Consider the following 115343-nt stretch of genomic DNA (forward strand, 5'->3'; position numbering starts at 1 on the left):
CGGTCGATGTTGTCGCCCGTCAGGTAGCGGGTCATGAAGGTCAGGCCGGGAATGCCGATGGAGGCGAAGTTGAAGTCGTAACGCGCCTGCCAGGAGGTTTCGTCCTTGGCCGCGAAGTTGCCGATCTGCACGTAGTTGACCAGGAACGGATCGGTACCGCCGACGTAGGCGAAGCCAGTGTCGCCGCTCATCTTCTGGTAGCCGAGGCCGAGGCTGTGGCCGCTCAGCGCGTAGGTAACCATCGCTCCGAAGGCCTTGTTGTCGACATTGCTCACGCCGTCATCGGTGGAGCGGGCGTAGCGCAGGTCGGTTTTCAGCGACTGCTTGTCGCCCAGTGGCAGCACGTGCACCAGGTTGAAGGAATGCTGCTTATACATGTCCTCCAGGTTGCTGTAGTAGTAACCGCCGGTGAGGCTGTCGGTGAGCTTGTAGTTGCCGCCGGCGAAGATGAACTCGTTCGACTGGTTGGGATTGCCGCCGAAGGTAATTCCGCTCAAGGCGAACGTGTTCAGCGTCATGTCTTCGTAATCGGCGGAGTTGCGGTTGTTGACCTCGTCGAGGTAACCGGCGTCGAGGGTCAGCCCGGCGATGTCCTTGGAGACGATGTTGCCGCCGCGGAACACCTGCGGCAGCAGGCGGCTGTCGCTGGAACCGATGGCCTGGTTCTTCAGCTGCAGCGAGCCGACTTTGAGCACGCTTTCGGAGATCTTCGCCTTGGCCGTCAGGCCCAGGCCGCCGTAGTAGTCCTGCGAACCGCCGGAGCGATCCGGGTTGAGCAGGCCGCTGCCGGAGGTGCCGTCACCGGAGTCCAGCTTGAAGCCCAGGGTGCCCAGGGCATCGACGCCAAAACCGACGGTGCCTTCGGTGTAGCCGGATTCCAGACGCAGCAGAAAGCCCTGCGCCCATTCTTCCTGCTTGGACTGGCCGGCGTCTTCGCGGAAATCACGGTTGAAATAGAAATTGCGCGCTTCGATGCTCGCTTTGCTGTCCTCAAGGAACGCGGCGTTGGCGACTTGACCCAGGGACAGGCCCAGGGAGCCGGCAGCGATCGCTAACGCAAGGGAGGTTTTTCTCATTGTGGTTTTCTCCAGTTTTAAGGGTGGCACTTCGGCCCAGACGCGCTTCAAAAACGAAGGGGCAAACGCGGACCGAATTCGATAACTCGCACAGCGATACACACAGCCAGGCGAAAACGCACTGGAACTGCGGCAGATCCGGGCGAGCAAAATTACGAAGGCGTGCAGGCATCCCGGCCGATTGGCAGACACCAGAAATCAGAGGCAGAACGCAGGGCAATGAGGGAGTAAGTCATGGCACGGTCTCTTCATTTTTATAGTGCCGGCATATCAGCCGGTTTGCGACGCAAGAGCAATACGCAGATATACGCAGTTAATGTGCCAATCGACTGCGCGCTATAAATACCCAGTAATATCAAATGATTGCAGAAGAGGCAGGAAGAGATGGCGGTGCAAGGGCCGCCTCAATAAGCAATTTTTAGCCGAACCTTGCACGCAAATAGGCGGTTTATCGCCACAGCTACTTGACTCGCAGTAGCTGCCCCTTGCCCTTTGCGAACTAACCGAGAACGATCTGGTTCTTGCCCTGGCGTTTAGCCTGGTACATCGCCGCGTCGGCACGGGCGAACAGGTTGTCGAGGCTGAGGTCATCACCCCGCAGATTGGCGAGCCCCTGGCTGACGGTAACGCCAAACACCTTGCCTTCATGGGTGAAGCTCAAGCGCTGGACCTCACGCTGCAGACGCTCGGCGATCTGAATCGCCAAATCAGGCTCGCAGCTGGGGAACAACGCCGCGAACTCTTCGCCGCCGACCCGGCCAAACAGGTCGTCGCGGCGCAGCACCGCCGCGCCGCAATAGGCGAGGCGCTGCAGCACCTGGTCGCCCATCTGGTGGCCGTATTGATCGTTGATCTGCTTGAAATCGTCGACGTCGAGCAACAGGAACGCCAGCGGGCTGCCGAATTGGCGAGCATGCTCGAACTCGCGCTGGGCGCAGTCGAAGAAGTGTCTTCGGTTGCTGCTCTGGGTCAGGACATCCGTCGTCGCCAGGCGCTGCAGTTCACCTTCCAGCTGCTTCTTCTCGGTGATGTCCTCGGCGATGCCGACAACAATTTGCGCCTGCCCGGCATCGTTCTGCTGGCTGATAAAGCATTTATCGCTGATCCAGCGCAGCTGCCCGTCGGCACGAATGATGCGGTACTCGCGCGATTCCATGGCGCCGGTTTCGAGCACCTTGGCCAGGCTCTCGGCAGCGTAATCCATATCATCCGGGTAGATGCTGTTGCGCCACTCCTCGTAGCCGGCAATCAGCAGCGCCGCGGATCGGCCGAATACCTGTTCGTAGGCCGGGCTGACATAGATCATCCGCTGCTTTTCCCAGTCGAATGCCCAAAGCACGGCGTTGACGCTGCCCAGCAGGCTGCTGAACAACTGCTCACGCTCCCGCAGGCGGATAACTTCCGCACGGCTGTGCAACAACGCAAGTGTCAGCTCTTCCAACTCATGCGGCAGTTCGCTGAGCTCATCCATTAAGCACCGTCCTGGGGATACGTCGGTGTCAACAGCCCACTACCTAGCCCGCGCGAAAATAAAAAAAACCTGAACTCAAGACCGCCAGAGGGCCTAGAAGTTCAGGTTTACGGGGCGCAGCAGGCGGGTTTACTTGAGTGCGCGCCAGGTAAATGGATAGCGGTAGCTCTGCCCTTCGTTGGCCTTGATACCTGCGATGATGGTCAGTACCAGCGCCGCGATACCGACCAACATCAGCAATGGAAAACCGATCACCACGATCATCAGCAGGAAGCACACGATGGCTGCCAGCGAAACAGTGATCTGGAAGTTCAGCGCTTCCTTGCCCTGATCATTGACGAAGGGATCGAAGTCCTTCTTGATCTGCCAGACGATCAGCGGCCCGAGCAGATTGCCGAACGGGAAGATCAGCCCAAGAAATGCCGCAAAGTGGCAGAACATCGCCCACTGCCGCGCTTCCTGGCTGGGTACTGACGGTGGAATCTGCGGTTCATCGCTCATGCTGCGTCTCCTCTGCGTGGTGTATCAGTCCGCCAGCGCGGCCTGCTGCAATTCGAACAGCTCGTTCATGCCTTTCTGCGCCAGCGCCAGCATCGCGTTCAGTTCAGCAGGCTGGAACGGCGCGCCTTCGGCGGTGCCCTGCACTTCGATAAAACCACCTGCGCTGGTCATCACCACGTTCAGGTCGGTCTCGGCAGCGGAGTCTTCCAGGTAATCGAGGTCGAGTACCGGCTCGCCCTGATACATGCCCACCGACACAGCCGCAATCATCTGCTTGAGCGGATCGCCGCCTTTCAGACCGCCGCGCTTCTTGATCACCTTCAGCGCATCGATCAACGCGACCATGGCGCCGGTAATGGAGGCGGTACGGGTGCCACCGTCGGCCTGAATCACATCACAGTCGACATACAGGGTGTTCTCGCCAAGCTTGGACATATCCAGCGCGGCACGCAGCGAACGGCCGATCAGCCGCTGGATTTCCAGGGTACGCCCACCTTGCTTGCCACGGCTGGCTTCGCGCTGGTTACGCTCGCCGGTGGCACGCGGCAGCATGCCGTACTCGGCGGTCAGCCAACCTTGCCCCTGCCCCTTGAGGAAGCGCGGCACACCGGATTCGACGCTGACTGTACAGATCACCTTGGTGTCGCCGAACTCAACCAGTACCGAGCCCTCGGCGTGCTTGGTGTAGTTGCGGGTGATGCGGATCGAACGCAACTGATCGGCGGCGCGGCCACTGGGACGTTTCATCAACGAGTACCTGTTTGAATTGAAGTAAAAATCTGCCGCGCATTATAAGGCGCCATGGCCGGCCACGACATGACCAATTGGGTGCGGCCGACGCATTGCGCTACAATCCCGCACCTTTCGTTCCGACTTTTCCGAGGGGTGCACTCCATGATCCACAGCATGACGGCCTTCGCCCGCGCCGAACAGGCCGGCGCCAATGGCACCCTGAGCTGGGAGCTGCGCTCGGTCAATCACCGTTACCTGGAACCGCACCTGCGCCTGCCGGAAGCCTTTCGTGACCTCGAGGGCGCCGTGCGTGAAGCGCTGCGCAACGGCCTGTCACGCGGCAAGCTCGAATGCACGCTGCGCTATGCCGAAGACAGCACCGGCAAACCGCTGCAGGTGGACCTGGAGCGCGCCGCGCAGTTGATCGCCGCCGCCGAAAGCCTGGCCGACCTGATCAAACAGCCCGCGCCGCTTAACCCGTTGGAAATGCTCGCCTGGCCAGGTGTGTTGGTGGCCGATGCCGCCGATCCGCAGGCACTCAACAAAGCGGCGCTGGGCCTGTTCACCCAGGCCTTGAACGAGCTGAAAAAAGGCCGCGCTCGCGAAGGCGCGGAACTGGCCAAGCTGCTCAACGAGCGCCTGGACAACATCACCGATGAAGTCGCAGCGCTGCGCGAACTGGTACCGCAGATGCTGGCAGCGCAACGGCAGAAGATTCTCGACCGCTGCGCCGAGATGCAGGCCGAGCTCGACCCTCAGCGCCTGGAACAGGAACTGGTAATGCTCGCGCAAAAAAGCGACGTCGCCGAAGAACTGGACCGCCTCGTCACCCACGTCAGCGAAGTTCGCCGGGTTTTGCAGAGTGGCGGTGCCGCTGGCCGGCGTCTGGATTTCCTGATGCAGGAACTCAACCGCGAAGCCAACACTCTTGGTTCGAAAGCCTTCGACACGCGCAGCACCCAGGCCGCGGTCAACCTAAAGGTGCTGATCGAACAGATGCGCGAGCAAGTTCAGAACATCGAATAACCAGCGGCACTGCAGGCACCTATAACGAGGCTCGCGTGCTGTTAATGGGCGTGTGAGATGCAGCGCCCCGGACCATTTCTAACACACTACTATTGCCAACCCAGGAAGCGGCTAACGCCCTGCTAGGCTTCAGGACCCGAAAAAGGCTCGGAACCACTATGGCTATCACCACCGGCACCCTTTACATCATTTCCGCACCCTCCGGCGCGGGCAAGACCAGCCTGGTCAAGGCACTGATCGACAGCGAAGCGCTGATCCGCGTCTCGGTCTCGCACACCACTCGCGCCATGCGCCCAGGCGAAATCGACGGGGTGAATTATCATTTCACCACCCGCGAGCAGTTCCACACGATGCTCGATAACAGCGATTTTCTTGAGCACGCCGAAGTCTTCGGCAACCTCTATGGCACCTCCCAAGCCTGGGTCGAACAGACCCTTGCCGAAGGCTACGACTTGATTCTGGAGATCGACTGGCAAGGCGCCCAGCAGGTACGCCGGCTAATGCCGCAGGCGAAATCCATCTTCATCCTGCCACCGACCCAGGAAGCCTTGCGGCATCGCCTGACCAACCGCGGCCAGGACAGCAGCGAGATCATCGAGCGCCGCATGCGTGAAGCCGTGAGCGAGATGAGCCACTACGTCGAATACGACTACCTGCTGATCAACGACGATTTCGCCCATGCCCTTAGCGATTTGAAGGCGATCTTCCGGGCCAACCAGTTGGCACAAGGGCCGCAGCAGCAACGGCATGCCGGTCTGCTCAGCGAGCTGCTGGCCTGACGCACAGCCGCTCGCACGGGCGGCACGTACAGGTTTTTCGTGCCGCTTGTAGCTTAATGCTTGCGGCCGCCCTAGGCGCTTAACTAGACTACCCAGTCCGCTCGCCCATTCGGGCCCAGCTTTACTACGCATTTGCTACGAGGAACACCATGGCCCGCGTTACCGTTGAAGATTGCCTGGACAACGTCGATAACCGCTTCGAGCTGGTCATGCTCGCCACCAAGCGCTCCCGTCAACTCGCCACCGGCGGCAAAGAGCCGAAGGTTGCATGGGAAAACGACAAACCCACCGTAGTTGCCCTGCGTGAAATCGCTGCTGGCCTGGTGGACTATGACGTGATCGCACAAGATGACATCGTGGTAGAAGAACCCCTGTTTGCAGCATTCGAGGAAGAGGCTAACGAGCCTCTGTAAGCCTATGCCTGGTCGAAGTCGCACGGCGCGGGATCACCGTAATCGGCAAGGGAGTCGCCCATGCCGAGCATAGACGCCCTCGCCGATCGCCTTTCGACCTACCTCGATGGCGACCAGGTCAACCTGGTCCGCCGCGCTTACTTCTATGCCGAACAAGCCCACGACGGCCAACGCCGCCGCAGTGGCGAAGCCTACGTCACCCACCCGCTCGCGGTGGCGAATATCCTGGCTGACATGCACATGGACCATCAGAGCCTGATGGCCGCCATGCTGCACGACGTGATCGAAGACACCGGTATCGCCAAGGAAGCGCTCAACGCGCAGTTCGGTGAAACCGTGGCCGAACTGGTCGACGGGGTCAGCAAGCTGACCCAGATGAACTTCGAGACCAAGGCCGAGGCACAAGCGGAAAACTTCCAGAAAATGGCCATGGCCATGGCCCGCGACATTCGCGTGATCCTGGTCAAACTGGCCGACCGCCTGCACAACATGCGCACCCTGGAAGTGCTGTCCGGCGAGAAGCGCCGGCGCATCGCTAAGGAAACCCTGGAAATCTACGCACCCATCGCCAATCGCCTGGGCATGCACAGCATGCATGTGGAATTCGAAGACCTCGGCTTCAAGGCCATGCACCCGATGCGTTCCGAGCATATCCGCGCCGCGGTCAAACGCGCCCGCGGCAACCGCAAGGAAATCGTCAACAAGATCGAGGAATCGCTGACCCACTGCCTGGCCCGCGAAGGGCTGGAAGGCCAGGTGAACGGGCGCGAAAAGCACATCTACGGCATCTACCAGAAGATGCGTGGCAAACGCCGGGCGTTCAACGAAATCATGGACGTCTACGCCTTTCGCATCATCGTCGACAAGGTCGATACCTGCTACCGCGTGCTTGGCGCGGTGCACAACCTGTACAAACCGCTGCCCGGCCGCTTCAAGGATTACATCGCGATTCCCAAGGCCAACGGCTACCAATCGCTGCACACCACGCTGTTCGGCATGCATGGCGTGCCCATCGAGATCCAGATTCGCACCCGCGAGATGGAAGAGATGGCTAACAACGGCATCGCCGCCCACTGGCTGTACAAATCCAACGACGAAGACCAGCCCAAGGGCACTCACGCCCGTGCGCGGCAGTGGGTCAAGGGCGTGCTGGAAATGCAGCAACGCGCCGGCAATTCGCTGGAATTCATCGAAAGTGTGAAGATCGACCTGTTCCCCGACGAGGTCTACGTGTTCACGCCCAAGGGCCGCATCATGGAGTTGCCGAAAGGCTCCACTGCGGTCGACTTCGCCTACGCGGTGCACACCGACGTCGGCAACACCTGCATCGCCTGCCGCATCAATCGCCGCCTGGCGCCGCTATCCGAGCCACTGCAGAGCGGTGCCACCGTGGAAATCGTCAGCGCGCCGGGCGCTCGGCCAAACCCGGCTTGGCTGAATTTCGTGGTTACCGGCAAAGCTCGCACGCATATCCGCCATGCGCTGAAACTGCAACGCCGTTCCGAATCAATCAGCCTTGGCGAGCGCCTGCTGAACAAGGTGCTTGGCGGCTTCGACAGCCATATCGACCAGTTGCCAGCGGAACGCCTGCAGGCGGTGCTCGCGGAATACCGCCTGGAAGTGCTGGAGGACCTGCTCGAGGACATCGGCCTGGGCAATCGCATGGCCTACGTCGTCGCCCGTCGGTTGCTGTCCGAAAGCGGTGAAGAACTGCAAAGCCCTGAAGGCCCACTGGCGATCCGCGGCACTGAGGGCCTGGTGCTGAGTTACGCCAAATGCTGCACACCGATTCCTGGCGACCCGATTGTCGGGCATCTGTCCGCTGGCAAAGGCATGGTCGTGCACCTGGACACCTGCAAAAACATCGGCGAAATCCGTCACAACCCGGAGAAATGCATCCAGCTGTCGTGGGCCAAGGATGTGGTCGGCGAATTCAATGTCGAGCTGCGCATCGAGCTGGAGCACCAGCGCGGCCTGATTGCCGTGCTGGCCGGCAGCGTCAATGCCGCCGATGGCAATATCGAGAAGATCAGCATGGACGAGCGCGACGGCCGCATCAGCGTCGTCCAGTTGGTTGTCAGCGTGCATGACCGCGTGCACCTGGCGCGGGTCATCAAGAAGCTGCGCGCGATCAAGGGCGTGATCCATATCACCCGCGTACGTGCCTAAGCATTGCGCGCCCAGCACCTACTCTTCGGAACGATCTGCAACGGCTAGCGCACTCCTGTTGAGCGCTTTTGGCTCTCCGACAGGTTTCACCGTCACGCTTTGACAGCGCCCGTCGCTATCACCCACCCTATGCAACCTGACCCGTGCGCTCACAAGGTGCGCGGGCGGGGCCAGACATTCGGTCATCACCCTCAACCGCATTCAAGGAGTTCCCATGAGCAAGAGCGTCATCAGCAGCGACAAGGCACCGGCCGCCATCGGCACCTATTCCCAGGCGATCAAGGCAGGCAATACCGTGTACATGTCCGGGCAGATCCCGCTGGACCCCAAGACCATGGAGCTGGTGGAAGGCTTCGAGGCACAGACCGTGCAGGTTTTCGAAAACCTCAAAGCCGTAGCCGAAGCGGCGGGCGGTTCGTTCAAGGACATCGTCAAGCTGAACATCTTCCTTACCGACCTGGGCCATTTCGCCAAGGTCAATGAAGTCATGGGCCGCTATTTCGAACAACCTTATCCAGCCCGCGCCGCTATCGGCGTTGCCGCACTGCCACGCGGCTCACAAGTGGAAATGGACGCCATCATGGTGCTTGCCTAAACGGCAGCCCGTTGCACGGCGGCGGCCTATCGGCGCCGAACCCCAGCAGGCGCAAGGAGTGGCAACGAATCGTGACTGTATGGAAAAGGTTGCCGTTGCGCGCGCTGGGGCTCCTCACCGGCTTGATTGGCGTAAGTGCGCTGTACCTTGCCGAGCCAGTGTTTTTGCACAGCCTGCGCAACAGCCTGTTCGACCAGTACCAGCGCTGGCAACCGCGAGCTACGTCTGAGCCCCCTGCGGCGCTGGTCGTGGTGGATATCGACGAAGCCAGCCTGGTCCAGCACGGTCAGTGGCCGTGGCCGCGCAACGTGATGGCGCGGCTGGTCGATGAATTAAGCCGTGCCGGCGCCGCGGTCGTGGTATTCGACGTGCTGTTCGCCGAAGCCGATCGCACCTCGCCGCTCGCCTTCCTGAGCCAGCATCCGCTGGCAGACGAGCTGGCCCGGCAACTCGCGGAACTGCCAGATCCTGACCTGACATTCGCTGCCGCCCTCGCCCGGCAGCCCTCGGTGCTGGGTTTTTCCGCCTTGCGCACGCCGTCCGATACGCCGCCGTTAAGCCGCTTTGCGATTCAGCAACGCGGCGGCTCGGCGCTGCGCTTCGTTCCGCCGTTCGCAGGCAGCATCAGTGCGCTGCCGCCGCTCGAACAGGCGGCCGCCGGCACGGGCGCGATGACCTTCGTGCCCGATACCGATGGCGTGGTTAGGCGCGTACCGCTGTTTATTCGGGTAGGCGACAACCTGCTGCCTTCGCTGACCGCCGAGGCGCTGCGGGTATTCACGCGGCAACCGCTGTACCGCCTGGAGGTCGCGCAAAATGCCGGCATTCAGCAGGTTGGCATCGGCGCGCTGGCCTTGCCGACCAATCGCCGTGGTGAACTCTGGGTGCATTTCCGCGAGTCGCCGGTGCAGAGCGTGCCAGCCTGGCAGGTGTTGGACCGTAGCGCCGCTCCCGAGCGGATCGCCGGCAACATCGTGCTGATCGGCAGCTCGGCCCAGGGCCTGCAGGATCTCCGTTTTAGCCCGCTGGGCGGCATCATTCCTGGCGTACAGGTGCACGCACAGGCGCTGGAGCAAGCACTGACCGGCGATTTTCTGCAGCGACCCTCCTGGGCCAATGCCCTGGAGGCGCTTACCCTGTTATTTGGCAGCGTGCTGCTGTGCCTGCTGGTGATGCGTACCAGCGCCATCGTTGGCGCAACGCTGGCGACCAGTGCGTTGATAGCGCTGAATGTGGCTGCCTGGTGGAGCTTTTCCCGTCACGGCTTGCTGATCGACGCGCTTACGCCCTCGCTGTGCATGTTGCTGATCTACCTCGGCACCAGCATCGCCCATCACCGCGCCAGCGAGCGCCAGCAGCGCTGGGTGCGCGCCGCGTTTTCGCGTTATGTGTCACCCAATCTGGTGGAGCACCTGGTGCAGCACCCGGATCAACTCAAGCTCGGCGGCCACCGTCAGCACTGCAGCTTTATCTTCACAGACCTGACCGGCTTCACCACGCTGATGGAGCAGCAGCCGCCCGAGCAGGTGGTCAGCCTGCTCAACGACTACCTCGAAGGCATCATCCAGATCGCCTTTCGCTACGAGGGCACCCTCGATCGCATCGTCGGCGATGCGCTGGCCGTGCTGTTTTCCGCACCCTTGCCGCAGGCTGATCACCCGTCCCGCGCGCTGGCCTGTGCCCTGGAAATTCAGCGCTTCGCCGCCGAGCACGCCGAGCGCACCCGCGCCGCTGGCATCCCGATCGGCGCGACTCGGATCGGCGTGCACAGCGGCGAGGTGGTGATCGGCAACTTCGGCGGCAAGACCCTGTTCGACTACCGCGCCCTCGGCGATGCAGTAAACGTTGCGGCACGGCTCGAAGGGCTGAACCGTCACCTTGGCACCACGCTGTGCGTCTCCCAGGCAATTCACGACGCGAACCCGGATACGCCAATGCGCGCGGTGGGTGAGGTCATACTGATGGGCAAGCTCCAGCCGATCGCCGTATACGAACCCGGCGTCGCAGCGGACCCGCGTTACCAGTCAGCCTACCGTCATCTCCAGACTCAATCGACAGAGGCGCTGGCGGCCTTCACGGCGCTCGCGCAGCAGCGCCCCGACGATGGGCTGGTGGCATTCCACCTGGCTAGGCTGCGCCGTGGCGAACAGGGTGCAGTGATCAGAATGGCGGATAAGTAAGGGTCAGCGAACGCTGATTTCGACCCGGCGGTTGCGCGGCTCGTCGACTTCATCAGGCGTGGCGACTAGCAGGTTGCTTTCACCGTGGGACGCCACCTGCAACTCGAGCACCTTGAGCCCGCGCTTGCGCAACAGGTCGGCCACGGTTTCGGCGCGCCTGAGGCCCAACCGCTCGTTCCATCGTTCACCGCTCATGGTGTCAGTGTGACCGATCACCGACACCGCCGAGGGCCCGCGCTGTTCGATGGAACTGAAGACCTGCTCGATGGCGGCTTCAGACTCGCGGGTCAAGGCCACATCGCCGACCTTGAAATACACCAGAAACCGCTGCGGCAACGGTGGTTGCGCCGCCAGCGCCGCGGAAAAATCCCGCTGCACGCTCGCCTCGGACAGACTGAACACTCGACTGCCGCCGAGCCCCCCGCCCATGGTCACGCCCTGATTCTTTTGCTTCAACAGCGTGGTGCCCTTGGCGTCGCTCACCACCACGGCACCGGTCGTGCCATCCGGGCTTTCCAGCAGCACCACATAAGATTTGGCCGCGCAGCCGGTCAGTGAGAGCAGAACCAGCAGCGCACCCAGCGATCGCAGCATGGGGCTCACTCGTCTACTTTGATCAGGAAGTGGGTGCCACGCACCCCGATGGTGCCCGTCGGCGTCTTCAGCTCGACCGCTTCAGGCTTGAGCTTGGCGATCACCCCGGAAATGAAATTGAGCGTGCCGCGGCTGATCCGAGCACTCAGGCGCAGCTCTTCGTTAGCCGGTGCGAACTGGTATTCGTCGAGGGTCAGCTCGGTATTGGGCCCGAACGACATAACCGTGCTATCACTCAAGGTGACGCCCATCGAGCCATCCGCGCCCGTGGTCAGGGTCGAACCGAGCACCACCGGCAAACCGACGCTGGCAGGGGTTGCTTTTCCGCCGCGGGTGACGGTTGCCTTGCCCTTTACCGTCATCACGTAGCCGATCGGCTCGCCAGCAGTGTCGCCACTGACGGGCCCGGCGAAAGCGAGAGCGCTCAGCATGAGCATCAGCACTTTTTTTACCGCAAACATAGTACCCTCACTTTCCTGGGCGAATAGCCAGTCCATCACTATGGACCTAGATCAGGGCCTTCGCGAATCTGGCGCAAGCGAAGCGCCGGAGATTGTTATGCAGGATGCCGTATGACATTTGGAAAATACAAGCTCAGGTACGAGGCCTGGACTACAGCCCTGTTGCTGCTGTTCATCCTGATGCCGGTCCTGCCGATCATCGCCCTCAGCTTGGACATCTTCGAGATTCGCACGGCATTGCTGATCAACATGCTGCTGATGCTGTTGACGCTGCCGTTCGCCATCGCCGGATTCGAGAGCATCAAGCGCGCCATCGGCGTACTCGAAACCGACGCGCAGAAGATCCGCACCCTGGATTTTAGTCCCAGTCCTCATCCGCGCTCTTTTATTCGGGAGCTCGAAGACCTGCAGCAGCATCAGAACGAAATGAAACACTCGCTGCAAACCCAGACCACCGCCCTGCGCGACGCCCAGAGCAAGCTGGCCAGCCTGGTGGAGAACGGCCTGCTGCTGTCCTCAGAACGCGACAAGCACCGGCTGTTGCGGCACATCCTGATGGCGGGCAAGCGGATCTGCAACGCTGATGCCGCCACACTCTACCTGATGACCGACCACGACACGCTGCGCATCACCCTGCGTTCGAAAGCGGACACCCTGCCGAGCATCGAGTTGCCGCTGCATGACCTGGTGAGCGGGCAGCCCAACGAACACCACGTGTCCACCTACGTCGCCCTGCATAACCAGGCGGTGCTGATCGACGATGTCTACCGCGAAACCCGCTTCGACCTGTCCGGCACCCGGCGTTTCGACGAAGACACCGGCTATCGCACCGTCTCGATGCTCTGCGTGCCGCTCGCCTCCCGCAGCGGCGAAGTGCTGGGCGTGCTGCAGTTCATGAATGCCCTGGACCCGGTGAGCGGTGCGGTGGTCGGCTTCTCCGCACAGAGCCATTCGTTTATCGAAGCACTCGCCTCGCAATCGGCGGTGGCGCTGGATAACCACAACCTGATCGACTCGCAAACCGCGCTGATCGACGCAATGATCGAAATCCTCGCCGGTGCGATCGACGCCAAGAGCCCCTATACCGGCGGCCACTGCGCGCGGGTGCCGGACCTCGCCTTGATGCTAGCCGAGCAGGCCAGCGCCGAGCGCGAGGGACCGCTGGCAGCCTTCGGCTTCCATACCGACGAAGAATGGCGGGAGTTTCGCATCGGCGCCTGGCTGCACGACTGCGGCAAGATCACCACGCCGGAGCACATCGTCGACAAGGCCACCAAGCTGGAAATCATCTACAACCGCATCCACGAAATTCGCATGCGCTTCGAAGTGTTGCTGCGCGATGCGATGATCGAGCGGCTGGAGCGGATCGCTGCCGGCGAGCCTAGCACCCAGGCCGATGCCCATTACAGTGCCGCCGCGCAGCAGTTGCGGGACGACTTCGCGTTCGTGGCGCAGTGCAATATCGGTGGCGAGGAGATGGAATCGCAGAACATCGAGCGCCTGCACGTCATCGCTCAGCGCACCTGGACCCGCCACTTCGACAACCGCCTCGGCCTGTCCCACGAAGAAAGCCGCCGCCTCGAAGCCCTGCCCAGCCCGCCGCTGCCAACCACCGAGCAGCTGCTGGCGGACAAGCCGGAGCACCTGCTCAGGCGCGGGGAAAACAAGGCACTCGATCCCAAATACGGTTTCAAGCTGGTGGTGCCGGAATACCAGTTCAACTTCGGCGAGCTGTACAACCTCAGCGTCAGCCGCGGCACCCTGACCGCCGAAGAGCGTTTCAAGGTCAACGAGCACATCACCCAGACCATCGTCATGCTGGAAAACCTGCCCTTCCCGAAAAACCTGCGGCGCGTGCCCGAGTACGCCGGTACCCACCACGAAACCCTGCTCGGCACCGGCTATCCACGCCAATTGGACGCCGCCAGCCTGTCCATCCCGGCGCGCATCATGGCCATCGCCGATATCTTCGAGGCGCTGACCGCTTCGGATCGGCCGTACAAGAAGGCCAAGACGCTCAGCGAATCGATCGGCATCCTCGCCAACCTGCGCGACCGCGGGCATATCGACGCCGACCTGTTCGCCCTGTTTCTCCGCGAGGGCCTGCACCTTCGCTACGGTGCCCGCCATCTGCACCCCGAGCAGCTGGATGAGGTGGACGTCGAGGCCTACCTGCACAAACCAAACTGAGCTGCCTTACGGCTAGGCGAACACCAACAGACACAGCCCCAGCGCGAGCAGCAAGGCGCCTCATAGGCGGTCTAGCCAGGCCACGCGCTGCTGCATCCAGCTGCGCCAGCGCGCTCGCCCCAACAGGCGCACCAGCGCCAGGTCCCAGAGCAGCACCACCAGCGTCATCCACAGCATGCTCAGGGCCACGCCCCAATTCGGCATGGCCGCCTCGCGCAGCAGGCCGAACAGGCCGGCGTAGAACACCGGCAGTTTCGGATTCAGGCTGCTGGCCAATAAGCCTTCACTCAACCCGTGCGCCAGCGCCCGGTCGTCTGGCACGGCTGTGACAATTCGATCGCGCGTCGCGCGAGTAGCGCCTGACAACCGATCCAGGTGAAGTACGCGCCGCCCGCCGCCTGCACCCCACGCCACAGCCAGCCGTCATCGCTGGGTAACAGGCTGAGGGCGAGCAGCACCAGCGCCATGCTCAGCAGATTGGCCAGGGCGATGCCGCAGGCGCAGCCATCGGCATGGGCGCGGCCTTTGAGCAATGCGGCGCGTATCAGCAGAAAGAAATCCGGGCCCGGCGACAGCAGCGCGGCGAAATGGGTGCTGGCGACCAGAAGAAACAAGGCGAACATGGGGCAGCTTCCTGGCAACGATCAGGCGCCAGTGTCAGCAGCGGTGGGGAGCCAGTCTTGGAAAAAACTCAGATCGCGGTGCGGCGGAACTGACCGGGGCTGACGCCGGTGAAGCGCTTGAAGGTGCCGGAGAAATGCGCCTGGTCATAAAAGCCCAGCGCCAGCGCCACCTCGACGGCCGGTTCGCCGCCAAGCAGCCGCCGCTTGGCCTCACGAACCCGCCGCTGCAGCACATAGGTATGCGGCGGCACGCCGTAGGCGCGACGAAAGGCTTCGATCAAATGGCGCGGGTGCCGCTGCAACAAGGTAGCCAGCTGCTCCAGCGCGATGGCCTCGCAGTAATGCGCCTCCAGGTACTCACGCAAGCGCACGGTCACCCCACCATCGCGTGGCGCAGCCTGCACCGGGCGCAACCCACCGTGGCGGACGAACACCTGCTCGAGCAACGCCAGCAGCTCGCTCTCCAGGCCCAGGGCATCGCCGCGCTCGAACTGCTCGGCCAGGCGCCGCAGCCCCTCGGCAACCGCACCGTCGTCTGTCGGGTTGAGCGCGGAAAAACCGCGCGGCAGCTGCTTGCGACCCAGCAGGCCAGGCAACCGCGACTCTTCGATATACAGCATGCGATACACCAGCCGCTCGGTCTCGGCATGGCCGGTATGCGGCTCCTGCGGGTTCATCAACGACAGGGTGCCTGCCGGCAGTGCATGGCGTACCCCGCGGCATTGGTAACCGCCGACGCCGTGCAGAATCGCGCCGATGGCGAAGGCGTCATGACTGTGACGCCCGAAAGCCTGACCGGAGAAGTCCGCATGAAACAGCTCCACACCCGGCAGCCACGGCCGCACCTGCAGGCGATTGCCGCTCACCTCAGGGCTCCGCCAGGATCGATGCATACCCCTCGCGGTAACTCGGATACTGCGGCGCCCAGCCCAGGGCACGGGCGCGGGCATTGCTGCAGCGCTTGCTGCCTGCGCGACGTACGCTCGACTGCTCGGCCCAATGGCTGACACCCAGACGCGCACGCAACCAGGCCACCACTTCATGCAGCGGGGCGGGCTCGTCATCGACCCCGATATAGCAATCCTGCAGCGCCGTACCGCGCTGATCGGCCTGCAGCAGAAACGCCAGCAGCCCAGCCGCATCGTCGACATGGATGCGGTTGCCATAGAGCGGTGGCTCGGCAACCACCCGGTAACCCTGGCGCACCTGGCTCAGCAGCCACTGCCGACCCGGGCCGTAGATGCCGGTTAGGCGCACCACGCTGGCGGCGAAGCCGCTGCTCAGCGCCAGCTGTTCCGCTTCCAGCATGATGCGACCGGAAAAACCCTGGGCCTCGGCGGGCGACGCTTCGTCGACCCACTCACCGCCTTGTTGACCATACACACCGCTGCTGGACACGAATAGCACGCGCCTGGGCCGTTGCCCACGCGCCGCCAGCCAGCCGAACACGCGGCGCAAACCCTCGACATATGCCGCACGGTAGCCCGCCTCGTCGTGAGCATTGGCGGCTGCGCAATACACCAGGTAATCCAGCGCACCGCCAGGCCAGGCCGCGGGGCAATCATCACGTTGCAAATCACCGGCCACCGGTCGTATCACCGCGGGCAATTGCTCGACCGAGCGCCGCAAGCCATGCACCGTCCAGCCCAGCGCAGCCAGGCGAATACCCAGTCGGCTGCCGACATCGCCACAGCCGGCAATCATCACAGAGGTGATCGACATTGCGCTCTCCCATAATTCGCGAGCGCGCAGTTTAGCCCGGTTGGTTGATTGCAATGCAAAGGCTATGCTTAGCGGCAATTTAATGGATAAACACTATGACCCTCACCGAACTGCGCTACATCGTGACCCTCGCCCAGGAACAACATTTTGGCCGTGCCGCCGAACGCTGCCACGTCAGCCAGCCGACGCTGTCGGTCGGGGTGAAGAAGCTCGAGGACGAGCTGGGGGTGATGATATTCGAACGCAGTAAGAGCGCCGTGCGCCTGACGCCGGTCGGCGAGGGCATCGTCACCCAGGCGCAGAAGGTGCTGGAACAGGCCCAGGGGATTCGCGAGCTGGCCCAGGCGGGCAAAAACCAGTTGGTCGCGCCGCTGAAGATCGGCGCCATCTACACCGTCGGCCCCTACCTGTTTCCGCACCTGATTCCTCAGTTGCACCGGGTCGCGGCGCAGATGCCGTTGTACATCGAGGAAAACTTCACCCACGTGCTGCGCGACAAGCTGCGCACCGGCGAATTGGACGCGATCATCATCGCGCTGCCGTTCCAGGAAGCCGACGTACTGACCAAGCCGCTGTACGACGAGCCCTTCTATGCGCTGCTGCCAGCGGGCCATCCGTGGGCGGAAATGAAGACCATCGACAGCAAGCTCCTCAACGACAAGAGCCTGCTGTTGCTCGGCGAGGGCCACTGCTTCCGCGATCAGGTGCTCGAGGCGTGTCCGACCCTGCGCAAGGGTGGCGAAGAACATGCTCAGCACACCACCGTGGAATCCAGCTCGCTGGAAACCATCCGCCATATGGTCGCCTCCGGGCTCGGCGTTTCGATCCTGCCGCTGTCCGCTGTGGACAGCCACCACTACGCACCAGGCGTGATCGAGGTGCGCCCACTCAGCGCGCCTGCGCCGTTCCGCACCGTGGCCATTGCCTGGCGCGCCAGCTTCCCGCGGCCGAAGGCCATCGAAGTGCTGGCCGATTCGATCCGCCTGTGTTCGGTCAGCCGCGCGCCGAAACAAGACGCGTAAGGCCGGCGCCATGACCGAGCTGGCTACGGTACCCGTGACCGCGCTGAAGGGCGTCGGTGCCGCGCTGGCCGAGAAACTCGCCAAGGTCGGCCTGGAAACCCTGCAGGATGTGCTGTTCCACCTGCCGCTGCGCTATCAGGACCGCACCCGCATCGTTCCGATCGGCGCACTGCGTCCTGGCCAGGATGCGGTGGTCGAGGGCATCGTCTCCGGCGCCGACGTGGTGATGGGCCGTCGACGCAGCCTGCTGGTGCGTTTACAGGACGGTAGCGGCACCCTGAGCCTGCGTTTCTACCACTTCAGCCAGGCGCAGAAGGAAGGACTCAAGCGCGGCACCCAGGTGCGCTGCTATGGCGAAGTCCGCCCCGGCTCGTCGGGCCTGGAAATCTATCACCCGGAATACCGCGCACTGTCTGGCGGCGACCCAATCGCGGTCGAACAAACGCTGACGCCGATCTACCCGACCACCGAAGGCCTGACCCAGCAGCGCCTGCGCCAGCTCAGCGAACAGGCCCTGGCCCGTCTCGGTCCGCACAGCCTGCCAGACTGGTTGCCGCGTGAACTGGCCGACGATTACCAGCTCAGCCCGCTCGATCAGGCCATCCGCTACCTGCACCGGCCGCCGCCGGACGCCGACCTGGAAGAACTCGCCGAAGGCCGCCACTGGGCGCAGCACCGCCTGGCCTTCGAGGAACTGCTCACCCATCAGCTGTCGCTGCAACGCCTGCGCGAAAGCGTGCGCGCGCAACAGGCACCGCAACTGCCGCGCGCCACGCGGTTGCCGCAGCAGTTTCTGGATAACCTCGGTTTTGCCCCCACCGGCGCACAACAACGGGTCGGCGCCGAGATTGCCTACGACCTCAGCCAGGACGAACCCATGCTACGCCTGGTGCAGGGCGACGTCGGTGCCGGCAAGACCGTGGTCGCCGCCTTTGCCGCGCTGCAGGCGCTGGAGGCCGGATATCAGGTGGCGCTGATGGCGCCGACGGAAATCCTCGCCGAACAGCACTTCATCAACTTCAGTCGCTGGCTGGCACCACTCGGCATCGACGTCGCGTGGCTGGCCGGCAAGCTCAAGGGTAAGGTGCGCGCCGCCGCGCTGGAGCAAATTGCCGCTGGCGCACCGATGGTGGTGGGCACCCATGCGCTGTTTCAGGATGAGGTGAAGTTCAGCCGCCTGGCGCTGGTGATCATCGACGAACAGCACCGCTTCGGCGTACAGCAGCGCCTGGCGCTTCGGCAGAAAGGCATCGGCGGACGCATGTGTCCGCACCAGCTGATCATGACCGCCACGCCGATTCCGCGCACCCTAGCGATGAGCGCCTACGCCGACCTTGACACCTCGATCCTCGACGAGCTGCCGCCGGGGCGCACGCCGGTGAATACCGTGCTGGTGGCCGACAGTCGCCGCCTGGACGTGGTCGAGCGGGTGCGCTCGGCCTGCAATGAAGGCCGCCAGGCTTATTGGGTCTGTACGCTGATCGAGGAATCCGAGGAGCTGACCTGCCAGGCCGCTGAAACCACCTTCGAGGACCTCAGCGCCGCGCTCGGCGGGCTGCATGTCGGGCTGATCCACGGGCGCATGAAACCCGCAGAAAAGGCCGCGGTGATGGAACAGTTCAAACAGGGTCGCCTGCAATTGCTGGTGGCGACCACGGTGATCGAGGTCGGTGTCGACGTGCCCAATGCCAGCTTGATGATCATCGAAAATCCCGAGCGGCTCGGCCTTGCCCAATTGCATCAGCTGCGCGGACGGGTCGGCCGGGGCAGCGCCGCCAGCCACTGCGTGCTGCTCTACCATCCGCCGCTGTCGCAGCTGGGTCGGGAACGCCTCGGCATCATGCGCGAGACCTGTGATGGCTTCGTCATCGCCGAAAAAGACCTGGAATTGCGCGGCCCCGGCGAAATGCTGGGTACCCGACAAACCGGGCTCTTGCAGTTCAAGGTCGCCGACCTGATGCGCGACGCGGACCTCCTGCCGGCCGTCCGCGATGCGGCGCAAGCGCTGCTCGCACACTGGCCGCAGCATGTCAGCCCGCTGCTGGAGCGCTGGCTGCGGCACGGCCAGCAATACGGGCAAGTGTGATCCAGCGCACAAGGCAATTTTTGCCGGAACCGTCGATCTGCTCGTCCGCTGGTTATACTTCAGCGCAAATGCCCCTCAGATGGACGCCGCCATGACCGATCCAGCCCTTCTCCCCGACACTACGCCGCGCGCACCGGCGGTGATTCTGCAGTTGCTGGAGAAGCTCGGCCTGCCCCACCAGGTGCTCGGCGACCAGCCCGGCCTGCCCGCTGCCCAGCGCCTGCAGGCGGTACTGCTCGACGATGCGGTCGGCGCCCTGCTGGTGCTGTACCCGCAGAATCAGCTGCTGGACCTCAACCGCCTGGCGGAGCTGACCGGGCGTCAGCTCGCGGCGGTCAAGGCCGAACGCCTGGAACGCATGCTCGGCAAGCACAGCCTGAGCGTCCTGCCGGGGCTGCCGCCGCTGACCAGCTCGCCCTGCCTGTATGACGAACGCCTGCTCGACGTCCCCAGCCTGTTAATCGAGTCCGGCCAGCCCGGCGTGCTGCTGGAAATCCCCAGCGACGCCTTCAAGACTCTGCTCAGCAAAGCCAGTGCGGCGCGCTTCGGCCAACCGATCAGCAGCATCCGGCCGAACCTTGACCGCCCGGATGACGACCGCGCGGAGATCACCCTGGCGGTGCAGACGTTCACCGCGCGGCGCATTCAGCAGCGCCTCGAGGAAACCATCGAAATCCCGCCGCTGCCGGAAACCGCGCAGAAGATCATCCGCTTTCGCGTCGACCCGGACGCCACCGTGGACGACATCACCGGTGTGGTGGAAACCGATCCGGCGCTGGCGGCGCAGGTGGTCAGCTGGGCCGCTTCGCCCTACTACGCCGCCCCCGGCAAGATCCGCTCGGTGGAAGATGCGATCGTCCGCGTGCTCGGCTTCGACCTGGTGATCAACCTGGCCCTCGGCCTGGCGCTGGGGAAAACCCTGAGCCTGCCCAAGGATCAACCGCAGCACGCCACGCCGTACTGGCAGCAGTCGATCTACACCGCGGCGGTAATCGAAGGCCTGACCCGCGCCATGCCTCGCGCGCAGCGTCCGGAAGCCGGCCTGACCTACCTCGCCGGACTGCTGCACAACTTCGGCTACCTGGTCCTGGCCCATGTCTTCCCGCCGCATTTTTCGTTGATCTGCCGGCACCTGGAAGCCAATCCGCACCTGTCGGCCGGCTACATCGAGCAGCACCTGCTCGGCATCACCCGCGAGCAGATCGGCGCCTGGCTGATGCGTTTCTGGGACATGCCGGAAGAACTGGCCAGCGCGCTGCGCTTCCAGCATGACCCGGAATACGACGGCCCGTATGCGGCCTATCCGAACCTGGTATGCCTGGCAGTCAGCCTGCTGCGCAATCGTGGCATCGGCGCGGGGCCGCAGAGCGAGATACCGCAAAGCCTGCTGGATAACCTCGGTCTGAGCCGGGAAAAGGCCGATGACGCGGTGAACAAGGTGCTCGCCGCCGAAACGGCGCTGCGCGAACTGGCTTCGCAGTTCCACCCCGCCACCTGAGCTCACGCAGCAGGCAATCGGCAACTGCAGTAACGACGAAGGGGCCGCGCAGGCCCCTTCGTCGTTTATCGGCGCGGCTTACTTCAGCGCCGCACGCCGCGCGGCGAACACTTCCGGCAGCGCCTTGACGCTACCCTCCAGCAACGACGTGACCGCCGGCTGTTCATACAGCGCCGCGTATTCGGCTAGCTGGCTGCTCGGCATCTGCCGGTAGGCATAGAGCATAAATGACTCGACGGCCTCGGCGCTCGAGGCGCGCAAGGCGTCGGCCTGGGATTTGGTCTGACTGCTCAGCGCCTGTTCGCCGATGGTTTCGCCACGGGCCTTGAGCGCAAGCAACGCCTGGGTCTTGCCCACTTCATAGCGCAGCAGGGTGGCAAGTGTCGTGGTGTGTGCGGCACGGTCGAGACGCCGGATCAGCTCCAGGCGGTCCTGACGCGGCGGGCGCTCGGCGAGCTGCTTGCGGTAGTTCGCCAATCCTTCGCCAGCGTCTTCACCAATCGCCCGTTCGGCGGCGGTGAAGCGCTGGGCCAACGGGCTGTCGAGCAGTTGCTTGGCCTGCTGCAGTTGCGCTTGATCAAGATCGCCGACCAGCCGTTTGGCCAGGTCGAGGCACAGCGCATCGGCGGCGAAGGCCTTGGCCAGTTTTGCCTGCTGCTGCTTGTCCAGCCCGCGCTGCACCAGCGGTGCGCTTTGCTCACAGAGCAGGCGAATGCCGGCCAGTTCGAACACGGGGGCAAAGGCTTCGGCTTTGGGTGGGGCGGCGTGGCTGAAGGTAGCGGCGAACACGAGGGGCAGAACGATGAACAGACGCATGGCGAAAAATCCCGGGGAACTGCGGCCAGCCTAGCGAATGGCGCTGGTGCCGGCCAGCACCGGCGCGCGGGTTTGTGCGATCAGGCAGCCTTTTTCTCGCTGCTCTTCTTTTTCGGCATCAGGTACTTGGTCAGGCCCTGGAACCACATCACCAGCGCAGGGTTGCCCTGGATCTGGATGTCCTTGTTCTGGATGCCCTGCATAAACGCCAGCTGCTTGTTCTTCGCGTTCATGGTGGCGAAACCGTAGGCGCCGTCCTTGAAGCCGATGGCGAAGGCGGGCGCGTCGACGGTGCCGCGCTTGCTGGTGATGCGCTGGTCCTTGACGATGAAATGGCGGGCGACCTTACTGTCCAGAGTGTGCAGCTGGAAGACCATGTCGCGATTGACCAGCTGCTCTTGGAAGGCAGGGTTTTCGCGGCTGGCTTTGGCCATCAGACGGCCCATCATCCACAGGAGAAAACGAAATTTCATGCGCAAGGCCTCGGTAGGGGGTAGACGGCGGCGCGCATTGTAGCGGTTTGCTGCGAGGACTACAGCGGGCGGCGTGAGCGCTTGGCGATGCGGGGGTGAAACGCCCGGAGCCGCGCGGCTCCGGGCTTGCGGCTCAGTTGACGGCGTCTTTCAGGGACTTGCCCGGTTTGAAGGCGACCGTGTTGCTGGCTTTGATCTTGACTGGCTCCCCGGTTTGCGGGTTTTTGCCGGTGCGAGCACCGCGGTGACGTTGAAGGAAGGTGCCGAAACCAACCAGTGTCACACTGTCCTTGCGGTTCAGTGCCCCGGTGATTTCTTCAAGTACGGCGTTGAGTACACGGTTAGCCTGATCTTTGGTCAGATCTGCCTTTTCGGCAATGGCGGCGGCGAGTTCCGGTTTACGCATAAATGCCTCTTTGACGGTTATTGTTGTTGTGTCAGTGCTGCTCGGTACAGAACAGCGCCCAAGGCGCTGCAACAGCGCTGCGCTGCGGCAGACCCTTGGAGAATGGCATGCGAAGTGGCCCTACGCCAGTCTTGTCAGACGGTTTCCTTGGGCACCTTTATGGCGAATCCGACAGAACAGCCGTCAATCACGCCAAAAGTGCAGGCAACTGCTTATTCAGCGCCAGCTTTTCCTGCACCGCCGCGCCGGTCAGCGCGTATCCCAGCAGCGCGCCGGAGGCATCGTGGCAGAGTGCCTTGATGTCGCTGCCGCTGCCCTGCACCGTCCATTCGCCTTGGGTGCCGAGGGGCGGCGGCGATACCACCAGCGGGCAAACCGGCGTTTTCACCGTCACCGGCATGGCGCCGTAACTGACGGCTGTTGGCGTACCGGCCAGGGTCTGCGCCAGGGCGCGGGCGCAGCTCATCAACGGCATCACGTACAGCAAGTTGAGGCCGTCCACCTCGGCGCAATCGCCCAGCGCATAGATGTTGGCGTGGGAGGTGCGCAGCTGGCGATCGACCATCACGCCGCGGTTGACCGCCAGCCCGGCCGCCGCGGCCAGGTCGATGCGCGGGCGCAGGCCGACCGCCGAAAGCACCAGGTCGCAGGCAATCACGCTGCCATCGGAGAGGTGCGCCTGCAGGCCATCCGCGACCCGGTTCAGGCGAGTCAACAGCGGCCCCAGGTGGAAGCGCACGCCGAGGCTTTCCAGCCCGGCCTGAACAGCGCCTGCCGCCGCGGGGTGCAACAGCGCCGGCATCACCTGTTCGCAGGGCGCGACCAGGTCGATCTGATAGCCGGCCAGGCTCAGGTCATTGGCAAATTCGCAGCCAATCAGGCCGGCGCCCAGCAGCAACACGCGCGACTTGCCGGCCGCCGCGGCACGGAAACGGCCGTAATCTTCGAGGTCGTTGACCGAAAAGATCGCATCCGGCGCATCACCTTCCACCGGCACCCGAATCACCTCCGCACCCCAGGCCAGGATCAGGTCGCGGTACGGCACGGCCTCCTCGCCGATCCACAGCTGGCGATGCCCCGGATCGATACCGCTGATGCGCGTGTGGGTGCGAATTTCCGCCTTGAGCTGGTCGGCCATGGCACCCGGCTCGGCCATGCTCAGACCCTCGGCGTCCTTGTTCTTGGCGAACCCGGTCGAGAGCATCGGCTTGGAGTACGAGCGGCCATCGTCCGCGGTGATCAGCAGCAGCGGCGTGTCGCCATCCAGCTTGCGGAACTCGCGCGCCAGGTTGTAGCCAGCCAGGCCGGTACCGACGATCACTACGGGTGCACTCATCTCGAACTCCTCATGGCCGCAACGGCGATGCGTGGTGCTTAGCGGTCTGGCCTGGGTAAAAACAGGGGTAACAAAAAACGGCGACCCGCAGGTCGCCGCTTGAAGGCTTGAGATCAGGCGATCTCGATCATTTCGAAATCCATCTTGCCCACGCCACAATCCGGGCACAGCCAGTCAGCGGGTACATCTTCCCAACGGGTGCCTGGAGCGATGTCTTCATCCGGCCAGCCCTGGCTTTCGTCGTAAATCAGTCCACAGACCACACATTGCCACTTTTTCATAATTACCTCAGGCGAGCTCACGGCTATTGCGCGGGCAAACTACCGTAAATGCACCGATGCGCCAAGCCGCCGCGACGAACGCCGGCCGCCGCAAACGAGCTAAACCGGCGCCCTAGCTTGGTAGAACTCACTGCGGCCAGGCGCGGCGCATTTGTTACACTCGCCGGCCTTTCCCCTGCCGTTGCCCAGACCGTGCCTCACTCTGCTACTGCCCGACCACCACACTGGCTCACCGCCGATCGCCTGCATCCGGCGCCGACCGCTGCGGTGCTCGACTGGCTGTTCAATGAAGAGTCGCTGACCCGTCGCCTTGGCGCGCTGTCCAATGACCGCTTCAGCGTGACGCCGCTGCTGGAGGGCTGGCAGACCCTGCGCACCGACGAGTGTGCCGCGCTGGGCGTAGCCGCCGATAGCGAAGGCTGGGTGCGCGAGGTGTACCTGCGCGGCGCTGGTGAGCCCTGGGTATTCGCCCGTAGCGTGGCCGCGCGCAGCGCCCTGGAAGGCTCCGGCCTGGCACTCGAACGCCTGGGCAGTCGTTCACTGGGCGAGCTGCTGTTCAGCGACCGCGCCTTCGACCGCGGCGAATTGCAGGCTTGCCGCTACCCCGCCGACTGGCTGCCCGCCGCAGTGCGCGCGCAAGGCCTGTGGGCACGCCGCTCGTGTTTCAGCCGCGGCACGCTCGGCGTGCTGGTGGCCGAGGTGTTCTTGCCCGAATTCTGGACCGCTGCCGCTATCGAGCCGCAAGGCAGCCTGTAGGGTGGGTGTCGCTTTTACATCTACCTTGCACCCCCACTGGTGGATCGATAAAGCGTGATCCGCCCTACCGTCCGTATAATCAGCCGCACTTCGCATGGAGACGCGCTCGATGTACACCCGCCTGCTGAAATCGCTCAATCGCCTGCACCCCCGCGCCTGGGACTTCATCCAGCTGATGCGGCTGGACAAACCCATCGGCATTTACCTGCTGCTGTGGCCGACGCTATGGGCGCTGTGGGTCGCGGCTGAAGGCGTGCCGAGCGCGAAAAACCTGTTTATTTTCGTGTTCGGCGTGATCCTGATGCGCGCCGCCGGTTGCGTGATCAACGATTACGCCGACCGCGACTTCGACGGTCACGTCAAACGGACCCAGGCGCGCCCGCTGGCCAGTGGCAAGGTGCAGCCGCGCGAAGCGCTGATCCTGTTCGCCGTGCTGGTGGCGCTGAGTTTCATTCTGGTGCTGTTTACCAACGCCACTACCATCTGGCTGTCGTTCGGCGGCCTGGCCCTGGCGGCGTGCTACCCGTTCATGAAGCGCTACACCTTCTATCCCCAGGTGGTGCTCGGTGCGGCCTTCTCCTGGGGCATGCCGATGGCCTTCACCGCCGAAACCGGCAGCCTGCCGCCGGAGGCCTGGCTGCTGTACATCGCCAACCTGCTGTGGACGGTGGCCTACGACACCTATTACGCGATGGCCGACCGCGACGACGACCTGAAAATCGGGGTGAAATCCACCGCCATCCTGTTCGGCGAAGCCGACCGCCTGATTATCGCCACGCTGCAAGGCTTGGCCCTGCTGTGCCTGATCCTCGCCGGTTCGCGCTTTGAACTGGGCGTGTATTTCCACCTGGGCCTGCTGGTCGCGGCCGCCTGCTTCGCCTGGGAATATCACAAGACCCGCAACCGCAAACCCATGGCCTGCTTCAACGCCTTCCTGCACAACCACTGGGCGGGGCTGGCGATTTTCCTCGGCCTCGTGCTCGATTACGCGTTGAGCAATTAACCGGAAGGCCCTGATGTAGGCTGCTGGCACCTGCAGTTGTCATATCACTGCAATAATTCCGTTATCTAATGCAGCCCCATGACAGCGATATGACCCGAGGCTCGATCCATGGTTGGCAAGAACATTCTGATCGTTGACGACGAAGCGCCCATTCGCGAAATGATTGCGGTGGCACTGGAAATGGCCGGCTATGAATGCCTGGAAGCCGAGAACACTCAGCAGGCTCACGCCATCATCGTCGATCGCAAACCGGACCTGATCCTGCTCGACTGGATGCTGCCCGGCACCAGCGGCATCGAACTGGCCCGCCGCCTCAAGCGCGACGAGTTGACCGGTGATATCCCGATCATCATGCTCACCGCCAAGGGCGAAGAGGACAACAAGATCCAGGGCCTGGAAGTCGGCGCCGACGACTACATCACCAAACCGTTCTCGCCGCGCGAGCTGGTCGCCCGCCTCAAGGCGGTGCTGCGCCGCGCCGGCGCGACTGACAGCGAAACTCCTATCGAAGTCGGCGGGCTGTTGCTCGACCCGATCAGCCACCGCGTCACCATCGACGGCAAGCCGGCAGAGATGGGCCCCACCGAGTACCGTCTGCTGCAGTTCTTCATGACCCATCAGGAGCGCGCCTACACCCGTGGGCAATTGCTCGACCAGGTATGGGGCGGCAACGTGTACGTGGAAGAGCGCACGGTGGATGTACACATTCGCCGGCTGCGCAAAGCCCTCGGCGATGTCTATGAAAACCTGGTGCAAACCGTGCGCGGCACGGGCTATCGGTTCTCGACCAAGACCTAGCGGCTTGCCCACGCGGGTGCGGCGCAGGGTAGGATTGCGCTGGCAGTTCGGTTGGCCGGCAGAATGGATCGATTGGCGGATGAGTTCTAAGTGAATCAAGACTGGCGCGGCCCCCTGATACGCCGCTTGCTGCTGTTGATCGGTGCATGCCTGCTGGTGGGCCTGATCACTGGCGAATATGCCTGGGCGCTGGTGATCGGCCTGGCCGGCTACCTGGGCTGGCACCTGAAGCAATTGCTGCGTCTGCACACCTGGCTGCGCACCCGCGAAGACAATCAGCCGCCACCGGAAGGGTACGGGCTCTGGGGCGAGGTATTCGACAGCATCTATCACCTGCAACGCCGCGACCAGAAGGCGCGCGCCCGCTTGCAGGCCGTGATTGATCGCGTGCAGGAATCAACCGCGGCGCTGAAGGATGCGGTGATCATGCTCGACCGCGACGGCAACCTGGAATGGTGGAACCTCGCCGCAGAAAAACTGCTGGGGCTGAAAACCCTGCAGGACGGCGGCCAGCCGATCATCAATCTGGTACGCGACCCGCGCTTCATCGAGTACTTCGAGCGCAGCAATTACCTGGAGCCGCTGGAACTGCCATCGCCGATCAATGCTCGTCGCCGCCTGCAATTCCATATCACTCAATACGGCAATCGCGAACACCTGATGCTGGTGCGCGACATCACCCGCCTGCATCAGCTCGAACAGATGCGCAAAGACTTCGTCGCCAACGTCTCCCACGAATTGCGCACGCCGCTGACCGTGATTGCCGGTTACCTGGAAACCCTGCTGGATAACGTCGACGAAGTGAACCCGCGCTGGCTGCGGGCGCTGCAGCAAATGCAGCAGCAAGGCGGGCGCATGCAGAACCTGCTCAACGACCTGCTCTTGCTGGCGAAGCTGGAAGCGACCGATTACCCCTCGGACAACCTGCCGGTGGCGGTCGATCTGCTGCTGCTGTCGATCAAGAACGATGCGCAGGCGCTGTCCGCCGAACGCGGCCACCGCATCAGCCTGGAAGCCGATCCGCATCTCAAGCTCAAGGGCAGCGAGGCCGAGTTGCGCAGCGCGTTTTCCAACCTGGTATTCAACGCCGTCAAGTACACGCCCAACGAGGGTCATATCAGCATCCGCTGGTGGGCCGACGAGCACGGCGCGCACCTGGCGGTCGAGGACAGCGGCCTGGGTATCGAGGCCAAGCACCTGCCGCGTCTGACCGAGCGTTTCTACCGGGTGGACTCCAGCCGGGCCAGCAACACCGGCGGCACCGGCCTGGGCCTGGCCATCGTCAAGCATGTGCTGCTGCGCCACCGCGCACGCCTGGACATCGACAGCACCCTGGGCAAAGGCAGCACCTTCACCTGCCATTTCCCCGGCACCCAACTGGTCCGCCGCAGCTAGCCGCCGATCACCGCGGCCGCGCTTGCAAAGGCGGGCGTCTGCCGCCACTCTTTAGCCCTCATCAGCCAACCGAACCCATCATGGACCCCTCCACGAGCTACGTCGCTACCAGCTATTTCGCCGATTTCGGCCTCGTTCTATTCGCTCTGTTTCTGGTCGTGCTCAACGGTTTTTTCGTTGCCGCCGAGTTCGCCATCGTCAAGCTGCGCGCCACTAAGGTCGAAGCGCTGGCGGCCAAGAATGGCTGGCGCGGGCACATCCTGCGCACCGTGCACAACCAGCTGGACGCCTACCTGTCGGCCTGCCAACTGGGCATCACCCTGGCCTCCCTTGGCTTGGGCTGGGTCGGCGAACCCGCCTTTGCTCACCTGCTCGAACCCCTGCTCAGCGCGATCGGCATCGAATCGCCGAAGCTGATCCATGGCATCGCCTTCTTTACCGCGTTCTTCATCATTTCCTACCTGCACATCGTGGTCGGCGAGCTGGCGCCCAAGTCCTGGGCCATCCGTAAACCGGAGCTGCTGTCGCTGTGGACCGCTGCGCCGCTGTACCTGTTCTACTGGGCCATGTACCCGGCGATTTTCCTGCTCAACGCCAGCGCCAACGCCATCCTGCGGATCGCCGGGCAAGGCGAGCCGGGACCGCACCACGAGCACCATTACAGCCGCGACGAGCTCAAGCTGATCCTGCACTCCAGCCGCGCCAGCGACCCCAGCGACCAGGACATGCGCGTGCTCGCATCCGCCGTGGAGATGGGCGAGCTGGAAGTGGTGGACTGGGCCAACTCGCGCGAAGACCTGATCTACCTGTCGCTCACGGCTGCGCTGGATGAAGTGTTCAGCGTGTTCCGCCGGCACAAGTACAGCCGCTACCCGGTGTATGACGAGACCAGCGGCGAGTTTGTCGGCGTGCTGCACATCAAGGACCTGCTGCTGCACCTCTCGCTGCTGGAAATGCTGCCGTCCGCGCTCAAGCTCAGCGAGCTGATGCATCCGGTCGAACGGGTCAGCCGGCACATGCCGCTGTCCAGCCTGCTGGAACAGTTCCGCAAGGGCGGCTCGCACTTCGCGCTGGTCGAGGAGGCTGACGGCAAGGTCATTGGCTACCTGACCATGGAAGACGTGCTGGAGGCCCTGGTCGGCGATATCCAGGACGAACACCGCAAGGCCGAGCGCGGCATCCTCGCCTATCAACCCGGCAAGCTGCTGGTGCGTGGCGACACGCCGCTGTTCAAGGTCGAACGCCTGCTCAGCGTCAACCTCGACCATATCGAGGCCGAAACCCTGGCCGGCCTGATCTACGAAACCCTCAACCGCGTGCCCGCCGAAGAAGAAGTGCTGGACGTCGAAGGCCTGCGCATCATCGTCAAGAAGATGAAAGGCCCGAAGATCGTCCTGGCCAAGGTGCTCAGGCTGGATTGATGCAGCTGGGCGACTGTACTGAAGGCAATAGACTGGCGCTGCATCGGCGCACCTCGCACGGCGGGTAAACGCCATTGCGTCGTTTCACTCGCCCATTCATGCGTTGACCGCCATATCGAGCGTGACGATCATACGTACCGCCTGGAGAGAGGTGAGACGACCTACGCCAGCCATTGCGGCAGACGCGCTTGAACTGTCAACCCACCAGTCGATGACGCTGGATAAAGCCCCGGTCGAGGTAATCCTTCCAACGGCCGAACAGCTTTCCGCCGGCGCTGAGTTCGTACCAACCGAGCAATGCACCGCCGTCGCCGGTCGCCAGCAACGCCAGGCTCTGGCGCTGGGCGCGGTAGGCGCGCAACGGCAGGCCGCGCAAAACAGCGTTGAGATTGTTCGCCAGCACCGGCCCCTGGCGCACCGAGTACACCCCGCTTTTGCGCGCGCCGGGGAAATGGGCGCAGTCGCCGACGGCGAATACGTGCGGGTGCGCTTCGCTCTGCAACGTAGGCGTAACGTGAACGAAGCCGCGCTCATCGCAGCGCAGGCCGCTTTCGGCAAGCCAGGGCAAGGCCTCGGCGCCTGTGGCCAGCAGTAGCCGGCTACCGCGCCAGACCGGCTCGGCGCCGCTGATCAGGCAATCTTCGTCGATCCGATCGATCGGGCAATCTTCGCGCACCTGCACCCCACGCTGACGCAGATGGCCCAACGCGCGCAGGCGCAGGCCAGCCGAATGCCCGGCCAACAAGGGTCCGCCGCAGAACACCGCCAGCTGCGGCACCTGCCCGGCGAGCGCCAGCGCCAGTTCGACCCCGGCCGCACCGCCGCCAAGGATCGCCAGCGGTCGCGGTGCCGCCTGCCACGCTTGCCAGCCGTGCATGAATCCGGCGAAGGGTTTCACCGGTAACAGTTGCATCGCACTGCCGATCTGAGGAGGCGACGACACCTGTCCGCCCACATTCAGCGACAACCAGTCGGCGACCAGCGCCCGGCCATCCGTTAGTTGTACGTGCTGCTGCACCGCCGACACAGCCTGCGCCTCACCGATGATCAGCTCAACCTTGGCGGCGCGGCACAGAGGCTGCAGTTCCACCTGGCAGTCGGCAGCGGCGAAGCGGCCGGCCAGCCATCCCGGCAACATGCCCGAATACCAGGCCGTCGGGCCCGGGCTGAGCAGGCCGATGCGCCCGGGCGGGCGTTCGAGCAGTGCCCAGCGACGCAGTACCCCGAGGTGGGCGTGGCCGGCGCCCAGCAGTAACAGGTCGTAATGATTCATGGCCATTCGCGCCCCTCGCGGTACTGGCTCGGCGCCTGGCCGGTCCAGCGCTTGAACGCGCGGCTGAAGCTGCTGGTGTCGGCGAAACCGAGCAGGTAGGCGATCTCGCTGATGCTGCAGCGCGGGTCGCGCATGTGCTGCAAGGCAAGGCTGCGGCGCGTCTCGCTGAGCAGGCTTTCGTAGCCGCTGCCCTCCTCGGCCAGATGCCGCTGCAGGCTGCGCAGGCTCAGGTGCAGGGCCTGGGCGACGCGCTCGGCAGAGGGTTCGCCATCCGGCAACTGCGCCTGCAGGCAGGCGCGCACCTTGGCGCTCCAGTGACTCGCCTGCAGCTGTTCGAGGGTGCGTTTGAGTACGGCCTCGTTGTGCTCGGCCAGCTCCGGGTTGCCGTCGTCTAGACGCTGTTCAAACGCCGCGCGGGGAAAGCGCAGCAGGTTGTCCGCGGCGCTGAACGACAAAGGCGCGCGAAAGGTGCTGTACCAGGGCTCGGGATCCGCTGGCGCGGCACGTTGCAGGTGCACCGCCAGGGGCGCGAAGTCGCGATTAAGGCGATTGCGGCAACTGCGCACGTAGATTGCCGCGAAGGCATCCAGCGCCTCGGGCGCCGGCGGCGGGCTGCCGGCCGGCACCCAGAAACGGAATTCATAGCTGTCATCGCAGGCGCGCAGTTCCAGTTCGAGCGCGTCGCTGACCACCCGGTGATAACGCACGATGCGCTCGAACATCTCACGCAGGCTGCTGCTGGCGACCAGCGCGTAGCCCAGGGCGTGGAAGGTGGTCGGGCTGACGAACTGCGAAGTCTTCAGGCCCAGCGCCGGGTCGCCGCTGGCCTGCACCGCCAGCTGCCACAGGCGCGTGGTGATCGACAGCGGGCAGCGCGCGTTGGGGTCGTCCAGCAGGTTCGGCTCCAGGCCGGCGGCGCGGCACAGCTCCGTGCTGTCCAGGCCCAGGGCGTCGAGCTGCTTGCGCAGCGCGCGGGTCCAACTGGCCAGGGTGGTGGGTTCAGCTGTCATGCAGGTTGGCGTGTCCGGTCAAAAGGTTGGCGTTCTGGGTCAGGCGCTCCGACGATCCTCGCGACATAGTGGCGCCATGTCAAAACTAGTGACGCCCTGCCACAAGAGGATGTAACCATGACCCACTCCGCCGCAACGTCTTCGTCGATGAGCGATGCCCAGCGCAGCGCCCTGATTCGCGAACAGGTGATGGCCCACGGCGTGGAGCTGCGCCAGCGCTTCCCCCTGCTCAAGCACCAGGATGCGCTGGGCGCCGGCATTCTCGCCTTCGCCCTCGGCGGGATGGTGGTTTCGGCAGCGCTGTATGTCGCCGGCCATATGGCCTGGTGGCTGTGCCTGCTGCTCAATGCCTTCTTCGCCTCGCTGACCCACGAGCTGGAGCACGACCTGATCCACTCGATGTATTTTCGCAAGCGCAAGGTGCCGCACAACCTGATGATGGCGCTGGTCTGGCTCGCTCGGCCAAGCACCATCAACCCCTGGGTGCGCCGCCATCTGCACCTCAATCACCACAAGGTGTCCGGCACCGAAGCCGATCTGGAAGAACGCGCCATCACCAATGGCGAGCCCTGGGGCTTGGCCCGTCTGTTGATGGTCGGCGACAACATGATGTCGTCCTTCATCCGCTTCCTGCGTGCGAAAACCCGTCAGCACCGCTGGATGATTGTCAGCCGCACGCTCAAGGTCTACGCGCCGCTGGGTCTGCTCAACTGGGGCACCTGGTACCTGTTCCTCGGGTTCCACGGCGCCAATGCCGTCGCCAGCCTGCTGGGCGCGCCGATCGCCTGGTCGGCGACCACCCTGGAGGTGATGAGCGTGGTGAATATCGCCGTGGTGGTGCTGGTTGGCCCCAATGTGCTGCGGACGTTCTGCCTGCACTTCGTCAGTTCCAACATGCATTACTATGGTGACGTCGAACCGGGCAACGTGATCCAGCAGACCCAGGTGCTCAATCCCTGGTGGCTGTGGCCGCTGCAGGCGTTCTGCTTCAACTTCGGCAGCAGCCATGCGATTCACCACTTCGTGGTCAAGGAACCCTTCTATATCCGTCAATTAAGCGTGCCATTCGCCCACCGGGTGATGCGCGAGCACGGCGTGCGCTTCAACGATTTCGGCACCTTCGCCCGAGCCAACCGCTGGACCCGCCGCGCCAGCAAGCAATCGGTACAACAACCTCAGACTGCATGACCACAGACGCGGCGCCGAAACAGGCGCCGCGTTGCCCTCGCCCCCTTAGCGGTAAGCCTTCATGAATGTACTGATCGTCCATGCGCACCCGGAGCCGCAATCCTTCTGTGCGGCGATGCAGCGGCTGGCCTATGCCACCTTGAGCGGAGCCGGGCACCAGGTGCAGGTGTCGGACCTGTATGCGATGAACTGGAACCCGGTCGCCTCCGCCGCGGACTTCGGCCAGCGCAGCGAGCCCGACTACCTCGTGTATGCCCTGGAGCAACGTCACGCCTATGGCCAGCGGACGCTGGCACCGGACATCACCGCGGAGCTGGACAAGCTGCTGTGGGCGGATCTGCTGATTCTCAATTTTCCACTCTACTGGTGCTCGGTGCCGGCCATCCTCAAGGGCTGGATCGACCGCGTGCTGGTCTCCGGCGTCTGCTACGGCGGAGTGCGGTTCTATGACCGCGGCGGCCTGCGCGGCAAGCGTGCACTGCTGAGCCTGACCCTCGGCGCTCAGCCGCACATGTTTGCCGACGAGAACGCCATCCACGGCGAGCTGGAGACCATGCTGCGGCCGCTGCAGCGTGGCACCCTGGCCTATGCCGGGCTCGGCGTGCTGCCGCCGTTCGCCGCCTACCACGTGCCCTATATCGACCACGCCGCGCGCGAGCAGATGCTCGCCGACTACCGCCGCTACCTGCTGCAACTGGACGAATTGGCCCTGCTGGAAATGCCGACCCTGGACGCTTACGACGGCCGGCTCCGGCCGCTGCACCGATGAAGACCTGGATCTGCGTGGTCTGCGGGCTGATCTATGACGAGGCCGCGGGCTGGCCCGACGAAGGCATCGCCGCCGGCACCCCCTGGAGCGAGGTTCCCGAGGATTGGCTGTGCCCGGATTGCGGGGTAGGCAAAGCCGACTTCGAGATGCGCGAGATTTAGCAAGCCCGGTGCGCATGGCGCACCCTACGTGGTGGAGTTGCTGGCCTTTCTTGGCTTGACGGCCGGCTTCGCCTGCAATCTACGCACTTGCAAATACCCGTAGGGTGCGCCGTGCGCACGCACCAGCTGAAACTAGCGTCGCTCAAGCAACTGCGGGTCGGCAAAATAACTCTCAGCACGCTCGCCAGTGTTGTCGCTGTCGGCGGCGAACACCACACCGAGAATGCGCCGTGGCGCGCTGCCGAAAGCGGCGATGGCATCGGCGCGCAGGTCGCGGCTTTCCGTCAGCCATTGCCCGAGCGGCGCCTCGGGGCCACGCAGCACATGCATCTCCACTGTCTCGGTATAGGCGCTGCGGGCGTGCTCGCCGGGCGCCATGCGGTTGTCCCAGACGTAGCTGAGGGTCGCCGCCGGCAGCTCCGGATCGAAGAAGGTGCGCGCCAGGCGCAGCTTCTGCCGGGTAACGAACGACAGGTTATCCAGCGGGTAATCCAGCAGCACATACACCCGCGCCGCGTAATCGTCGCCCTCGCGAGTGGCGAAGCGCGCCTGGTCGAGCGTGCGCTCGGTGCGCCATTGCCAGCTCAGTTGCCAAGGCTGATCGCCCGGTAGATCCAGTGGATGCAGCAGCCCGCCGGCAGCCGCATCCGCCTCTATGCGCAACACCGACCGGCCCCCCTGCTCGACCAGGCCGCGCGCGGAAGGCGTGAGTTTGGGAATATCCGCCAGGCGCCAGGGCGCCGACCATTCGCCATTGGGCGGGCCGGCTGTCCAGGGCGTTAGCTGATTTTCGGCACTGGCGTGCAGCACCAGTAGCAACAGGGTGAACGGCAAATAACGCATTAGGCTATGACCCACCAATTATGACCCACCAATGAGTAGGGTGCGTCATGCGCACCTTGGACGTCGCATCGCTGGTGCACAGGGCGCACCCTACAGAATCTGGCCCTCTCATGCTCAGCGGCGGTAACCGAACGAGATCGCCGCGCATTATCCGCGCCGCCAACGGTGGAAGCGCTCGACCAGACGCAGCAACCCCTGCGGCGCATGGGCCCGCTTCCATTCGCCGGCCGCGTATTTATTCGCTTCGGCCATGGTCGGGTAGCTGTGGATGGTGCCGAGAATCTTGTTCAGCCCCAGGTTGTGCTTCATCGCCAGCACGTATTCGGCGAGCAGTTCGCCGGCGTGTTCGCCGACGATGGTTGCGCCGAGAATCCTGTCCTTACCCGGCACGGTCAGTACTTTCACGTAGCCGTGGGCGGCCTCGTCGGCAATCGCCCGGTCCAGGTCGTCGATGCCGTAACGGGTCACCTCGTAGGCGATGTTCTGCGCCCTGGCCTCGCCCTCGGAAAGACCAACACGGGCCACTTCTGGATCGGTGAAGGTACAGGCGGGGATCACCCGGTAATCCACCTTGAAGCGTTTGAAGCCGCTGAACAGCGCATTGACCGCGGCGTACCAGGCCTGGTGCGCCGCGACATGCGTGAACTGATAAGGCCCGGTCACGTCGCCCACCGCGTAAATGTTGGGGAAGCGTGTCGCCAGGTACTCGTCGGTTTCCAGGGTGCCGTTTGGCCGCACGGTCAGGCCCAATTCCTCGACGCCGTAACCCGTGACATTGGCCACCCGGCCGAGCGCTAGCAGCAGACAATCGAAGGCGATGGTCACTTCCTCGCCGGTATCCAGGCGACGGGCGACCATGCGCTGCTCGCCGTTGACCAACTCGAAGCGCTCCGCGCGATGCTGCAGACGCACATCCACACCGTCGTTGCGCAGGCTCTGCAACACCAGCTCGCTGGCATCGGCGTCTTCGCGCGGCAATAGGCGTTCGGCCAGTTCCACCTGAATCACCTGGCTGCCAAGGCGCTGGAACGCCTGGGCCAGTTCGCAGCCGATCGGCCCGCCGCCCAGCACCAGCAGCCAGCGCGGCTGTTCGCGCAGGCTCCAGATGGTATCCGAGGTGTACGCCTGCACCTGCTCCAAGCCGGGAATCTTTGGCACCAGCGGCCGCGCGCCGGCGGCGATAATCAGGTTGCGGCTGCTCAGGGTCTGGCCGTTCACCTCGACGGTCCAGGGCGAGGTGATGGTCGCTTCACCCTGGATCACTTCGACGCCCAATTCGGTGTAGCGCTGCACGGAGTCGTGCGGCTCGATGTCGGCAATCACCCGCTGGATGCGCTGCATCACGGCGGGGAAATCCACCTGGCCCTGCACGCTGGTAAAGCCCAGGGCCGGCGCTTTCTTCAGCTCGTTGGCCAGCTTGGCCGAACGCAGCAATGCCTTGGACGGCACGCAGCCGGTGTTCAGGCAGTCGCCGCCCATCTGGTGTTTTTCGATCAGGCTGACCTTGGCCTTTACCGCGGCGGCGATATAGGCGCTGACCAGGCCGCCGGCACCCGCGCCGATCACCAGCAAGTTGCGGTCGAAGCTGTCCGGGCGCAGCCAGCCGGCATACACGCGGCGTGCTTGAATCAGGCCGAGCAGCTTGCGCGCGATCAGCGGAAACACCCCGAGCAGAACAAAGGCCCCGAGCAGGCCCGGCGAGAGGATGCCGCCCAGCGAGTCGAGTTGGCCCAGCTCGCGCCCGGCATTCACGAACACCAGGGTGCCTGGCAGCATGCCGAGCTGGCTGACCCACCAGTAGGTGCGCACCGGCAGGCGGGTCAGACCCATCGCCAGGTTGATCAGAAAGAACGGGAAGATCGGCACCAGGCGCAGGGCGAACAGGTAGAACGCACCCTCGCGCTCAATGCCCTGGTCAATGCTTGCCAGACGCTGACCGAAGCGCGCCTGCACCCAGTCGCGCAACAGGAAGCGGCTGCTGAGCATCGCCAGCGTCGCACCCAGGGTGGACGCGAAGGACACCAGCACAAAGCCCTGCAGCAAACCGAACAGCGCACCGGCCAGCAGCGTCATCAGGGCGGCGCCCGGTAGTGATAACGCGGTAACCGCGACGTAGGCGACAAAGAACACCCCCGCGGCCAGCCACGGCTGCGCGGCGACCTGGGCATTAAGCGCGGCCTGCTGCGCCTTGAGCGCGTCGAGGTTGAGGTATTGACCGATATCGAACACGAAGAAGCTGCCAAGCAGCGCCAGGATCACAGCCATCAGTGCGAGTTTGCGGCTATTCATGGTTCAGCGCCTCCAGTGCGCACAGGCTCTGACACAGGCTGAAGCCGGCCAGTAGGGCGCGCTGCGGTTGTTCAGTGGCGCCGCCGAGGATGCGTGCGCGGTACGACAGGGCCGCTGGGCTGCCCGCGGGCCACTGGCGGTCGAAATCGGCGAGAAAGGGGTCATGGGCGTAGTTCAACGGCAATGCCTCGATAAACAGGGTGCCGCGCTGGCAGCGATAGAGCGCGGCCGGGTGCGGCGTGGTGGCGATGCGGCTGAGCAGGCCGTAGCGGCCGCCCGCGAAATTCGGCAAGCCGGCCGCGCCGTTATTGATCAACGCACCTTCGGCTAAGTTCAGCGCCACGGCCAAACAGGTGTGACTGGTGGCCAGCACCTGCACGCGATTGACCCTCAACCACTGATTGAGCTGCCGCTGACGCTCCGCCCCGGCCAGCGCCTCGCGGGCACAATCCCAACCGGCCAGGGACTGTTCGTCGCCGTGGCTGATCGCCACGCGCTGACCGCCAACGCTAACCAGCGCCGTAGCCGGACGGGCGGCCAGGCGCGCGGCCATACCGGGAAGCTGCTGCACGGTGCGGTTCAGCTCGGCCTGAATGGCGTTGGAGCGCGCCACCACGGCATCATCAACCGAACCCGGGTAGGCGCAACCGCAACCGGCGCCGCTGTCGTCGGCACGGCCCAGTTCGGTTTCGACATTGCCGCGCAGGGCCAGGTGGCCGGCGAGACCTTGCTCGATCGCCTGGAAAACCTCGGGATCGCAGTCGAACCAGTGGGCATCGCCGTTAAACACCACGCGCGCCGCTGGCTCCGCGGCCAGCCGCCGCTGCAACGCTGCCAGGGCCTGGCGATTGCCATACAGGCCGCCGACCACATAGAGCGTCTGGCAATCGAACAACGGCTCACCGGCAAACGCATGGCGGGCCAGGCGGTAGTCCAGCGGGCAATCACGACCGGCGCGCATCAGTGCGTTCTCCTTGGCCAACTGAGTAGCGAATAGCCCAGCGTGCTGCGCCAACCTGGGTAGGGTGCGCCGCGCGCATCGATTCCGCGGACAGGTTCTTGGTGCGCACAGCACACCCTACGGGGCCTGGCTGTCGAGCGTTGAGTGCTGCAGAGCCCTGGGGCGCAGCCTTGCACTTGCCACGCAGCATCAGCAATCCTCCGTAGCCAGCCGGGCAGCAAATAGCCGAGCACGCAGAGGCCCAGCCCATAGAGGTTAGTGCCGAGCAGCAGCGCGTACTTGCCGTCGCCAATGGCCCAGCTTTGCGGAATCCAACCGAAGGTCAGGGCGACGCCAAGGCCCAGGCCGGTCCAGAAACTCAGGTGGAAACCCAGTCGGGTCGGCCGGGTCAGGCCATGCAGGATAAACACCGGCGCCAGGCCAATCACCATGGTGCCGCTGATGGTGGTGGCTTTGAGAATATCGGTGCCGGCGATCATCGGCAGGTTGCCGAGCAGGGCGAACAGCACCATGACCGCCATGCCCACCCCGAGCGCCTTCTGCCCCAGGTCGCGACCGGCCAGCAGCGGCAGGTCACGGCCGGCCAGCTTAGCCAGGCTGGAAAAAGTCGAGTCGAGGGTCGAACCGGCGGCCGAGACCATCACCACGGTCATCAGCAGCAGCGCGCCGATGCCCATGGCCTTGGCCAGCGCGGCCGGTACGTTATCCGATCCTTCAATACCCATGAGTTGCGCATGCACGCCGATCAGGCTGAACGCGAAGATGGCGATAAAACCCAGCACCCCGGCGATCACGAACGAGCGGCGCATGGTCTTTTCTTCGCTGATAAAACCGCGGTCGGTCAGCACCGGATCATGAAAGCCGTAACTGAAAGCCTGCAGGCCGGCGACCAGCAGCAGGTCGACGCCGGCTTTCAGCGCCCAGTTGCTGGTGCTGGCCAGTTCGCTGGGCGAATGCTGCGGCAATACCATGCCAAGCACCCAGACCAGGGCGATGACGAAGATCGCCGCCTGCGCCGCGTCGGTGAGGATCGAGCTGCGCAGCCCGCCGCGCAGGCTGTAGGCCAGCGTGACGGCGGTGAACAACAGCGCCGCGCCGATGAATTCGAGGCTGCCGGACGCGCCGTAATAACCGCCGACCACTGCGGTGTTGCTCCACACCTCGTTGAACAGGCGAATCAGGATTGCCGCGGAAAATGCCAGCGCGGCGCCACGGCCGTAATGGCTGCTCAAGAAACTCACCAGGCCGGTGGCGGCGAAACGCCGACGCAGGCGGTAGATGACGAAGCCGGTCAGCGGAATCGACAGCCAGTACATGGCGTAGGCCAGGCCGCCGACTAGGCCGTAGCTCGCCCCCAGGTTGGCGGCATTGGTCACCGATTTGGCGAAGATCCAGCTGATAAAGATGCTTGAGGTGATCAGCCAGGGAGACGCGCTACGGCCCTGGTTGTCCTCGCCGTTGAAGAAGCCACCGACCGTCACGGCACGGGGCGACAGCGCCAACATCAGCGCGCCGTAAACCACGAGAAAGCCCCAGAAAAACAGCCCCGTAGTGCTGGTGAGTTGCATGAACCGATCCTTAGTTGATGGATATATCACCGGACGTAGGGTGCGCCGCGCGCACCAGCACAAGTCACGGCTTCATTGGTGCGCATGGCGCACCCTATTCATTCAGTCGCCGCCGCAGCTTGAGCCCTGCCCCGCTGTGCAGCAAAGCAGTGGCCCTGTTAATCATTCAGCGTGCCGCCGCGTGTAGGGTGCGCCGCGCGCACCAGTACAAGCCACGGTTTCATTGGTGCGCATGGCGCACCCTACTCATTCAATGCGCCGCCGCAGCTTGAGCCCTGCCCGGCCGTGCAGGCAAAGCAGTGGCCCTGTTAATCATTCAGCGTGCCGCCGCGTGTAGGGTGCGCCGCGCGCACCAGCACAAGCCACGGCTTCTTGGTGCGCATGGCGCACCCTACTCATTCAGTGCGCCGCCACAGCTTGAGCCTTGCCCGGCCGTGCAGGCAAAGCAGTGGTCGCGGGTGACGATCGGGTTGCCGTCCAGCGTGGCGCTGAGCAGGTCGCGCAGGTGCGGGCGCTGGCGGCCGATCAATTGGCCTTGCAGTTGCAACGGCAGGTCGAGCATCTGGTTGAAGTCGCAGTCGTACAGGTAGCCCTGCCAATCAACGCTGACCAGCGAGCGACACATCAGCGGCTCGAGGTTTTCCGGGCGATAGCTGTCCCGCAGCAGTTGCATGTAGTCGTTGAACTGGCCCTTGCTGACCAGGGTGCTGCCAAAGCGCGCGATCGGTTGGTTGGTGATGGTCAGCAGGTGATTGAACTGGATGCCGAAGTCTTCCAGCAGGTGGCGCTTGTAGTCGGCTTCCAGGGCAACCTGCGGCGGCGGCAGGCTCGGGCCCTGCGGGTTGTACACCAGGTTCAGCACCAGGCCGCTGTCCGGCTGGCCGTAACCGAGGGCATTGAGTTGCTGCAGGCCCTTGATGCTGGCGTCGAACACCCCATCACCGCGCTGCTTGTCGACGTTATCGCGCGAGTAACAGGGCAACGAGGCGCTGACTTCCACGCCCTGGTCGGCAAGAAACTGCGCCAGGTCTTCGTAGCCCGGTTCGCTGAGAATGGTCAGGTTGCAGCGGTCGATTACCCGTAAACCTTCACGCCGCGCGTGCATGACAATCTCGCGAAAACGCGGATGCATTTCCGGCGCGCCGCCGGTGAGGTCGAGCGTGTGCACCGGGTGCGCATCAATCACCTGATGCAGCAGCGCCAGGCTTTCGTCGGTCATCGCTTCGGTACGGGTCGGCCCGGCATTGACGTGACAATGCAGGCAGCGCTGGTTGCAGCGGTACGTCAAGTTGATCTGCAACGCTTCCAGTGCACCGCGGCGAATGGGCGGAAACGCGAGTTGGTCGAGCAGCGGAAGCATGGCGTGCAAGAGTGACTCCTTGGCCTATCGTAAGCAGGTTCGCACAACGCTGGATGAGCGGCATGTCGTGCCTGCAAGTCTGCGGCGATGCGCTTTATCTTTCTATAGAAGCTAGAGAGCGACTGTGCGTATTTGTTACAGCGCTTCGAAACATGGCTGCCTTTAAGTTATACAAATCTTATACAAATAAGGCAGAATCGGCGAACTTCATCACGAGGGACGATCAATGCTGCGCCTGATCCTGTTTTTCATCGCTGGCTTCCTGGCCGTGCCGTTCTTCCATCAGCCCGTGCTTGGCGTGCTCAACGCACTGGCCGTGGTGCCGGTGGCGCCGTTTAACCTCAGCCCAACCGCGCCGCTGGGCGTACCCGCACTGGTCTCTGCGTCTTTCTGGGGTGGCGTCTGGGCGGTGGTCATGTTGCTCGTGTTGCGCTGGGATGCAGCCAAACCGCAGCCGTGGCTCAAGGCATTGCTGTTCGGCGGCATCGCGCTGACGACGGTGGCCCTGCTGGTGGTGTTTCCGCTCAAGGGCATGGGGCTCGATCCGGCGAAGCTGCCGGGGCGCTTTCTGATCGGCTTCTTGGTCAACGCGGCCTGGGGTGTCGGCACCCTGATATTCGCGCGCACCCTGTTCGCGCGCTGAACCTGCTCATTCTTTTTGCAAAGGAACATCGTCATGCTTGTTCGCCTCACCTATGCCAGCCGCGCCAGCCATTCGGTATCTGCCGAGCTGATCCGCGAGATCCTCGACAGCTCGCAGCGCAACAACCCGGCCCGTGGGCTGACCGGCATTCTCTGCTGCAACGCCGATATCTTCCTGCAAGCCCTGGAAGGCCCACGCGACGCGGTCAACGCTCTGTACAACCGGATCGGCGAAGACACCCGGCACAAAGACCTGACAATCCTCGACTACGCGGAAATCGACGCACGCCGCTACGCCAACTGGAGCATGGGCTGGGCCGGCGCCAAGCAGGTCAACCGCGAGCTGTTCCTCAAGTACTCCGGCAGCGATCGCTTCGACCCGTTCAGCATGAGCGCGGCGCAGATCGGCAACCTGCTGCTGGAACTGAGCAACACCGCAACCGCCATCAAATCCCCGGTACTCGGTTAGCCGTCTGCACGGCGAGCCTGACTGACGGCCCATAAAAAACCCGCGTTGCAGGCCGTACAAGCAGCCTGCAACGCGGGTTTTTCAGTGGCGCGGCCTAGCTCACGCCAGTTCGTCGAAGCACTCGGCAATGATCGCCAGGCCCTTGTCCAGCAGCGCGTCTTCGGCCGTCAGCGGCACCAGCACCCGCAGCACATTGCCGTAGGTACCGCAGGACAGCAGGATCAGGCCCTTGTCGCGAGCCTTGGCCACCACCTGACCAACCAGCGCCGCCGCCGGCTTGTGATGATCGCCGCCTTCGAACAGCTCGACCGCGATCATGGCGCCAAGGGCACGCACATCGCCGATTACCTTGTGCTTGGCCTGAATCGCCTTGAGCCCGGAGACCAGACGCTCGCCGACGGCCTTGCAGCGATCCAGCAGGTTTTCTTCCTCGAATACCTCGATCACCGCCAGCGCCGCAGCGCACGCAATCGGGCTGCCGGCGTAGGTACCGCCCAAACCGCCTGGGGCGATGGCGTCCATGTACTCGGCCTTGCCGCACACGCCGGCCACCGGGAAACCGCCGGCGATGGATTTGGCGAAGGTGGTCAGGTCGGCGGCGACGCCCATCTGCTCCATCGCGAAGAAGGTGCCGGTACGCCCAGCGCCAGTCTGCACTTCATCGGCAATCAACAGGATGCCGTGCTGATCGCAGAGCGCGCGCAGGCGCTGCATGAAGTCCTTCGGCGCAACATAGAAGCCGCCCTCGCCCTGTACCGGCTCGATGATGATCGCGGCAATGTCGCGCGGCTCGGCGTCATTCTTGAAGATCCGCTCAATGCTGGCGATCGCATCATCCGTGCTGACGCCATGCAGCTCGCACGGGTACTGGGCGCGGAAGATGCCGCCGGGCATTAGGCCCATGCCGGCCGAATACGGCACCACTTTGCCGGTCAGACCCAGGGTCATCATGGTGCGACCGTGATAACCGCCGGTGAAGGCAATCACCCCGGCGCGGCCGGTGGCGGCGCGGGCGATCTTCACCGCGTTTTCCACCGCTTCTGAACCGGTGGTGACCAGCAGGGTTTTCTTGGCGAAATCGCCCGGTACGCGCGCGGCGACTTTCTCGCACAGTTCGACGTAAGGCTCATAGGCGAGCACCTGGAAGCAGGTATGGGTCAGCTTGTTCAGCTGCGCCTTCACCGCGGCGATCACCTTGGGATGCAGGTGACCGGTGTTGAGCACCGCGATGCCGCCGGCGAAGTCGATGAACTCGCGACCCTCGACGTCGGTCACGGTGGCGTTCTTCGCCGATTCGGCAAAGATCGGGTGGATCTGGCCAACGCCGCGCGGAACGGCGGCCATGCGGCGTTGCATCAGGGATTCGTTGGTCTTGCTCATACAGTCCTCATTCGCCGGCTATCAGGTAGGCGTAGTTCAAAGAGGGGGTAACCGATAAGGCGCGGCGGCATTCGATGATCGACCGCAGGGCATCCCGATTACAGGAATTAAAGTCTGTAGCTTAGGCTGGCTCACTATCAGATGGCGCAGTCTTGCGTCACGCCGAAGATCGGTCCAACCAATGTTTTTCATGCCATACATCTTGGAAATTGACTAACCGGTTGCCGACTTTATCGCCGGCACTACAACTCACCTAGGGTGCGCCGTGCCGTGCGCACCATCGCGTGGATCAGTGCGCACGGCGCACCCTACGGAGTGATTTAGATACCCAGGCACAGGTATTTGATTTCCAAGTAATCTTCGATGCCATACTTGGAACCTTCACGGCCCAGGCCTGACGCCTTGACGCCACCGAAGGGAGCGACCTCGTTGGAAATCAGACCGGTATTGACGCCGACCATGCCGTATTCCAGGGCCTCGGCCACACGGAAAACCCGACCCAGATCGCGGGCATAGAAGTACGATGCCAGGCCGAACTCGGTGTCGTTGGACATGGCAATCACCTCGGCCTCGTCCTTGAAGCGGAACAGCGGCGCCAGCGGGCCGAAGGTTTCTTCCTTGGCTACCGCAGCGTTCATCGGCACGTCGAGCAGGATGGTCGGCTCGAAGAAACTGCCGCCCAGCGCATGGGGCTTGCCGCCGGTGAGCAGTTTGGCGCCTTTGCTCAGCGCATCGGCGATATGTTCCTGCACCTTGGCGACGGCCTTGTCGTCGATCAGCGGACCGGTGGTGGTGCCGTCGTCCAGGCCGTTACCGATCTTCAACTTGGCCACCGCGACCTTCAGCTTCTCGGCGAAGGCATCGTAGACGCTGTCCTGGATATACAGGCGGTTGGCGCAGACGCAGGTCTGGCCGTTGTTGCGGTATTTGGAGATCAAGGCACCTTCGACAGCGGCGTCCAGATCGGCGTCGTCAAACACGATAAAGGGCGCATTGCCGCCCAGCTCCAGCGACACCTTCTTGATGTCCTTGGCGCATTCGGCCATCAGCTGACGGCCGATTTCGGTCGAGCCGGTGAAGCTCAACTTGCGCACAATCGGGTTGCTGGTCAGCTCGCTGCCAATATCGCCGGCGCTGCCGGTAACCACACTCAGCACGCCTTTCGGAATGCCCGCGCGATGCGCCAGCTCGACAAGGGCCAGGGCAGAGAAAGGGGTCTGCGAAGCTGGCTTGATCACCATGGTGCAACCGGCAGCCAGGGCCGGGCCGGCTTTACGGGTAATCATTGCCGCCGGGAAATTCCACGGGGTAATCGCGGCGGTCACGCCAATCGGCTGCTTGATCACGATCAGGCGCTTGTCCGGCTGGTGACCGGGAATCACGTCGCCATAGACGCGCTTGGCTTCCTCGGCAAACCACTCGATAAAGGAGGCGGCATAAGCAATCTCGCCTTTGGCTTCGGCCAGCGGCTTGCCCTGCTCCAGAGTCATCAAGCGGCCGAGGTCGTCCTGGTTTTCCATCAGCAATTCGAACCAGCGACGCAGTTTGCCCGCGCGCTCCTTGGCGGTCAGCGCACGCCAGGCCGGCAAAGCACGGTCGGCCGCTTCGATGGCACGGCGAGTTTCCGCTGCGCCCATCTTCGGCACGCTGCCAATGGTCTCGCCCGTGGCCGGGTTGTTGACCTTGATGGTCTGGCCGCTGTCGGCATCCAGCCAGGCCCCATCGATATAGGCTTGCTGACGGAACAGCTGGGTGTCTTTCAGTTGCATGACAATCTCCTTGATTCCGACACCCTGGCATCGGACGGTTTCGTTAAGGCGCTACGCGCGCGACTTGGGCGACCGCTACGGCCTGCCACCACTCTTGAAAAGCCTCAGACCACACGCGCGAACGGATTGCAGCATGCGATATAACGTTTTTGCCAAGAGCGTTTGAAATCTCAAACGAATCCTAGGGTCGCCATGGGTAAAGGGCAATAGCATGTTCGAAAAAATTAACGAAACCAGCCAACGATGGCGCTTTTAACCAACAGCACTCCAGACACCCAGCCCGCTCGTGCAGAATCGCGAACGACACCCAGCATGGACGCCTGCCAGCGAGATGCGTATGATTGCGCCCGCGCTGCACCAGTAGCTCAGCTGGATAGAGTACTGCCCTCCGAAGGCAGGGGTCGTGGGTTCGAATCCCGCCTGGTGCGCCATATATAGAAAAGGCCTCACGTGAAAACGTGGGGCCTTTTTGCTTTGCCGGCTGGCTTGCGGCGCCAAAGCCTTCCCCGCCTAAAGCACCTCCGCCTGTCTCAAAGCGGCGATCTGTTCGGCGCATAGTCCCAGCCATCGCTGCAATACCTGCTCGGTGTGTTCGCCCAGCAAGGGCGGGGCGTTGCGGTGTTGGACTGGGGTGGCGGAAAGGCGGATCGGGCTGGCAACTTGTGGCACCGAGCCGGCCAGGGCATGGGGCAGTTCGAAGCGCAGGCCGCGGGCCTGCACCTGGGGGTCGGCGAAGACCTGGGCCAGGTCGTTGATCGGCCCGCAGGGCACGCCGGCCTGTTCCAGTGCGCTTATCCATTCTGCGGTGGTTTTGAACACCGTGGCCTGGCGCAGCAGCGGGATCAGTTCGCCGCGATGGGCAACCCGAGCGCTGTTGGTGGCAAAGCGGGGGTCATCGGCCAAAGCCAGACCGGCGACCTCGCAGAATTTGCGGAACTGGCTGTCGTTGCCGACCGTGAGGATGAAGTCGCCATCAGCCGTGGGGAAATCCTGATAGGGCACGATATTCGGGTGCGCGTTACCCAGGCGCCGCGGCGAGGTACCGGTGGTCAGGTAATTCATCGCCTGGTTGGCCAGGCAGGCGACCTGCACATCGAGCAGTGCCATGTCGATATGCTGGCCGGTGCCGGTCCGCTCGCGGCTGACCAGGGCGGCGAGGATAGCCGCGGTGGAATACAGGCCGGTGAGGATATCGGTCAGCGCCACGCCGATCTTGACCGGCCCGGCGCCCTCTTCGCCTTCGGCGCGGCCGGTCAGGCTCATCAGCCCACCGAGGCCTTGAATCATAAAGTCGTAGCCGGCTCTTTTCGCATAGGGGCCGTCCTGACCGAAACCGGTGATCGAGCAGTAAATCAGCTTCGGGTTGATCGCCTGTAACGCGGCGTAATCGAGGCCGTATGCGGCCAGGCCGCCGACCTTGAAGTTCTCGATCAGAATGTCGGACTTGGCCGCCAGCTCGCGGACGATGCGCTGGCCTTCGGCCTGGGTGAAATCCACGGTGACCGATTGTTTGTTGCGGTTGGCGGACAGGTAATAGGCCGCCTCGCTGGTGTTTTCGCCGGCGGCGCTCTGCAGAAACGGCGGACCCCAGTGCCGGGTGTCGTCGCCGACCTTGGGCCGCTCGATCTTGATCACCTCGGCGCCGAGGTCGGCGAGAATCTGCCCGGCCCAGGGCCCGGCGAGCACGCGGGAGAGATCGAGAACACGCAGATGGGACAGGGCACCGGGCATGGAGACTCCGTAGGGTGCGCCGTGCGCACCGACAGCAAACAGGACGTGGCCGGGTTAGCGGTGTAACCCATTGGGCGATCTGATGGGGCTCTGCGCACCGCCATCAAAGCGAGGTGCGCGTGGCGCACCCTACTCAGAAGAAAGCTTGAATCCCGGTTTGTGCGCGGCCGAGGATAAGCGCATGCACGTCGTGCGTGCCTTCGTAGGTGTTGACCACTTCGAGGTTGACCAGGTGGCGGGCCACGCCGAACTCGTCGCTGATGCCATTGCCGCCGAGCATGTCGCGGGCCATGCGTGCGATATCCAGGGCCTTGCCGCAGCTGTTGCGCTTCATGATCGAGGTGATTTCCACCGCAGCGGTGCCTTCGTCTTTCATCCGGCCGAGACGCAGGCAGCCTTGCAGAGCCAGGGTGATTTCGGTCTGCATGTCGGCCAGCTTCTTCTGGATCAGTTGGTTGGCGGCCAGCGGCCGGCCAAACTGCTGGCGGTCCAGGGTGTACTGGCGGGCGGTGTGCCAGCAGTATTCGGCGGCGCCCAGCGCGCCCCAGCTGATGCCGTAGCGGGCAGAGTTGAGGCAGGTGAACGGACCTTTCAGGCCGCGCACGTCGGGGAAGGCGTTCTCTTCCGGGCAGAACACGTTGTCCATGACGATCTCGCCGGTGATCGAGGCGCGCAGCCCGACCTTGCCGTGAATGGTCGGCGTGCTCAGGCCCTGCCAACCTTTTTCCAGGACGAAGCCGCGGATTTCGCCAGCATCATCCTTGGCCCACACCACAAACACATCGGCGATTGGCGAGTTGGTGATCCACATCTTGCTGCCGCTGATGCGGTAGCCGCCGTCGACCTTTTTCGCCCGAGTGATCATCGAGCCTGGGTCGGAGCCGTGGTTTGGCTCGGTGAGGCCGAAGCAGCCGATATATTCACCGCTGGCCAGCTTGGGTAGGTACTTCTGCTTGGTCGCCTCGTTGCCGAACTCGAAGATTGGCACTATCACCAGCGACGACTGCACGCTCATCATCGAGCGGTAGCCGGAGTCGACGCGCTCCACTTCGCGGGCGATCAGGCCGTAGCACACGTAGTTCAGGCCGCTGCCGCCATAGGCTTCGGGGATAGTGGCACCGAGCAGGCCGGTTTCGCCCATCTCGCGGAAGATCGCAGGATCAGTTTGCTCGTGGCGGAAGGCTTCCAGCACGCGCGGAGCCAGCTTGTCGGCGGCGAACTGCTGGGCGCTGTCGCGCACCATGCGTTCTTCTTCGGTCAGTTGCTGATCGAGCAGCAGCGGGTCGATCCAGTTGAAGCTTGCCTTGGCCATCGCGAAAAACCTCGAAATATCGTGTGGGCAAGAGACTAGGCGCGCCTGACAGGCAGTGCAAACGACGATTTGGCACGCAGCTGTGCGTTTTTGTCACTCCAGAAACCAGGCCAGAGCGTCAAAAATGACGCTGACATGCGCTGTGCGCACGGCGCTATTTCAGGCCCAGGCGGCGCGCCAGGCGGCTGAGGTTGGCTCGGTCTACCGCGAGCTCGCGGGCGACATCGGCCCATTTACCGTTATGGCGCGCCAATGCCTCGCTGATCAGCTGCTTCTGGTAGGCATCCACGGCGTCGCGTAACGGTGTTCCGGCAGCAGCAGCCGGGCCGCCTGGCGGTGCCGGCTCGGCTAGCGTTAGCGCGATGGGCAGCCCCAGGGCCTGGGCGTCGATGGAGAGGATCCGCGGCCGCTCGGCGCACATCGCTAGCGCTTTCAACGCGGCGCGGCTGATCAGGTGTTCCAGCTCGCGTACGTTGCCCGGCCAGTCATACATCAGCAGCGCCTTCTGCCCATCGGCGGTCAGGCGTAGGCTGCGCAGCCCGAGACGCGCGCGGTTCTCCTCGAGAAAGAAGCCGGCAAGCAGCAACACATCGCGGCCGCGCTCGCGCAGCGCCGGCACCCGCAGCGGGTAGACGCTGAGGCGATGGTAAAGGTCGGCCCGAAAGCGACCAGCGCGCACCTCTTCGGCCAGATCGCGATTGCTGGCGGCCAATACCCGCACATCGACGCGGTGCTCGCGGTCAGAACCGACCCGTTGCAGTTGCCCGCTCTGCAGTACACGCAGCAACTTGGCCTGCATCGCCAGCGGCAGTTCGCCCACCTCGTCCAAAAACAGCGTGCCGCCATCGGCCAGCTCGAACTTGCCGCTGCGCTCGCTCAGCGCGCCGGAAAACGCGCCGCGCACGTGACCGAACAGCTCGCTTTCCGCCAGGGTATCCGGCAGCGCGGCGCAGTTGATGCTGATCAGCGGCCGCTTGGCTCGCGCTGAGGCAGCATGAATCGCCTCGGCCACCAGCTCCTTGCCGACACCGGTTTCACCGCTGATCAATACGGTCAGTTCGCTGTCGCCGAGCAAAGCGATTTCCTGCAGCAAGGCCCTGTGCACCGCGCTCTGGCCGATCAGCTCGCGCGGGCGATGGCGGTCGGCCGCCTGTTTGTAGACCTGGGCGAGGTGGTGTTCGTCCTCGACCCGGCGCAGCAGGCCGCTGATCCGCTCGTTGGCCATCACCGTGGCGCCCGCCAGACTGGCAAACGCCTGCAGGGTGTCCAGGTCGACGCTGCCGAAGCGCGCCGGGTCCAGCGAGTCGAGGGTCAGCAGGCCCCATAGCTGGTCATGCACATACAACGGACAACCAAGGCAATCGTGCACTTCCAGGTGACCGCGATGCCCTTCGACCAGACCATCATAGGGATCGGGCAGCTCGCAGTCGGTGGCGAAGCGGCTCGGCCCGGCTTGTTCAAGCAGCGCGCGCAAGCGCGGATGCTCGCCGACCCGAAAGCGCCGTCCGAGGGTGTCGGCGCTCAGGCCCTGCACCGACAGCGGCACCAGCACATCGCCTTCCAGCCGCAGCAACGCCAGGGCATCGCAGGGCAACAACAGACGCAATGCATCAAGCAATCGTTTGTAGCGCTCGGCTTCCGGCAGCTCGCGGGATAGATCGGCGACCAGCGGAATCAGTGCGGTCAGTAGCGGGCTTGCTGTCATAAGGACCACTTTGCAGTCATTAAGACCGCCAAACGAATGAGTCATAAAGACTCTATTAAATTTAAATCGTTGTATTTAATAGAGTTATTAAATGGCACGGCTCTTGTACTCACGTGTACAGCTGCGAACTTACCACGCTCGCGCTTTATTCGAACCTACCCGAGGACACTCCATGCTGACCGCCGCGCAACGCGAACTGATCAAAGCCACCGTCCCGCTGCTGGAAACCGGCGGCGAAACGCTGACCCGCCACTTCTATCAACTGATGTTCAGCGAGTACCCCGCCGTAAAGGCTCTGTTCAATCAGGCGCACCAGGCCAGCGGCGATCAGCCGCGCGCCCTGGCCAATGGTGTGCTGATGTACGCGCGCCATATCGACCGCCTGGAGGCGCTCGGCCCTCTGGTGGGGCAGATCGTCAACAAGCATGTCTCGCTGCAGATCCTGCCCGAGCATTACCCCATCGTCGGCACCTGCCTGCTGCGAGCGATTCGCGAGGTGTTGGGCGAAGCGATCGCCACCGACGCGGTGATCGACGCCTGGGCCATCGCCTACGGCCAGCTGGCGGACCTGCTGATCAACGCCGAGGAAAGTGCTTACGCCGCCAACGCCACGGCCCCCGGCGGGTGGCGCGGAGCGCGGGCATTCCGCCTGGTGCGTAAGATTGTTGAAAGCGAGGAAATCGTATCGCTGTACCTGACACCTGCCGACGGCGGTGCGCTGCTGGAATTCCAGCCAGGGCAATACATCGGCCTGCGACTGGTGCTCGATGGCCAGGAGCAGCGCCGCAATTACTCGCTGTCGGCGCTCAGCAATGGCCGCGAGTACCGGATCAGCGTCAAGCGCGAAGCCGGCGGCAAGGTGTCCAACTACCTGCACGACCAGTTCCAGCCTGGCGACCTCCTGGATGTGTTTCCGCCGGCTGGCAACTTCGTGCTGCGCCCCTCGAACAAGCCCCTGGCGCTGATCAGTGCCGGTGTTGGCATTACCCCGGCCCTGAGCATGCTTGAGGCAGCGCGCGACAGTGGCCGGCCGATCCACTTCATCCACTGCGCCCGGCACGCGGGCGTGCACGCTTTCAACGATTGGCTGCAGGAGCAGGCCGCGCAGCATCCACACCTGCGCCATTACGTGTGCTACAGCGAGCCCCGGCCTGGCGATCAGGCCGATGGCGAAGGCTTGTTGACGCAGCAGCGCCTGGCCGAATGGCTGCCGCAGGAGCGGGATATCGATGCCTACTTCCTGGGCCCCAAGCCCTTTATGGCTCAGGTCAAAAGACACCTGCAGGCGCTGGGGGTGCCCGAGAACCAGAGCCACTACGAGTTCTTCGGCCCCGCCAGCGCACTGGACGATTAACAAGAAGGTCTTACTAAGCGGTGGTTGTGCGCAAGGCGCAACTCGATTTACGGTTGGCGCTTCAATGTCGGCAGTTCGAGTGAGTAAACCGCACAATGCGCCGCAAGATCCCCAGCACTGCCGCCCTCGTCGCCTTCGAGTCGGCAGCGCGGCATCAAAGCTTCACCAAGGCTGCCGAAGAGCTGGCCCTGACCCAGAGCGCGATCTGCCGCCAGATCGCCAGCCTGGAAGCCTTTCTCAATGTCGAGCTGTTCCGCCGTTCGCGACGCGGGGTCAAACTCACCGACGCCGGCCTGGCCTATGCGCGGCGAGTCGCCACCCAACTGGATGCGGTGGAGCGTGACACGCTGGCCGTCATGGGCCAGCAGGGTGCCATGACCATCGAGCTCGCGGTGGTGCCGACCTTCGGCACTCAATGGCTGGTGCCGCGGCTGAAGAGCTTCCAGCAACTGCACCCGCAAATCACCGTCAACCTGACCAATCGCACCCGGCCCTTTCTATTCGCCGACACCGAATTCGACGCGGCGGTGTATTTCGGCGATGGCGACTGGTCCGGTACCCAGGCATACCGGCTAATGCGGGAAAACCCGATGCCGGTGTGTAGCCCGTCGCTGCTGGACGGGCGCACTCGACTGAATGCCGAACAGATCGCCAGCCTGCCGCTGCTGCAGCAGACCACTCGCCCATATGCCTGGCGGCAGTGGTTCAACGCCCAGAGCCTGAATGTCGCGCGTGACATGAGCGGGCCGCGTTACGAGCTGTTTTCCATGCTCGCCCAGGCGGCGATGCATGAAATGGGTGTGGCGCTGATTCCGCCTTTTCTGATTCAGCGCGAGCTCGACGAAAAACGCCTGGTGATCGCGGCCGCTACCAGCTACCCGAGCGACAAGGGTTATTACCTGATAATTCCCGAGCGCAAAGCGGAGTCCGCCGCCCTGCTCGCCCTGCGCGACTGGCTGGTCGAAGAGGCCGCCCGCTACGCGAATGCTCATGAACTGGAATAAAAGACAGCAAACGAAGTATCGGCCTTGGGAAAAATCACTTTGCGCGACGAACTTCCTGAGCCAAGAGGCCTGTAATAGAGCCTTATCTATTAAAGAAAAATGGACAAGCTGACCCCGTAGTCAGCTCCATGGATGGCTACAGTTCCTGTCCATCTGGCCAACAAAAACCGTTTAATTTTTTGCACGGATAGTTGACACCCCACCAGCATGTGCGCGCCGCGAGTACGTTTTAGGCTGGCCTGATGAACCATTATTCATGGCAAAGATCAGATTCGCTTGGTTAAAGGGGGCCATTTCCGGCCTCAGCCTTTATCCAGCAGGCCTTTACCGGCAAAGCTGAATGGCGAGTCACCAGGTGACTTGTAGTTATCTACAGGTTTTACTCCAGAATGCCTTGAAGCCCTCGCACTTCGCCTGCAAAATGCCGCGCCCCGCCGTATTGCAAACTTCTGCTCGAGCGGGTTTGTGCTGATCCTCCCTACGCCCGCGTGCCATCCGCAGTGCGCCGGTTCACTAAAAAGATCACGCAGGAGAATAGAAGTGCACATCGGTGTTCCTCTCGAAACCCAAGCCGGCGAGACGCGCGTTGCCGCAACTCCCGAAACCATCAAGAAGCTGATCGGCCAAGGTCATCAGGTCACTGTTCAGGCAGGAGCAGGCGTCAGCGCCAGTATTCCGGACAGCGCATATGAGGCTGTTGGCGCGACCATTGGGGTCGAGTCCGCAGCATTCGGCGCCGACCTGGTGCTGAAGGTGCTGGCACCGACCGATGCCGAGCTGACCCTGATGAACACCGGGGCCGTACTGGTTGGCATGCTCAACCCGTTCAGCAACGAAATCATTGCACGGCTGAACGCTCGCGGTATCACCGCCTTCGCCCTGGAAGCCGCGCCGCGCACCTCGCGCGCGCAGAGCCTCGACGTGCTCTCGTCGCAAGCCAACATTGCCGGTTACAAGGCCGTGCTGCTGGCGGCCCATCACTACCCGCGCTTTATGCCGATGCTAATGACCGCTGCCGGTACCGTTAAGGCCGCGCGCATTCTGATTCTCGGTGCAGGGGTTGCTGGTCTGCAGGCGATCGCTACGGCCAAGCGCCTGGGTGCAGTGATCGAAGCGTCCGATGTACGCCCTGCCGTTAAAGAGCAGATCGAATCGCTCGGCGCCAAGTTCGTCGACGTGCCGTTCGAAACCGACGAAGAGCGCGAATGTGCCCAGGGTGTCGGCGGTTACGCGCGGCCAATGCCGGCATCATGGATGGAGCGTCAGGCCAAGGCCGTGCATGAGCGCGCCAAGCAGGCCGATATCGTCATCACCACCGCACTGATTCCGGGCCGCAAGGCACCGACGCTGCTGCACGAGGCCACCGTGGCCGAAATGAAGCCCGGTTCGGTGGTGATCGATCTGGCCGCTGCACAGGGTGGCAACTGCCCGCTGACCGAAGCCGAACAGGTGGTGGTCAAGCACGGCGTCACCATCGTCGGCCACAGCAACCTGGCGGCCATGGTGCCGGCGGACGCATCGGCGCTGTACGCACGCAATTTGCTCGACTTCCTCAAGCTGGTCATCGACGGCGAAGGCAAGTTCCACCTCAACCTTGAAGACGACATCGTCGCCGCGTGCCTGATGTGCCGCGACGGCCAAGTCGTGCGCACTAACGGCTAAGGGGAGAAACGCTCATGGATATGATTTCTGACGGCATCTACAACCTGATCATCTTCGTGCTGGCCATCTACATCGGCTACCACGTGGTCTGGAACGTCACCCCCGCCCTGCACACGCCGCTGATGGCGGTAACCAACGCCATCTCGGCCATCGTCATCGTCGGCGCGATGCTGGCCGCTGCGCTCACGGTCACTCCGCTGGGTAAAACCATGGGCACGCTGGCCGTGGCCCTGGCTGCGGTCAACGTGTTCGGCGGTTTCCTGGTAACCCGGCGCATGCTGGAAATGTTCAAGAAGAAAGCCGCCAAAGCAGCACCGGCCGGCGCATCTGTGGAGAAGCACTGACCATGAGCATGAATCTGATCACTGTTCTCTACCTTATCGCCTCGATCTGCTTCATCCAGGCGCTGAAAGGTCTCTCGCACCCAACGTCATCACGCCGCGGCAACCTGTTCGGCATGATTGGCATGGCCCTGGCAATCGTCACCACCCTGGGGCTGATCTACAAGCTCGGTGCTGAAATCGCCACCGCCGGTATCGGCTATGTGATTGTCGGCCTGCTGGTCGGCGGCACTGCCGGTTCGATCATGGCCAAGCGCGTCGAAATGACCAAGATGCCGGAACTGGTCGCCTTCATGCACAGCATGATCGGCCTGGCTGCGGTATTCATCGCCATTGCCGCGGTCGTCGAGCCGCAGTCGCTGGGCATCGTTGCTGCGCTGGGCGATGCGATTCCGGCCGGTAACCGCCTGGAACTGTTCCTCGGTGCGGCCATCGGTGCTATCACCTTCTCCGGCTCGGTGATCGCCTTCGGCAAGCTTTCGGGCAAGTACAAATTCCGCCTGTTCCAAGGCGCACCAGTACAGTTCAAGGGCCAGCACTGGATCAACCTGGCAGTCGGCCTGGCGATCCTCGGCCTCGGCCTGGTGTACACCTTCACCGGTAACGTCACCGCGTTCGCCATTCTGCTGGCCTTGGCCTTCGTCATCGGCGTGCTGATCATCATCCCGATCGGTGGCGCGGACATGCCGGTCGTGGTATCGATGCTCAACAGCTACTCGGGCTGGGCAGCCGCCGGTATCGGCTTCTCGCTGAACAACTCGATGCTGATCATCGCTGGTTCGCTGGTGGGTTCGAGCGGCGCGATTCTGTCGTACATCATGTGCAAGGCGATGAACCGCTCGTTCTTCAATGTCATCCTCGGCGGTTTCGGTGGCGACACCGACGCCGGTCCGGCCGCTGGCAGCCAGGAACAGCGCCCGGTGAAGTCCGGTTCGAGCGACGACGCGGCCTTCCTGCTGACCAACGCCGACACCGTGATCATCGTACCGGGCTACGGCCTGGCAGTCGCCCGGGCCCAGCATTCGCTGATGGAACTGGTGGAAAAACTGACCCACCGTGGCGTGACCGTGAAGTACGCGATCCACCCGGTAGCGGGCCGCATGCCGGGGCACATGAACGTCCTCCTGGCCGAGGCAGAAGTGCCTTACGAGCAGGTGTTCGAGATGGAAGACATCAACTCCGAGTTCGGCCAAACCGACGTGGTGCTGGTGCTCGGCGCCAACGACGTGGTCAACCCGGCGGCGAAGAACGATCCAAAGTCGCCAATCGCCGGCATGCCCATCCTCGAGGCGTACAAAGCCAAAACTATCATCGTCAACAAACGCTCCATGGCCAGCGGCTACGCCGGCTTGGACAACGAATTGTTCTATATGGACAAGACCATGATGGTGTTCGGCGACGCCAAGAAGGTGATCGAAGATATGGTTAAAGCGGTGGAGTAAAACTCACCGCTGCGCGATAGCTGATCACTGACCCCCACGGAAGCCTCGCTGCCGTGGGGGTTTTTGTTTGTCCTGAGAAAAGTCAGCTACTCAAGTCCTTCTCGCTATTGCGCCAGCAGTGGGTCTTCCGGGTTTATGGCTTGAAGCGTTCTGAGGAGTAAAGCGGTTTTGTCCTTATCCCCGGCTTGTGCGGCATAAGCCAATAACGCCTGGCGTATGGCTCTATTGGTCGGATCTCGCTTGAGCCCGATGTCGAGCAGCTTTTCTGCTTCGGCCTTTTCCCCACTTTCATGTAGCCCTATGGCATAGGCGTAGAGGTAATCACTGTTGTCGGGGGCCTGGTTGTGGGCTTTTTCCAGGTGGTTCAAGGCCTTGCCGCGTTGCCCCTGTCGAACACTGGCCATGGCCAGGGCATGATGCAGAGCCGCGTCCTCGGCATGGCGTTCATCGGGCTGTTGGAAAACAGGTAGGGCTGCAGACGTGTCGTTTGCGGCAGACTCAAGGTGCGTATTTACAGCGGATGAACGCTGTTTTTCCGCATAGTTTTTCCTGGTGTCGGTTGTCTCTCCGGGATTGTGTGGCGGTTGGTTAAGCCCTTCTTCAAGCAGCTTGATCCCTGCTTGGGCGTCACCTTGCGACTCAAGCCACTGAGCGAGCAGGATTCTGGCTGGCTGGTACCGTCGATCACGTTTCAAGGCTTCTCGTAGCGCGGGTTCCACATCCTTTGTCCTGCCGTCCAATTGGTAAAGCATGGCCAGGTTTACATTTGCCTCTGGACGCTCGCGAAGGCTGTGTTGCCCCTGCTCGTATTCGCGGATGGCCTGCTCGAATCCCGCAGGAGCCGCATGGCCCGACTGTGGAAGCTGTGCTATTTGCCAGGCTGCGGCGATGCGCACCGCGCGTACGGGATCCTGTAACAAGGGCCTGAGCGCCTGCATCTGCAGTCTTTCAGGGGCCAGGGCAGCCAGGCTGCTTACTGCCACCTCGCGCACTTGCGGCTCGCTGTGCGCCAGCGCCTGGAGAGTGGAGCGCAGCGTGCGTTGCGAAGGGTAGCGATACAGCTCTGCCAGCAAGGTCGCCCTACGAATGGCAGGCAGGTTTTCGTGCTGCAATTGCTCCAGTACGGCCGCCAGTGCGCCTTCCCCTCCGTGCCTGGCGGCGAATAAAGCCGATGCATAGCCGTTATCCCTGGGCTGGGGGTTACTGAACAGCTGGTTGAACTGCGTTTGCAGGCGAGCCGGTGGCATCTCCGTATGGCAACCAAGGCAAGCGTCGCTGTGCCCCAACTTCATGGCCTGAGCAGGGTTTGGCACACTGAAGCTATGATCGTGGCGTTGATCCTTGACCATGAAGTGGCGGGCCGGCATATGGCAGCTGATGCATTGAGCGGCGGGGGTGTCCTGCCGATGACGATGGTGCTCCTGCGAGTCGTAATTCTTGGAGATTAGCCCGCTGGAGTCGATGCCTGCCCGGACTGCCTGGCCCGATGGGTTGTGGCATTGCGTGCACAGGGCATTTCCCGTGGCGCGTAATTCGGCGGAGTGAGGGTTGTGACAGTCCGTGCAACGCACGCCGGCGGCATACATACGGCTCTGTACGAAGGAGCCGTACTCGAAGACTTCGTCTTTGATCTTGCCATCAACTTCATTGAGGACTGGGCTAAGGGTGCTGGGTAGGTAGTCATCCATCATACGATTGGCATGCTGGTAACCATCGCTGAGTGCGGCCCTGCGGCTGTGGCAGCGACCGCAAACCTCTGCCTCTCTTCCTGCACTGTCGTCCACTGCTGCGGATGAAAAGCCATGGCCAGTCTCCTCGGTTGGACGCTCAAGCCATTCCAGGTGACCTGCTGCGGGGCCATGGCAACTTTGGCAGCCCACCCCGAGAGCCTGCCAGCTACTGGCATAGCGGTCGGTAAGCGGATCGTAGTTGCGCTTGAAACCCGTGGCATGACATTCGATGCACATAAAGTTTGCATTCTGATTCGGCCCCGTCCAATGCAGGGCGTCGTCATGCTCGATCTGCTGGTCTGGATAGAGTTCGAACCATTGGTTTTTCTGGGTATCCCAGGCCACGTCGAGCGCCTGTAGCCGCCCGCCGGGCAACGCCAGCAAGTACTGCTGCAGCGGCGTGACACCAAAGGTATAGACGACAGGGTAGTCAGCCGGCTTGCCATCGGGACCTGTGGTATTCACCCAGAAGCCATCGGCCTTGCGCCGAAAATGGGTGTGTCCTCGCGATCCGGAAAGGGTCTGGGTATCGAAGTTGCCCAGCACCGACTGTTCACTTGCCTCCTGCATTGCCAATTGGTGGTGGGAGCCTTGCCAGCTCTGGTGCTGCGGCTGGTGGCAGGTCTGGCAGCTGTCTTCGGCTACCCACTGGTCAGTGGCCGATGGGGGTGTTGGGCGCACTGTACCCATTCCAATCCAGGCACCCAGGCTAACCAGTGGCAGAATCAAGCATGCGAAGACTATTGTGCGGCGATTCATTTCCGCATTATTGCGCTGTAAGCGAGCCATCGAGATCCATTGGACTCAGAGTTCATCCAGCGAGTCCTCTGGACAAAGTTCTGTGGCCATATCCGCGAGGTCGTATCCCTCCTGTCCGGCGAGTAGGAGCTTGTTGACTATGACCGGTTGCGCCAGCAACTTGCCGAGAAATGGCTGTTTACCATCGGCACTAGCACCAATAACGGTGGGGTTGGCTAGCACTTCTGCAGAGTCGGGGCGGTGCAATACGGTATCGCTATCCAGCAGCACTTCACCGTTCCAATAGAGCAGCAAACGTGAGCTTGCGGGGCCTGGGAAAGGGTAAGTGCTGGCAGGCTTTACATGGGCACTGAGCACAAGTTTGTTACAACGCTGGGTTATGGTAGTTATCGGGGCGCTGAACTGCTCGATATCCCCAACGCTGACCCGCACGCGTCTGTCGGGAAGCCAGTCCAAGCGCCATACGCCGGGTTGATCAACTAGCGTTTGTAATCTTTCCGTTGTCGATAATTCACCCAACGCTAGCCCCAGGCTGAAACCACCAAATACCGGGGCTCTCTGGAAGTCCCTGCCGCTGAGTCTTGCCGGCTGGCCTTTCGTATCGGGTTGCCAGGTAAAAGGAGGGCTGCGTAAATCACGCTCAACTACTTTCATTAACCGGCTGGCCTGCTCCCGTTCCGGTGCCCTCGTCTGTTCGACGCCATTTTCTGAGGCCGCACCAATCGCTGGAGTAACCGGGCCGGCCTGGAAGCCACCTAATCCATCCCGATAAAACAGCCTGGATTGATCAAGCAAATGAGCGGCATAGCTCATGCCCAGGTCTCCACCATCTGCCATCCATTGGAAAGCTGCAGGTTCCGCCATGGATTCACCATCCATCAGCGGGCGCAGATTGCGCCCCATCAGATCTCCTGACGTCTCGCCACCGGCCAGCGCCAGCAGGGTCGGATAAAGATCGGTGATATGTGTTGGTGCGGTTATTTCAGCATTTTCATAGTGCCCAGGCCAGCGCAGCCAAAGGGGGCTGCGTACGCCGCCTTCCAAGTACGTAGCTTTCTTGCCTAGCAGGGGATAGTTGTTGTCTCGCGCAATATTGGGGCCGCCGTTGTCGCTGGCGAATATCACAATGGTGTTTTCTGCCAATCCCTTACGCTCGAGGCTTGCCAGTAGGCGCTCGACGTTGAAGTCAATGTGTTTGAGGATGGACTGAAATTGCCCCTCGGCGGTGTCCGGGAATTGATCGGCAAACCTGGGTGAGGGTTGATAGGGCGTGTGAGGTGAGAACAGCCACAGGTTGATAAACCAGGGCTGTTCACTGTCTACCATCAGCTCTAAGGCTTTGTCGGTCAACAAGTCGTCCAGATAGCCCTGATACTGACGAGGTGGAGTCCCATTATCCTGGAGCCAGGGATCTATATGGGTTGGCTGCTGGCGCAATATGCCCCCATCCGGACCCGGCCCGCGAAGCACGAAATGATTGAGCATGCCGAACCAGTAGTCGAAGCCGTGATACCCGGGCTGAATCTCCGGATATTCAAGCGCCTCTCCTACATGCCACTTGCCTACATGGGAAGTTCGATAGCCCAGGGCCTGTAGGCTTTTGGGCAGGGTCTCCAGGTCTTGGGAAAGACCGAGGCCATCTGCTTGAAAGCCGACACTTACTGGGTGCTGGCCGGTCAGCAATGCCGCTCGGCTGGGAGAGCAGGTGCTGTCGGTAAAGTGCCTGCGAAAGCGCACGGATTGACGGCTCAGTTCATCCAGCGTCGGTGTCGGGGCTGTCCCGTCACCCCAGCTGGCAATATCATTGTTGCCGAGATCATCGGTAAAAATCAGCAGGATATTCGGTCTGGGTTGTTGATCAGGGTCATTGCCTGAACAACCCGCGGTCAGCAGAATGGCCAGCAGCGCCAGGCCGCACAATATGGTTCTGAGAGAAGCCGACACAAAAGGATCCCTGATTAGTGAGTAACGCATCATTTCCGAAATTGCTCGATGACCAAGCCGCCATGCCAGCCGCCTCGGGCCTGTTGATCAATTATTCGGCATTGCAGGGCGCTGTAGAACGGTTGGCTCCTCTCTATCAGGATAACCAGCCATTTCCGCACATTGTAATTGATGACTTCCTGTCCCCATCTACGCTGCAGAAGCTTTTGCAGCAGTACCCTTATGATCAGGGGCTGCCTATCTGGAACGATGCCACGCACAAGGACAAGAGCAGCGGCGAATATGTGCAGAAAGACAAGCGCAATATCCGTGACTGCCTGCAGATGCCCGAGGCCTACAGACAGTTGGTCTGGGAGTTGAATTCGCATTATTTTCTCGACTTCCTTAGCCGAATGACCGGTATCGATAAGCTGATTCCCGATCCCAATCTGCGCGGGGCTGGAATTCATCAGATTAGCCGAGGCGGCTTCCTCAAGGTCCATGCCGACTTTGCGACACACCGCGACTTTGCTCTGGATCGCCGCCTCAATTTTCTTTTGTATCTGAATCAGGATTGGCCGGAAGAATATGGTGGCCATCTGGAGTTATGGGACAAAGACATGCAAGGTCCACCCAAGCGTGTTTTACCGATTCTCAACCGCTGCGTCGTGTTCAGCACGACCGCGAGTTCCTACCATGGACACCCCCAGCCGGTGACTTGCCCAGAGGGGATCTATCGTAAATCCTTGGCGCTCTACTACTACACTAACGGCCGTCCCGCCGGAGAGGCTGAGCCAGGATTCGCTACGCTTTGGCAAGAGCTTCCCGATGCTTACCGGTGATTATCGGTAAATGGGATTTCAGCCGAAGGAAGGGGCTTTCGATACAGTGGTAACACACCACCGCCAGCAACCATGAGAGCAGGAAGCTGCCGGCAACAGCAGCCAGCATTCTGATATCCGTCCATGTGCCTGTATCACCGATGGCTACTTTGACGGGATAGATCAGATAGAACTGAACCGGTACATGCACCAAATATAGTGAGTAAGAAATAGTGCCGAAGTGACTGGCCAGCGGGTTAATGAATACACGCAAACCCAGGGTCAGCGGCCCCAAACTACATAGCAGCAGGCCCGCCCAGATCAGAGCCTCCAGATCATGGTAGAACGGCATCGCCAGCAGAGCCGCTTTCTGCCCCATCAGGCCATACCACTGTAAAAGCGATGTCAGCGCCCCCAGCAGAAGTAGCGCGAGCAAGCCAAGCATTTGAGGTGAGCTGACCACTTTCGCGTAGCCACGGCTGAGATAAAACCAGCCGGCCAATCCGCCGAGCAAAAAGGCAGAGCCTCGCCCAAGTAGCGATGACTTGCTACTTGGAGGCAGGCCTAGCCACTGCGGTTGCAGCAGGTGAATGCAGTGGAATATGAGCCAGGCGGTGATTCCTGCCGCCACCAACCAGCGACCTCGGGGATAGTGCAGTGCCAGCATCACCCAAGGCAGCAGCAGATAGAACTGCACCTCGGTGCAGAGTGACCACCAGGGCACGCTGAAGGGAAAAATCTCAAAGCCAACCGGGATAAATAAGAGTGCTCTCGCCGCGCTGGTGGAGTTTGTAGTGATCAGCCAGGCAACCAGAATGGCCACATAATAAAGCGGGATAATGCGTAGCAGGCGGGCGCTGTAGAACTGGCGAATACTGATGTGTTCGCCAGCTCGGATCGCCCGGATAAATGGCTGCGTCAGAAGAAATCCGCTAAGCACAAAGAACAGCGTGACCCCGGTATTCCCCGCCCCTAAAAGTCGAAGCCATAACGGCGAATCAGCGGCTAAGCCTCTGGCGCTATCGTCACGCAGAATTCCGAAATAGTGGAAGGCAATGACCAGCAGGATGGCCCAGCCTCTTATAGATTCAAGTTGTGGGATGTAAGTGGTGGTTTGACGTAGGCCTGCTGCTACCTTCGACATTTATTGTTCGTTCGCTTGGATCTTGGAGGATGACTGGCGATTACCAGCCTCCAATGGTGGAGTGAAGTTGCTGCAACTAATCTCTATTTGACGGTCCACAATGTACTGTGGTCGCCGCTTCACCTCTTCAAAAATCTTGGCCACGTAAGTAGAGAGCAAACCCACTGAAAAAATGATCACCCCGCCAGTTATCAATGTGGTTAGGATCACCGTGGTGAAGCCGTCCAAAGCGACACCATTGAGCTTGTCAATAATCGCTTTTCCCGCAATAACAATGCCTGCCAAGGTGAAAAAAATACCGGCATACAGGATTAAATACAAAGGGGTAGATGAGAAACCAACAATGGCGTCAAGCGACATTCTAAGTAATTTGATCCGACTCCAACGGGTGCCGCCGGACTTTCGTTCAGGAACACTGAAGGGGATTCGGGACGTCGAAAAACTCATCCAGCTGACTATTCCTCGGAAGAAGCGTGCCTGCTCACGAAAGTTTAAACATTCATCCACAACAAGGCGGTCTAATAATTTGAAGTCAGTATGCCCGCGCATATTAATACCGGCCAAGATTTGGAATGTCGAATAAAATGAACCTGCCAGAAATTTCTGTAATAACGACTCTTTTCCACGATGTTCTTTTACTGCCTCCACAACACGTGCGCCAGCTCTCCATAGGCTAATCATCCTGGGTATTAATTCTGGGGGGTGTTGTAGATCGGAGTCCATGACAATAGAGGCATCTGCTTTGGATGCGGCGAGTCCGCAATAGATTGCGGACTCTTTGCCGAAGTTGCGCGCTAGGGAGAGAACAGTCAGTTTCTGATTCAGGCAGCCTGCTAGCTCCTCACAACGCAGTAGCGTTTCATCTACTGAGCCGTCATCCACCACGATGAGCGCGAAGGTTACGTCCTTAATTTCATCCAGATGACTACAGATTTCCTTAAGGTGATCCTGAATGAGCAAGCCTTCATTGAAGACCGGTATAACGATGTCGACACGGATTTTATTCATTCTTACTTTCCGGCCTTCGGTAAATCTTGCTGTAAAAGGTTCTTTCATCCTTAGTAATAGCCATGAACAGGAGGTCGCTCGTCAACAATTCGGCTCCTCGTATCTGGTGCGCTGTATTGATCACTCCGCCACATGTCGTCAAAACCATGCCGGTTGTAACTCCATTGTTCAGCACGATAGCGCAGAGTTTATAACCCGGAACGCCTTGGCCTGCACCTGCGAAGGGTAAGATAGGCGCGGGGATGCCGCTACTGCTGCCCGTGGCTTCGGCGGCCGCTATGTTCCAGCGGAAGGTATTTGCTTCTCTCACCAGTATCGACTCTAGAAACCCCCCCTTCACATTTTGACTGCGAAATGCGTGCAGAGAGTCATCAATCATGCACTGGCAAGTGAGCGAGTAAGCCTTCAATCTGAGCACGTTCGGATAGCTTGCGGCAAAGGCCGGGCGGATCAGGACAGGTGGTGAGCTAATACCAAACCGCTCGCGCTTGAGGTCAGTAAGAAATGCGTAGTGGTAATAACTTAGAGCGTACTCAAGGCTTGGGCGAACTGCATTAGAAGCATCCTGCTCCCAAAGAAACCGCGACTGGACATCGAATGCATTTGCGCTTGCGATGTTGCTCGCGCTTCCTTCGACTGTACTGAAAACGGTAAAACCAAACAGCGTGAGAGCTGAGCTAACTGCCAACGTTCGTCCATGTGAATGGGCCAATTGCTGAATAGCCAAGCCGGCGAGCATTGCGATAGCAGCGTGAGGTACCAGTAAGTAGCGCAAGTGGAATTTGAATCCCACTGACATTGCGAGCGGTACCAAGGGCAGGAGGATGCATACACCAAGGGCCATACAAGACATAAAGCCTTGCAGATTCCGCGCAAGGATAGTTTTCCACGCAAGGTAGAGTATCAGTGCACTAACAATTAAGGAGCCGGCAACACCGTAGAGCAAAAGTGGTACGTCGACTAATGGGTAAACGCTGGCAAGTGAAATGGAACTAAAGCCGACCCCATAAACGTCCCCCGGAAGCCCAAGCATATGAAGTCGCCACAAAATATAAGTCAGAGCTGCTATAGCATGAGCCAATAGAAAGACAACTCTTTTACCGACAGGCCGTCGATCTATGAAGAAAAGCAATAATGGCAAAGGCGCATAGAACTCCTTGGCCAGCATGGCAAGCAGATACAGTATCGCGGAAACCAGCATCCACAACAGCGATTCCTTCTTGACGCCATGGTGATAAAGAAGAATCGCGGCCAGGCAGAAGATCATGCCCTCAACATAATGCCGAGTCATTAATTGTATAGTGCACAAAAAGAAACCTAGGCCCGAAACGAATAACACTGCAGTGCACAGGCCAAAGAACGGCTTCAGCCAGATTCGAACCACGCAATAATAAAGAACGGCTAAAGCCGACAGTGCCAGACTCTGGTGCAGGTAGTGCCATATTGGATCAAGGGCAAGTACTTGGTCCATTGCAAAGGAGAGGATGACCCAAGGCGTGAAATTATTGCCGCTGAACTGTCTATAAATGGCGGGATCAAAAAAATAATCGAACGGGTAGTGCGTCAATGCAAAGTGGACAATTTGAGGGTCATCCCAGCGCCAGAATCCTACGCCTTGAGTGGAGAGCAGGAATGTTGCTATTACTATGGAGGCAGAAAAACAAAGGTCTAGATTTCTGGTCTTCAAAGAGGTCATGCTAGCCCCGGTCCCAGATGATAAGCCAATCGCCCTGTATATTACGAATTCTGTTGATGGGGACCTGAAATAGATGTGCGAGCTGGTAAGGGTTCATAAAGAAATGTATGTGTTCATCCAGTGTATGAAAGAAGTAGCGCTGGCGCGGCACTACCACAATCAGACGTTTGCGGGCCACCCGCTTCAACTCTCGAATGGCAGTTGATAATTCTAGGACGTGTTCGAGCGTATGTGTGCAAGTAACAACATCGAAGCACAGGTCAGGATATGGAAGGTTAGTAATGCTGCCGTCTACAAGCTCGGCAAAAGAGCTTGATGGTCGATAGTCTATGCCGAACAGCTTAATGGCGGGGTGAGTGCAGTGAATCTCTCCAAGCAGAAACCCACTGCTGCAGCCAGCGTCTAGCAGTGTATCGGTTTGCGCGGGTATTTCTTTGAGAATAGTAGCTACCGATGTGGCATTGAGGTCAGTCTTTCGCTTGCGCGAAAGGGAGGTCAGGTTTTGGTAGAAATGCGCGATCTCGCCTTCCGACATTGTATAGAAGGCCCTTTTGAAGTTCATCGCGGAGCGGGCGTCCTTCCTTCCGTAAGCCAATAGGTAGAACGGCCACATGAACCAGCGGCTATCTCTGATAATGGGAGGAAAGCACTCGTCCATTACGAAACGAATAGCGTTAGTAAATGATCGATTCATGTTCATTTGCTCGTAATCATGAATACGCCTGTCGTTGCCAAAGCAACCCCTAATAACTGTTGAGTGCCCAGACGCTCTTGGAAGACAAGAGAGGAAAGCATTACCACTAAGATCAATGAAAGTGCTGTATAGGCGGGGTAAATGACAGCCAGGTCAAACTTACGCAGTAGCAGCAGGTAGTAAGCAAACACGCCGCCATATAACGCAAGAGCCATAGAGATTCGTGGCCACTCCTCCAAGGCGAACCTAAGCATGCTCTTGCTGGTATTGAGCGCTGCCGATTTCATCAGCAAATGAGAAGCCGCTAACAGCGTCGACAGGACGAGGATGTGAAGAATGGCTTTCATTTAAACCCTTAGGTTATCAACGTAGGCGGAGACCTTACTCGGGCTTCTGCGGCTGCAAGCGCTTGAGCTTACGGGTGTTTTCCAGATGCTTGCTGGCATGTACATAGAATGCGCGCACGCGTGCGCAGGAGTCCTCCGTTTGCTCTTCGAACAGCAGTTTTAGTAGTTCTGGATCATTGCTGCGATCACCACCCGGTTTACGCAACACGCCAAGGCCAAAACCATGGTTGAAGGTAAAGGTTTCGTGCTGGCCGCGAATTTCGTCCCAGAACTTCCAGGCCCCGAAATCCTGCAGGCGCGCCTGCACATCGTGGAACAGAATAATGCCGCCCGGTTTTATCTTGGGGTACCAGTTGGCGAAGTCCTCGCTCACCGCCTCGTAGGTGTGAAAACCGTCGATGTGCAGAAGGTCGATGCTTTCTTCATTGAAATGCCGCAGGGCATCCTGAAAGTACATGCGCATCAGATAGGAAAAACCATGGTAGTTCTGACGGTTATGGTTGTTCACCGCGTTAAACACCGACTCGTCATATTTGTCGGTGTGCTCGTCGCCCTCGAAGGTGTCGATCGCATAGCACAGGCCATCAATTTCGTTTTCCTTCATCGATTGGCAGAAGGTGAAATACGACAGGCCCTTGTGTGTACCCAGTTCCACCAGCATCTTCGGGCGCAGGGCCGCGATCAGGTCATAGCCAAACGGCAGGTGATCGACCCAGGTGCTGAACACCATATGCTGGGGCTCGAAGCGGCGAATCGACGGCGGCATATAGACGAGGCTCATACTTTTTATTCTCTATGTTGATAGGTGTATTGATCGCAACGATACCGGCAGGGTCACTGGGCGGGAAATGTGCCCGTCTGGGACGGGGCTGCGTGGGCCCGGCGTATATGCTCTTTTACACGCTCGTCCGCATACATATCCTCATTGCGTTCGGCGCAGCGCTGTACCCGGTGCAGCCCGCGTGTTACTGAGTGCTGCAGATAACGTAAGGCAGGACCCGGCACCTTGCCCAGCAGAATGGGTTCCACGGTTGGCGAGCGGAAGGGCTCTCCCAGCAGTTCGGTGAGCTGCTCGCGCTGCCGTTGCAGGATGGCATCGCGCTGGGCCACTTCCGATGTGGTAACCCCGCCGTGCAGTTGATGGAATGAGCCTTCGCCCGCCAGCATGAACGAGCGGGTACGTGGATGCATAGCGGCCTTGCGGTAGATGCAGAGATTCAGTGCGCCGCCGCCCGGCAGGTCGAAGCGCTCATCGGCTTGACCGATTTCGCGAAATACATCGGCGCTCAGGAACAGGCAATTGCACTCCATAAAGGGATGAAAGATCCCGTTGGGGTTAGCCCCGCTCAGGCAGGAAATATCGAACAGGGCATAGCCGTTGTTCTGCCAGTCGATTTCGTCGAGCAGGCGCTGTTCCTGCTCCTCGCAGTAGCCGTGGGTCAGGTGGAATTGCTGCTCGTTCTCCCCAAGGTGGTAACCCGGCACCACCACCATCGCATTGGCCGCCATGCGCCAGGCCATCAACGCATAGTGCACGACCCCCGGGGTCACCATCCGCGCACCGTCGATCATCAGGCCGATATAGCGGCCCTGGGCCTGGCTGAAGGCGAAGTTGATGGCCGCTGCGGGTGAAACCCCTGGTTCATCGCGCAGAAAGTAGCGGAAGTTTCCCGGCAAGCGGGCGATAGTTTCAGCGTCCATATTCCGCTTTGAACGGTTCTCCACCAGGATCACTTCATAGTCGCTGGCTTCCACACCCTGCTGATAGGCCGGGCTGAGGCTGATCAGGGTATTGAGTGCCTGGCGTGGCATGTCGTAAGCGATGACGATAATCGACAGCAGGGGTTGGCTCATTGCGGTTGAACCTTGTCCAGTGAGTGGCGGATAAAACGATAGACACTCGGATGCGGCGAACCGAAGAGGATCGGCCTAACATTCGGGGGCGCACGGTCGTCGCCTCGCAAGGCCCGATCCTGGTCATCCAGCTGTTTGTAGATCAGGTCGCGTTCGGCCTTGCGCGTGCCGGTCGTAACCCCCCCGTGAAACTGATGAAACGAACCTTCGCCGAACAGCATATAGAAGGCCGTGCCCGGGGATTCCAGCAGGCGCTTGTAGAGGTCGAGGTTGGCGTTGCCGCCGCCAAAGTCGTTGTAGCGAGTATCGACACCGCCCAGCGCTTTCCACTTCTGCGCGGACATGGCAATAAAGTTGCTCTCGTAATTGGATTGGAAAAAGCCCCCCTGACAGGAGCCACTTAGGACGGCGATATCAAACAGACTGTAGCCATCCTGAGGCCAGGCGATGCTTTTCAGAAGCTCAGCTTCGGCCTGCTCGTCATACCCCTCGTTGACGGCCACCTGCTGCAGCTTGTGGCCAATGTGGTAGCCCGGTGCCGAGACCGCGGCCTGTGGGTCGGCCTGAAAGGCGGAAAGCGTCAGGCGCACAACGCCAGGCGTCAGCATTCGCGCACCATCGATCATGATGGCGACATAGCGCCCCCTGGCTTGCGCTGCACCGAAGTTGATCGCGTTGACCGGGCTGCGCTGGCTTTCCTGGCGATGGTAATAGCGCACATTGGATGCGTGCTGACACGCGCGAGCAGCGCCGAGCAGTCGATCCGAATGGTTTTCCACCACGATAACCTCGTAGTCCTTCTCGCGGACGCCCTGCTGGTATGCGGGGCTCAGCGAGAGCAGGGTTTTCTCGGCTTGGTCGGGCATCTTGTAGACGATCACCACGATCGACAGTTTGGGCCTAGGGCGGAATAGCGACATCAAGGGCTCTCCTGATCAGCGGGCGCAGTCGCGAAGTTCTTGATAGAGCGCTTCATACTCTCGCGGCAGGGGTAGCGGCTGCTGCTGATGGTGTTTGAGGTCGGCGCTGAAGAAGCGCTCCTCAGTCAGCGGTTCAAGTGCCATCTGCTGCAAGATCACATTCAATTTGTCATGCAGCGTGGCCTCATCCTCGTCGAAACACAGCAATGCAAAGCCGAATTCCCGCTGTAGCTTCAGCAGCTGCTCGTTGTAGGCCTTCCACAGCTTGAGTGCCTGCTCCAGAGGCATGCCGCCGCGGGCTGCCAGAGACTGGGCGACAGCTGTGGGGTGGCGGAATATGCCGACAAACTTGAGGTCGGGGATCAATTCCAGCCAGCCGTCCACGACCAGCAGGGAGCGCGGATCCTTGAACCCCCAGCGTGGCACGCCCTGGTAATCGGCAATCAGCTGTTTAGCCTGATGCCGCTCTTGCGCTGTCCACTTGAGGGGCTCGGCGGGCGGGTTGTCCCAGGCGCAGCCGCGAGCGGCGAGCAGGGCGTCATGGAATGCGACGATCTCCAAGTTTTCCCGATTGCCTTTAAGGTTGTGCGGGTTCCACGCGCTATGTTTGCCTAGCTCGAGCCCGGCTTGCTGCAGCGACCCGGTCAAAAAGCTGGTGCCGCTCCGATGCATGCCCACCACCATGACGGGGCCGGCCGATTGGGCAGGCATAGGCTTGGACGATTGAACGCGCGAAAGCAGGGTCTGAATAAACCGCATGTAAAGCCTCTTGTTGTCAGCGGCAGGGCCATTTTTCGGAAAGCATACGGGCGAGACTTGCGCGTATCTTGCTGAAAAAATACCGCATTGTGTTTAAATGAGCGCCCTATTTCAATCAGGCCAGCATGTCGATGAATTACCGGGAAATTCTGTGGTACGGGGTTTACAGCGACCTGCGTACGGAGATTGCCAGGCGCTTTCTTGGTTTTCTCTGGTGGATCATTGAGCCGGTCATGTACATGGCGGTCTTCTATGTGGTGTTCGGCATGGCCCTGCGCCAGGGCGGTGACGATTATGTGCCATTTCTGCTCAGTGGAATGATCGCCTGGAAGTGGTTCGATGGCTCGGTGCGCCAGGCTAGTGTGTCGATTCCGATGAACGCCGGCCTGGTGCAGCAAATCTATGTTCCCAAGTTTCTATTCGGCTTGATTCAGATTTTCAGCAACACGTTCAAGTTTCTGATCGTGCTGCTGCTGCTTCTAGGCTTCTTGCTGGTGATTGGCAAGAGGCCTTCGCTGCCCTGGTTTGGCTTGCTGCCGATCATTCTCAGCCAACTGCTGCTGATCACCGCGTTCGGCTTGCTGTTGGCTGCGCTGATCCCCTTCGCTCAGGACCTGAAGCTGGTGGTGGATAACCTGCTGATGCTCATGATGTTCATGTCGGGCATTTTCTTCAGTGCCGACAGCGTGCCGGAGTCGATGCGCTTTGTCTTTGAGCTTAATCCGATGGTGCTGGTGATCGGTGCCTATCGTGCCGTTTTACTAAGCAACCAATGGCCTGATTGGTCCGACCTCTGTTATGTGCTGTTATTGGCGCTGCCGGTGCTACTAGTCGCTGCTCTGGTCCTGCGACGTAACGAACGTCGTTATCCGAAACTGATGCTCTGAAGGTGCAAGTATGAGTGGCCAGGTCGTTTTCGAGGCACGCAACGTCGGCCTCTCCTATCGGCAGCGTGCGGGTGTGCTCAGGTTCAACAATTTCTGGGCTTTGGATGACGTAAGTTTCATCCTGCGAGCAGGCGAAACGCTTGGGGTTATCGGTGCCAATGGTGCGGGGAAAAGCACCTTGCTACGGCTGATCGCCGGGATCATCGATCCTGATCGTGGCCATTTATGGCGTCATCCCCACAAGACGGCCAGCCTGCTGGCCCTGAATGTCGGCTTTAAGCCCGAATTGTCTGGACGTGAGAACGTTGTGATTGGTGGCTTACTGTTGGGCCTGCGACTCCAACAGATCAAATCGCTACTAGACAAAATTCACGAGTTCAGCGAGCTTGGCGACTTTTTCGAGCGCCCGGTCGGCACCTACTCCACAGGTATGCGCGCACGCTTAGGCTTTGCGGTCGCCATCCACGCCGACCCGGATATTCTGCTAATCGATGAGGTGCTCGGGGTCGGTGACCAGAGCTTCAAAATCAAGTCGCATGAAGCCATGAAGCAGAAAATCGGCTCAAACAAAACGGTCGTGCTTGTTTCCCATAGCATGGAAGCTATTCGTGAGCTGTGCGACCGGGTGCTGTGGATTCATGAGGGTAAAAGTATTCTTTGCGGCCCGTCCGATGAGGTTATTAACGCTTATCTGGAGGTCGTACGCCAAGCCGTAAAGCAGGCCAACCAGATAGCCAGAGATGCAGTAAGGCCAAGCCTTCGACCTAGTCAGGCTGCGCTCAATCAATAAAAAGAGGGGGAATACCCCAATAGCCCACGTTCGAGGTGAGCATGAGTGTATCTGCCAGTAAAGTCCTGGTTGTGCTGGGTATGCACCGCAGTGGCACCAGTGCCTTGACCCGGGGCCTGCAGGCTCTAGGCGTGGAGCTGGGTGGTAATCTGATGCCTGCCTTTGAAGGTAATAACAGTAAAGGCTTCTGGGAGGATCTGGAGATTGTCGCCATTAACGACGCCTTGCTAGAGCAATGCGGGCAGAGTTGGCACAGTCTTGGCGATCTCAGCCAATGTAATTGGACTGCGCTGCTGGCTAGCCCCTATGGGCGAAGGGCCGTTGACTACCTTGCCGCGCAAATCGAGCGTTATCGGCTTTTTGCCTTCAAGGATCCGCGAATGGCGCGACTGCTGCCGTTCTGGAAGCTGGTGTTCCAGCGCCTGGGTGTGACGCCGGTCTTTCTTATTGCCAGCCGCAATCCGATCAGCGTGGCCTTGTCGCTTGAAAAGCGCGATGGCTTTCCTGCCGAGAAAAGTCACCTGTTGTGGATCGAGCACTGTCTACCCAGTTTGCTGGAAACCCAGGGCTATAAGCGCATGGTGATCAGTTATGACCGATTGTTGGCCAGTCCCCGCGAGCAGTTGCAGCGCATCGCCCGTTTGAGTGGACTTGAAGAGCCCTCTGAGGCCGACCTGGTTGAGTATTCCGAGAGTTTCCTTGATAAGCAGTTGCGCCATTCACATTTCTCTGTGGAGGACATACAAGGTAACCCTGGTCTTCTCGCCGAAACCCGACTGTTGTTCGAGCTGCTCGAGCAACTGGCAACCGATGCGCAGGACTTGAACGATAGCAATACCAGTGAGGTATTGAATAACCTGATGCTACAGTTGCGCAGGTATATGCCACTGCGTGCCTTGTTGGCTACGCAAGAGCATAGTGTTCTGAACCAGCAAAGGCAGATCAGTCTGCTGGAGCAGCAGTTGCAGAACGCCGTTATCGCCCACGCGAATGAGCTCGCGCAACAACATGCAGTGCAGGAGCAGCTTACGGAGCAAGCACAGCTGTTCGCACAGCAGAAAAAGCATCTGGAGCATCAGGTTGCAAGGCTGCAGCAAGATCTGTTGAGTGCTCACGCCAGCATGGCAGAAATACGCAGCTCAACATCCTGGCGGCTGACCCAGCCGTTGCGCTCTGCCGGCAGCTTCGCCAAGCGCCTGGTCGGCTGGTCTCGGCGCTCGCTCAGGTCCATCGCTCGCGCGCTCTACTTTCGCTTGCCGCAAAGGTTCCGCGCACCTCTGCTTAATTGGGTGTTTAGCCGCTTGGGGTTTCTGTTCCGGACTTCGATTCACTATGAGAACTGGCGGCGGCAGCAGCAGGTGAGTCGCGCCGAGGGTATCCAGGGGTTATATGGGCTGCTTTATGAGACCGATGCGGAGTCACCCTCCACTGGTCGTTATGCGCTAGAGCAATCCTACGCTAGCCAATACTGCTACTTACCACCGCGGCGTACGACCAGCATCGATCAGGCATTATCCGGATTTGCTCGCCATCCCTTGATTTCAATTATCACGCCGGTATACGGCGTTGCCCCACGTTATCTGGAAAAACTTATCCAGTCCGTAGAGCAGCAGTGGTATTCCAATTGGGAGCTAATTCTGGTTGAAGATGCCGGGCCTAATGAAGAGACCCGTCGTTTTATGCGAGGGCTCGATGAACCGCGGATCAAGGTCAGATTCCTTGAGCAGAACGGTGGTATATCCCATGCCAGCAATATTGCTCTAAGCATGGCGCAGGGCGAGTATGTCGCCTTTCTTGATCATGACGACGAGCTGACGCTCGACGCATTGTACGAAGTTGTAAAAGTCATTAATGAGCATGATCCCGACCTCATTTATAGCGACGAGGACAAGATTGATGCGACGGGAAATTTCAGTGATCCCTTCTTCAAGCCTGGATGGTCGCCCGATGCGCTGATGAGCATCATGTATACCTGTCACCTGTGTTGCATTCGGTCACGTCTGGTCGAGGCGATTGGCGGGTTACGCCTTGGTTATGAGGGGGCTCAGGATTATGACCTTATCTTGCGAATTACCGAGCAGACACAACGCGTCGTGCATATTCCCAAGGTGCTATATCACTGGCGCATACTGCCCTCATCAATCGCCTCAAGCATCGATGCCAAACCCTACGCCAGTGATGCAGTTCGCCGCGTCAAGGAAGATGCGCTACAACGCCGAATGCTTTCTGGTTGCGTTGAGTCCGTGGCCCATATGCCTGGACAGTTTCGCATCAACTACCGGCCCGTAGGCACCCCGCTGGTGTCGATCATTATTCCAACCCGTGACAACTACTCGATCTTGCGGCAATGCATAGAGTCCATTCTGGAGAGGACTCGCTACGAGAACTACGAAATCATTCTTATGGATAACCAGAGCGTCGACGAGGACTCCCTGGCGTATTACCACAGCCTGGACCTGCTTCCGCAGATACAACTGCAGCGCTATCCTCACCCGTTCAACTATTCAGCCATTAACAACCTGGCGAGTCGTTACGCTGCGGGTGAGTATCTGCTCTTCCTCAATGATGATACGCAGGTCATGGAAGGTGATTGGCTGGAGCGATTGCTCGGTTTTGCACAGCTTGAGCATGTCGGCGCAGTGGGGGCCAAACTGCTTTTCCCCGGTTCAGAGCGGATTCAACATTGCGGCGTATTGAACCTTGCCGATGGTCCTGGCCATGCCTTCTACAACGCGCGCAATGATATGCCGCTGTATTTCGGGCGCAATATTCTCGATTGGAACTGGCTGGCGGTAACCGGTGCCTGCCTGATGGTCGCTCGCCATAAATTCGAGTCTATTGGTGGTTTTGATGAGGCGCTGCCCATTGCCTATAACGATGTCGACCTGTGTCTGGGGCTGCATCGGGCTGGTTGGCATAATGTAGTGTGTTCTGCTGTAGCGCTTGTGCATCATGAGTCAGTTTCTCGTGGGGTTGACCACGAGGATGTCGTTAAGCTCAAGCGGCTTGGTCGCGAACGTCGCAAGCTGTTTCATAAGCATCCTGGCTATTTCATGCGTGACCCCTATTACAACAATAATCTTCACCAGAACAGCGTCGACTTTCTGGTGTTGAACTACTGACAAGAGAATCAGGTGCTATGGAACGCTATCAGCTATTGCTGGAAGAGTTTGACAGGATACTGCCCGCTGTCCGGGCTGTTTCATTTGATGTATTCGACACCCTGCTTGTCCGTGTTCTGCATGAGCCGGAAAACCTGTTTGATCTGATGGGGCATCAGTTGGCTGATCGCGGCTTTGCCGAGCAGCGTAAAACTGCCCAGACGCATGGCTTTAAACAGATGGCTCGGGAGGGGCGCAAAGAGCTGACGCTGGCTGATATTTATGACAACTTGAGCCACGCGCAGCATGGGCCCGCCGTATTAGCTGAGCTGGAACAGAAGCTTGAGCTCGCAGTGATACGGCTTAACCCCGAAGTCGTCGCGATGTTTGATAAAGCTCGGAATCAAGGCAAGGTCGTGGTGCTGACCTCGGATATGTACCTGCCGCAGACGTTCTTCGAGCAATTGGCTGAGCGCTTCGAACTAAGCGTCGATCATCTTTTGGTCTCCAGTGCATGCGATTGCACCAAGCGGGATAAGGGCGAATTATTCGACCTGTTAAAACAACGGCTCGGGCTTGCTGGCGAGCAGATTCTGCATATCGGTGATAACCCGCTTGGCGATGTACAACGCGCCAAGGAAAAAGGGTTGTATACCTTGCATTATCGTCCACCAACCTATGCTGCGCAGGCAGTTTTCGAAGCTTTGCCGGCTGCTTCTGCAAGCGCCGGCCTCTGTGCCGGTCTTGCCCGTTATGCCTGCTACCAAGACTCCAGAAGCCCTTGGTACCGTCTGGGTTGGCAGTATGGTGGCCCGTTGTTGCATGGCTTTCTTGACTGGATTCAGAATGAAGTTCGTGATGAAGGCATCGATCGTCTGCTCTTTATTTCCCGCGATGGCTTCCTCTTGCATCAACTTCATCAGCAGCATTCGGTCGGAAACGTGGAGGCTCGCTATATGCGCGGGTCGAGAGTGGCGTTCACTATGGCCGCGCTCTCCGAGCAGAACTTCCTTGAGTCAGTAACCTTTTTTCTTTCCGGTGCCGACAACATCACGCTGGAGGATCTTTTTACCCGTATCGGCGTTGAACTGCCTGACGCTAGCGTGCTGAGCCCCTTGGGTTTAAGCGCGGCTACACGCATTACTCCGCGCAGCCGTAAGTTAGTAGGGCAGTTCTTGGTGGCAATGCGCCATAAAATTATCCAAGTAGCCCGGGAGACTCGACGTGGCCTGCACCGCCACCTGTTGGAGCTGGGGTTGGCCGATGGTATGCGAGTTGCGTTTGTCGATGTTGGTTGGAGCGGCACAACGCAGAAAGCTTTTGAGCGTACCTTGGAGGGTATGTTTGAACTCGATGTGCAGGGCTACTACTTGAGTCTTTCCGAGCCGGCCGCGAGCCTCTCGCAGAAAACCGGCCTGCGCTTGAAGGCCATGAGCGAGGCGGTCAGGCTGGACGACAGAAGCCGTGCGCTGTTGTACGACAATCGAGCCGTAGCCGAGCTGTTTTTTTCTGCGCCCTATGGCACTACTATCGGGTACCGCCAGGACGCCGAGGGGCACTTATCCTTTGTCGAGGATTGTGAGCGCGGCATCGATTACGACATAGGCTTGCTCGTTGAGTCGATCAACCAGGGCATTAGCGACTATGTCGCGGACGCGGAGCAGCTCCTGCGGACGTTGGCATTGCCAATCGAACAATATCTACCGATGCAGAATCTCCTGCAGTTGCTGGGGCGACCTTCGGCTGAGCAAGCGGCTCTTATAGGTCGAATCTATAACTGGGATGCCTGGGCGAGTAGCGAAGGCTACCGCATCTACTTTGCCGGCCGGCCCGAAGAGTCGACAAGCTATTGCAAACCTGATTTGTGGCCTGCGGGCTGGCAGGTTGTGCGTTCATTGCCTCAGGGAGCATTGCTGCGCGTGAGCGGCTTGAGCGCCCCGCAAGATAATCATCCGGTGTCGGTTGTCGAGGCTGCAGCAATTCGGCGTGCTGTTGAGGTGTCCGCCAATGAGCCAGTATGAGGATTGTCGTGAACGTTCTGCAGCTGCCCGAAAAGAGTCTCCGAAGGTTGCGATTCTGCTGTCCACGCACAATGGTGCCCGTTATTTGGCACAGCAGCTCGACTCAATCATCAATCAGTCTTACCCACACTGGCAGCTTGCCGTGTCCGACGATGGTTCGTGCGACGGCACGCTGGATATTCTGCTTGAGTATCAACGCAGGCTTGGCTACGAGCGCCTGACGATCCAGCCAGGCCCCTGTCTGGGGTTTTATGCCAACTTCTTGTCTTTGGTACTGGATGGGACGGTCGCTGCAGACGCTTATGCATATTGTGATCAAGATGATCTCTGGCATCCCAACAAATTAGAACGGGGCCTGGAGTGGCTGGCGGGTGTGCCGGCTGGATTGCCGGCACTGTATTGTGGGCGCACGCGTTTGGTTGATGAGCGAGGTCAGTATTTGGGACAGTCGCCCTTATTCGACCGCCCCCCGACCTTTATCAACTCCCTGGTACAAAGCCTGGCCGGCGGCAACACCATGCTGTTCAACCATGCCGCCCGCGACCTGTTGATTAATGCTGGCCAGCTACCGATCATTTCTCATGACTGGTGGACATACATGCTGGTCAGTGGGGCTGGTGGGCAGGTTTACTACGATAAGACGCCATCAATTGACTACCGCCAGCACGGGGGTAATTTGATAGGTGCCAATTCCAGCCTGGGCGATCGACTTTACCGGCTGCGCCGGATGTTCGCTGGCCACTTCAAACAGTGGAACGACATCAACATTGAGTCGCTGCGGTGTTGCCAGCATTTGTTGACAGACCAGCACCGCGAAGTGCTGCTGACGTTTGCGATGGCCCGGAAAAAGTCTCTTCTGTTGCGATGCTGCGGAGTTTTGAGGTCTGGGGTATATCGCCAGACGTTGTTGGGTAATCTGGGCTTGGTAGCCGCCATCCTGCTCGGCAAAATTTAAAGAATTGGCACAAAGGATCACCTAAATGTCCCGCCTCCCTGAAGCGACAAACCTGGTCTGGCAGACTGCGGGCGTGACTCCGGAAGCACGGGTGCAATTGCTCCGACAGCGCCCGGTCACCCTGTGGATGACTGGCCTTAGTGGTGCGGGTAAATCGACGCTGGCATTTGCCCTGGAAAAACGCCTGATCGAGCTTGGGCATGCCTGCTTTGTGCTCGATGGTGACAATGTGCGCCATGGCCTGAACGCTGACTTGGGTTTTTCCCCTGAGGCTCGTGCAGAGAATATCCGGCGTATCGCCGAGGTTGCCAAGTTGATGAATGCTGCCGGATTGATTGTCATCACCTCGTTTATCTCACCCTATTGCGAGGATCGACGCACGGCACGCACTCTGATTGGTCCTGGCGGATTTCGCGAGATCCATATCAGTACAACCCTGAAGAACTGCGAGCAGCGCGATCCGAAGGGACTGTATGAGAAGGCCAGGGCCGGATTAATCAGCGAGTTCACTGGCATATCGGCTCCCTATGAAGCTCCCGAGGAGCCTTCTTTGAGTCTTGACACCTTTGAATTGCAGGTAGAGGAGTGTCTGGAGCGCTTGCTGGGAGTTCTCCAGCCTTTCTTAGTAATACCTGAACAATCTCGATAAATATCGCTGGACTTAACTGGTATGTTGAATAACAGGTCAGCAGTTTTAGCCAAAGCCTCTTAAACTGTACCTATCGTTATTCACCACATATTGAAAAGATATCAGTAAAAATCCCTACAATTAAGAAAATATTAATTTTATTCCCTGGCAGCAGGTACAGTTTTAATAAAAAACTACATAACAGTTACAAAGCAACCTATCTAGTAGCCAGGCAATTTCATTTAGCTGTGACTGTTGCATGGTTGATTTTCAGAGGAACATTGTCACCAAGCAAAACACTCTCTAACACCGCCACAAGCGGAAGGATGTCACCATGGAACGTACCCTCAGTTCCGATCTGTTTGTTTCCTCTACTCAATCCAACGCCGACGTTGCACTGCCGCTGCGCGTCGCTGCAACCCTGCTGCAATGGCAGCGCCGCCTGGTAAGCCGCCGCCAGCTCGCACGCCTGGACGCCCGCCTACTGGCCGACGCCGGCATCAGCGAGGCCCAGCGCCACGCAGAGCTGAGCAAGCCGTTCTGGCGCTAAGCGCTATCGCCTTACATCAAACCCGCCAGAGCTTAGCCCTGGCGGTTTTTTTTGTTGTCGATAACATTCAGGCTTCTCGCGCCACGAACTAGAGCCTGCAGCGCTCCATGAGTGCATAGCGCTGGACGGCGCCTGGCTGATCAAGCATGTTGATTACTGTCCCGCCTTCAGGAGCTACGTCGATGACCCCTTTCCGCTTTTTCAGCCTCGCCGTTTTGATGACCGCCGCTACCGGTGCCACTGCCAGCAGCTTTGTCGCCTCCACCGATGCGGTGGTTGGGGCGCTTGTTGGAACGATTGATGCCACTTCCGACATTTCCTCGGGCCTGGGCGACGACAAGGTCGTGCGGGCTGCCCGCGATGACGCCGCGCTGTTTGTCGCGACGGCGGGCGAGATCCGTGGCGTGCACTTGCAGGCCGCGCTTCAGCACATTCGCCAACAGGCCCCGCAGCTGATCGCCGATGACCTGCAACTTGCCCAGGCGATTCTTAGCCTGTAATCGTTTGCCGGGCCAAACCCCGCTCGCAAGCCCGGATGGGTTCCCCTGCGTTTGTCGGGCACCTTGTTGGAACTGAGGCGCGCGCCGCTTATCCAATCAGCACCTGTCCGTTGTTTTTTGTTCTATCGGAGATCGCCATGCACCGTTCCCTAGTCAGCGCCGTCGCTGTTATTGCCTTGTTCGCAGGCAGCGTTCACGCGCAAACCCTGGTCGCCAGCAGCAATATCATCATCCGCGCCGTCGACCGTTCCTTCGACTTCACCTCGGATACCACCACCTCGATCCGCGACTCGAAGATCGTGATTGCGGCACGCGACGACGCCGCCAGCTTCGTTGCCAGCGAAGGCGCAATCCGCGGTGCGCAGCTGGAAGCGGCCCTTGCCGCTATCCGCAGCCGCGTGCCCGAAGCCCAAGGCGCTTCTGACCTGGTGCTGGCCGAAGCCATTCTCGCCCTGTGAGTTGGCCGCGTGCCTGGCTGCTGATTCTGGCTCTGGCCTTCAGCGTCTGCAGCCAGGCCGAGCTGCGTCTGGTTCTTGATACCGATGAGTTAAGCCCCGCCGAACGCCGCGCCAGCCAGGCGCTGCTGCAGGAGGCGATGGGTGCCCTGCCGCCGCAGTTCAAGCTGCGCCTCGATCGATCCGTGCGCGTGCGCTGGCGCTCCATGCCAGCCGAGGTCTACGGCCGCGCCGGACGCTTCAGCGGTATCGAACTCAACGCCCGCCTGCTGTCAGGCCTGAGCGATGGCAGCGCTGCAACCCCCACCAAACGCCCCCATGGCACCGTTCGCCGCGAGTTGCTGGCCACGGTGCTGCACGAGCTGACCCACCTGTACGACCGCGCCCAGCTGTGGCCCACCGCAGAGCGACAGCTGTTGCAGCGCTGCCGCACCCAGGCGAACAGCCGTGGACTGATCGGCCTGCCAGATCAATGTCGCGGGCAGGTCGAACGGCGCTTCACCCTCAGCGACGACCCGCGCCTGCTCGACCTGGCCGGCTGGCCCCAGCGAGTTGGCAGCCGCGGTGAACGCGAGCGCAACAACCGGCAGGTCGCACGCAGCCCGGACGATTACGAATTGAGCAACCCGCGCGAATTTGCTGCGGTGAACCTGGAATATTTTCTCCTCGACCCCCAGTACGGCTGCCGTCGTCCTTCGCTGGCGCGCTACCTGGCCGATCATTTCGCCTGGTCGCCGGCAGCGCAACAGCCTTGTCCCGAGGCCACGGCTTACCTGAACGCTGGTCGAGATTTTGCCCGCCAACCCCTGGGCACGCTCGATCCGGCGAGGGTTTATCAAGTCGACTACCTGCTTGCCGAGGCCAACCAGGCCTGGGCCAGCCGTTGGGGCCACAGCATGCTGCGCCTGGTGATCTGCGCGCCGGGTCGGCCGCGCGGGCCGGACTGTCGGCTGGACCTGGAACATCACCTGGTGCTGTCTTACCGCGCCTTCGTCGGCGATGTGCAGCTGTCCAGCTGGGACGGCCTGACCGGCGTGTACCCCTCGCGTCTGTTCGTCCTGCCGCTCGATCAGGTGATCGAGGAGTACACCAAGGTCGAGTTGCGCAGCCTGGCCTCGGTGCCCCTCAAGCTGGAGCGCGATCAGCTCGAGCAACTGGTGACCCGCGCCATCGAGCAGCACTGGAGCTACGACGGAAACTACTACTTCATTTCCAACAATTGCGCGGTGGAGACACTCAAACTGCTACGCAGCGGCAGCCAACATCCGCGTCTGCAGGCGCTGGACAGCATCATGCCGAACGGTCTGCTCGATACCCTGGTGGCGCGTGACCTGGCCGACCGCAGCGTGCTCGACGACCCGCGCGAGGCGTTGCGCCTGGGTTACCGCTTCGACTCCTTCCGGGATCGCTACCAGGCGATGTTCAGCGTGTTGCAGCAACGCCTGCCGATCGAGCAGAACACTGTCGAAGCATGGCTGGCGCAATCGTCCGATGCGCGCCGCCCCTGGTTCGCCAAGGCTGACTTGCGGGCTAGCGCGGCGCTGATGCTGCTCGAGCAAGCCGCTCTGCGCCGGCAATTGCTGCTGGCGCAGGACGAGCTGAAACGTCGCTACCTGACCGGCCGCGAAGCCCAGGACCCAAGTCTTGACCAGGCGGGTGGCGCACTCGAACAGATCCTTGCCAACAGCGGTTTCCTCAGCCGGCCGGCCGAGCTACTCGAAGGCGGCTATGGCTTGCCCCAAGCGGCCGAGTGGCAGCGCCTGGAGGCCGAAAGTCGCAGCCGCCAACAGCAGCTGCGTCAGCTCAGCGATAACCTCGACCAAGAGGTTCGCAGTTTGCTCGAGCCCGAGCGGCTGGCCGAGCTGGAAGCCAACGAAACCAATCTGACTCAGCTCAGCGAGCACCTGCGCGCCCTGCACAAAGCTGAGGGCGGCCTGCAACTGCCCTAATCGATAGGTACCGTCGCCTCACGGTCATTTCGGCGAAAGGTGCTCTTCCTGCTCCTGCGGCAGGTGTTCGTCGAGGTGCAGCCAGGGCAGGCGGCTTGTCACCCAAATATGGCGGTCCGCCGGCGCCTGTTCAGGATGGTCCAGTGTGGCGACATCGGGCTGAGGTCGGTAAACAGCGCCAGGTGGGCGCCGCAGACTGAACAGAAACTGCGCATGCAACTGCTGGAGAGGCGTACTGCTGAGGTGTGCCAGTCAGCCAGCGAAAGCTGGCCAGCGGCACCGTGATCCAGGTGGTAACCAGCCCGCCGCTAGTGCGTCGGCACACGGAGCAATGGCAGTGCGCGATGTCCCTCAGAGGTGCCTGAAACTGATAACGCAACGCGCCGCACTGGCAACCGCCGCTGTGTAGAGCCGTCATTGATGTGCCTCCCGCCGACTTGTGTTCCGCTCGCCCTTGCACGGGCGCCTGGCGCTGCCCAAGATAGGCAGCCCATCCGACCGGACGCTGCCGTGATCGATTTACTGCTGGCCCTGTGGCCGTTGTTTGCCCTGATTATTGCCGGCTACGGCTTGCGCCGCTGGGAATTCCCCAGCGAGGCGTTCTGGCCTGGCGCCGAGCGTTTGAACTACTTCATCCTGTTTCCAGCCCTGCTGTTCAGCAGCCTGGCAACCGCCCCCCTCAACAATCCTGCGCTGCCGCGGCTGGCCCTGGCCGTGATGCTCGGCTTGGGCATCGCCTGGCTGGCACTGCTGCTGGTGCGCCATCTGCGCGACTGGCCGGCAGGCCGCTTCGGCGCATTCAGCCAGGGGGTGCTGCGCTTCAACACTTACCTGGGCCTCGCCGCCGTGGGCAGCTTGTTCGGCAAGGAAGGGCTGACCCTGGCGGCGATCATGCTGGCGCTGATGGTACCAACGGTGAATGTGCTGTCAGTCTGGTCGCTGACCGCCGAACGCGGCGTCAGCGCGCGCAGCCTGTTGCTGCCGATCATCAAAAACCCGCTGATTCTCGCCTGCCTGGGCGGTGCGCTGGTCAACCTCAGCGGCGTCGGCCTGCCGGGTGGCAGTGACCGGCTGCTGGCATTGCTGGCTGCCGCCAGCCTGCCGCTGGGTCTGCTATGCGTCGGCGCTGCGCTCAAACCCGAGCAGCTCGGTGGTGAAGTTCCCGCACTGGGCTGGAACAGCGGGCTGCGCTTGCTGGCGATGCCGCTGCTCGCCTGGGGCGTTGCCTGGCTGCTGAAGTTGCCACTGATGGAAAGCAGCGTGCTTGTGCTGTTCTTCGCCTTGCCGACTGCGCCAACCGCCTATGTGCTGACCCGCCAACTGGGCGGAGACAGCCAACTGATGGCCGGCATCATCACCTTGCAAACCCTGCTGGCCGCGGCCAGTTTGCCCTTGGTGTTGATGCTTTTAGCCGCATAGCCACGTACAGGCGCCTGTTAAATATATTGGACTACCCGCATGAGACGACTCTGAGTTTATCTGTTCTAAAACAGGTATTTAGCTTGACTCATGACTATCCAAAAAAAATCAACGCGCTTTAAAGCGTCCAAAGCCGATTCAATCGTTTGACATAATTTACAAAGTTGGCAGACTGGCCGAGCTTTCCCGGTTCGTTGATATCAGGCGCACGCGCTTATCAATCACCGGCAAAACCGCAGTAACCAGGACGCAGCGCCGCACCTAGACGGCAGCTCCTGCCCAGTAACGGCAGGCCAAACGCCCGCCCCAAGGTGATTTATGTCCACTCACAACGCTGGCAAAGCGACGCGAAAACCCGTAGTGCTGATGTCGATGGGCGCCCAAGAGCGCAAGGGCCATGACTACCAGGTGATGACCCACAAATACATCGTCCCGCTCGTTGAAATTTCTAACTGCCTGCCCCTTCTCGCCCCTACCTGCTGCGGTGTCGATGACCTCGATCATTACCTGGACATGGTCGACGGCGTGTACCTGACGGGCGCCGGCAGCAATATCGACCCGACGCTGTACGGCCAGCCGAACATGACGCCGGATAAGGGCCAGGACCGCGATCGCGATCTGTTCGATTTGCCGCTGATCCGTGCGGCGATCAAGCGCGGCCTGCCGATCTTCGGCATCTGCCGCGGCATGCAGGAAATCAACGTCGCGCTCGGCGGCACCATTCACCAGAAGCTCTACGCGCTACCCGATTTCAACGACCACCGCGAAAACACCGACGACCCGGTGGACGTGCAGTACGGTCCCAGGCATAGCGTGCGCCTGCTGCCGGACAGCTGGCTGGCCAGGCGAATGGGCAAGGACGAGATCATCGTCAATTCCCTCCACGGCCAGGGTATCGACCGTCTGGGCGAAGGTCTGCAGGCCTTGGCCCATGCCGAAGATGGTTTGATCGAAGCGATCCATGCGCCGGCGCTCGGCCAGTTCATGCTTGCCGTACAGTGGCACCCCGAGTGGCGCGCCGCGGAGAACCCCGACTCGGTGGCGATCTTCCAGGCCTTCGGCGACGCCTGCCGCGAACGCGCGGGCCGATCCGCAGGTTGAACGATCCTGCGGCTAGACGGTGTGTATGGCCTTGGCTCGATGGCCATACGCACTCCGCAGTGTCGACGGCGTCACCTGTTTACTCCAGGGTGAACCACTGTACCTCGACCCGGCGATTCTGTTCGCTGTCTTGACCGAGCGGCTCTTCCCAGCCGCGCCCAACCAATTCGATGCGATCCTCGGCTATCGTCGGGTGGCGCGCCAGCAATGCCTCTTTGACCGCCAGGGTGCGTTGACGTGACAACTCCATCGCCTTCAACGCCATGCTACGCAGCAGCGCGGGTCCGCCCTGGCGTTCGAATTCGCCGACCATGGCGTTATCCACGTGCCCGCGCAGCAGTACGATGGAGCCAGGGCTGACCTGCAGGAATTTCTTGATGGTATCCAGATAGTCTTGGTTGGCCTTGGCCTGTTTATCCAGCTCGGCGGAGTTGGCCTCGAAGAAGAACCGAATATCCTTGCTCAGCAGTGCATCGCCTTCAAGAGCAACCTTGCCGCTGGTGCGAATCGGTGCGATGGCGATGCTCTGGCCCTTGAACTGACCACTGGCGTCCAGCGCCTTGAGGTGCTGCAAGTCGGCGAAACGTGCCGGGTCAGCTGCGTTGCGAATTACCGAACCGTAAGCCAGTACCGATGATTGGAAGATGCCTTGAAAGGAACCGGCCGAGTCGATACTGCCATCAAAAAACGCGAGGTTCTCCGGCAGGTTGCTCAGGTGCACCTTGCTCAGTTCGTCGAGCGTCTCCGCCTGGGTCCAGCCGAAAGCTTTAGCCACCGTGTCGGCATGGGTCGTGGGATCGTCACGCAGCAGGCGGTTGCCTTCCAGCAGGCCATGCACCAAGCCTTTGACGATTTCCGGATGTGCAGTGGCGAAGCCCTTGTTGACCACCAGAATGTCCGCCACCACCAGCAGGTTGCGGTTGGACACCAGCATCTTCGCAGCACCGGCCGACTCGGCAACCGCCTGATCGGTGCGCGGCGACCAACCGACACAGCCATTCAGACGCCCCTCGCCCCCCAACTCTGCGGCGTAAGCATCGCAGGCGATAAAGGCGTCCTCGTAGAACACCAGGCCCAGCTCGTTAGGGCCCGGACGGCTATCTAGGTCGCGTAAGACCTTGACCGGCAAGCCGGCTTCGGACGCCAGATAGCGAATGAAAAATTCACTTTCGTTGAACTGCGTCGCAGCGAGCACCTTGCCCTTGAGCTGATTGACGCTCGCAATGCCGCTGTCGACGACGACCTGATCGGCCCCGCGCGAGAACGCAATCTGCGCCGGCACCGTGACCTCGAACTGACGACCAAGAACGGCCAACACATCCGCAGTGGTCGCGACGGCGGCCATCTGACCGTTATTCAGCGCCGACCATTCTTCGCTCTCGCCTTTGGTCAGGCGCACCTGAAAACCATACTGCTTGGCGAAGAACGACTCGGGATTGGGCGCCATACCACCGTTGGCTACGATCAAGCCGCCATAACCGGCGTACTCGCTCATGTCGATGTCGACGATGTTGTTCTTCATTTCATAAGGCGCGGCCGATTGCAGCGTCGGCGTACCCGATACCGGCTCGATGGGTTCGGGTACAGCCGCGACCCCCAGGCTGGCAGGCAAACCATTCAGTACGCTGTCGCCTTCTTTGAGCATGTCCTTGCTGACCAGCCAGGCGCCCAAACCAAGCAGGCCAAGCACCAGCACAATGGTCAGTAACTTGCCGGCAGCGTTGCCATGCTGGCGCGCCCTAGGTGTGACTAAATACATGACGCATCTCCCTGTCGGATGCGAGCCAGCGGCCCGCCAATCAAAAGTGTTCATTCGCTAAACCATTGCCCGGATTTCATCCGGCATTCGGTCTGCATCGTAGGGTGGATCGGGGCGCGTAGCTGACGCTTCATCCATCCACCAATAACGGTGGTGGATGAAAAAAGCGTCATCCACCCTACACAGCGATATTACTGGCGTAGCGATTCGCCGTGAGCCGGCTTTTCGCCCTGGCCTTGCAGCACATAACGCGGCAAAGCCTGTGGTTCGTTGAGTTCGAGCACGCCGAGCAGGTCGCGTTGGCTATTGAGCCAGCGGCTGGCTTCGTTGAACGAGGAGGTCAGCGCGTTCAGCGCCACGCCTATCTGCTCCTCGTCGGTGGCGAGCAGAGTTTGTTCACGGATCAAGGCGATCTGCTGTTCGATGCGTTGCAGCTCAGCATCGACATGCTCCTTGCGCCGCAGGCCTTCGGCGTGGGCGGCCTGACGCGCGTCTATCACCTGTTTCTGCTGTTCCAGGCTGCGGCGTAACTCATCGTTCAATTCGGCCGTTCCTAAGCGCAGGTCGATCTGATCTTCCTGCTTTTGCAATTCGCCACTCTCGCGAGCCGCAGTGTCCGCCACCACGGCGAGCGCCTGTCCGGCGACCAGCAGTTGCAGGTTGAGCCAGACCAGCTGTTCCAGAGCGTTGGCGTGGGATTCCATCAATGGCGAGCGGGAAAGCAGCTGCAAGACCTCTCGAGCACGTGTCTCGATCGCGCGCTGACGGGCTCGCTGCGCCTCGTCGAGCAAGGCCAGAGTGGCGTCATAGCGGTGTTCTGCAGCATCGGGTTGCACCGTTTCCGCGTCTACCGTGCGGCGAAAGCCTGGGTTGCTTGCCAGCAGCATCAGGTAAGCCACTTCCAAGCCAATGCCCAGCAGCCAAAAACCGGGGCTGACGAAAACGCCGAGCAACCCGAACGCGGCAAGACCGAACCAATTTGGCGGGAGCGGCATACCGAGAGGGCGCGCGTTGAAAGCCGCCCGCAGGTAACGCGCGACACTCATGGTGCAGCGACCTCTTGAGCGAGGGGGCGCAAGGATTCAGGGACGAACGCCATGTCCGTGGCCTCCTGGATGGCGATGCCCATTTGCAGACGCAACACGTGCTCGGACACCGGCGGTTGGTAGCCTTGGAGGCAATAGGCAAGCGCCGCCAAAGGCGCCATCTGCGCGGTACGCACCTGACGGTATACCTTGACTGCCAGCGCTTCGGCAGCGCCAGGCGTGAGCAGCAACGGCAGTGGCAGCGTCAGGAGTTCCTTGAGTTCCAGGGCAAGATCGAAGCGCTTGAGCAGCGCCCTGATCAGCGCGGCGCTTTCTTCGACGGTAGTGGTCGGCAACAGTGGAATCTTCACATCGACCCGGCCAGGCCGCTTGAGGTCGACCTCGATCAGATCGGGACGCGACGAGGCCAGCACCCAGATCACCTTGCCGCGGTTGTCGGCGTCGCCCATTTCCTGGGCGATCATCGAATAGAGACGCCCGGACAGACCACTGTCGCCGCTGCCGCCGTCGCGCTTGCCGAGGGTCTGGTCGGCTTCGTCGACAAACACGATGCAGCGGCCCAGGCCACGGATCAGACGAAAGATCTTTTCAAGATTGCCTTCGCTGGAACCCACCCAGCGATCACGGAAGTTCTTCAACTTGACCACCGGCACGCCGGCTTCGCCAGCCAGGCACTCGACCAGATACGTCTTGCCGGTGCCCACCGGGCCACAGAAGAGATACCCCTTGGGCAGCGCCCGCAGATCTGCCGCCTGCCAAAGCGCCATGTCCTGGCGCAGCCAGACCTTCAGCGCCTCCTGGGCGTGATAGTCATCCAGGGTGCGCTTGGACTCGATGAACTCGACCAGCCCCGAGCTATCGGTTTCCACCAGCGCTTTCTTGGCCTCGATCCAGTCCTGGGCGCCGAGCACCTTGCCTTCATGAGCACGGCGTTTGACCAGGCTGGCCAGGGCACTGAGGCTGACCCCGGCGAGCGCTTGCACCGTGCCACTGTCGTCGGCGGTAAAGGCGGCGGGATGATCGATGCACAGTTGCGCCAGGCATTGGCCGAGGCTGGCGGCATCCGGTAGCGGCACCTGCACCCGGTCGATACGCGGGTTGCCCGCGACCAGCGGATGCAGGTCGTTGAGGTTGTCGGCGATCAACAGGCTGGCAAAGGCCATATTGCTGAACGGTGGCTCCGCCGCCCAATCGCGTACCAGGCTGGCAAGGCTGGCCGTTGCAAAGTCACCTTGGCGGCTGGCCGGCAGGATCTGCTCGGCGCCACGCACGATAACGGCCACATGTTGATTGTCACCACGGCTGAGGGCCTGCAGATTGGCGCGATAACGCAAATAACGGCTGACCAGCTCCACCGCTTCGCGCGGCTCATGGGGCCAGGGCTGAAGTTTTTCAGCGACCGGCCATTGGCCGAAAAGATCACCACCACGCAGCACGCTGAGGCCGTTGCCGGGATCGTAAAGAAACACCAGATCGAAAGTGCCGAGCAGCTTGGCATCGAGGTAACGGGTCAGCCCGACCAACTCGCCATCTAGCGGAAAACGGTCGGCAACATTGCCGTACAGGACGAACTGGCCGTGGGCGCCGCTTTCATAGGCCAGGCGCAGCTCGTTAAGCCAGGCAGGTGCTGCATGTTCCCTCATCATTCGGTTCCCTTTTATAAGTACATCGCCGCCTGAGCTGATCCGAATCGTGGCGTTGAGCGCGGCGCGCCCGGTTGTTCAGCACACCACGCAGGTGAACTACTGACCCTCAGACTGTGGCGTGCTGCCCATGCTGCGATTGGTCGTTACGGCCTCGGTGCTGACTGGCTGATCCGGCAGGCTGATCCCTTCCTTGGCAGCGAAATCGGCCAGCGCCTGGTCAGCCAAGGCATCCATTTGCGCTTCCTTGAGATTCACCTCGCTCATGTCCATCGAGTCGCGGGCCATTCGCGCGCGGCCGGCAGCCTTGGTGCGCTCTTCCTCAACCATCTCGTGCAGCCGGTTGAGCGTATCGCCGGAGCCGCCGATGGTGCTCACCATGCCAGCAGCCATCTCGTTCATTTCGGCCATGGCGGTCTTCATGCGCATATCGTTGATCGCGCCTTTCAGCGCTTCGATCTTACTGCGCGCCGCGGCCACGGCCACTTCGCGGGCCTTGGTCAGGTTCTGGTAGGTCTCTTCGGCCTGGACCAACTGACGGCGGTTCTCTTCCAGCTCGCGCACCAGGGTCTGCAAACGCAGGGCGTTCTGCGCAGCCGCCGACTTGTTGCCGGCACGCAGATGGGCGGTGGTGCGGGCATGCAGCTCGCGCTCCTCGGTTTCCTGCTTGCGCACCTGGCTCATAAGCCGCTCGGCCAAGCCGGCATGGGCCGCCAGGCCCTGATTGAAGTTGGCGATCTGCTTGCGCAGATTTTCCTGCTCCAACTCCAGCAAGGCTTCCGGGTTTTTTCGCTCAAGGTCCTTGATGAACAGGGAAAGGATGCCTTTGAAGATATTGCTGAGGCGGGCGAACAACATGGTGACTCCTTGCAGTTTGCGGACAATCCATCGATTACCGGCCTTAGCACCAGGCAGGCTCGAGCATTCTTGGCGAGCGGCCGCCCGGATGCAACCTTGAAGCGTATTTGTGCGAAATGACGCCTATGCACGGGCGGCATGACGTGAGAAGCACGCATACATGGGCGGGCATTGAAACACTAGAACAGCGACAGTTGATCGCTCGAATCCGCAGCGGCACCTGCCACAGGTTCCGCCGCGATCGCCAGCCGCTCGGCCAACCCGGCCGCCCGCTCCGCTCGAGTGGTGACCGCTTCGCTCAGGCGCGCCGGTAGTCCCCAGATCTCCACCTTGTGTTTGGCGCGGGTGATGCCGGTGTAAAACAGGCTGCGGGTCAGCAGCGGGCTGGGTTGTTCGGGCAGCACCAGCAGCACTTCGCCAAATTCCGAGCCCTGGCTCTTGTGCACCGTCATGGCGAAGGCGCAGTCGTGGCTGGGCAGGCGCGCCGGGGCAAAAGGGCGGTAGCCGGCGTCGCCCTCTCCTTCAAAAAACACCCGCAGGCCGAACTCGGTGTTCAGGCAGAGGCCGATATCACCGTTGAACAATCCCTGGGCGTAGTCGTTCTGCCGCACCATCACCGGACGACCGACGTACCAGCGCTCACGGCTGGCCAGGCGCTCGCTGCGTTTGAAACGCGCTTCCAGGGCTTCGTTGAGGCCGCTGACGCCCCACACGCCCTCGCGCTGGGCAGTCAGTACGCGAAAGCGATTGAAGGCCGCGAACGCCGCCTGCGGGTTTCCGCTTCGGGCCGCGATCAGATAGGTCGAGTAACCCTGCTCAAGCCGGTCAAGCAAATCCAGCGGTGCAGGCGTGGCATTCCAGGTCAGATCGGGCCGGCCCTGATTCAGCAGCTCTAGAGTGCCCGCTGCATCGCCACTGTTGATCCGCCGCGCCAGCTCGCCGATGCCGCTGTCGCCAGCGAAACGGTGGCTGTGGGTCAGCAGCACCACGGCATCGCCCAGCTGTGAGGTCGCTTGTGCGATCGGCACGTGCTGGCCGGTGATGCGCTGCAGGTCGGCGGCGGCCTGAGCATCGAAACCGCGGCCCTCGCAGAGTTCGGCGAACACCGCACCGGCTTCCACGGCCGCCAGCTGATCCTTGTCGCCAAGCAGGATCAGGCGAGCGCCGGGTGGCAGCGCATCGACCAGCTTGGCCATCAATGCCAGGTCGACCATCGACGCTTCGTCCACCACCAGCACATCCAGCGCCAGCGGATTGCCGGCATGGTGACGCACCTGCGGGCTGTCGCCACGGCTGCCGAGCAGGCGGTGCAAGGTGCGCGCTTCCTCTGGCAGCGCAGCCTTAACCGCCTCGCTCACCGGCAGATCGGCCTTGGCAGTGCGGATCGCTTCGGCCATGCGCGCCGCCGCCTTGCCGGTAGGTGCGGCCAGGCCGATGGCCAGTGGCGCGCCGCTCGCGCGCTCGCCGTCAGACGGATGGCCGCCCCGCTGCTCCAGCAACGCGGCGAGCAGGCGCACCACCGTGGTGGTTTTGCCAGTCCCAGGCCCGCCGGAAATGATCGCCACCCTGCGCCGCACCGCCTGGGCGGCGGCCAGGCGTTGCCAATCCGGCTGTTGCGTGTTGAATGAAAACAGCCGGGCCAGGCTTTCGCTCAGCTGCGCCTCGTCAATTGCCGGTAAGTCGAGCGCGCGAGCCAGCAATTGCTCGGCGAGTTGACGTTCATAGGCTGCATAACGCGCCAGATACAGGCGTTCGCCTTCGAGGGTCATCGCCGCGAACGACTCGGCACCGCCCACCAGGCGGCTGGCCTGCAATTGCCGGCGCCAGTCGGCCAGGGTCGGCAGTTTGAACGGCTGTTCCGGCCAGGGTCGCTGCCCGGCCAGGCACGCCAGCGGCAGGCAGACATCGCCCTTGTCCAGCGCCGCACAGAGCAGCGCTGCCGAGGCCAGCACCAGCGGCTCGGCGTCAGGGTCGAGCCGTTGCAAGCTGTCGACCAGGGCGCGCTCCAGCGGACCGAGAGGGAGATCGGCGAGGTTCATAGACAACCCCCGTAGGGTGCCGCGGGGCCGCCTAGGCCGTGCGCACCATCAACCAACGGGGTGGTGCGCACGGCGCACCCTACGTGTAGCCAGCCCGCGGGGATGTATGTCGGGGAATTGGTCAGGTGTCGCGAAGATCGCTGCCGGATTGCATCCGGGCTACGAAGCAGACCGTAGGGTGGATGACGCTTTACCCATCCACCGATAGCGATGGTGGATGAAAAGAGCATCATCCACCCTACCCAACCGATCACCGTCGAATGTAGGAGCGGCCTTGGCCGCGACATTTCGGCGACACCTGGATCGCGGTCGAGACCGCTGCTACCCCGAGCTACCGTCGATCCCATGACCCGCTCGTAGGTTGGGTTGAGCGCAGCGATACCCAGCAAGGGGCGGCATCCCATTATTTGCCCTCCTCGAACAAGGTATCCAGCGCATCCAGCAGGCTGTCATCCGGTCGCGCGAAGTACACCCCGGCGCTGGGCATGCCGCGCAGGAACAGGTAATAGGCGCCGCCGAGCTGGCTGCCGTCGAATTCGACCAGGCGTTGGCGCAGGAAGCGCCGCAGCGCCACCAGGTAGATCAGGTATTGCAGGTAATAGTGTTCGCCGGCCAGGGCCTGGATCAGCCACTCGCCGCCGTAATAGCTGGCGTCCGGGCCGAGCCAGTTGGACTTGTAGTCGGCGATGTACCAGCGCCCTTGGTGCTCGAACGTCAGGTCGATAAAGCCTTTGAGGAAACCGTTGAGGCTGTCGAACTCCAGGTGCGCGGCTGCCTCGCGCATCGGCGCCGCCAGGCCGTATGCCGGGTCGACCAGGATGGCGCGCAGGCGCTGCACATCGAGGTTGGCCACCGGGAAGGTAAAGCCCAGCTCCGGCAAACGCCGCGCGGCCGCGAGGCTGGCAAGTGTCAGGCCGGCGCCGTCGAGGTCACAGTCGATCACCTGTTGCAGCTGAGCGAGCGCGACGTCATACCAGTCGCTGCTGATGCCGTGCCCCACCAGCCCCGGCTGCACCAGCTCTTCCAGGGCGCCCTTGCCCCGCGCCCAGTCTTCAAGAATCGCATGCAGGCAGGTACCGGCTCGCGCGCCGCGGGGGAAGGCGAAGAAACCACCACCCGGCTCGCTGGCATTGGGCAGCACCAGGCCGTCGCGGTCCGGTGCCTCCATGTGCATGCCGGCCGCCAGGCCGGAGAAGCTGCCAATCCGCCAGGCGCTATGCAGCGTGCGGCGAAACTGCTGCAGGATTGCGGGGGGTGTTGCGCGGTATTCGCCGTCGACGCTGGCCTCGCGGCGCAGCATGTCGACCCGGGCGATCATCGAGTGGCTGCTCGCCGCCAACCGATCGAGCTCCGCAGCCAGGACCACGCCGGGCTTCTCGCACAGGTGCCCGGCCAGCTCAGCCAGGGCGTCGGCACCGGGCAGTTCGCGGCCGTGCAGCAGCCAGGCCAGGGCGCTGCTGTGCAAGCCTTCGTCGGCCAGCTCGCGGCTTTTTTGCGCCGGTTTCGGCACCGCCACCGGCCCCCAATGCAGCCACAGCCGATCCCGCGCGCGGGTCAGGGCGACATAGGTCAGCCGCAGTTTCTCCGCGAACGCCTCGCGGCGCGCCTGCTGCAAACGCTCGGGCAGCTGCGCGCTGCCGAAGTCGAGCAGCGGCTGGCCGTCTTCGGCGTGACAACGGGCGCTGTCGGTGAATTTGCCGAGCAGCTTGCCGTCCCACAGGAACGGGCAGAACACCAGCGGGTATTCCAGACCTTTCGAGGTGTGGATGGTGACGATCTGCACCCGCTCGGCATCGCTTTCCAGGCGCAGCAATGCATCGTCGCCGGCGCCTTCGCTGGCGCGCTGGGCATTGAGCCAGGCCAGCAGCGACTCCAGGCCCGGGCGCTGCAGGCTTTCCTGCTGCAGCAGCTCGGCGAGGTGCAGCAGGTTGGTCAGGCGCCGCTCGCCATCAATGCGCTGCAACAGCCGCTCGGCGACCTGCTGCTCGTCGAGCCAGGCGCGAAAGGCGCGCATAAAGCCCTGCTGCTGCCACAGCTGGTGGTAACGCTCGGCGGCCTCGCGCTCGTCGTCCCAGGCTTTCTGATCGTCCTGGCACAGCGCCAGCTGCAAGGCATCACGGCCGAGCAGACGGGTGGCCAAGGCATACCGCAGCACGCCCTCGCGCCCCGGTTCGGCATAGGCGGCAAGCACCGCAGCAAGCTCGGCAGCTTCCTCGCTGTGCCAGACACTGTCGCGACCACGGCGCACGCTGGGCACACCGCGCGCCGCCAGCTCGGCGGCAACGCTGGCGGCCTCGCGATGGCTGGCGACCAGCACGGCGATGTCGCCACCCTTCAACGGGGTGCGCTGCCCGTCCTGATCGAAATACGCCTGGCCCTCAGTGCTGGCGACCAGCAATGCGGCAATCCGCTGAGCCGTATCCCGCGCCGCCAGCTCGGCGGCGCGGGCCTTGTTCAGGCCTTCGTCGCCAAGCCAGACCAATGCCAGCGGAGCGTCCTGATCCTGCAGCGCCGGCAACACCAGATTCGCCCGGGCCTTCTTGCCGGCACGGACCGGCGGGTACTCCAGGCCGTCTTCGGCGAAGGGTTGCGGCCGGTCGAACAGTTGGTTGAGTGCGGCAATCAGCTCAGGCGTGGAGCGGTAGTTGAACGGCAGGTCGTAGCGGCGTGCCGCAGCGTCGCGCGCCTTGAGGTAGGTCGCCAGATCGGCGCCGCGAAAGGCGTAGATCGCCTGCTTGGGGTCGCCGACAAAGCACAGATCACCACCCGGGCTACTGGGCGACTCGCTGGCGGCGTTCGTCGCCAGCAAGCCGCTCGCTTCGCCCGCAGAAGCGGGGTAGATCCGATCGAATATCTCGTACTGCACCGGATCGGTGTCCTGGAATTCGTCGATCAGCGCCAGCGGGTACTGCGTGCGCAGGGTCGCCGCCAGGTCTTCGCCGGCCGGCCCGTGCAGCGCCTCGTTGAGTCGATTGAGCAGGTCATCGAAGGCCAGCAGGCGTTGCGCCGCCTTGCGCGTAGGCAGCTCGGCGTTGAGCTGGTCGAGCAGGCGCACCTGCAGTGCAATCAGCCGCTGCTGCCCGGCGGGTAGCGCCTCGGTCAGCGCCGCAGCCAGCGCATCCAGCGCGTGGGCCAGCTCGCACACCGGCGCTTGGTGGCCTTTCTTGCAGGCCTTGGCCACGGCCGCCACGCCGAGTTTATCGAGGGCCGCGGGCGCGTCGAACAACGCCGCGGGGTCAGCGAAATAGGCGTCCAGCTCCGCCAGCCACAGCGACAGCTTGCTCAGCTTGTGCGTCGACTGGCTGAGGCCGCCGTGGCCGTGCAGTTCGGCGATCCACTCGGCACCCGCCTGCTGCCACAGGCGTGCGGCATGGGCCCAGGCCCGTTCGACCGCGTCCAGGTCGTTGCCCGCCAGCGCCTCGCGCGGTTCGACCCGCAGGTACGGCTTGCCCAGATGCCCGCGCAGGCGCTGGCGCAGCGATGCCGGAGTGATCTTGTGCTTGGCGAGAAAGCGCGCCCACACCGGATCGGCAGTGGCCAGTTCATGCCGCCAGGCATCGCCGAGCAGCGCGTCGATGACCTCGCGGTCGTCCTGGGTCAGCTCGCTGTCGAAGTCGCCGCCGGCCTCGAACGCAGCATCCTGCAGAGCGCGCTGACAGAAGCCGTGGATGGTGAAGATCGCCGCCTCGTCAAAGCCATGCACCGCCAGCAACAGCCGCCGACGCGCCTCGGGCCCCGGATGGCGTTGATGGAGCTGGTTAAGGAACTCGTCGTGACTCGTCACGCCGTCATACAGCCCGAGCAACTCGGCCAGGCGCTCGCGAATCCGCTCGCGCAACTCGGCGGTGGCCGCGGTGGTGTAGGTGACCACCAGAATCTGACTGACGCTGAGCTGGCGCTCCAGCAACAGGCGCGCATAGAGCGCAGTCAGGGTCCAGGTCTTGCCGGTACCGGCGCTCGCCTCGATCAGCGAGCGGCCATTGAAGGGCGAGCTTTGCAGGTCGAGGCTCATGCGTCATCCTCGTCCGCCGCCAGGGCTAGCAGGGCCGGGCCGAGCAGTTGTTCGGCGAGTTGCTCGAAGCGCTCGCCCAGCGGTTCGCGGTCGCGAAAGGCCAGGGCGTGCCAGGGGTCCTGGGATTCGCCGGGGATCGGGCTGAAGTCGGCGCCGAGCCAGGCGAGTTGCGCGGCGCTGCGGGCGGCGTCCAGTGGTTCCTTCTTGCTGCGCGCGCTGGGCAGCAGCAACGCCTTGGCGAACTCATAGCTGCTGCGCGGTAGCAGCGGCAGCGGCGTGCACAGGGCGTCGCGGTAGGCACTGAGCCAGGCGTGCAGCAGCTCGGCGGGGTTGGCCAGCGGCGCCAGTTGCCAGTCGCCGGCTGGCGAAATCAGCAGGCTGTCGCGGGCGATGCCCGGCGTGGCGCTGAGGTTGAGCAGCAGGTGACGCAGCCAGAATCCCGGTAAGTCCCAGGCGCCCGGCGCGTAAAGACGCCAGTCGAACAATCCGCTGGCGGTCACGCCATCAAGCCAGCCATAGACGTGCACGCCGGCCAGTTGCACATCGACCAGCAGCGGCTGGGCAACCTCCTGCGGGCGGGCCTCGAACAGCCGCGGCGCGAACGCCCGCACCGGGCCGCGCAACTTGCCCCACAGCGCCTGGCCTAGCTCACCGGACGGCAGCCAGCCAGCGGCGCGGGCAATCCGCCGTTCGTCTGCCTCCGACCAGCCGCGCTCCATCGCATCCAGAGTCAGACGGCGCAGACCGCGGCGCGCCGGGCCTTCGAGGGCGAAGGGCTCATCCAGCGCGATGGCCTCCTCGGCATCGGCCAGACGCAGGCCCAGGCGCTGCTCGAGGAGAAACCGTGCCGGATGGCGAAAGCACAGCAGCAGCTGCGCCGGTTCGATCTGCAGCCAGTCGTCATCCGGCGCCGGCAGCCGCTCGACGAATGCGTGCGGGTTCAGCTCCGGTGGCGCAGCCAGGCGCTCGGCGGCGCTGAACCAGGATGCGGCGAACCCGGCATGCTTGCCGCCGGCGAAATTGCCGGGGGCGAAGGGTTGCAGCGGATGGGCGATCAACAGCTGCGCGCTGGCCTTGCCGGCGGCCGCGTCGAGCACTGACGTGACGGGATCGGGCCGACGCACGGCGGTCATATCGACGGCTTCCAGCAGCTCGCTGATCAATACCGACGGCGGCAATACGGCGTTGTCGCGCGGGTCGCGGCCGACGTAGCTGAGGTACAGGCCGCCGCGCGCCGAGAGCAGGGTTTCCAGCAGCAGGTAACGGTCGTCCAGACGTCGCGCGCGGTCGCCCCGGCGCGGCTTCTGGCTGATCAGGTCGAAGCCGACCGCTGGGGTGCGCCGCGGCAGCGCGCCGTCGTCGAGGCCGAGCAGGCAGACCAGGCGGAACGGCAAGCTGCGCATCGGCACCATGGTGCAGAAGGTCACCGCGCCGGTGAGAAAGCCCGAAGCGCCGCTGCCCTGCTCCAGCACGGCGGTCAGTTGCTGGCGGATCAGCGCGAGCTCCAGCGGCCTTTCGATGCCGGCTGCCGTCGCCTGTTCCGCCAGGGCGGCGCAGGCTTTCGACAGCAGCAACAGGGTATCGCCCGCTTCGCGCTCGTCGAACAGGCTGTCGATCATCCCCTGCAGCGTCTGCGCCCACTCGGCGAGGCTGCGCGGGCGCTGCATTTCGGTCGCCAGGGTCGTCAGGCGCTCGACGAACGCGGCCAGGCGCCCCAGCAACTGGCCGCGGCCGCCTTCCAACGCATCCAGCGGCCAGCTATCGCCCAGCAGCGGCGCCTGCTCGCCGGCCAGCTGTGGCGGCGCGGCAAACCCCAACAGCAAACGATCCAGGCCCTGGCGCCAGGTGTAGGCGGCGTCGGCAGGCAAACCGAGCTGCTGCCGGTGCTGCGCATCACGCCCCCAGCGCACGCCGGCGGCATGCAGCCAGTCGCGCAGCAGCGGCACATCTTCGCGCTCGATCCCGGCCTGGCTGGCGATGGCCGGCTGCTCCAGCCAGGCGAGGATTTCCTCGGCGGCGAAGCGGCTATCCGGCAGCGCCAGCAGGTTGAGAAACGCCTCGATCAACGGGATTTCCGCGCGCAGGCTGCGGTCCGCCAGGCTGAAGGGAATGTACGGCGTCGCCGACCTCGCGCCGCCATCGCGGGCACCGCCCGATTTGGCGAAGACCGCCTCGATGTAGGGCGCATAGCGCTCGATATCCGGGGTCAGCACCACCACCTGATCGGGGGTCAATTGCGGGTCGGCGGCAAAGCGGGCGAGCAGTTGATCGTGAAGGATTTCCACTTCGCGCAGCGGCGAATGGGCGATATGCACTTCCAGCGAGCGGTCGTCCTCGCGCAGCACCATGCGCTCGTCCGGCAGGCGGGTGCGCAGGCACAGGATGTCGTTCTGCAGGGCCTGCAGCAGGCTGCTGTCGTGCAGGTCCTGGTCCTCGGAATACAGGCCGATTTCCTGGCTGCCTTCGCTGGACGCCAGGGCGAACAGGCTGTCGAAAAAGTCGCGGCCCTGTTTGCCCAGACTGGCCAGCAGCGGATGGCCGACGTCGAGGTACCAGTCATCGGCAGCGGATGGCGGCAACGCTGTTGCGCTCGCGCCGCTGTCCATCCGCGCGCTGAACGATTGCCTGGCCAGCTCGCGGATGTCGCGGATCTCGCCCCAGGCTTCGCGACACGGGTTGAGCGCGAAGATCACCACCTGGGTGTGCCGGGCTAAGGCTTCCAGCACCCGTAGATGGTGGGCCGGCAGGCTGCTCACGCCAAACACCAGCACCCGTTCCGGCAGGTCGGCGATGGCCGCGTCCTGGTACAGCCGCCGCAGCAGGTCGTCGAGCAGACGCGCGCGGTGCGGGTGGCCGTCGCGGGTCAGTTCGCGCCAGAGCAGCGCCTGCCAGGCTTCGTCCGCGCCGAGGTCGAGCAGTTCGTTGCGCTCCCAGGCGGCCAGCCAGTCGTCGCGGTACAGCAGGTACTGGTCGAACACGTCGGCGATCTTCGCCGCCAGGGACAACCGCCGACGCTCGTCGCCACCGCTCAGGTAGTGGTCGAGGCGCGGGGCTTCGGCCAGATTCTGCGGTTCGCACAACCAGTCGTAGAGGCGCCAGCTGAGGGTGCTAGGGGTGAATGCCGACTGTTCCGGCAACTGGCCGAGCACCAGGCGCGACAGGTCCCAGACGAAACGGGCCGGCAACTGCACGTCCAACTGCATGGCGATGCCCTGCTTGCGCGCCAGTTGCAGCGTCAGCCAGCGGCCCATGCCCTGGCTTGGCACCACCACCAGAGCGGGCGCGAACGGCTCGCGCGCCGGGGTTGCGAGTAGCGCGGTGGCCAGTTCGCCAAGGGTTTCCAGATCGGGGGCGTGGTAGAGAGTGAGCATCGGGCGAGCCGGGTCCGGACAGTCCGCGTAGGGTAACAGCTCGGGCCGATACGCCGCAGCGTCCCGCCACGGCATTCAGCACCGACTCGCCCTGCGCGACTCAGGGTTCGCGGCCGGCACCGCGCAGCACACGGATTTCCAGACGCGGGTTGAACCAGTAGCCAGTGCAGGTGTTTTCGTTCTTGTCGACCGCACCCTCGGCCGGGCCGAGGACGAAACCGAAATTTTCCCGCCGGCCGTGCACCCATTGCTGCACCTCGCGGGTAACCCCAATACCAATGGCGACCGTCCCGTGGTCTTGCTGCGGCCCCGCTCGCCGCAGGTTGAGGGCGGCCACCTCGCCGAACGTGGTGCCCGCGCCCAGCGGCTCGGTGGCAATGCGCAAACGCAGGGCACAGTGCGTCTCGCGAATGACCCCGCTCGGCACCCGGCGCTCGATATTGATCATCACCGGCGTGTTGCGCCGCTCCAGGCGCAGGGTCGCGCTCACCACCAGGTCGCCGCGCAGGTCGCTGAGGTCGAAGAAGAACAGGCCTTGGTAGGCGCTGCTGTCCTGGGTGTGGCAGGTCTGCCCGCGTTTGACGTGGTTGTGGAAGCCGGCGAGTACCTCGCCCGCCTCGCCCAGCGGCGGTGAGGTGCCCGTCGTGGTGCGGTCCAGCTCGAACGGCCAGCACACGCCGAAGCGGTCGCCGTAATGGGAAATCTTGGTGCCGACCCGTTCGGCGCTGCGCTCGATGGTCACTTCGCGGGTACCGCAGGCCGCAACCGCCAACAGCGCGACCAGGAGCAACAGACGGGAAAAGAACCTGTGCATTTTCACCTCCCTGTAGCAGGCGGCTAGCGGCCGCGAACGCCGAAGACCGATGTCCCCTGCAGCAACCCTAGTCAGACCTGGGGCGCTGTCCACGCCGTTGGGCGGAAGCTTGCGCGACGTCCTGACAAGCAGGAACCATCGATACGGGCTTTACTGAAGTTAGAAGCCCCCGCGACATCGTCGAGGCAAGCGGCCAGCAATGACCCGCCTGCCTGATCGACTCGCTATCGCCAGGAAGCCACATGCTCACCCTGCTCAATCTGCTGTCCGCCATTGCTCTGCTGATCTGGGGCACCCACATCGTCCGTACCGGCATCCTGCGGGTGTACGGCTCGCACCTGCGCAAGGTACTCAGCCACAACGTCAGCAAGCGGCCACTGGCGTTTGCCGCCGGCATCGGCGTGACCGCCCTGGTGCAGAGCAGCAACGCCACCGCGCTGCTGGTCACCTCCTTTGTCGCCCAGGGCCTGATGGCGCTGACCCCGGCGCTGGCGATCATGCTTGGCGCCGATGTGGGCACCGCGCTGATGGCCCGCGTACTGACCCTCGACCTGAGCTGGCTGTCGCCGCTGCTGATCTTTCTCGGGGTGATCTTCTTCCTTTCGCGCAAGCAGACCCGCGCCGGCCAGCTCGGTCGGGTGGCCATCGGCCTGGGCCTGATGCTGCTGGCGCTGGAGCTGATAGTCGCGGCCGCCACGCCGATTACCCAGACACGCGGTATCCAGGTGCTGTTCGCTTCACTGACCGGCGACCTGCTGCTGGATGCGTTGGTCGGCGCGCTGTTCGCGCTGATTTCCTACTCCAGCCTGGCCGCCGTGCTGCTTACCGCGACCCTGACCGGCGCAGGGCTGATCAGCCTGCCGGTGGCGATCGGCCTGGTGATAGGCGCGAATATCGGCAGCGGCGTGCTGGCGTTTCTCAATAGCAGCCTGCAAACCCCGGCCGGACGCCGGGTCGCGCTCGGCAGCCTGCTGTACAAGGTGATCGGCTTGTTGCTGGTGATCCCACTGCTCGACCCGCTAGTGGCCTGGCTGGACGGCCTCAAGTGGCGCCCCGAGGAACTGGTGATCGCCTTCCACCTGCTCTACAACAGCCTGCGCTGCTTGCTGATGCTGCCCACGGTCGGCGTCATGGCGCGCTTCTGCAACTGGCTGCTGCCGGATCGCGCCGAAGCAAACGGCATCGCTCGCCCGCGCCACCTCGACCCCACCGCGCTGGCGACGCCGAGCCTGGCGCTGGCCAATGCGGTGCGCGAAACCCTGCGCATCGGCGACCTGGTCGAAACCATGCTCAGCCAGCTGCTGGAAGTGCTGCGCGGCAATCACCCGGCCTCGAGCAGCGAACTGCGGCGCCTGGACGACGATGTCGATGCCCTCTACAGCGCGGTCAAGCTGTACCTGGCTCAGGTGCAGCGCGACGTCCTCAGCGAGCACGACAGCCGGCGCTGGGCCGAAATCATCGAACTGGCAGTTAACCTCGAGCAGGCCGGCGACATCGTCGAACGCATGCTCGCCAAGGTGCAGGACCAGAAGACCGCGCAACGCCATTCGTTTTCCGACAGCGGCCTGGAGGAACTGGCCAGCTTGCATGACCAGTTGATGGCCAACCTGCGCCTGGGGCTTTCGGTGTTCCTGTCTGGCGACAAGGAAAGCGCGCGTCAGCTGCTCCGCGAGAAGCGCCGCTTTCGCGCCCAGGAACGGCGCATGGCCCACGCCCACGTCGGCCGGCTGCATCATCAGGTGGTGCAGAGCATCGAAACCAGTTCCCTGCACCTGGAACTGATCGGCGACATGAAGCGGCTCAACTCGCTGTTCTGCAGCAGCGCCTACGTGGTGCTGGAGGCCGGCGAAAGCGGCGCCCTGCACGAGGAAATCGGCGGCGAATAACCGCGGCGGCAGGTCAACCCGCGCCTACCTCAAGGGGCGCGCGGGCCTGTTGCAGGCATTCCAGCAGGCATTCCAACGCCGGTTGGCGTTGCGCACGGCGCAGCACCGCCACCAGCTCGCGGTGGAACACCAGCGGCCCCAGCTCGATCACCCGCAATTGCGTCGGCCGCTGCAACCACAGGCCGGCACGCGGGATCAGCGATACGCCGAGGCCGCATTCGACCATGCGCACGATGGCTTCCAGTTCGTCCAGCTCCAGCGCATCGCGCACGCTCAGGCGCTGCTCATGGAGAAACTGGCTGACCCGCCGACCGCCAAACGAGCGGCGGTCGTAGCGCACGAATGGTTGCTCGGCAAGTAGCTGCAGCGGCTCGTCACCGGCGACATTCAGGGGTGCGATCAGCACGAAGGGCTCGCGGCTCAGGCTGATCTGCAGCAACTCCTTGGGCAGCTCGAACGGTGGTTTGATCATCAGCGCCAGGTCGATTTCCCCCGCGTCCACCTGGCTCAACAGCTGCAACGACACACCCGGCACCAGCTTCAGCTCGACCCGCGGCGCGGCGGTGCGAAAGCGCGGCAAGGCCTCGGGCAACAGCCCGGTCTGCACCGTGGCGATTGCGCCGATGCGCAATTCGCCCTGCCACTCGGCGGCGGACGTGGGCAGCGCCATCTGCGCGTAGAGCGCGAGCATCTGTTCGGCCAGCGGCAGCGCATGTCGGCCGGCGGCATTGAGCACCGCGGAACGCCCGCTGCGCTCGAACAGGCGCACGCCAAGGCCGTGTTCGAGCACGCGCATCTGCGCGCTGACGGCCGATTGAGTTAGGCCGACATGCTGGCCAGCGGCAGCAAAAGTGCCGTGACGGGCGACCATGACGAAGGTTTTCAGCTCACGCAGCATCAGCGCCTCGATTGATCAATTTTATTTGTGAGTGACAGAAAGAATATGCGCTTTTAACCAACTTCATTGTTGCTGAGAATCGCTGAACAGGTACAAGAATCGGTTTTGATACCGCGCACAAACAGGTTTCCAAGGAGCATTGCCATGGCACTCACACCTTTTCACCTAGCCATTCCGGTCTACGACCTCGAAGCCTGCCGGCATTTTTACGGTCATGTGTTCGGTTGCGCCGAGGGGCGCAGCAGCGACCATTGGATCGATTACGACTTCTTCGGTCATCAGTTGGTGATCCACCAGAGCCCGAAGACCGCGACCCAGATCGACGCGCACAGCAACCCGGTCGATGGCCACAACGTACCGGTGCCGCATTTTGGTGTGGTGCTCGGCTGGGACGATTGGCAGACCCTGGCTGCGCGCCTGAAAGCCAAGGGCACCGCCTTCGTGATCGAGCCCTACATCCGCTTCGAGGGGCAGGTCGGCGAGCAGGCGACGCTGTTCCTACTCGATCCCTGCGGCAATGCCCTGGAGTTCAAGGCGTTCAAGGACATCAGCCAGCTGTTCGCCAAGTAGGTCAGCGCGAGCGGCCCGTTACGAGCGCCTGACCCTGCACAGCCGATCAGTTGTTCGGAAAACCGAACGACTGATCGGCTGTTGGCCGTCATCCCGAACGCAAATGCTGTTTACAACTCATCCATGATTTAGGATTTCCTATATATTTCAATAGCTTGAATCACTCGATCGGCAACTGAAAAGGCTGGCATGCAACCTGCTCTCTCTCCTGCAGGAATGCGATAGCCCTTCCCAGACAGAGCGGTAACTGCCCCGCAGTCACCTGCCAATAACAACAACATCGAGGAATTGATTCATGCGTATTGTCTCCCGTGCCCTGAGCGTCGCCGTTGCCGCCGCGCTGTTCGCCACCCCGGTTCTGGCCAGCGAACTGACCGGCACCCTGAAAAAGATCAAAGATTCCGGCACCATCACCCTGGGCCACCGTGACGCCTCCATCCCGTTTTCCTATTTCGGCGACAACCCACAGCAGCCGGTGGGCTACTCCCACGACCTGCAGATGAAAGTGGTCGAGGCGATCAAGCAGGAACTGGGCATGCCGGACCTCAAGGTGCGCTACAACCTGGTCACCTCGCAGACGCGCATCCCGCTGGTGCAGAACGGCACCGTCGACCTCGAGTGTGGCTCCACCACCAACAACATCGAGCGTCAGCGTCAGGTCGATTTCTCGGTCGGCATCTTCGAGGTCGGCACCCGCCTGCTGGCGAAGAAAACCGCCGGCGTCGATGGCTTCGCCGACCTCAATGGCAAGAACGTGGTGACCACCGCCGGCACCACCTCCGAGCGTCTGCTGAAGATCATGAATGCCGAGCAGAAAATGGGCATGAACATCATCTCGGCCAAGGACCATGGCGAGTCGTTCCTGATGCTCGAATCCGGCCGCGCGGTGGCCTTCATGATGGACGACGCGCTGCTCTACGGTGAAATGGCCAAGGCCAAGAACCCCGACGACTGGGCAGTGGTCGGCAAGCCGCAATCGTTCGAGATCTACGGCTGCATGATGCGCAAGGGCGACCCGGCGTTCAAACAGGTAGTCGACGGCGCCATCAGTGCGACCTTCAAGTCCGGCGACATCACGGCCATCTACGACAAGTGGTTCATGCAGCCGATTCCGCCGAAGAACCTCAACCTCAATTTCCCCATGAGCGATGAGCTGAAAAAGCTGATCGCCAACCCCACCGATAAATCTGCAGAACAGATTTAACCGCCGATCCACGGTGTTCGTCCGCACGGCCCGAAACGGCCGCTACGGGCGGGGGCCGTGACGGCAAGGTGATGCCGCGGCGTGCCCACAAGGCGCGGCGTGTGCGGGGATTCCCGGGGAAGCTGCGCTTCCCCTCTCTCGAATTCGAAGGCTTGCAGTGCCGTCCAGCGTGGCTGGGTGTGCGTTGCCGTTGCCTGCGTGACCGCCACTTCTACTGAGAGAACCACCCAATGACTTACACCTGGGACTGGGGCATTTTCTTCAAGTCCACCGGCATTGGCAGCGAGATCTACCTGGACTGGTTTCTCACCGGCCTGGGCTGGACCATCGCCATCGCCGTGGTCGGCTGGATCATCGCGCTGCTGCTGGGCTCGCTGCTCGGCGTGATGCGCACGGTGCCGAACCGCTGGATCTCCGGCATCGCCACCGTCTATGTGGAAATCTTCCGCAACGTGCCACTGCTGGTGCAGCTGTTTCTCTGGTACTTCCTGGTCCCCGACCTGCTGCCCGAGCCGCTGGAGATGTGGTTCAAGCAGGACTTGAACCCGGCGACCTCGGCTTATCTGTCGGTTGTGGTTTGTCTTGGTCTGTTCACCGCGGCGCGGGTCTGCGAGCAGGTGCGCACCGGTATCCAGGCGCTGCCCAAGGGCCAGACCGCAGCGGCCTACGCCATGGGTTTTCGCCTGCCGCAGATCTACAGCAACGTGCTGCTGCCCCAGGCCTACCGGATCATCATTCCGCCGCTTACCAGCGAGTTCCTGAACATCTTCAAGAACTCCTCGGTAGCCTCGCTGATCGGCCTGATGGAGCTGCTGGCGCAGACCAAGCAGACCGCCGAATTCAGCGCCAACCTGTTTGAAGCCTTCACCCTGGCGACGCTGATCTACTTCACCCTGAACATGAGCCTGATGCTGCTGATGCGCGTCATCGAGCGCAAGGTCGCCGTACCGGGCCTGATTTCCGTAGGAGGCAAATGATGGATTTCAGTGCAATCGTACCGGCCCTGCCAGGGCTCTGGGATGGCATGGCGATGACCCTGCAGCTGATGGCGCTGGGCGTGCTCGGCGGCGTCGTGCTCGGCACGCTGCTGGCGATGATGCGGCTGTCGCACAACAAGCTGCTGGCCAACGTGGCCGCGACCTACGTTAATTACTTCCGCTCCATCCCGTTGTTGCTGGTGATCACCTGGTTCTACTTCGCGGTGCCGTTCATCCTGCGCTGGATCACCGGCGAGGACACCCCGATCGGTGCGTTCACCTCGTGCCTGGTGGCGTTCATCATGTTCGAGGCGGCGTACTTCTGCGAGATCGTCCGCGCCGGCATCCAGGCCATTCCCAAGGGCCAGATGGGCGCGGCGCAGGCGCTCGGGATGAACTACCCGCAGACCATGCGCCTGATCATCCTGCCCCAGGCGTTTCGCAAGATGACCCCGCTGCTGCTGCAGCAAAGCATCATCCTGTTTCAGGACACCTCGCTGGTGTACACCGTGGGGTTGATGGACTTCCTCAATGCTGCGCGCTCGCGCGGCGACATCATCGGTCAGGCCCACGAGTTTCTGATTTTTGCCGGCCTGGTCTATTTCACAATCAGCTTCGCCGCCTCGCTGCTGGTCAAGCATCTGCAAAGAAGGTTAGCCGTATGATCTCGATCAATAACGTCAACAAGTGGTACGGGGACTTCCAGGTGCTGACCGAGTGCAGCACCGAGGTGAAGAAAGGCGAAGTGGTGGTGGTGTGCGGGCCGTCCGGCTCGGGCAAGTCGACCCTGATCAAGTGCGTCAATGCGCTGGAGCCGTTCCAGAAGGGCGACATCGTGGTCGACGGCACCTCGATCGCGGCGAGCAAGACCAACCTGCCCAAGCTGCGTTCGCGGGTCGGCATGGTGTTCCAGCATTTCGAGCTGTTCCCGCACCTGACCATCACCGAAAACCTGACCATCGCGCAGATCAAGGTGCTTGGCCGCAGCAAGCAGGAAGCCACCGAGAAGGGCCTAGCACTGCTCGACCGCGTCGGCCTCAAGGAACACGCCCACAAGCATCCTGGCCAGCTGTCCGGCGGCCAGCAGCAGCGCGTCGCGATTGCCCGCGCGCTGGCGATGGACCCGGTGGTGATGCTGTTCGACGAACCCACCTCGGCGCTCGATCCGGAGATGGTCAACGAGGTGCTCGACGTGATGGTGCAGCTGGCCCAGGAAGGTATGACCATGATGTGCGTGACCCACGAGATGGGCTTCGCGCGCAAGGTCGCCGACCGGGTGATCTTCATGGACGCCGGCCAGATCGTCGAGGACTGCCCGAAGGAAGCGTTCTTCGGCGACGTCTCGGCGCGCTCGGAGCGAGCCCAGCAGTTCCTCGCGAAGATCCTTCAGCATTGATGCCAGGGTGCGCTATGCGCACCTCATGGCACCGCGGCACTGTGCATCCGGTGCGATTAATGCCAACGCTAATGGTGCGCGACCAGAGCAACAACCACCCGCCCGCGCACCTGGCCAGCAAGGAACGACTGTGATGCAATGCCACATCGCCAGCCTTCGCGCCGTGCCGCCCGCCCTGACCGTGAAACCGCGCCTCGCTCGTACCCTGCTGTTGACCCTGCTGATGCTCCTGGCGGTGCTGGCCTGCGGCTATGCCGGTTATCACTTCAGCAAGGCGTTCGGCATCCGCGCACTGGCCGAGAATGGCGAACGCCAGCTCGAGCTCAATGCCCGTGCGGTGGAAAGCGAGATCAGCAAGTACACCTACCTGCCCAGCCTGCTCGAGCTGGACTACAACGTGCGCCGCCTGGTGCAGACCTCGACCGCCTACCGCCGTCAGCAGGTCAACGATTACCTCGAAGGCCTCAACCAGCGCAGCGGCAGCCTGGCCACCTATGTGCTCGACACGACCGGGCGGGTGGTCGCCACCAGCAACTGGCGCGAGCCGAGCAGCTTTCTCGGCGAGGACCTGTCGTTCCGCGCCTATTTCCAGGACGCCATGCAAGGCAAACCGGGGCGCTTCTACGGCATCGGCAGCACCACCGGCGAGCCGGGCTACTACATTGCCCATGGCCTCAAGAGCGGCGAGCAGATCATCGGTGTGGCCGTGGTCAAGGTGCGCCTCGATGCCCTCGAGCAGCGCTGGCAGCGCGCGCAGCTGGAGGCTTACGTCAGCGACGAGAACGGCATCATCATCCTCTCCAGCAATCCGGCGCGGCGGCTCAAGGCCATCCACCCGCTGGGGCCGAATACCCGCGAGCGCCTGGCGCGCAGCCTGCAATACCACTGGTGGGCGCTGGAGGAACTGCAACCACTGGCGCGCCGATCCCTCGGCGCCGGCATCGAGCAGGTCAGCTTCGCTGCCAATGAAAGCGGCGAACAGGCCAGCGGCCGGATCGACTACCTGGCGCAAACCCGCCCGCTGGACGACACCCCCTGGCACCTGACGTTGCTGACACCCCTGCAGGATCAGCACCGCGCCGCCATGAGCCACGGCATGCTCGCCGCGGCAGCCTGTGCGCTGCTGATCTTCCTCGGCCTGGCACTTAACCAGCGGCGCAGGATGATTGCCACCCGCCTCGCCGCGCGTGAAGCGCTGCAGCAGGCCAACGACGAGCTGGAGCGCAAGATCGCCGAACGCACCGCCGACCTGCAGGCCAGCAACGAGCGCCTGAAAGCCGAGATTCGCGAGCGCAAGCAGGCTGAAACCACCCTGCGCCAGGCCCAGGACGAGCTGGTGCAAGCCGGCAAGCTGGCGGTGATCGGGCAGATGTCGACGAGCATTGCCCACGAACTCAACCAGCCCCTGGCCGCGTTGCGCACGCTGTCCGGCAATACCGTGCGCTTCCTCGCTCGCGGCGCCCTCGACGTGGCCAGCACCAACCTGCACACGATTAACGAACTGGTCGATCGCATGGGCAAGATCACCGGCAGCCTGCGCGCCTTCGCCCGTCGCGAAGGCGACCGCGGCGAAGCCAGCCTGACCCAGGCGGTCGAGGCCGCCCTGCTGCTGTTGCAACCGCGCACCGACTCCATCGCCCTGCAGATTCACCGCGACTATCCAGACGCCCAGGCCGATGTGCGCCTGGCCATCGACCAGACGCGCCTGGAGCAGATTCTGGTCAACCTGATCGCCAATGCCCTGGACGCCATGAGCGACCAGGCCGACCGGCAGCTCTGGCTCAGCGGCCGGGACCAGGGCGAACGCTACCTGCTGAGCGTGCGCGACAATGGCCCTGGCATTGCCCCGGCGGCGCGGGTGCACCTGTTCGAGCCGTTCTTCACCACCAAACCGGGCGAAAAAGGCCTCGGCCTGGGCCTGACCCTGTCCGCCAGCCTGGCCGCCGCGGCCGCCGGCAGCCTGACCGTGCAACACCCCGAGGAAGGCGGCACCGCCTTCGAACTGAGCCTGCCCAAAGCCGACCCCAGCCGCGAGAACAGCGCGCATGAACGACCCGCTTAGCGTCCTGATCGTCGAGGACGATCCCCATGTACTGCTCGGCTGCCAACAGGCGCTGGCGCTGGAAGATATTGCCAGTGAAGGCGTCGGCAGCGCCGAAGAAGCGCTGCAGCGCATCGGTGCGGATTTCGCCGGCATCGTCGTCAGCGATATCCGCCTGCCCGGCATCGATGGCCTGGAACTGCTGACCCGCCTCAAGCAACGCGACCCCAGCCTGCCGGTGGTGCTGATAACCGGCCATGGCGACATCAGCATGGCGGTCAACGCCATGCGCGACGGTGCCTACGATTTCATGGAAAAACCCTTCTCCCCGGAGCGCCTGGTCGAGGTCACCCGCCGTGCTCTGGAGCAGCGCAGCCTGGCCCGTGAGGTCAGCTCGCTGCGCCGCCAGCTGGCCGGGCGCCAGGCGCTGGAGCAGCGCCTGATCGGGCGCTCGCCAGCAATGCAGCAGCTGCGCGAGCTGATCGCCAATGTCGCCGACACCTCGGCCAATGTGCTGATCGAGGGCGAAACCGGCACCGGCAAGGAACTGGTCGCGCGCTGCCTGCATGATTTCAGCCGGCGCCAGCCCAAGCCATTCGTCGCGCTCAATTGCGGCGGCCTGCCGGAAAACCTGTTCGAGAGCGAGATCTTCGGCCATGAAGCCCATGCCTTCACCGGCGCCGGCAAGCGGCGGATTGGCAAGATCGAACACGCCGACGGCGGCACGCTGTTTCTCGACGAGGTCGAGAGCATGCCGCTCAATCTGCAGATCAAATTGCTGCGGGTGTTGCAGGAACACAGCCTCGAGCGCCTCGGCTCGAACCAGAGCGTGGCGGTGGATGCGCGGGTGATCGCGGCGACCAAGTCGGACCTGGACGAGCAGAGCAAACAGGGACGGTTTCGCAGCGACCTCTACTACCGGCTCAACGTGGTCACCCTGGAGCTGCCGCCGCTGCGCGAGCGCCGCGAAGACATCGCCCTGCTATTCGAGCATTTCCTGCAGTTGTCGGCGCTGCGCTTCGATCGCGCGCCACCCGTACTGGACCGGCAGACCCTCGCCGCGCTGATGGCCCACGACTGGCCAGGCAATGTGCGCGAGCTGCGCAACGTCGCCGAACGCTTCGCCCTCGGCCTGCCGGTGTTCAAGAAAAGCGGTCTGGCCAGCGAGGGCAATGGCCCCGGTTTCGCCGAAGCGGTGGAAGCCTTCGAACGTACGCTGCTGGTCGATGCGCTGGAACGCCACGGCGGCAATCTCAGCCAGGCCAGCCAGGCGCTGGGCATGGCCAAGACCACGCTGTTCGACAAGGTGAAGAAGTACGGGCTGCAATAGCCACGGTTCAGCAGGCAGAGCGAATGGGCCGCAAGGTTTGTCCGTGGTTGATTCGAGTGCAGTAGGCGCAAGCGGTGGACAAGGCTGCGCCATGTCCGCCCTACAACGCTGGCAGCGCCTGACCTACGACTGATCCGATTCCGCCAAACCGACACCGCCTTCCAGCTTGCGCCAGAGCAGGCGCACCGCCGCCTTGCGCACCAGAGCGCAGCGGTACAGGCGGATTTCCAGCGGCACCTGCCATTGCTCGCCGGCACAGATCACCAGTTCGCCACGGGCCAGCTCGCCGGTTACCGACAGGCGCGGCACCCAGGCCACGCCCATGCCCTGCAGGGCCATGCTTTTCAGGCTGTCGGCCATCGCGGTTTCATACACAGTGGTCGAGCGCAGCGCGCGCTGGCGCAGCAGCAGGTTCACCGAACGGCCGAGAAAGGCCCCGGCGCTGTAGGCCAGCAGCGGTACGCTCTGGCCGCTGTCGAGGTCGAACAGCGGCCGGCCCTGCTCGTCCACCGCGCACACAGGCAGCATTTCCGTGCGGCCAAGGTGCAGCGACGGAAAGATGTCCGGGTCCATCTGCAGCGCGGCGTCGGGGTCGTAATAGGCCAGAATCAGATCGCAGGCGCCTTCGCGCAGGGCATGCACCGCCTCGCCAACGTTGGTCGCCACCAGCCGGGTATTCAACGGCAAGCCTTCGCGGCGCAAGCGGGCGATCCACTCGGGAAAGAAGCCCAGGGTCAGCGAGTGCGCGGCGGCGATCTGCATCACCTCGCCTTGCTGGCCTTCAAGGTTGTGCAGGTGACGCACCACCTCACCCAGCTGTTCGACCATGCTGCGCGCGGTGACCAGAAACAGCTGACCCGACTCAGTCAGCTCGACCGGCGTGCGCGAGCGATTGACCAGGGTCAGGCCGAGCATGTTTTCCAAGCTGCGAATCCGCCGGCTGAACGCCGGCTGGGTGACGAAGCGCTTGTGCGCCGCCTGGGAAAAACTGCGGGTGGCGGCCAGGGTGACAAAGTCTTCCAGCCATTTGGTTTCCAGGTTCATTGCCGCTCCTGCTGTGTAGAGTGGATAACGCTCTGTTTATCCACCCAGCCGACGGACCTTCAGCTGTGGTGGATGGGTGACGCGTCGTATCGAGACGCGGTGTAACCCACCCTACCCCCTCTACGCTCGCCAGCAGCTATCAGTCACGCCTACGTTATGCCGATTATGCATAGCCTAGCGGTTAACAGCATTGGCCGATACCGGGCTACAGCGCCTATTCTGCAAGGCATCGCGGCCATCGCCGTTTATCCTGAGAGAGTCAGCTCATCATGTCCCCTGCTGCATCATTCCGCCTTGAAACCGACCTGCTTGGCTCCCTTGAAGTGCCCGCCGATGCCTATTACGGCATCCAGACCCTGCGCGCGGTAACCAACTTCCGCCTGTCCGGTGTGCCGCTCGCGCACTACCCGAAACTGGTGGTAGCGCTGGCGATGGTCAAGCAGGCTGCGGCGGACGCCAACCACCAGTTGGGCCACCTCGACGCGGTCAAGCATGCGGCCATCAGCGAGGCCTGCGCGCGGATCATTCGCGGTGATTTCCATGAGCAGTTCGTGGTCGACATGATCCAGGGCGGCGCCGGCACCTCGACCAACATGAACGCCAACGAGGTGATCGCCAACATCGCCCTGGAAGCGCTCGGTCGGGCCAAGGGCGAATACAAGTACCTGCACCCGAACAACGACGTGAACATGGCGCAGTCGACCAACGACGCCTACCCCACCGCCATCCGCCTGGGCCTGCTGCTCGGCCACGATGCGCTGCTGGCGAGCCTGGACAGCCTGATCGGCGCGTTCGCCGGTAAGGGCGAAGAGTTCGCCCACGTCCTGAAGATGGGCCGCACCCAGCTGCAGGATGCGGTGCCCATGACCCTCGGCCAGGAGTTCCGCGCCTTCGCCACCACCCTTGGCGAAGACCTGGCGCGCCTGCGCAGCCTGGCGCCGGAGCTGCTCACCGAAGTGAACCTGGGCGGCACCGCGATAGGCACCGGGATCAACGCCGACCCGCGCTACCAGCAGCTGGCTGTCGACCGCCTGGCCGCCATCAGCGGCCAACCGCTGGTGCCAGCCGCCGACCTGATCGAGGCGACTTCGGACATGGGCGCCTTTGTGCTGTTCTCCGGCATGCTCAAGCGCACCGCGGTCAAGCTGTCGAAGATCTGCAACGACCTGCGCCTGCTCTCCAGCGGCCCGCGCACCGGGATCAACGAAATCAACCTGCCGGCGCGTCAGCCGGGCAGCTCGATCATGCCCGGCAAGGTCAACCCGGTGATCCCGGAAGCGGTCAACCAGGTCGCGTTCGAAATCATCGGCAACGACCTGGCGCTGACCATCGCTGCGGAAGGCGGGCAACTGCAGTTGAACGTGATGGAGCCGCTGATCGCCTACAAGATCTTTGACTCGATCCGCCTGCTCCAGCGCGCCATGGACATGCTGCGCGAACACTGCATCGTCGGCATTACCGCCAACGAAGCGCATTGCCGCGCGCTGATGGAAAACTCGATCGGCCTGATCACCGCACTTAACCCCTACATCGGTTATGAGAACGCCACCCGCATCGCCAAGCTGGCGCTGCTCACCGGCCGCGGCGTGCTGGAACTGGTGCGCGAAGAACAGCTGCTGGACGATGCCACCCTGGCCGACATCCTCAGCCCGGAAAACATGATCGCCCCGCGCCTGGTGCCGCTGAAGGCATGAAGCCCGGCGGCCGCGGCGCCCGAGCCGACGACGGGTTATTCGATCGCGAACAGCCCGTCGCGAATCTGCGCGCCGCTCAGGCGTTGGCGGATGTCGAGGTCGATGCGCGGGTCGTCGGGGCTGTAGAGCATCACCTGGCGATAGGCGTTGACCCGGTTGATCTCGGCGCCGAGGTATTCCCACACCACCCGGGTACAGGCCGGGGTGCGCAGGTCGCCGCTGGAAACCCCGGTTTTCAGGCCGTTGAGGCGGGTGATGCGGCTCTTGAAGCTGGGGATCAGGATGGTCTGGCTCATCTCGTTGCCGGTCAGCGATTCGTAATCGACCAGAAACAGACGGTCCTGCAGATAAAAGACCGCGCCAAGGTAACGACAACGCACCCAGTCCTCGGCCTTGCCGCTGTCGGCACGGGACGGCTCCTGCCGCTCCTGGCGCTCGAACAGGTAACTGCCGCGGTCCTCGCGCAGGTGCACCAGCGACAGCAGAATCTGACCCGGCACCGACATGCAGTTGGCGTACTCGAAGTAATACCCGCAGTAGCGCGACAGGCTGCTGGAGCGCTCGCTCAGCGGTTGCAGCAATTCCAGCAGCGGGTCGCCCGCCGCTCGCGGTTCGTGGCCGCCGCTGCGGGCGCCGATCAGGTTGGCGAACTGCTCGCTCGGCAGGCTCAGTTCGTAGAGTTCAACGCCGAAGAAATCGCAGATGCGCTTGAGGTTGAACGCCGTGGGCCGGCTTTGCCCACTGAGGTACTTATTGAACTGGGCCCGGTTGATCGCGAGCTTGCGACAGACCTCGGCAATCGACCGGTAATGGCTGCAGAGCAGCTTGAGATTAGGCCCAAGGTAGTCAGACATGTGGCGGTTCCCGGTGATGCGAGTGGCGCAATTCTAGCATCAACTCGCATCAGCTCGCCGCTACCTGCGAAATTGCAACAAAGCGTCAGCTGTCTAACCATCCCACCCCTCGCTTTCCACCCACAGAACAACAAGAGAGACACTCACCATGCTCGACATTCTTAACGATCTCATCTGGAGCAAGTTGCTGATCGTGATGCTGATCGGCCTCGGTCTGTACTTCACGGTGCTTTCGCGCTTCGTCCAGTTTCGCTACTTCGGCAGCATGTTCCGCATCCTCGGCGAGGCCTTTCAGCGCCAGCCAGGCCAGCTCAGCTCGTTCCAGGCCCTGATGCTCAGCGTCGCCGGCCGGGTGGGTGCGGGCAACATCGCCGGTGTCGCCGTCGCCATCATGCTCGGCGGCCCGGGTGCGGTGTTCTGGATGTGGATGGTGGCGCTGGTCGGCATGGCCACCAGCTACTTCGAATGTTCGCTCGCCCAGCTGTACAAGCGCCGCGAGCCTGACGGCAGCTACCGCGGCGGCCCGGCATTCTACATTCAGCATGGTCTCGGCCAGCGCTGGCTGGGCATCGTGGTGTCGATTCTGCTGCTGATCACCTTTGGCTTCGGCTTCAACGCCGTGCAGTCGTTCACCGTCGCCAGTTCGCTGCATGACACCTTCGGCCTGCCGACCTACATCAGTGGTCTGGTGCTGGTCGCGGTGATGGCGCTGATCATCTTCGGTGGCATCCGCCGCATCGCCAAGTTTGCCGATGTGCTGGTGCCGGTGATGGCGTTCTCCTACATCGCGATGGCGCTGTTCGTGATTGCCAGCAACGTCCAGCAGGTGCCGGAAACCCTGATGTTGATTGTCAGAAGCGCCTTCGGCCTGGAGCCGGCGTTCGCAGGCGGTATCGGCGCGGCAATCATCATGGGCGTCAAGCGCGGCCTGTTCTCCAACGAAGCCGGCCTGGGCAGCGCGCCAAACGTGGCGGCGGTTGCCGAGGTCAAGCACCCGGCGGCCCAAGGCATCGTGCAGTCGCTCAGCGTGTTCATCGACACCCTGATCATCTGCACCAGCACGGCGCTGATCATCCTGCTTTCGGGCGTGTATCAGCCGGGCAGCGAAGAAGTGGCTGGCGTGGTCCTGACCCAGACCGCCATGGCGGCGGTAGTCGGCGAATGGGGCCGGGTATTCATTAGTGTCGCTTTGCTATTGTTCGTCTTCACCACCCTGATCTATAACTACTACCTGGGTGAAAACGCGTTGGGCTTCTTCAGCAGCAAGCGCTGGCTGTTGCAGGTCTATCGCGTACTGGTAATCGTCCTGGTGCTGTGGGGCTCGATGCAGGATCTGGGTACCGTGTTCGCCTTTGCCGACGTCACCATGGGCCTGCTGGCGATTGCCAACCTGATCGCCCTGGCGCTGTTGTTCAAGGTCGGTCTGCGCCTGATGCGCGACTACGACAATCAGGTCAAGGCGGGTGTGGAGTCGCCCGTGTTTGATCCGAAAGCCTTCGCTGATCTGGACCTCGACCCGGCAGCCTGGCCTGCAACCACGCAGACCACCAACTCGGGCGCGGCAACTGGGCAGCCGGTCAACGCACTGCACCACAGGTAATGCACCATAGGTAACTCGTTGTCACCCTGGCATAGGGCCAGGGTGGATTTGCTACGCCAGAGGTCCCGCACCGTCATTCGGTTGCGGGATTTTTGAGCTTAAAGGAGTGCTAGACCATGCGCCGCTATCTGTCTGGTTTGCTGTCTCTGGGGTTGCTGTTCGCCACCCTCGCCCATGCCGAACTGCCAAAAGATTACAAGGTGGTGCTGCTGACCGAAAACTTCCCGCCGTTCAACGTGG

96 protein-coding genes, 1 tRNA gene and 2 pseudogenes (1 of these 99 running past the window's edge) are annotated in these 115343 nt (G+C 62.2%); 50 read left to right on the forward strand and 49 right to left on the reverse strand.

The genetic code is table 11. The features are described from left to right. The 4 genes from ACX0MV_RS00005 to rph form a co-directional block, all read right to left on the reverse strand. Positions 1-1076, reverse strand: a 1076-nt coding sequence (locus tag ACX0MV_RS00005; RefSeq protein WP_458980435.1) for an OprD family porin, incomplete at its 3' end; no start/stop codon positions are given. Between the two features lie 499 nt (positions 1077-1575). After that, on the reverse strand, positions 1576-2547 hold the full coding sequence (locus ACX0MV_RS00010; RefSeq protein ID WP_458980436.1) for a GGDEF domain-containing protein: 972 nt from the start codon (positions 2545-2547) through the stop codon (positions 1576-1578). 129 nt (positions 2548-2676) lie between these two features. Continuing rightward, a complete protein-coding gene (locus tag ACX0MV_RS00015) occupies positions 2677-3048 on the reverse strand; it encodes a DUF4870 domain-containing protein (protein WP_458980437.1) in 372 nt (123 codons plus the stop codon). A gap of 24 nt (positions 3049-3072) precedes the next feature. Beyond that, the gene (gene rph, locus ACX0MV_RS00020) at positions 3073-3795 is read right to left on the reverse strand and encodes a ribonuclease PH (protein ID WP_458980438.1); all 723 of its coding nucleotides are present in this window, start codon (positions 3793-3795) and stop codon (positions 3073-3075) included. Between the two features lie 147 nt (positions 3796-3942). On the opposite strand from rph, the gene ACX0MV_RS00025 reads away from it, so the two are divergent. The 6 genes from ACX0MV_RS00025 (at position 3943) to ACX0MV_RS00050 (ending at position 10942) form a co-directional block, all read left to right on the forward strand. Further along, positions 3943-4806: a YicC/YloC family endoribonuclease gene (locus ACX0MV_RS00025; RefSeq protein ID WP_458980439.1), complete on the forward strand. Its 864-nt coding sequence runs from the start codon at positions 3943-3945 to the stop codon at positions 4804-4806. Between the two features lie 158 nt (positions 4807-4964). Then, a complete protein-coding gene (gene gmk, locus ACX0MV_RS00030) occupies positions 4965-5585 on the forward strand; it encodes a guanylate kinase (RefSeq protein WP_458980440.1) in 621 nt (206 codons plus the stop codon). A 149-nt stretch (positions 5586-5734) separates the two neighbouring features. Further along, positions 5735-5998: a DNA-directed RNA polymerase subunit omega gene (gene rpoZ, locus ACX0MV_RS00035; protein WP_458980441.1), complete on the forward strand. Its 264-nt coding sequence runs from the start codon at positions 5735-5737 to the stop codon at positions 5996-5998. 60 nt (positions 5999-6058) lie between these two features. Next, positions 6059-8167, forward strand: a complete 2109-nt coding sequence (spoT, locus tag ACX0MV_RS00040; RefSeq protein ID WP_458980442.1) for a bifunctional GTP diphosphokinase/guanosine-3',5'-bis pyrophosphate 3'-pyrophosphohydrolase — start codon at positions 6059-6061, stop codon at positions 8165-8167. 214 nt (positions 8168-8381) lie between these two features. Next, positions 8382-8762: a RidA family protein gene (locus ACX0MV_RS00045; RefSeq protein WP_458980443.1), complete on the forward strand. Its 381-nt coding sequence runs from the start codon at positions 8382-8384 to the stop codon at positions 8760-8762. Positions 8763-8833: 71 nt separating this feature from the next. Beyond that, on the forward strand, positions 8834-10942 hold the full coding sequence (locus tag ACX0MV_RS00050; protein WP_458980444.1) for a CHASE2 domain-containing protein: 2109 nt from the start codon (positions 8834-8836) through the stop codon (positions 10940-10942). 3 nt (positions 10943-10945) lie between these two features. Here the strand turns inward: ACX0MV_RS00050 and ACX0MV_RS00055 are convergent, their stop codons facing one another. Then, positions 10946-11536 carry an OmpA family protein gene (locus ACX0MV_RS00055; protein WP_458980445.1) on the reverse strand — a complete coding sequence of 197 codons (591 nt, stop codon included), beginning with the start codon at positions 11534-11536 and terminating at the stop codon, positions 10946-10948. Positions 11537-11541: 5 nt separating this feature from the next. Continuing rightward, positions 11542-11997, reverse strand: coding sequence for a FecR family protein (locus ACX0MV_RS00060; RefSeq protein WP_458980446.1), 456 nt, complete (start codon positions 11995-11997; stop codon positions 11542-11544). A gap of 111 nt (positions 11998-12108) precedes the next feature. Between ACX0MV_RS00060 and ACX0MV_RS00065 the strand changes: the two genes are divergently transcribed. Further along, positions 12109-14187, forward strand: coding sequence for an HD domain-containing phosphohydrolase (locus tag ACX0MV_RS00065; RefSeq protein WP_458980447.1), 2079 nt, complete (start codon positions 12109-12111; stop codon positions 14185-14187). A gap of 60 nt (positions 14188-14247) precedes the next feature. Here ACX0MV_RS00065 and ACX0MV_RS00070 read toward each other — a convergent pair. The 3 genes and pseudogenes from ACX0MV_RS00070 to ACX0MV_RS00080 form a co-directional block, all read right to left on the reverse strand. Then, positions 14248-14810 (reverse strand): annotated as a pseudogene (locus tag ACX0MV_RS00070) (LysE family translocator). A 68-nt stretch (positions 14811-14878) separates the two neighbouring features. Then, positions 14879-15676 carry a helix-turn-helix transcriptional regulator gene (locus tag ACX0MV_RS00075; protein WP_458980448.1) on the reverse strand — a complete coding sequence of 266 codons (798 nt, stop codon included), beginning with the start codon at positions 15674-15676 and terminating at the stop codon, positions 14879-14881. Position 15677: 1 nt separating this feature from the next. Beyond that, positions 15678-16532 (reverse strand): SDR family oxidoreductase, encoded by an 855-nt coding sequence (locus ACX0MV_RS00080; RefSeq protein WP_458980449.1) that lies wholly within the window; start codon positions 16530-16532, stop codon positions 15678-15680. A gap of 95 nt (positions 16533-16627) precedes the next feature. Here ACX0MV_RS00080 and ACX0MV_RS00085 point away from each other — a divergent pair, with 95 nt between their 5' ends. The 3 genes from ACX0MV_RS00085 (at position 16628) to ACX0MV_RS00095 (ending at position 21138) form a co-directional block, all read left to right on the forward strand. Then, positions 16628-17554, forward strand: a complete 927-nt coding sequence (locus ACX0MV_RS00085; RefSeq protein ID WP_458980450.1) for a hydrogen peroxide-inducible genes activator — start codon at positions 16628-16630, stop codon at positions 17552-17554. Positions 17555-17564: 10 nt separating this feature from the next. Continuing rightward, entirely contained in the window at positions 17565-19640 is a 2076-nt protein-coding gene (gene recG, locus ACX0MV_RS00090; protein ID WP_458980451.1) for an ATP-dependent DNA helicase RecG, read from the forward strand. 91 nt (positions 19641-19731) lie between these two features. Then, the gene (locus tag ACX0MV_RS00095; protein ID WP_458980452.1) at positions 19732-21138 is read left to right on the forward strand and encodes an aminoacyl-tRNA deacylase and HDOD domain-containing protein; all 1407 of its coding nucleotides are present in this window, start codon (positions 19732-19734) and stop codon (positions 21136-21138) included. A gap of 78 nt (positions 21139-21216) precedes the next feature. On the opposite strand, the gene ACX0MV_RS00100 is transcribed toward ACX0MV_RS00095, so the two are convergent. The 5 genes from ACX0MV_RS00100 to ACX0MV_RS00120 all read right to left on the reverse strand — a co-directional run bounded on the left by ACX0MV_RS00100 (position 21217) and on the right by ACX0MV_RS00120 (position 24450). Then, positions 21217-21954, reverse strand: a complete 738-nt coding sequence (locus ACX0MV_RS00100) for a hypothetical protein (RefSeq protein WP_458980453.1) — start codon at positions 21952-21954, stop codon at positions 21217-21219. An 80-nt stretch (positions 21955-22034) separates the two neighbouring features. Further along, a complete protein-coding gene (locus tag ACX0MV_RS00105) occupies positions 22035-22427 on the reverse strand; it encodes a helicase (RefSeq protein ID WP_458980454.1) in 393 nt (130 codons plus the stop codon). A gap of 133 nt (positions 22428-22560) precedes the next feature. Next, a complete protein-coding gene (locus ACX0MV_RS00110; RefSeq protein ID WP_458980455.1) occupies positions 22561-22833 on the reverse strand; it encodes an HU family DNA-binding protein in 273 nt (90 codons plus the stop codon). A gap of 187 nt (positions 22834-23020) precedes the next feature. After that, positions 23021-24169 carry an NAD(P)/FAD-dependent oxidoreductase gene (locus tag ACX0MV_RS00115; protein ID WP_458980456.1) on the reverse strand — a complete coding sequence of 383 codons (1149 nt, stop codon included), beginning with the start codon at positions 24167-24169 and terminating at the stop codon, positions 23021-23023. Positions 24170-24282: 113 nt separating this feature from the next. After that, positions 24283-24450, reverse strand: a complete 168-nt coding sequence (locus ACX0MV_RS00120; protein ID WP_458980457.1) for a rubredoxin — start codon at positions 24448-24450, stop codon at positions 24283-24285. Positions 24451-24642: 192 nt separating this feature from the next. On the opposite strand from ACX0MV_RS00120, the gene ACX0MV_RS00125 reads away from it, so the two are divergent. From ACX0MV_RS00125 to ACX0MV_RS00145, 5 genes are all read left to right on the forward strand, one after another. After that, the gene (locus tag ACX0MV_RS00125; RefSeq protein WP_458980458.1) at positions 24643-25206 is read left to right on the forward strand and encodes a chorismate--pyruvate lyase family protein; all 564 of its coding nucleotides are present in this window, start codon (positions 24643-24645) and stop codon (positions 25204-25206) included. 109 nt (positions 25207-25315) lie between these two features. After that, positions 25316-26209 carry a 4-hydroxybenzoate octaprenyltransferase gene (gene ubiA / locus ACX0MV_RS00130; protein WP_458980459.1) on the forward strand — a complete coding sequence of 298 codons (894 nt, stop codon included), beginning with the start codon at positions 25316-25318 and terminating at the stop codon, positions 26207-26209. A 108-nt stretch (positions 26210-26317) separates the two neighbouring features. Next, positions 26318-27007: a phosphate regulon transcriptional regulator PhoB gene (gene phoB / locus ACX0MV_RS00135; RefSeq protein WP_458980460.1), complete on the forward strand. Its 690-nt coding sequence runs from the start codon at positions 26318-26320 to the stop codon at positions 27005-27007. Between the two features lie 90 nt (positions 27008-27097). Continuing rightward, positions 27098-28402 carry a phosphate regulon sensor histidine kinase PhoR gene (phoR, locus tag ACX0MV_RS00140; RefSeq protein WP_458980461.1) on the forward strand — a complete coding sequence of 435 codons (1305 nt, stop codon included), beginning with the start codon at positions 27098-27100 and terminating at the stop codon, positions 28400-28402. An 80-nt stretch (positions 28403-28482) separates the two neighbouring features. Further along, positions 28483-29823, forward strand: a complete 1341-nt coding sequence (locus tag ACX0MV_RS00145) for a hemolysin family protein (RefSeq protein WP_458980462.1) — start codon at positions 28483-28485, stop codon at positions 29821-29823. A gap of 196 nt (positions 29824-30019) precedes the next feature. Here ACX0MV_RS00145 and ACX0MV_RS00150 read toward each other — a convergent pair whose 3' ends face one another. Further along, positions 30020-31096: an FAD-dependent oxidoreductase gene (locus ACX0MV_RS00150; RefSeq protein WP_458980463.1), complete on the reverse strand. Its 1077-nt coding sequence runs from the start codon at positions 31094-31096 to the stop codon at positions 30020-30022. Further along, positions 31093-32106, reverse strand: a complete 1014-nt coding sequence (locus tag ACX0MV_RS00155; protein ID WP_458980464.1) for an AraC family transcriptional regulator — start codon at positions 32104-32106, stop codon at positions 31093-31095. The genes ACX0MV_RS00150 and ACX0MV_RS00155 overlap by 4 nt, the downstream gene beginning before the upstream one ends. Before the next feature lie 117 nt (positions 32107-32223). Between ACX0MV_RS00155 and ACX0MV_RS00160 the strand changes: the two genes are divergently transcribed. The 3 genes from ACX0MV_RS00160 to ACX0MV_RS00170 all read left to right on the forward strand — a co-directional run bounded on the left by ACX0MV_RS00160 (position 32224) and on the right by ACX0MV_RS00170 (position 34224). Continuing rightward, complete coding sequence (locus ACX0MV_RS00160; protein WP_458980465.1) at positions 32224-33294, forward strand: fatty acid desaturase; 1071 nt, start codon at positions 32224-32226, stop codon at positions 33292-33294. Between the two features lie 61 nt (positions 33295-33355). After that, positions 33356-34063, forward strand: coding sequence for an NAD(P)H-dependent oxidoreductase (locus tag ACX0MV_RS00165; RefSeq protein ID WP_458980466.1), 708 nt, complete (start codon positions 33356-33358; stop codon positions 34061-34063). Continuing rightward, positions 34060-34224, forward strand: a complete 165-nt coding sequence (locus ACX0MV_RS00170) for a rubredoxin (RefSeq protein WP_458980467.1) — start codon at positions 34060-34062, stop codon at positions 34222-34224. Before ACX0MV_RS00165 ends, ACX0MV_RS00170 begins: the two co-directional genes overlap by 4 nt. Positions 34225-34356: 132 nt before the next feature. Here ACX0MV_RS00170 and ACX0MV_RS00175 read toward each other — a convergent pair whose 3' ends face one another. From ACX0MV_RS00175 to arsS, 5 genes are all read right to left on the reverse strand, one after another. Then, positions 34357-35067, reverse strand: coding sequence for a DUF3047 domain-containing protein (locus ACX0MV_RS00175; protein ID WP_458980468.1), 711 nt, complete (start codon positions 35065-35067; stop codon positions 34357-34359). A 147-nt stretch (positions 35068-35214) separates the two neighbouring features. Next, a complete protein-coding gene (locus ACX0MV_RS00180; RefSeq protein WP_458980469.1) occupies positions 35215-37356 on the reverse strand; it encodes a dihydrolipoyl dehydrogenase family protein in 2142 nt (713 codons plus the stop codon). Beyond that, the gene (locus ACX0MV_RS00185) at positions 37349-38317 is read right to left on the reverse strand and encodes a hypothetical protein (protein WP_458980470.1); all 969 of its coding nucleotides are present in this window, start codon (positions 38315-38317) and stop codon (positions 37349-37351) included. Before ACX0MV_RS00185 ends, ACX0MV_RS00180 begins: the two co-directional genes overlap by 8 nt. Next, on the reverse strand, positions 38317-39885 hold the full coding sequence (locus tag ACX0MV_RS00190; protein WP_458980471.1) for a sodium:solute symporter: 1569 nt from the start codon (positions 39883-39885) through the stop codon (positions 38317-38319). The genes ACX0MV_RS00185 and ACX0MV_RS00190 overlap by 1 nt, the downstream gene beginning before the upstream one ends. A 391-nt stretch (positions 39886-40276) precedes the next feature. Next, positions 40277-41245 carry an arsenosugar biosynthesis radical SAM (seleno)protein ArsS gene (gene arsS, locus ACX0MV_RS00195; RefSeq protein WP_458981731.1) on the reverse strand — a complete coding sequence of 323 codons (969 nt, stop codon included), beginning with the start codon at positions 41243-41245 and terminating at the stop codon, positions 40277-40279. Positions 41246-41471: 226 nt separating this feature from the next. Between arsS and ACX0MV_RS00200 the strand changes: the two genes are divergently transcribed. Next, positions 41472-41888, forward strand: a complete 417-nt coding sequence (locus ACX0MV_RS00200; RefSeq protein WP_458980472.1) for a hypothetical protein — start codon at positions 41472-41474, stop codon at positions 41886-41888. Positions 41889-41921: 33 nt separating this feature from the next. Continuing rightward, positions 41922-42356: a BLUF domain-containing protein gene (locus ACX0MV_RS00205; protein ID WP_458980473.1), complete on the forward strand. Its 435-nt coding sequence runs from the start codon at positions 41922-41924 to the stop codon at positions 42354-42356. A 99-nt stretch (positions 42357-42455) separates the two neighbouring features. Here the strand turns inward: ACX0MV_RS00205 and gabT are convergent, their stop codons facing one another. Next, a complete protein-coding gene (gene gabT, locus ACX0MV_RS00210) occupies positions 42456-43736 on the reverse strand; it encodes a 4-aminobutyrate--2-oxoglutarate transaminase (protein ID WP_458980474.1) in 1281 nt (426 codons plus the stop codon). Between the two features lie 320 nt (positions 43737-44056). Further along, positions 44057-45505 carry an NADP-dependent succinate-semialdehyde dehydrogenase gene (gene gabD, locus ACX0MV_RS00215; protein ID WP_458980475.1) on the reverse strand — a complete coding sequence of 483 codons (1449 nt, stop codon included), beginning with the start codon at positions 45503-45505 and terminating at the stop codon, positions 44057-44059. Between the two features lie 354 nt (positions 45506-45859). Here gabD and ACX0MV_RS00220 point away from each other — a divergent pair. Next, positions 45860-45936 (forward strand) — tRNA-Arg (locus tag ACX0MV_RS00220). A 79-nt stretch (positions 45937-46015) separates the two neighbouring features. On the opposite strand, the gene ACX0MV_RS00225 is transcribed toward ACX0MV_RS00220, so the two are convergent. From ACX0MV_RS00225 to norR, 3 genes are all read right to left on the reverse strand, one after another. Further along, entirely contained in the window at positions 46016-47236 is a 1221-nt protein-coding gene (locus tag ACX0MV_RS00225; protein WP_458980476.1) for a CaiB/BaiF CoA transferase family protein, read from the reverse strand. A 133-nt stretch (positions 47237-47369) separates the two neighbouring features. Continuing rightward, entirely contained in the window at positions 47370-48548 is a 1179-nt protein-coding gene (locus ACX0MV_RS00230) for an acyl-CoA dehydrogenase (RefSeq protein ID WP_458980477.1), read from the reverse strand. 154 nt (positions 48549-48702) lie between these two features. Then, positions 48703-50253 carry a nitric oxide reductase transcriptional regulator NorR gene (gene norR, locus ACX0MV_RS00235; protein WP_458980478.1) on the reverse strand — a complete coding sequence of 517 codons (1551 nt, stop codon included), beginning with the start codon at positions 50251-50253 and terminating at the stop codon, positions 48703-48705. A gap of 172 nt (positions 50254-50425) precedes the next feature. Between norR and hmpA the strand changes: the two genes are divergently transcribed. From hmpA to ACX0MV_RS00260, 5 genes are all read left to right on the forward strand, one after another. Beyond that, positions 50426-51607 carry an NO-inducible flavohemoprotein gene (hmpA, locus tag ACX0MV_RS00240; RefSeq protein WP_458980479.1) on the forward strand — a complete coding sequence of 394 codons (1182 nt, stop codon included), beginning with the start codon at positions 50426-50428 and terminating at the stop codon, positions 51605-51607. A 95-nt stretch (positions 51608-51702) separates the two neighbouring features. After that, positions 51703-52611: a LysR family transcriptional regulator gene (locus tag ACX0MV_RS00245; protein ID WP_458980480.1), complete on the forward strand. Its 909-nt coding sequence runs from the start codon at positions 51703-51705 to the stop codon at positions 52609-52611. A gap of 540 nt (positions 52612-53151) precedes the next feature. Beyond that, complete coding sequence (locus ACX0MV_RS00250) at positions 53152-54273, forward strand: Re/Si-specific NAD(P)(+) transhydrogenase subunit alpha (protein WP_458980481.1); 1122 nt, start codon at positions 53152-53154, stop codon at positions 54271-54273. Between the two features lie 14 nt (positions 54274-54287). Next, a complete protein-coding gene (locus ACX0MV_RS00255; protein ID WP_458980482.1) occupies positions 54288-54617 on the forward strand; it encodes an NAD(P) transhydrogenase subunit alpha part 2 in 330 nt (109 codons plus the stop codon). Between the two features lie 2 nt (positions 54618-54619). Next, positions 54620-56056, forward strand: coding sequence for an NAD(P)(+) transhydrogenase (Re/Si-specific) subunit beta (locus ACX0MV_RS00260; protein WP_458980483.1), 1437 nt, complete (start codon positions 54620-54622; stop codon positions 56054-56056). A gap of 104 nt (positions 56057-56160) precedes the next feature. Here the strand turns inward: ACX0MV_RS00260 and ACX0MV_RS00265 are convergent, their stop codons facing one another. Beyond that, complete coding sequence (locus ACX0MV_RS00265) at positions 56161-58476, reverse strand: tetratricopeptide repeat protein (protein ID WP_458980484.1); 2316 nt, start codon at positions 58474-58476, stop codon at positions 56161-56163. A 114-nt stretch (positions 58477-58590) separates the two neighbouring features. Then, positions 58591-60489 (reverse strand): sulfatase-like hydrolase/transferase, encoded by a 1899-nt coding sequence (locus ACX0MV_RS00270; protein ID WP_458980485.1) that lies wholly within the window; start codon positions 60487-60489, stop codon positions 58591-58593. 17 nt (positions 60490-60506) lie between these two features. Between ACX0MV_RS00270 and ACX0MV_RS00275 the strand changes: the two genes are divergently transcribed. Next, positions 60507-61310: a 2OG-Fe(II) oxygenase gene (locus tag ACX0MV_RS00275; RefSeq protein WP_458980486.1), complete on the forward strand. Its 804-nt coding sequence runs from the start codon at positions 60507-60509 to the stop codon at positions 61308-61310. On the opposite strand, the gene ACX0MV_RS00280 is transcribed toward ACX0MV_RS00275, so the two are convergent. The 9 genes from ACX0MV_RS00280 to ACX0MV_RS00320 are packed head-to-tail and all read right to left on the reverse strand — an operon-like array spanning position 61273 to position 69711. Beyond that, entirely contained in the window at positions 61273-62433 is a 1161-nt protein-coding gene (locus ACX0MV_RS00280) for an acyltransferase family protein (protein WP_458980487.1), read from the reverse strand. The two genes, ACX0MV_RS00275 and ACX0MV_RS00280, sit on opposite strands and share 38 nt — an antisense overlap. Continuing rightward, entirely contained in the window at positions 62434-63441 is a 1008-nt protein-coding gene (locus ACX0MV_RS00285) for a glycosyltransferase family 2 protein (protein ID WP_458980488.1), read from the reverse strand. Then, positions 63434-65137 (reverse strand): hypothetical protein, encoded by a 1704-nt coding sequence (locus tag ACX0MV_RS00290; protein WP_458980489.1) that lies wholly within the window; start codon positions 65135-65137, stop codon positions 63434-63436. The genes ACX0MV_RS00285 and ACX0MV_RS00290 overlap by 8 nt, the downstream gene beginning before the upstream one ends. Position 65138: 1 nt before the next feature. Further along, positions 65139-65831, reverse strand: coding sequence for a class I SAM-dependent methyltransferase (locus ACX0MV_RS00295; protein WP_458980490.1), 693 nt, complete (start codon positions 65829-65831; stop codon positions 65139-65141). Between the two features lie 2 nt (positions 65832-65833). Further along, positions 65834-66178, reverse strand: coding sequence for a hypothetical protein (locus ACX0MV_RS00300; protein WP_458980491.1), 345 nt, complete (start codon positions 66176-66178; stop codon positions 65834-65836). Positions 66179-66212: 34 nt separating this feature from the next. Next, positions 66213-66959, reverse strand: a complete 747-nt coding sequence (locus ACX0MV_RS00305; protein WP_458980492.1) for a class I SAM-dependent methyltransferase — start codon at positions 66957-66959, stop codon at positions 66213-66215. Positions 66960-67012: 53 nt separating this feature from the next. Further along, positions 67013-68032, reverse strand: a complete 1020-nt coding sequence (locus ACX0MV_RS00310; RefSeq protein WP_458980493.1) for a glycosyltransferase — start codon at positions 68030-68032, stop codon at positions 67013-67015. Further along, positions 68029-68952, reverse strand: coding sequence for a glycosyltransferase family 2 protein (locus ACX0MV_RS00315; protein ID WP_458980494.1), 924 nt, complete (start codon positions 68950-68952; stop codon positions 68029-68031). The genes ACX0MV_RS00310 and ACX0MV_RS00315 overlap by 4 nt, the downstream gene beginning before the upstream one ends. 15 nt (positions 68953-68967) lie before the next feature. Continuing rightward, on the reverse strand, positions 68968-69711 hold the full coding sequence (locus ACX0MV_RS00320) for a sulfotransferase family protein (RefSeq protein WP_458980495.1): 744 nt from the start codon (positions 69709-69711) through the stop codon (positions 68968-68970). 125 nt (positions 69712-69836) lie between these two features. Here ACX0MV_RS00320 and ACX0MV_RS00325 point away from each other — a divergent pair, with 125 nt between their 5' ends. From ACX0MV_RS00325 to ACX0MV_RS00370, 10 genes are all read left to right on the forward strand, one after another. After that, entirely contained in the window at positions 69837-70598 is a 762-nt protein-coding gene (locus ACX0MV_RS00325; RefSeq protein WP_458980496.1) for an ABC transporter permease, read from the forward strand. 10 nt (positions 70599-70608) lie between these two features. After that, the gene (locus ACX0MV_RS00330) at positions 70609-71388 is read left to right on the forward strand and encodes an ABC transporter ATP-binding protein (protein WP_458980497.1); all 780 of its coding nucleotides are present in this window, start codon (positions 70609-70611) and stop codon (positions 71386-71388) included. Positions 71389-71429: 41 nt separating this feature from the next. After that, positions 71430-74510 carry a glycosyltransferase gene (locus ACX0MV_RS00335; protein ID WP_458980498.1) on the forward strand — a complete coding sequence of 1027 codons (3081 nt, stop codon included), beginning with the start codon at positions 71430-71432 and terminating at the stop codon, positions 74508-74510. 17 nt (positions 74511-74527) lie between these two features. Then, the gene (locus ACX0MV_RS00340) at positions 74528-76510 is read left to right on the forward strand and encodes an HAD family hydrolase (protein WP_458980499.1); all 1983 of its coding nucleotides are present in this window, start codon (positions 74528-74530) and stop codon (positions 76508-76510) included. Further along, positions 76497-77465, forward strand: a complete 969-nt coding sequence (locus ACX0MV_RS00345; RefSeq protein ID WP_458980500.1) for a glycosyltransferase family 2 protein — start codon at positions 76497-76499, stop codon at positions 77463-77465. Before ACX0MV_RS00340 ends, ACX0MV_RS00345 begins: the two co-directional genes overlap by 14 nt. 25 nt (positions 77466-77490) lie before the next feature. After that, a complete protein-coding gene (gene cysC, locus ACX0MV_RS00350; RefSeq protein WP_458980501.1) occupies positions 77491-78114 on the forward strand; it encodes an adenylyl-sulfate kinase in 624 nt (207 codons plus the stop codon). Positions 78115-78427: 313 nt separating this feature from the next. Beyond that, on the forward strand, positions 78428-78643 hold the full coding sequence (locus tag ACX0MV_RS00355; RefSeq protein ID WP_458980502.1) for a DUF1127 domain-containing protein: 216 nt from the start codon (positions 78428-78430) through the stop codon (positions 78641-78643). A gap of 182 nt (positions 78644-78825) precedes the next feature. Then, positions 78826-79143 carry a DUF2388 domain-containing protein gene (locus ACX0MV_RS00360; RefSeq protein WP_458980503.1) on the forward strand — a complete coding sequence of 106 codons (318 nt, stop codon included), beginning with the start codon at positions 78826-78828 and terminating at the stop codon, positions 79141-79143. Positions 79144-79280: 137 nt separating this feature from the next. Then, positions 79281-79601 carry a DUF2388 domain-containing protein gene (locus ACX0MV_RS00365; RefSeq protein ID WP_458980504.1) on the forward strand — a complete coding sequence of 107 codons (321 nt, stop codon included), beginning with the start codon at positions 79281-79283 and terminating at the stop codon, positions 79599-79601. Beyond that, a complete protein-coding gene (locus ACX0MV_RS00370) occupies positions 79598-81547 on the forward strand; it encodes a DUF7844 domain-containing protein (RefSeq protein ID WP_458980505.1) in 1950 nt (649 codons plus the stop codon). The genes ACX0MV_RS00365 and ACX0MV_RS00370 overlap by 4 nt, the downstream gene beginning before the upstream one ends. Before the next feature lie 24 nt (positions 81548-81571). Here ACX0MV_RS00370 and ACX0MV_RS00375 read toward each other — a convergent pair. Continuing rightward, positions 81572-81965, reverse strand: a pseudogene (locus tag ACX0MV_RS00375) (GFA family protein). A 74-nt stretch (positions 81966-82039) separates the two neighbouring features. Here ACX0MV_RS00375 and ACX0MV_RS00380 point away from each other — a divergent pair. Continuing rightward, the gene (locus ACX0MV_RS00380) at positions 82040-82966 is read left to right on the forward strand and encodes an AEC family transporter (RefSeq protein ID WP_458981732.1); all 927 of its coding nucleotides are present in this window, start codon (positions 82040-82042) and stop codon (positions 82964-82966) included. Positions 82967-83284: 318 nt separating this feature from the next. Further along, a complete protein-coding gene (locus ACX0MV_RS00385) occupies positions 83285-84067 on the forward strand; it encodes a gamma-glutamyl-gamma-aminobutyrate hydrolase family protein (RefSeq protein WP_458980506.1) in 783 nt (260 codons plus the stop codon). Between the two features lie 79 nt (positions 84068-84146). Here the strand turns inward: ACX0MV_RS00385 and ACX0MV_RS00390 are convergent, their stop codons facing one another. From ACX0MV_RS00390 to ACX0MV_RS00425, 8 genes are all read right to left on the reverse strand, one after another. Beyond that, positions 84147-85826 carry a phosphate ABC transporter substrate-binding/OmpA family protein gene (locus ACX0MV_RS00390; RefSeq protein ID WP_458980507.1) on the reverse strand — a complete coding sequence of 560 codons (1680 nt, stop codon included), beginning with the start codon at positions 85824-85826 and terminating at the stop codon, positions 84147-84149. Between the two features lie 191 nt (positions 85827-86017). Further along, positions 86018-86872: a hypothetical protein gene (locus ACX0MV_RS00395; protein WP_458980508.1), complete on the reverse strand. Its 855-nt coding sequence runs from the start codon at positions 86870-86872 to the stop codon at positions 86018-86020. Beyond that, entirely contained in the window at positions 86869-88515 is a 1647-nt protein-coding gene (locus ACX0MV_RS00400; protein ID WP_458980509.1) for an AAA family ATPase, read from the reverse strand. The genes ACX0MV_RS00395 and ACX0MV_RS00400 overlap by 4 nt, the downstream gene beginning before the upstream one ends. Before the next feature lie 99 nt (positions 88516-88614). Continuing rightward, positions 88615-89373, reverse strand: a complete 759-nt coding sequence (locus ACX0MV_RS00405) for a PspA/IM30 family protein (protein WP_458980510.1) — start codon at positions 89371-89373, stop codon at positions 88615-88617. 179 nt (positions 89374-89552) lie between these two features. Further along, positions 89553-91412 (reverse strand): exodeoxyribonuclease V subunit alpha, encoded by a 1860-nt coding sequence (recD, locus tag ACX0MV_RS00410; RefSeq protein WP_458980511.1) that lies wholly within the window; start codon positions 91410-91412, stop codon positions 89553-89555. A 403-nt stretch (positions 91413-91815) separates the two neighbouring features. Further along, complete coding sequence (recB, locus tag ACX0MV_RS00415; RefSeq protein ID WP_458980512.1) at positions 91816-95424, reverse strand: exodeoxyribonuclease V subunit beta; 3609 nt, start codon at positions 95422-95424, stop codon at positions 91816-91818. Next, complete coding sequence (recC, locus tag ACX0MV_RS00420; RefSeq protein WP_458980513.1) at positions 95421-98795, reverse strand: exodeoxyribonuclease V subunit gamma; 3375 nt, start codon at positions 98793-98795, stop codon at positions 95421-95423. The genes recB and recC overlap by 4 nt, the downstream gene beginning before the upstream one ends. 100 nt (positions 98796-98895) lie before the next feature. Next, positions 98896-99609 carry a hypothetical protein gene (locus ACX0MV_RS00425; RefSeq protein ID WP_458980514.1) on the reverse strand — a complete coding sequence of 238 codons (714 nt, stop codon included), beginning with the start codon at positions 99607-99609 and terminating at the stop codon, positions 98896-98898. Between the two features lie 242 nt (positions 99610-99851). Between ACX0MV_RS00425 and ACX0MV_RS00430 the strand changes: the two genes are divergently transcribed. After that, a complete protein-coding gene (locus ACX0MV_RS00430) occupies positions 99852-101495 on the forward strand; it encodes a Na/Pi cotransporter family protein (RefSeq protein ID WP_458980515.1) in 1644 nt (547 codons plus the stop codon). 13 nt (positions 101496-101508) lie between these two features. Here ACX0MV_RS00430 and ACX0MV_RS00435 read toward each other — a convergent pair whose 3' ends face one another. Next, positions 101509-102393, reverse strand: coding sequence for a LysR family transcriptional regulator (locus tag ACX0MV_RS00435; protein ID WP_458980516.1), 885 nt, complete (start codon positions 102391-102393; stop codon positions 101509-101511). Between the two features lie 144 nt (positions 102394-102537). Here ACX0MV_RS00435 and ACX0MV_RS00440 point away from each other — a divergent pair, with 144 nt between their 5' ends. The 7 genes from ACX0MV_RS00440 to aauR all read left to right on the forward strand — a co-directional run bounded on the left by ACX0MV_RS00440 (position 102538) and on the right by aauR (position 109911). Next, positions 102538-102963, forward strand: a complete 426-nt coding sequence (locus tag ACX0MV_RS00440; RefSeq protein ID WP_458980517.1) for a VOC family protein — start codon at positions 102538-102540, stop codon at positions 102961-102963. 295 nt (positions 102964-103258) lie between these two features. After that, a complete protein-coding gene (locus tag ACX0MV_RS00445) occupies positions 103259-104167 on the forward strand; it encodes a glutamate/aspartate ABC transporter substrate-binding protein (protein ID WP_458980518.1) in 909 nt (302 codons plus the stop codon). 230 nt (positions 104168-104397) lie between these two features. Then, complete coding sequence (locus tag ACX0MV_RS00450; RefSeq protein ID WP_458980519.1) at positions 104398-105144, forward strand: amino acid ABC transporter permease; 747 nt, start codon at positions 104398-104400, stop codon at positions 105142-105144. Then, positions 105141-105809, forward strand: a complete 669-nt coding sequence (locus ACX0MV_RS00455) for an amino acid ABC transporter permease (protein ID WP_458980520.1) — start codon at positions 105141-105143, stop codon at positions 105807-105809. Before ACX0MV_RS00450 ends, ACX0MV_RS00455 begins: the two co-directional genes overlap by 4 nt. After that, a complete protein-coding gene (locus ACX0MV_RS00460) occupies positions 105806-106540 on the forward strand; it encodes an amino acid ABC transporter ATP-binding protein (protein ID WP_458980521.1) in 735 nt (244 codons plus the stop codon). The genes ACX0MV_RS00455 and ACX0MV_RS00460 overlap by 4 nt, the downstream gene beginning before the upstream one ends. A 133-nt stretch (positions 106541-106673) precedes the next feature. Continuing rightward, positions 106674-108602 (forward strand): sensor histidine kinase, encoded by a 1929-nt coding sequence (locus ACX0MV_RS00465; protein WP_458980522.1) that lies wholly within the window; start codon positions 106674-106676, stop codon positions 108600-108602. Next, complete coding sequence (aauR, locus tag ACX0MV_RS00470; RefSeq protein ID WP_458980523.1) at positions 108586-109911, forward strand: two-component response regulator AauR; 1326 nt, start codon at positions 108586-108588, stop codon at positions 109909-109911. The genes ACX0MV_RS00465 and aauR overlap by 17 nt, the downstream gene beginning before the upstream one ends. Positions 109912-110034: 123 nt before the next feature. Here aauR and ACX0MV_RS00475 read toward each other — a convergent pair whose 3' ends face one another. Next, positions 110035-110955 (reverse strand): LysR substrate-binding domain-containing protein, encoded by a 921-nt coding sequence (locus ACX0MV_RS00475; RefSeq protein ID WP_458980524.1) that lies wholly within the window; start codon positions 110953-110955, stop codon positions 110035-110037. 269 nt (positions 110956-111224) lie between these two features. Between ACX0MV_RS00475 and ACX0MV_RS00480 the strand changes: the two genes are divergently transcribed. Then, a complete protein-coding gene (locus ACX0MV_RS00480) occupies positions 111225-112649 on the forward strand; it encodes an aspartate ammonia-lyase (protein ID WP_458980525.1) in 1425 nt (474 codons plus the stop codon). A gap of 35 nt (positions 112650-112684) precedes the next feature. On the opposite strand, the gene ACX0MV_RS00485 is transcribed toward ACX0MV_RS00480, so the two are convergent. Beyond that, the gene (locus tag ACX0MV_RS00485; RefSeq protein ID WP_458980526.1) at positions 112685-113503 is read right to left on the reverse strand and encodes a helix-turn-helix domain-containing protein; all 819 of its coding nucleotides are present in this window, start codon (positions 113501-113503) and stop codon (positions 112685-112687) included. Positions 113504-113651: 148 nt separating this feature from the next. On the opposite strand from ACX0MV_RS00485, the gene ACX0MV_RS00490 reads away from it, so the two are divergent. Both ACX0MV_RS00490 and ACX0MV_RS00495 read left to right on the forward strand, forming a co-directional pair. Then, positions 113652-115103 carry an alanine/glycine:cation symporter family protein gene (locus ACX0MV_RS00490; RefSeq protein WP_458980527.1) on the forward strand — a complete coding sequence of 484 codons (1452 nt, stop codon included), beginning with the start codon at positions 113652-113654 and terminating at the stop codon, positions 115101-115103. A gap of 116 nt (positions 115104-115219) precedes the next feature. Continuing rightward, positions 115220-115343 carry the 5' portion of a substrate-binding periplasmic protein gene (locus tag ACX0MV_RS00495; RefSeq protein WP_458980528.1) on the forward strand. Its footprint extends 632 nt past the window's final position, so the window shows 124 of its 756 coding nt (coding positions 1-124); its start codon is at positions 115220-115222; its stop codon lies beyond the right edge, outside the window.

The sequence above is a fragment of the Pseudomonas cistanchae genome (assembly GCF_054483635.1).

What these genes read in the sequence shown, in the direction of transcription:
- ACX0MV_RS00290 (WP_458980489.1), bottom strand. Translation starts at nt 65,137, where the DNA reads ATGACCTCTTTGAAGACCAGAAATCTAGACCTTTGTTTTTCTGCCTCC.
- ACX0MV_RS00435 (WP_458980516.1), bottom strand. Translation starts at nt 102,393, where the DNA reads ATGCTGCGTGAGCTGAAAACCTTCGTCATGGTCGCCCGTCACGGCACT.
- ACX0MV_RS00110 (WP_458980455.1), bottom strand. Translation starts at nt 22,833, where the DNA reads ATGCGTAAACCGGAACTCGCCGCCGCCATTGCCGAAAAGGCAGATCTG.
- ACX0MV_RS00465 (WP_458980522.1), top strand. Translation starts at nt 106,674, where the DNA reads ATGCAATGCCACATCGCCAGCCTTCGCGCCGTGCCGCCCGCCCTGACC.
- phoB (WP_458980460.1), top strand. Translation starts at nt 26,318, where the DNA reads ATGGTTGGCAAGAACATTCTGATCGTTGACGACGAAGCGCCCATTCGC.
- norR (WP_458980478.1), bottom strand. Translation starts at nt 50,253, where the DNA reads ATGACAGCAAGCCCGCTACTGACCGCACTGATTCCGCTGGTCGCCGAT.
- gmk (WP_458980440.1), top strand. Translation starts at nt 4,965, where the DNA reads ATGGCTATCACCACCGGCACCCTTTACATCATTTCCGCACCCTCCGGC.
- ACX0MV_RS00180 (WP_458980469.1), bottom strand. Translation starts at nt 37,356, where the DNA reads ATGAATAGCCGCAAACTCGCACTGATGGCTGTGATCCTGGCGCTGCTT.
- ACX0MV_RS00160 (WP_458980465.1), top strand. Translation starts at nt 32,224, where the DNA reads ATGACCCACTCCGCCGCAACGTCTTCGTCGATGAGCGATGCCCAGCGC.
- ACX0MV_RS00200 (WP_458980472.1), top strand. Translation starts at nt 41,472, where the DNA reads ATGCTGCGCCTGATCCTGTTTTTCATCGCTGGCTTCCTGGCCGTGCCG.
- gabT (WP_458980474.1), bottom strand. Translation starts at nt 43,736, where the DNA reads ATGAGCAAGACCAACGAATCCCTGATGCAACGCCGCATGGCCGCCGTT.
- ACX0MV_RS00080 (WP_458980449.1), bottom strand. Translation starts at nt 16,532, where the DNA reads ATGTCGATCACCTCTGTGATGATTGCCGGCTGTGGCGATGTCGGCAGC.
- ACX0MV_RS00205 (WP_458980473.1), top strand. Translation starts at nt 41,922, where the DNA reads ATGCTTGTTCGCCTCACCTATGCCAGCCGCGCCAGCCATTCGGTATCT.
- ACX0MV_RS00390 (WP_458980507.1), bottom strand. Translation starts at nt 85,826, where the DNA reads ATGTATTTAGTCACACCTAGGGCGCGCCAGCATGGCAACGCTGCCGGC.
- recD (WP_458980511.1), bottom strand. Translation starts at nt 91,412, where the DNA reads ATGAACCTCGCCGATCTCCCTCTCGGTCCGCTGGAGCGCGCCCTGGTC.
- ACX0MV_RS00445 (WP_458980518.1), top strand. Translation starts at nt 103,259, where the DNA reads ATGCGTATTGTCTCCCGTGCCCTGAGCGTCGCCGTTGCCGCCGCGCTG.
- rph (WP_458980438.1), bottom strand. Translation starts at nt 3,795, where the DNA reads ATGAAACGTCCCAGTGGCCGCGCCGCCGATCAGTTGCGTTCGATCCGC.
- recC (WP_458980513.1), bottom strand. Translation starts at nt 98,795, where the DNA reads ATGCTCACTCTCTACCACGCCCCCGATCTGGAAACCCTTGGCGAACTG.
- ACX0MV_RS00480 (WP_458980525.1), top strand. Translation starts at nt 111,225, where the DNA reads ATGTCCCCTGCTGCATCATTCCGCCTTGAAACCGACCTGCTTGGCTCC.
- ACX0MV_RS00365 (WP_458980504.1), top strand. Translation starts at nt 79,281, where the DNA reads ATGCACCGTTCCCTAGTCAGCGCCGTCGCTGTTATTGCCTTGTTCGCA.
- spoT (WP_458980442.1), top strand. Translation starts at nt 6,059, where the DNA reads ATGCCGAGCATAGACGCCCTCGCCGATCGCCTTTCGACCTACCTCGAT.
- aauR (WP_458980523.1), top strand. Translation starts at nt 108,586, where the DNA reads ATGAACGACCCGCTTAGCGTCCTGATCGTCGAGGACGATCCCCATGTA.
- rpoZ (WP_458980441.1), top strand. Translation starts at nt 5,735, where the DNA reads ATGGCCCGCGTTACCGTTGAAGATTGCCTGGACAACGTCGATAACCGC.
- gabD (WP_458980475.1), bottom strand. Translation starts at nt 45,505, where the DNA reads ATGCAACTGAAAGACACCCAGCTGTTCCGTCAGCAAGCCTATATCGAT.
- ACX0MV_RS00385 (WP_458980506.1), top strand. Translation starts at nt 83,285, where the DNA reads ATGTCCACTCACAACGCTGGCAAAGCGACGCGAAAACCCGTAGTGCTG.
- ACX0MV_RS00455 (WP_458980520.1), top strand. Translation starts at nt 105,141, where the DNA reads ATGATGGATTTCAGTGCAATCGTACCGGCCCTGCCAGGGCTCTGGGAT.
- ACX0MV_RS00260 (WP_458980483.1), top strand. Translation starts at nt 54,620, where the DNA reads ATGAGCATGAATCTGATCACTGTTCTCTACCTTATCGCCTCGATCTGC.
- ACX0MV_RS00265 (WP_458980484.1), bottom strand. Translation starts at nt 58,476, where the DNA reads ATGGGTACAGTGCGCCCAACACCCCCATCGGCCACTGACCAGTGGGTA.
- ACX0MV_RS00405 (WP_458980510.1), bottom strand. Translation starts at nt 89,373, where the DNA reads ATGTTGTTCGCCCGCCTCAGCAATATCTTCAAAGGCATCCTTTCCCTG.
- ACX0MV_RS00185 (WP_458980470.1), bottom strand. Translation starts at nt 38,317, where the DNA reads ATGCGCGCCGGTCGTGATTGCCCGCTGGACTACCGCCTGGCCCGCCAT.
- ACX0MV_RS00460 (WP_458980521.1), top strand. Translation starts at nt 105,806, where the DNA reads ATGATCTCGATCAATAACGTCAACAAGTGGTACGGGGACTTCCAGGTG.
- ACX0MV_RS00145 (WP_458980462.1), top strand. Translation starts at nt 28,483, where the DNA reads ATGGACCCCTCCACGAGCTACGTCGCTACCAGCTATTTCGCCGATTTC.
- ACX0MV_RS00010 (WP_458980436.1), bottom strand. Translation starts at nt 2,547, where the DNA reads ATGGATGAGCTCAGCGAACTGCCGCATGAGTTGGAAGAGCTGACACTT.
- recG (WP_458980451.1), top strand. Translation starts at nt 17,565, where the DNA reads ATGACCGAGCTGGCTACGGTACCCGTGACCGCGCTGAAGGGCGTCGGT.
- ACX0MV_RS00300 (WP_458980491.1), bottom strand. Translation starts at nt 66,178, where the DNA reads ATGAAAGCCATTCTTCACATCCTCGTCCTGTCGACGCTGTTAGCGGCT.
- ACX0MV_RS00095 (WP_458980452.1), top strand. Translation starts at nt 19,732, where the DNA reads ATGACCGATCCAGCCCTTCTCCCCGACACTACGCCGCGCGCACCGGCG.
- ACX0MV_RS00045 (WP_458980443.1), top strand. Translation starts at nt 8,382, where the DNA reads ATGAGCAAGAGCGTCATCAGCAGCGACAAGGCACCGGCCGCCATCGGC.
- ACX0MV_RS00295 (WP_458980490.1), bottom strand. Translation starts at nt 65,831, where the DNA reads ATGAATCGATCATTTACTAACGCTATTCGTTTCGTAATGGACGAGTGC.
- hmpA (WP_458980479.1), top strand. Translation starts at nt 50,426, where the DNA reads ATGCTGACCGCCGCGCAACGCGAACTGATCAAAGCCACCGTCCCGCTG.
- ACX0MV_RS00440 (WP_458980517.1), top strand. Translation starts at nt 102,538, where the DNA reads ATGGCACTCACACCTTTTCACCTAGCCATTCCGGTCTACGACCTCGAA.
- ACX0MV_RS00225 (WP_458980476.1), bottom strand. Translation starts at nt 47,236, where the DNA reads ATGCCCGGTGCCCTGTCCCATCTGCGTGTTCTCGATCTCTCCCGCGTG.
- ACX0MV_RS00475 (WP_458980524.1), bottom strand. Translation starts at nt 110,955, where the DNA reads ATGAACCTGGAAACCAAATGGCTGGAAGACTTTGTCACCCTGGCCGCC.
- ACX0MV_RS00115 (WP_458980456.1), bottom strand. Translation starts at nt 24,169, where the DNA reads ATGAGTGCACCCGTAGTGATCGTCGGTACCGGCCTGGCTGGCTACAAC.
- ACX0MV_RS00450 (WP_458980519.1), top strand. Translation starts at nt 104,398, where the DNA reads ATGACTTACACCTGGGACTGGGGCATTTTCTTCAAGTCCACCGGCATT.
- ACX0MV_RS00155 (WP_458980464.1), bottom strand. Translation starts at nt 32,106, where the DNA reads ATGACAGCTGAACCCACCACCCTGGCCAGTTGGACCCGCGCGCTGCGC.
- ACX0MV_RS00400 (WP_458980509.1), bottom strand. Translation starts at nt 88,515, where the DNA reads ATGAGGGAACATGCAGCACCTGCCTGGCTTAACGAGCTGCGCCTGGCC.
- ACX0MV_RS00340 (WP_458980499.1), top strand. Translation starts at nt 74,528, where the DNA reads ATGGAACGCTATCAGCTATTGCTGGAAGAGTTTGACAGGATACTGCCC.
- ACX0MV_RS00315 (WP_458980494.1), bottom strand. Translation starts at nt 68,952, where the DNA reads ATGTCGCTATTCCGCCCTAGGCCCAAACTGTCGATCGTGGTGATCGTC.
- ACX0MV_RS00170 (WP_458980467.1), top strand. Translation starts at nt 34,060, where the DNA reads ATGAAGACCTGGATCTGCGTGGTCTGCGGGCTGATCTATGACGAGGCC.
- ACX0MV_RS00230 (WP_458980477.1), bottom strand. Translation starts at nt 48,548, where the DNA reads ATGGCCAAGGCAAGCTTCAACTGGATCGACCCGCTGCTGCTCGATCAG.
- ACX0MV_RS00280 (WP_458980487.1), bottom strand. Translation starts at nt 62,433, where the DNA reads ATGTCGAAGGTAGCAGCAGGCCTACGTCAAACCACCACTTACATCCCA.
- ACX0MV_RS00305 (WP_458980492.1), bottom strand. Translation starts at nt 66,959, where the DNA reads ATGAGCCTCGTCTATATGCCGCCGTCGATTCGCCGCTTCGAGCCCCAG.
- ACX0MV_RS00325 (WP_458980496.1), top strand. Translation starts at nt 69,837, where the DNA reads ATGTCGATGAATTACCGGGAAATTCTGTGGTACGGGGTTTACAGCGAC.
- ACX0MV_RS00395 (WP_458980508.1), bottom strand. Translation starts at nt 86,872, where the DNA reads ATGAGTGTCGCGCGTTACCTGCGGGCGGCTTTCAACGCGCGCCCTCTC.
- ACX0MV_RS00025 (WP_458980439.1), top strand. Translation starts at nt 3,943, where the DNA reads ATGATCCACAGCATGACGGCCTTCGCCCGCGCCGAACAGGCCGGCGCC.
- ACX0MV_RS00245 (WP_458980480.1), top strand. Translation starts at nt 51,703, where the DNA reads ATGCGCCGCAAGATCCCCAGCACTGCCGCCCTCGTCGCCTTCGAGTCG.
- arsS (WP_458981731.1), bottom strand. Translation starts at nt 41,245, where the DNA reads ATGCTTCCGCTGCTCGACCAACTCGCGTTTCCGCCCATTCGCCGCGGT.
- ACX0MV_RS00165 (WP_458980466.1), top strand. Translation starts at nt 33,356, where the DNA reads ATGAATGTACTGATCGTCCATGCGCACCCGGAGCCGCAATCCTTCTGT.
- cysC (WP_458980501.1), top strand. Translation starts at nt 77,491, where the DNA reads ATGTCCCGCCTCCCTGAAGCGACAAACCTGGTCTGGCAGACTGCGGGC.
- ACX0MV_RS00320 (WP_458980495.1), bottom strand. Translation starts at nt 69,711, where the DNA reads ATGCGGTTTATTCAGACCCTGCTTTCGCGCGTTCAATCGTCCAAGCCT.
- ACX0MV_RS00065 (WP_458980447.1), top strand. Translation starts at nt 12,109, where the DNA reads ATGACATTTGGAAAATACAAGCTCAGGTACGAGGCCTGGACTACAGCC.
- ACX0MV_RS00335 (WP_458980498.1), top strand. Translation starts at nt 71,430, where the DNA reads ATGAGTGTATCTGCCAGTAAAGTCCTGGTTGTGCTGGGTATGCACCGC.
- ACX0MV_RS00060 (WP_458980446.1), bottom strand. Translation starts at nt 11,997, where the DNA reads ATGTTTGCGGTAAAAAAAGTGCTGATGCTCATGCTGAGCGCTCTCGCT.
- ACX0MV_RS00485 (WP_458980526.1), bottom strand. Translation starts at nt 113,503, where the DNA reads ATGTCTGACTACCTTGGGCCTAATCTCAAGCTGCTCTGCAGCCATTAC.
- ACX0MV_RS00150 (WP_458980463.1), bottom strand. Translation starts at nt 31,096, where the DNA reads ATGAATCATTACGACCTGTTACTGCTGGGCGCCGGCCACGCCCACCTC.
- ACX0MV_RS00345 (WP_458980500.1), top strand. Translation starts at nt 76,497, where the DNA reads ATGAGCCAGTATGAGGATTGTCGTGAACGTTCTGCAGCTGCCCGAAAA.
- ubiA (WP_458980459.1), top strand. Translation starts at nt 25,316, where the DNA reads ATGTACACCCGCCTGCTGAAATCGCTCAATCGCCTGCACCCCCGCGCC.
- recB (WP_458980512.1), bottom strand. Translation starts at nt 95,424, where the DNA reads ATGAGCCTCGACCTGCAAAGCTCGCCCTTCAATGGCCGCTCGCTGATC.
- ACX0MV_RS00015 (WP_458980437.1), bottom strand. Translation starts at nt 3,048, where the DNA reads ATGAGCGATGAACCGCAGATTCCACCGTCAGTACCCAGCCAGGAAGCG.
- ACX0MV_RS00055 (WP_458980445.1), bottom strand. Translation starts at nt 11,536, where the DNA reads ATGCTGCGATCGCTGGGTGCGCTGCTGGTTCTGCTCTCACTGACCGGC.
- ACX0MV_RS00330 (WP_458980497.1), top strand. Translation starts at nt 70,609, where the DNA reads ATGAGTGGCCAGGTCGTTTTCGAGGCACGCAACGTCGGCCTCTCCTAT.
- ACX0MV_RS00310 (WP_458980493.1), bottom strand. Translation starts at nt 68,032, where the DNA reads ATGAGCCAACCCCTGCTGTCGATTATCGTCATCGCTTACGACATGCCA.
- ACX0MV_RS00085 (WP_458980450.1), top strand. Translation starts at nt 16,628, where the DNA reads ATGACCCTCACCGAACTGCGCTACATCGTGACCCTCGCCCAGGAACAA.
- ACX0MV_RS00175 (WP_458980468.1), bottom strand. Translation starts at nt 35,067, where the DNA reads ATGCGTTATTTGCCGTTCACCCTGTTGCTACTGGTGCTGCACGCCAGT.
- ACX0MV_RS00490 (WP_458980527.1), top strand. Translation starts at nt 113,652, where the DNA reads ATGCTCGACATTCTTAACGATCTCATCTGGAGCAAGTTGCTGATCGTG.
- ACX0MV_RS00100 (WP_458980453.1), bottom strand. Translation starts at nt 21,954, where the DNA reads ATGCGTCTGTTCATCGTTCTGCCCCTCGTGTTCGCCGCTACCTTCAGC.
- ACX0MV_RS00255 (WP_458980482.1), top strand. Translation starts at nt 54,288, where the DNA reads ATGGATATGATTTCTGACGGCATCTACAACCTGATCATCTTCGTGCTG.
- ACX0MV_RS00425 (WP_458980514.1), bottom strand. Translation starts at nt 99,609, where the DNA reads ATGCACAGGTTCTTTTCCCGTCTGTTGCTCCTGGTCGCGCTGTTGGCG.
- ACX0MV_RS00355 (WP_458980502.1), top strand. Translation starts at nt 78,428, where the DNA reads ATGGAACGTACCCTCAGTTCCGATCTGTTTGTTTCCTCTACTCAATCC.
- ACX0MV_RS00190 (WP_458980471.1), bottom strand. Translation starts at nt 39,885, where the DNA reads ATGCAACTCACCAGCACTACGGGGCTGTTTTTCTGGGGCTTTCTCGTG.
- ACX0MV_RS00105 (WP_458980454.1), bottom strand. Translation starts at nt 22,427, where the DNA reads ATGAAATTTCGTTTTCTCCTGTGGATGATGGGCCGTCTGATGGCCAAA.
- ACX0MV_RS00285 (WP_458980488.1), bottom strand. Translation starts at nt 63,441, where the DNA reads ATGAATAAAATCCGTGTCGACATCGTTATACCGGTCTTCAATGAAGGC.
- ACX0MV_RS00360 (WP_458980503.1), top strand. Translation starts at nt 78,826, where the DNA reads ATGACCCCTTTCCGCTTTTTCAGCCTCGCCGTTTTGATGACCGCCGCT.
- ACX0MV_RS00430 (WP_458980515.1), top strand. Translation starts at nt 99,852, where the DNA reads ATGCTCACCCTGCTCAATCTGCTGTCCGCCATTGCTCTGCTGATCTGG.
- ACX0MV_RS00120 (WP_458980457.1), bottom strand. Translation starts at nt 24,450, where the DNA reads ATGAAAAAGTGGCAATGTGTGGTCTGTGGACTGATTTACGACGAAAGC.